Below are 115099 nucleotides of genomic sequence, written 5' to 3'. Positions count from 1 at the left end.
GCGTCACCGGAATGGCCGGGCACCCGGAATTTCGCGAGGTCATCCTCGAAGGCCGCCGCGACAACCTCGACGCAGACCGCCTCGGTGCGGAAGTCCTCGAAGAAGTGTCCCAACTGGCTGCCAACAATCCCGACATGGGTGCGCTGGTCATCGAATGCACCGACCTCGTGCCGTACGGTCACGCCATCCAACAGCTACTGCACATCCCGGTCTTCGATATCGTGACCCTCACCAACATGGTCCACCACACCCTGTCCCACATGCCCTTCCGCATCGGGGAGCGCGGCAACGGTTAGGACGGTGTCACGGCCGCAGCGGCGACGCTACCGGCCGATACGAACGTCGTGTTCAGGCGCGCTCGACCAAAGTTCCGGCTGCCGTCGAAACTATTTGGAAGACGTTGGATTTCGTCGTCGATTTCGTGAAGCATGCTGAAGGAAAGGCTATTGCAGCGCTAGCGACCTCCAGCGTGCTCGGCCAGATCCAGTATCTGCCCGTACGGTCAGCGCCACCGCGTCGCAGCTCGCGGTGAGCGGTGAACAGACGACACCAACAAATGGTCGACGAATGAGGAAGAGCGAGGTCCCTTGTCAAGCCTGGGAACTCGCTCTCTCGTTGTGTCCGGAGGGGGACTTGAACCCCCACGCCCTAATACGGGCACTAGCACCTCAAGCTAGCGCGTCTGCCATTCCGCCACCCGGACCGGTGATGCTGCACAAGATTAGCGGAGAGGTTGGCGGAAACGGAAATCGAGGCTGGGCCAGGCGAAATGGGGTGCGCGGGGGGAGGTTTGGGGACTAGTGGAGGATGCCTGCCAGGTTGGCGTTCTTGATGGGGGTGTCCTTGTTGGCCTGGACTTGGCAGAGGCCCTGGACGGCGGCCATGGACAGGTCGACCTGGGTGCCGGCGGGCTCGTGGTCGTTGCCGGTCTGCTGCTTGATGAACTTGGTGATGGTGACGCGCTGGGTGTCGGCGTTCTGGGCGAGATAGTCGCTGCACTTGGTGTCGCCGCCCTTGTTCAGGGCCTTCTCGACATCCGAGCAGCCCGAGAGCAGGGCTACGGCCAGTGCGGCGGCCGCCACGGCCATCCATCGCGCGGTGTTCATCATGCGTTCCTCGTGGGTCGTGCGCGGCGGTGTCGGCCGCGCGATCGACCGCCACTGTAGACGGGTGCGACTGTTCGGCAATCGGGGCCGGACCCCGAGATTCGATCCGAATCACCGTGATTTACATCACATTTCCCCGCACATCGAGGGGGGTCGGCCTGGCATGGTGGGGACATGTCCCTGGCCTCCACTGAAACAATTCGGATCCTCGGCGCCCGCGAGCACAATCTGCGCAACGTCTCGATCGACATTCCCAAGAACAAGATCACCGTCTTCACCGGGGTCTCCGGATCCGGCAAGTCCTCCATTGTTTTCGACACCATCGCCATCGAATCCCAGCGGCAGCTCTATGCCACCTTCCCGGCCTTCGTCCTGAATTTCCTGCCGCGCTACGAACGCCCGCACGCCGAGGCCATCGAGAACCTCACCGCGCCGGTCATCATCGATCAGAAGGCGGTCGGTGGCGGGCCGCGCTCCACGGTCGGCACCATGACCGACATCTATGCCCTGATCCGAGCCCTGTTCGCGCGCTTCGGTTCTCCGTCCACGGGATTGGTCTACGACTACTCCTTCAACACCCCGCAGGGCATGTGCACCGAGTGCGACGGACTCGGCGTGGCCGTCACCGCCGACCCGGGCAAGCTCGTGGACCGCACCAAATCGCTCAACGAGGGCGCACTCCTGGTACCCGGCTACACCGTCGGCAGCGGCGATTGGCAGCTGTATGCCAACTCCGGCCGATTCGACCCGGACAAGAAACTCGCCGACTACGACGACGCGGAATGGCACGACCTGCTACACGGCACCGGCGGCAAAGTGGAATTGTCTTTCGCGAAAGGCACCTGGAAAGCCAATTACGAAGGCCTGGTCGACAAATTCACCCGCACCCGGCTCAAGCGCGACACCTCGGGGCTGTCGGAGAAGACCCGCGAGCAGATCCAGCGCTTCCTGGCCGAGGGCGTCTGCCCGGCCTGCCACGGGGCGCGACTGAATCCGAAGGCCTTGGCCACCGCCATCAATGGACGCAATATCGCCGACTGGGCGCGGCTACAGATCACCGATCTGATCGAGGTCCTCGGCGAGATCGACGACCCGGCCGCTGTCCCGCTGGCCGCGGCCACCCAGGTCGCGCTCGAACGCGTCGCCGCCATCGGGCTGGGCTACCTGAGCCTGGACCGCGCCACCTCGACCCTGTCCGGCGGTGAGGGCCAGCGCCTGAAGATGATCAAGCACCTGGGTAGCACGTTGACAGGGATGACCTACATCTTCGACGAACCCAGCGTCGGCCTGCACCCGCGCGATGTCGGGCGGCTCAACCACATGCTGGAGGCGCTGCGGGACAAGGGCAATACCGTACTGGTCGTCGAGCACGATCCGGATGTCATCCAGATCGCCGACCACATCGTGGACGTCGGTCCGCGCGCTGGCGTCCACGGCGGCGAGGTCGTCTTCACCGGCAGTTTCGCCGAGTTGCGGCAAGCCGATACCCCCACCGGCGCGGGATTGCGCCGCGCCTTCCGGGTCAAGGAGAACTTCCGGCCCGCGACGGGCGCGCTGACGGTGGCGAATGCCAACGCGCACAACCTGAAAGATGTCACCATCGCCATTCCGACCGGCATTCTGACCGCCATCACCGGTGTCGCGGGCTCGGGCAAGAGCAGCCTCATCCGCGACGAATTCCTGGTGCGCTACCCGGAATCGGTATTCGTGGACCAGTCCGCCATCGCCGCGTCCTCCCGGTCCACGCCCGCCACCTACCTCGGGCTCATGGATCCGATCCGCAAGCTGTTCGCCAAGGCGACCGGCGAACCGGCCGGTCTATTCAGCTTCAACTCCGACGGCGCCTGCACCGAATGCGGCGGCCGGGGCGTCATCATCACCGAGATCGCCTACATGGACCCGGTCACCACCCACTGTGAATCCTGTGGCGGGCGGCGGTTTTCCGATCGGGTCCTCGCACTCACCCTGCGCGGCAAGTCGATTGCCGACGTCCTCGAGCTCTCCGCCGAGGCGGCCGTGGAGTTCTTCCCCGAGAAGACACTGAATGCCAAGTTGCGCACCATGAACGAGGTCGGTCTGGACTACCTGAGCCTGGGCCAGGCCATGAGCACCCTCTCCGGCGGCGAACGCCAGCGCATCAAACTCGCGACGCAGCTGCAGAACGCCGGCACGGTCTACGTCCTCGACGAGCCCACGACCGGCCTGCACATGTCCGATGTCGACATCCTGCTCACGCTCATGGACAACCTGGTCGAGCGCGGGAACACGGTCGTGGTCATCGAGCACAATCTGGACGTGGTCGCACACGCGGACTGGGTCATCGACCTCGGGCCCGACGGCGGCAAGAACGGCGGCGAGGTCGTGTTCACCGGTACTCCCGCCGAACTGCTCAGCGCCCCGGCCTCGCTGACAGGGGAGTACCTGCGCCGCTACAAGTCCGCGTGACCACGTGCGTCACGGGTACTGATCGTCCGCGGTACTGGCCGCCCGCCACGCCCTGGCTTCATCGGGATTGCCGCGGCGACTGAGGAGTTCGGCGAGACCGGCCATGGCCCGGGGGTCACCCTGGGTCGCGGCGGCGCGCCACCAGTGCTCGGCCTCGGTGAAATCGCCCCGGCGATAGCGGAAGACGCCGAGGTCGTAGGCGGCGCCCGGATGACCGAATTCGGCTGCCTGCGTCCATAGTTCACAGGCCTGCTCCTCGTCGCCGCGGCGCTGCATGGCCACGCCCAGCTCGTAGAGCGCGTTCTGGTAGCGGCCGGCATCGGTGGGCGGGGTGGGGCCGATGGTGAGTTCCACGACCAGTTCGCCGAAGTCGGGCGGGCCGACGCCGGTGCTGCAGTGCAGGACCGTCATGGCGGGTTCGCGGGCGATGAGCATGCCGTAGTTACCCGTCCAGGAGACAGTGGCCTCGGTGTCGTCCACCCAGACAGGGGTGAGGGTGATGGCGGCATCGGTCTCGGCAGGGCACACCTGTAACTCGATGCCGCCCGACATGGCATCACTCCAGACGTCAACCCCCCTGAGCCGGCGGCCTTCCAGCAACACATGTCCGCGCTCCACGGCGAGCCCGATGCCCAGGCTGCGCACGCCGGGGCGCGGGGCGGCGCTGCGCAGCGTCAGCCGGACCGCGGCGGGGGAGCCGCCGAGACCCTCCGAGTGCAGGGGGTAGACCTGCGCTCCGTTCCAGGCCACGGGGTCTGCGCTGTCGTATCGGTCCGCCAGCGTTGGTTCGGTCGTGCCCGGCTCGGCGTACGAAAACGACCCCGTCATCTGCCCCGCCTTCCGCCGGTGCCCGGTGATATTCGGGGTTACCGTAGTACCGATGCCACTTTCTGCGTCCCGGATTTGCCAGCTCCGCGATCCAGCAAACTCCTGGTCGCATGACCGGCATCTTTCCGGGCGTCCGACCGGTGCCCGGTGTACTGATTTCGCCGGTCGATCGACGTGGCGGCCACGTCCACGCGGTGTGTCGTACTTGCGGAGGGCCCGGTGTCATGTTGAATCGTCGGCGACGTACCAGCGAACGAGTGAAAGGTAAGGACATATGGCTCTGCCCACCATGACCCCCGAACAACGCTCCGAGGCGCTGGCGAAGGCCGCGGCGGTTCGTAAGGCCCGCTCGGAACTCATCGCGCAGGTCAAGAAGGGGTCGGTCAGCCTCGCCGAGGTGCTCAAGCGCGCGGACAAGGAAGACCTGGTCAAGAAGACGAAGGTGGCGGCGGTCATCAAGGCGCTCCCGGGCATCGGCCCGGTCAAGGCGGCCAAGCTGATGGACGAGGCCGAGATCCCCGCCGACCGCCGTATCGGCGGCCTGGGCTCCCGGCAGCGTGCCGCGCTGCTGGAGGCGCTGAAGGCTTGAGATCGGGGGGGGTGGCCTGCCGGGTCGCGAACCGGCCCGGCGGCAACCACTCCCACCGCCTCCGAATCCTGGGTGAACCCGCAGGACATCGACCGATTTGGTCCAGGCGGTCCGATCCGATAACCTTGCTGAGCATCACCGGTCCGGGTGGCGGAATGGCAGACGCGCTAGCTTGAGGTGCTAGTGCCCGTATTAGGGCGTGGGGGTTCAAGTCCCCCTCCGGACACAGTCAGTAGGCCTACGGGCGGTTTCGGAGCAGTTTCCACCAAAACCGCCCTTTTTCATGGTCACAGCCCGCCGAGGAAATCAACCATCTGCCGGATCTTCTCCCGGGCGAGGATTCGGGCCGAGCGCGCGATCGTGACCGCGCCCGGCGACATTGCCGAGCGGATCATTCTGGACCTCCCGCAGCGGTACCGCGTCGCCTTCAACGACATCGCGTACGGCCGGTACGTAGTGGTCGGGTTCTTCACCGAGGAGGTTGCGCAATCCGCTCGGATCGATTTACCTCGCAGGCGATTATCAGCTCGATCTGCCGTCGCTCGCCGGCGCGGCCGCGTCGGGTGCGCGCGCGGGGAAGGCCGTACCGGCTAGCCTGAGCCGACAGCGATAGTCGGGGCCGCGATCGAGCGAACACAGGGACATTCCGGACGCCTCAACGGCCATAGCGCACTCAGGCGGTCACCCGCCGGCCGGCCGGGTTCCGAACCTCTCAGATCGGTACACCTAGGTCGTCACAGCCGTCGCCGCCAGCGCGGCGGCGGTGAACAACCGGTACCCACGGCCCGGGTCGGCGGCCGGTCGCCGACACTCGCCGCGGCCGCTAGCGACGCGCCGCCGACGAGCCCCCGGCCGATGGTCTCGGCCAGCCGGGGTCGGTTCTGCATCCGATCGCCATACTCGGTGCCCGGGCAGGCCCTGGGAAGCATTGTCATCAGCGTTTCGTTCCGCTGTGGCATCGGCCGGCACCGCCTGTCGCTATCTCCGGTTCAGCTGCCAATCCGGTGGCAGTCCCTGGACTTTCGCGTCGGTGCCGCACGCCTCGATGGACACGGTCGCCGGACCCAGGCGGAGGTCCGTGAGCCGGATGATGCCCGCCCGGTCGGGCAGGCGCGGCGCGATGGTGAGGGTGCGTCCGGGGACGTCGGGCATCAGCCCCAGGAACGACCGCATGAGCAGCAGGGGCGCCGCGCTCGCCCACGCCTGCGGCGAGCACGAGGTGGGATACGGCACCGGGGAACTGAAATCGGAGCGCGCGAAGCCGCAGAACAGTTCGGGCGGCCGGGCCCCGAATTCCAGGATGGCCTCGAGCAGTCCGCTCGCGAGTTTCACACTCAGGTCCAGTGCACCGGGGATGTGCCCGTAGCGCATCAGACCGGCCACCGCGATGGCCGTATCGTGCGGCCACACCGAACCGGTGTGATAGCCCATGGGATTGAAGTGGCGCGCGGTGGAAGACAGTGTGCGCAAACCGAATCCGCTGTTCAGGTCCGCCGCGCCCAGGCGCTCGATCAGTTCGGCCGCGCGTTCGTCGGGCACGATACCGGTCCACAGGCAGTGGCCGGGATTGCTCGATCCCACATCGACCGGCTGCTTCGAGCCGTCCAGCGCCAGAGCATAGCAGCTGCTCTTCGGCATCCAGAAGGTCTCGTCGAAACGGGCTTTGAGGTCGGCGGCCTGCGTGCGCAGCCGCTCGGCGAGGGCGTGGTCGCCCAGCTCCTCGGCCAGTTCGGCGCGGCCGATCCGGGCCGCGTAGACGTAGCCCTGCACCTCACACAGGGCGATCGGCGGCTCGGCGAGGCGGCCGTCGGCGAATCCGATCGCGTCCCAGCTGTCCTTCCACCCCTGGTTGGCGAGGCCGCGGTCGGTCTTGCGCCGGTACTCGACGAAGCCGTCGCCGTCGAGGTCGGCGTCGTTGTCGATCCAGGCCAGCGCCGCGTCGGCGGCCGGCAGCAACTCCTGTACGGCCGCGGCGCCAATACCCCAGCGACGGCATTCGGCGAGCAGCATCACGAACAGGGGGGTCGCGTCGGCGGTGCCGTAGTAGACAGTGCCGCCGAGCACCCGATCACTGCCGGGACCGTAGCGCCGCTCGTGCATGATGCGGCCGGGCTCCTCCTCGGTGAGCGGATTCGACTCGGTGCCTTGGAGTTTCGCCAGCTGGCGCAGTGTTCCCAGGGCCAGGTCCGAATCCAGCAGCAGCGCCATCCACGAGGTGAGCAGACTGTCGCGGCCGAACAGGGCCATGAACCAGGGCGCGCCGGCGGCCACATAGGAGGTGCCGTCGGCGGGATCGTCCAGGCGCAGCGCGCCGAGGTCGGTCTCGGTGCGCTGCAGGATGAGGTTGAGGCCGGCGCCGCTCGCGGTGAGGGTGGTGGTCGAGGCGCGCCAGCGGCGGATCTTGTCCGCCGGGCTGTATTCGACGTCGTCGTCGAAGTTCATCGGGACGGCCCGATGGTCGTTGATCGGCTGGCAGTGCACCACCGTCTGCCAGCTGCCGTGTGCGGGGACCAGCACCTGCCAGGTCAGCGATCCGGGCTGCACCTCGGGGTCCTCGCCGGCGGTGATGATGATGCCACGCCCCTGCTGACTGCGGTCGGTGAAGCGCAGCGCCTGCTCGGTGGCGGCCGACTCGCCGCCGCCACCGCCCGCCCGGCCCTCCTTGACCGCGAACAGGTCCGCGAAGTCCGCCTCCGCATCGAGAACCACCGTCAGGGCGGTGTCCTCGTCGCCGAGATTGAGCACGCTGATGATCTCCTGCATTCCCTCACCCACGACGCGACGGCGCTGGATCAGCACCGTCGCGTCGGCGACACCGTGCGGTGGCGGTTTGCGCGCCACGAATCGCGCCCGGAAGGGTTCGCGCACGACCACCGAAAGCTGTTCCGGCGGAAGACCGTCCACGCGCAGCTCCCATCGGGTCAGGATGCGCGTGTCCCGGTAGTACAAACCGTGGGCGGTGCCGGGGTGTATGTCCCCGAGTCGGTCGGACAGGCAGAAGGTTCCGGCCTCGACGAGGGTGATCACGCCGGCGCCACCCTCGATGAGAACGGGTGGGCCGGCATTGAATACGCTCACGGGCGACCGCCCGGCGCCTGGCTGCTGAGGATCGGGGTTCCCGCGGGTACCCGCACCCGGACGGCGGTTCGCGACGCCCGTTGCGCCGCCATCTCGATCGCCCGGTGATAGGCCGCCTCGTAGCCCTGCGCGAACAGGTCCGTGGCGAACAGCCTTTCGACCCGCTCCCGGCAGGCGTGGGGGTCGATCTCATCGGCGCGGGCGATGTATCCGGGTAGTTCGTCGGGATCGTCGCAGATCCATCCGGTCACGCCATGTTCGACGACCTCTTCCACCGCACCGCCGCGCAGCGCGATCACCGGTGTGCCACAGACCATGGCCTCGATCATGACAATGCCGAAGGGTTCTTCCCACCGAATCGGGAACAAAAGGCAGCGCGCGCCGGCGAGCAGATGGCGTTTCGCGGTCGCGTCGGCCTCGCCGAACACATCGTCGCTCTCGGTGAGCAGCGGCTCGATGTAGTTGTCGAAGAACTCGTGCTCGGGCGGCTCGTTGAGCTTGCCCGCCAGCACCAGGCGCACACCGGCGGAGTGTGCGGCGCGGAGCGCCAGGTGGGGTCCCTTGTAGGGCGCGTAGCGGCCCAGGAACAGGGCGTAGTCGAGCTTTTCGGTGCGGAATGGCCATTCCGAGGGGCGGATCGCGTTGTGCACGCGGCCGATCCAGTTCAGATCCGGCGCGAGCGCGCGCTGCCGGTCACTGATCGCCACGAGCCGCACACTGTGATCGAGCGATTGGTAGTACTCGTGCATCTCGGGGTCGACCGGACCGTGCACGGTGACGACGGTGGGAATCCCGAGCCCCCGGTACGCGGCCGCGTTGGCCGGGCCGGCGAAGGTGTGATCGTGCACGACGTCCACCGGGTCCTCGGCGTGCAGTGCCTCGATGATCTGCCAGGTCTTCATGGCATTGACGATCTCCGGGTACGGCTCGCCGAGCCGCTTGGATTGGATCTCGTCCCAGACCCGGACGAATCGAGCCTTCGTACCGGCGTGGCCGGCGCCGAGCAGCGTGACGCGGTGGCCCTGATCGACCAGCTCATCGGCCAGCGTGGCGACAACAGCCTCGATACCGCCGTAGCCGACCGGTGGTATGTCGAAATACGGTGGAGCGGCGAGAACGATATGCAGCGACCGCTTCCGGGAATTGACCGCGCCGAACACAGCGGAGTTTTCGGGCTGTAGCTGCAGAAAGTCGAAGGCGTTCTCGAGTGAGGCATCGCACGTAAGTTCGCTACTCATTTCGAAACTCCTCGTCGTGAGTTGAACTGAGCCAAACCCTCGTATACGTTGCCACGAACGACGCTGGTCGGCAAGGGGTTGTTTGCCCGGTTTGCGTTGTCGCAATTCAAAAGTTATGCCGATGGTTTATCAGCTCGAATTGCGGGTATCCTTATCTACCCATCGAGCATGAAATGCATTTGCACCGTGAGGGATTCGAGAATCCCGGCAGTAGCGCTCGGCGAGAAGCCTTTTCTACCGACTCACTCCGCAAGCACCTCGGGGAATCCGAACAATGCCACCAGCGCCGGGTCGTGGAACGAGATGACACCGCGAACACCGGCGGCGGTCGGAGCCAGGACCACGATGCCGTGGCCGCGGAGCACGCCATCGGTGTCCCGGTGGTACTCGCAGGCGGCGGGCTGGCCGTTGGCCGTGGTGGGTAGCATCCGCCAGTCGCCGGGCCGGCCCATCACGTAGGCGTCGAGCATGCGGATGCAGTTCAATCGGCCCGCCTGCCAATCGCGGAACGGGGTCGCTTCCAGCGTCGCGTCGGCGCGCAGCACCTGCTGCAGGAGAGCGGCGTCGGCGTGTTCGAAGGCGGCGATGTAGCCGTCGAGCAGCGCCCGCGCCCGCTCATCGGATGGTTCGAGCAATTCCTCTGGGCCCGAGGTCAATTCGTTCAGGCGGACGCGGGCGCGCTGCAGGCCGCTCTTGACCGCCGCGGTTGTGGTGCCGAGGATTTCGGCGGTCTCGGCGGCGGAGAAGGACAGGACCTCGCGCAGGATGAGGATGGCGCGCTGGCGGGCGGGGAGATGCTGGAGGCTCGCGATGAGGGCCAGGCGGAGTGACTCGCGGGCGACCACCGCGGCGGCCGGATCGTCCGTGGCCGGAGCGATCCAGCCGCCGGGGCATGGTTCGAGCCACGAAACCTCGCCCGGCGCAACGCGACTCGGTTCTCCCTCGGACTCGTCGGCGGGACCGCCCAGGCCCGAGGGCAGGACTCGGATGCGGCGCGGCTCGAGCGCCGACAGGCAGACATTGGTGGCGATCTTGTACAGCCAGGTCCGCATCGAAGCGCGGCCCTCGAAGGCGGCATAGGAGCGCCAGGCACGCAGGTATGTCTCCTGGACCAGGTCTTCGGCGTCGTGGGCCGAGCCGACCATTCGGTAGCAGTGCGCCAGCAGTTCCCGGCGGAATCGCTCGGTGTCGGCGGCGAAGCGGCTCCGATCGGCCGCCTCCGCCAGGTGCGCCGTCATGCGGCGAGTTTAGGCTGCCGCCGGGCTGCAGAATGGCTGCTTGTCATGGGCTGCTCTCTTTCCGGATCGTGTGCCCGCTGATCGGGTCCTCGCCTATTACCGACCGGGACGGCGGTCCGAAGGAATCGAGACCCAGGTCAGCGGGTATCCGGATTGGTCAGGGCAGCAGGGCCAATTTGCCGATGGTGGCGCGGGATTCCATTTCCGCGAGGACCTTCGGCCCGTCGGCGAGATCGTGGGCGGTGGGTCTGGTGGGGGCGAGGACACCCGCTGCGATGAGCGCGAACATTTCGGCCATGACCTCGCCGAAAACGTGGGGTGCGGCCTGGATCAGCATGCCGATATTGAGGCCGATGAGGTGAATCTGGTGCCTGTACACCAACTCCCAGTTGGTGATGGCGGTGTCGCCCCCTGCCATGCCGTAGACGACGACCCGTCCGGTGACCCGTTTGGCCGCGGCGAGACTCTCGGTGAAGGTCGCGCCACCGGCGGATTCGAGCACCAGGTCGGCGCCGGCGCCGCCGGTCAGTTCCAGGACCTCGGCGGCGAGGTGCTCGGACCGTGAGTCCAGCATGTGGTCGGCACCGAGTCCCCGCACGATCTCATGCTTGCCCGGCGAGGCGGTGGCGATGACGGTCGCACCGTAATGCTTGGCCATGGCGACCGCCGCTCGGCCGGTCGCGCCCGCTGCGGCGTGAATCAGCACCGTCTCACCAGTGGCTATGCGGCCCAACGGTTTCAATGCGGCGAGCGCGGTAGGCCAGTTCACGACCAGCCCGAGTGCCTGCTCGGGGGACCATCCGGCCGGGATCGGTAGGGCCGAGACCGCGGGCAGCACCGCGTATTCGGCGAATGCTCCGGCCCCGACGCCGACGACGCGGTCCCCCGAAAGCAGCTCGGCCACTTCGTCTCCCGCCGCGACGACCTCACCGGCGGCCTCGAACCCCGCCGTGTACGGGGGCCGCGGTCCGCCCGGGAATGTTCCGTGGGCCTGGGAGATATCGGCGAAATTGACGCCGGCGGCGGCGACCCGGATCAGTACCTCGTCCGGACCGGGAACCGGTACCGGCGCGTCGGTGATCAGACGGAGGTCCTGCGGGCCCCGCAGCGAGGTCTGCCGCAGGGCCCGCATCGTGGTGGGAATGGTCATGGCGATCAGCGCTCCTTCTCGATTTGTCAACCAGGTAGACCGCCGCCACCGGAGAAAGGAATCGGCCGCTGGAACCGGTCAGCCGATCGGCGTGACCGCGGGCATGGTGAAGTGCCCCGACAGGATGTCGGGGCCGGGGATGTAGGAGCGGGCGAAGAGGATGAACGGGCCGGCGACCCGGGGTCCGGTCACGCGACCCTGGCGGGTTCGCGGAGTGGGGTCCGGGCGTGGGTCCAAGCCAAGAGTTCGTCGATCACGCCGTGTATGCCAGGGGTTTGCGGTGACTCGGGGTGGTGACGACTCGACGACACAAGTGGCCGCCGAACCCTCGCCTGGTGACATCCCGGCGCAGTGATGTGCGTCACTCACCTGGTGCCCGGAACCGTCCGGGCCGCCGGGCGGTTTCCCCGCGAGTCCGGTTCAGCCCACCGAGCCCTCGAATCGGCACGTGCCCTGGGATTTCGGCCATCGAGCGGATGGCGATCGTTCCGAAAGATCTGCGCTTCACTTCAGCGTCGCAACTCGAAGGCGCTGGCGCCCTTGCCTTCAGCACACGGGCCGGCCATCTCGTCCGTCCGTAGCATCTGGGCAGGCCAGGCAACATTCTTGTGCCGGAAGGCATTCGGGCACTCGGAGCCGGAGCCGTTTCCTGACAACAGTCCTGACGATTGTCCCAGTCGTGTGTATGGTCGGAAGGGCATGTTTCACAATGGGGAGTGCCAGGGCTTTATGAGTAGTGAACGACCGCTATCGTCCTTCGAGTTCAAGCATTTCGACCCCGACGCTCGCTGGGGTGACGTGCCGAAAGCCGGTGTGCCGCTGTTCGTCGCGACCACGGTGCGCGGTGAGATCGATCCCGACGTCATGCGCAGGGTGCTGGCGGAATTGGCCGCCGACCACGCGCTGCTGCGCGCGGTCATGATCAACGAGCCCGGCGGTGAGCCGGTCTTCCGTGTTCGCGAGGAGTACCAGCCCCCGCTCGAGGTCACCGAGTGGGGACCCGACGGCTACCAGCGGCTGGTCAACATCGAACAGGACTGGAGCACCGGCCTTTTCAAGGCTCATGTGCTGCGTGAGGGTGGTCTCGACCAGATCGTGCTGATCATGCACCACGGCATGTGCGATGGACGGTCGGCGCTGGCACTGCGCGACGACATGTGGCAGCGCTACGGCGCCCAGCTGGCGGGTTCGCCACTGCCGCCGTCGAATTCGGACAACACGCTGGTCGACGGCATCGATACGTTGCTGGCGGGCAGTGTCACCGAGGCCGAGGTCGACGAGCTGGTCGCGATGCTGCGCGGTATCGCGGCCGCCGGTGACGCGGTGCCCGCGCCACTCGAGCTGCCCCGCGACGGCGACGGCGTCGGCGACCCGGTGGGCCGGTTCGCCACCCAGCGCATCGAGGTGGACCCCGCGCAGAGTGCGGCCTTCTTCGGTGTCGCACGCGCGCAGGGTGTTTCGGTCAATAGCCTGGTCACCGGCGTGGCCATGGTCGCGGTGCGCAGCCAGCTCGAGGCGGATTCCGGGCCGGTACCGATGGTGTTCGGGCACGCGGTGGATCTGCGCGCCTCGCTCGCCGAGCCGATCCCGCAGTCGACGCTGCTCAATTGTGCGGGTGGGGTGGCCACCCCGGTCTTCGCCGCCGCCGACACCGATCCGATCGAGCTGGCCAAGGCGACCGAGGTGGCCATGCGCGCCGCCCTCGACGCCCGGTTCCCCGCCCTGTTCATGCGGGCCTCGCAGCGCGCATTCGACCCGGAGACCGCCGCGATATTCGGTGCGCAGCCCACGCTGGGTATGGCGAATCTCGGTGTGGAACAGACGCCTTCGATCCCCGGCGGGCTCGAATTCGTCGCCGATGAGGCGTTCGGCATGGCCAAGGGCATGCCGCCGAAGCTGACCGTGTGGACCGTCGCCGAGCGGCTCGTCATTCACGTCAACTACGACACCACCCGCAACAGTCACGCCCTGATGGGCCGGGTGACCGAGGCGATCCGGGAGCAGGTCCGTCGCGTCTGCGACGCCGACGCGGATCGTGGCTGATTCGCTGCCGGACACGCCATGAGAGTTGCTGTCAGTCAAGAGAAGTGCATCGCAGCCGGTCACTGTGTGCTGCGTGCCGACCAAGTCTTCGACCAGCGCGATGACGACGGTGTCGTCGTGCTGCTCGACGAGAATCCGGCGCCGGAGCAGGCCCCGGCCGTGCGAGCGGCCGCCGAATTCTGCCCAGCGCAAGCCATCCAGATCGAGGATTGACCCGAACATGTCTGAGTCCAGCACCGAGGCCCCCGCCGAGCCGACCTTCTATCCCGGTCGCCGCGCCGCGAGCTGCCCGTTCGCGCCCGCCGCGGAGATCCGCGAACTCGCCGCCGCCGGCCCGATCTCCAAGGTCCGGACCTGGGAGGGCAAGCAGCCGTGGCTGATCACGGGTTACACCGAGGCGCGCGAGCTGTTCGCCGACGCCCGTGTCAGCGCCGACAACCACCACCCCTCCTACCCGCACATCCACGAGGGGATGAAGACGGTCGCGGAGATGAGCCCGCGCACCATGTTCAACACCGACGGCCAGGAGCACGCCCGCTACCGGCGCATGCTGGCCAAGCCGTTCACCCCCAAGCGGCTCGAGGCCATGCGGCCCAATATCCAGAAGCACATCGACGAGACCATCGACGTCATGCTGGCGCAGGGCAACTCGGCGGACCTGATGAAGGCGCTGGCGCTGCCGGTGCCGTCGCTGATGATCTGCGAACTGCTCGGCGTCCCCTACGACGACCACGCGTTCTTCCAGGAGGCCACCGAACTCGGCTTCGGCGGCAATGCCACCGCCGAGGAGCAGCAGCAGTCGACGCTGGAGGTGCTCGGCTACCTCAACAATCTGATCGAGGCCAAGACCGAGAACCCGGCCGAGGATCTGCTCTCCGATGTCGCCGAACTGGTGCGCGACGGTGAGCTGCAGGTGTGGGAGGCCGCGCTGCAGACGGTCGGCATCCTGGTCGCCGGGCACGAGACCACTGCCAACATGATCTCCCTGGCCGTCATCGCGCTGCTCGACCGGCCGGAGCAGCTGGCGATCATTCGCGACACCGACGACCCGCAGGTGCTCGGCAATGCGGTCGACGAGCTGATCCGCTACATGACCATTGTCGACACCGGGCTGCGGCGGGTCGCCATCGGGGACATCGAGGTCGGTGATGAGGTGATCCGCGCGGGCGACCCGATCGTGTTCGACCTGGCCACCGCGAACTGGAACCCGGAGGTCTTCGCCGAGCCGGGCACCCTGGACCTGGCGCGCTCGAATGCCGCGCAGCACTTGGCCTTCGGCTCGGGCCGGCACCAGTGCATCGGTCTGCAGCTGGCGCGCATCGAGCTCGGCATGGTGCTGCAGACGCTGTTCCGGCGGGTGCCCGGGCTGCGCCTGACCGTGCCGACCGAGGAGATCGATTTCAAGTACGACGCCATGGTGTACGGGGTGCGGTCGCTGCCCGTCGCATGGTGATGCGGTGACCGGTGCCCTGCCGTCAGGGCAGGGCATGTAGCCAGAGTCTGCTCCGGTCGGCCTCGGTGGTGGCCAGCAGCAGGGCGGCGGGCAACGCGACCATGCGAGCGCCGGGAACGCTCACCGGCAGGGAAATCTGTTGCCATTCAGAGCAATTCGGCGTCATCGACGCCAGCTGCACCACGTGGTCGAGCGCCACGAGACCCAGGACGCGCGACGCGGTCGGCAGGACCTGCAGCACGTCGACCGTTGACGCGCCGGGACCGGGCACGGCGTCGCCCTCGGCCGACGGCCAGCACAGCACGCGCGGTGCGGCGCCGATGGATTGGCCGAGCACCGTGCAGCCGGCACTGCCGCAGCCGACGCGCGCGGCGACGGCATTCGCCCCGGGCAGCTCGTGACGCTGCCATCCGAGGCCGTCGGGCGAGGTCCACACCAGTGGCCGAAGGATGTTGTCGCGCAAGGTTTCCCCGACGATGACGAAGCCCTGCGCGCCGATGCCGACCCCGGCCGCGCCGGTCTGTTCGCCGGGTGCGGACGACAGCGCCGGATCGTCCGCGTGGCGTTGCCAGTCGGCGCCGTCGGCGGAGGTCCAGTACGCGGCGCCGTAGCGGCCGTTGTCGCCATCCCAGCCGCCCACCAGCAGATCGGTGCCGCCGCGCGCGGCCGCCGCGGTCACCGCGATGGCGTGCGGGCCGCCGAACATCTCCATGGCCTGGGTGTGTTCGGTGAGTCCGCGGCCGTCGCCGCTCCAGATGGTCATGCGCGGATTGCTGTGCGCGCCACCGAAAGCCTGACCCAGCACCACGGTGTGCGTGCCGGTGCCCGCCGAAATCAGTTCCGCCAGTGCGCCGTACGGACTGTCGGGCCGGACGGGGACAGATGTCCAGCGCGTACCGTCGGGGGAGGACCAGGCGGCCGGGGCACGCCCGTCGCCGGCCGGGATCGAGCCCAGGGCGAGCACGCCGCCCGCGATCGGCGCGAACTCCAGCACCCGCGCCCCGTGCTGCGGCAGCGATACCTCGCGCCACGGCGAATCCGATGGCCGCGCAGCACACCCGGCCGCCAGTACGAGCACGGCGACCAAGACAATTGACCACCTCATTGGGACAGGGTGTCAGACCGACGCGGCGATTTGTCGGTTGTGCGCGTTTCCCGCGGGACCCGAACCGCCGCGCCGAGGCAAATCCGGGCCGCGCACCGGACCGCGTGTGACGATCTCTCCTCGTGGCTGCTGTCCGGTTCACACGGATATGGATGCTGGTGGCGCTGGTGACGGCGCTGCTCCCACTGCATGCGCGCGCTAATCCCATCTCGGATCTGCTGAATCCGGCACACGATCCGGCCAGCGTGCTGCCGTCGCCGCCGACCGACCCCTTCTTTACGCCCAGGCCCGGTTTCGAGGCCCGCCCGCCGGGCAGCGTGCTCGCGGCCCGTACCACCGACAGCCTGTTTCCCGCCGCCCGCGCCCACCAGCTGCTGGTGCGGTCCAACGACTCCCACGATCAGCCGGTCGCCATCGTGACCACCCTGCTGCTGCCGAACGAGGCGTGGAAGGGATCGGGCCCGAGACCGCTGGTGTCGTACAACCTTCCGATCTCCTCACTGGGGCAGTCCTGTGCGCCCTCCACTGAACTAAAGCGGGCTGTGTCGGCCGATGTCGTGGCGATCCGGTTGATTCTGGCCAAGGGCTATGCGGTGGTCGTTCCCGACCATCAGGGCCCGCGGCAGGCATACGCGGCGGGCCTGATGGGCGGGCACGCCGTGCTCGATTCCATCCGGGGCGTGACCCGCGCGAACATGCCGGAGCTCGGGCCGGCGACGCCGGTGGTGATGACGAGTTATTCGGGCGGTTCGATCGCCACCAGCTGGGCGGCGCAGCTCGCGCCGACCTACGCGCCGGAGATCCGGTTGGCGGGCGTGATAATCGGGGGAACCCCGGCGGATTATCAGATGCTGCTGCCCGCCATGAACGGCAACTGGAGTACCGGTGTCCTGCTGGCGGCCGTGCTCGGGCTGGCGCGCGAGTACCCGGAACTGATGGGCCTGTTCAACGACAACGGGTGGCGGTTGGCGCGGATGTTCCGCGATATCTGCATTTCGCAGGAGACGGCGCTCGGGCTGATCGCGCCGCTGCGGGTGGACCAGCTCTCGGTCGTGCCGGATCCATTGAAACTGCCTGCGGTGCAGCGGATTCTGGAAGAGAACCGCCCCGGCCGCAGCGCGCCGGCCGCACCGGTGTTCCTCTTCCACGGCGTCGATGAGATCTTCGTTCCGTTCGCGGGCGCGCAGCATCTGTTCGACGACTGGTGCGCGCGGGGCGCCCGGGTGCGGTTGCAACCGTTCCCGGGGGAGCATTTCATCGTCGGCGTGCTGTCCATTCCACTGACCACGGGGTGGATCGAGGATCTGCTGGCCGGTCGGCTGGTGCCGCCGGGGTGCACCGGTCCGGGTCACTGACCATCCGCGGAAATTCCGCTGACATCGAGCAAATAATTGGTGTACGTCTCGGCGGGCAGTGGAATCCCGGGACCGGAATCACTGACCGACCCGCTCCCGCAGGCGGTGACCTTCGGTGCGGTGCTGGAATATCTGGTGCACGGATGTACCGGATCGTTCCAGCGGCGATTGCAGGACCTCGGCGTACCGGCCACCGCCGTATTCCATCCGCTGGGCACGCATTCCTGGCCGTATTGGCAAGAGGATCTTCATGAATCATGGCCGATTCTGGAAGCGGCGCTGACGGAATAGGCCGGTACCGCGCTGGGTGGTTGCTCAGCGCCGGGTCGGCCGGTGCCGGTCTACGCCGCGGCGGTGGTGAGCCAGTTGCAGTTCGAGCAGCAGGCGATCGGCCGGGTCGTCGAGGTCGATGCCGGTGATGTCCTGGGCGCGGCGCAGGCGGTAGCGCAGCGTGTTCGGATGGACGCGCAATGCGGTGGCCGCGGCCCGCACGTCGCCGTGATGGCGCAGGTAGTGGTCGACGCTGGCCTCGAGCTGCGCGGCGTGACCGCGGTCGTAGTCGAACAGGGCGGTCAGGCGCGGGTCCTCGAGTTCGGGACGGGCGGCGATGAGATCGAGGATCTCGCCCAGCAGAACGGCAGTACGGGATTCGGCGAGAGTGGTCACCCGATCCTTCGGGAAGCCCGCCGCGGTGCTGTCCAGGACGCGGTCCACCTCGAGGCGGGCGCGGGCGACGTCGGTCAGCTCGGCGACGGGAATGGCGATGGCGGCGCGCAGGATCGGGGCGCCGGTGGATTCCAGCTGGTCGACCAGCTGCCGGGTCCAGGCGGTGACCGCGCGGGCCGAATGGTAGTGGGGGAGCAGGATGTAGGCGCGGTCGCCGATGAGAGTCGCCAGCGAGTCGCGGCGGAAGGCGCTCGCGCGCAAGCGAAGTGTGCTGCCCAGCGCCGACAGTTCCGCGGCGGCGGGAGTCGCGCCGGTGAATGCGAAACCGATGAGCGCGGCCGGGCCGGTCACCGGGATGCCCAGCGCACTCGCCACCGACGGCACATCGACACCGCCGCCACGCGCGCCGAACAGGCGCTGGATCAACAGGGCCTCGGTGGAGGGTGCGTCCAGGCTGCGCGAGATGATGCGCGCAGCAATCGCCGACGCGCCCCGCAGCACTTCGGCCGCATCGGACTTGAACGGCCGCTCGCCCTCCTGCAGCCAGATCGATCCGAGCACGGTGGCGGCGCTGCCCTCGCCCGGCCGCCGAATCCCCACGGCCAGACGGTGTTTGATGTCGAGCTCGGCGTGGGCGGGCAGGTCGATCACCTCGTCGGTGTGCCGCAGGCGGTCGAAGACACCCCACTGCTGCAGGATCCGCAGATACTCGCGCGGCCCCTCCCGGCCCAGGATGGATTGGATCCGCAGCCGGTCCGCGGCATCGTTGGAGGCCGAGTAGGCGAGCACGTGCGAGTGCGCGTCCTCGATGGTGACCATGCCGCCCGCGTTCTGCGCGATGATCTGCGCCAACCCGAACAGGTCGGTATCCGCGGCCAGCAGATCCTGGTCGGCGCTGTCGCGGGCCGGGCCGGTGCGATCCAGCATCCGCCGGATCAGCGGGTACACGTGATCCCATCGGGCCTGCGGATGCACCCCGACCACCGCCACCCCCGCCCGCAGCGCGGCCCGCCGCAACCCGCCCGCCGCGGCCGCGGACTTCGACAGCACCGCGCGGGGTCGCTGCGCCGGTACCCGCTGGGCGACCTCCTCGAGCCACCGCACGGCCTCGGCCTCGGCGATACCCACATGCAGGTACATGTCCGACATGGGTGCGTGCGCAACGGTTTCCGAGCTCAGGTCCGAACTGTCGACCAGCGCCACCGACCGGATGGCCACCCCGTCCCCGACCGGTGCGTCGACCAGTTCGACGAGCGTCGTGCCGAGTGCCCCCAGCAGTTCCCGCAGCGCTACTCCGGTTCGGTCGAGCTCGGCGGCCCGCAGACCGGTGGAGGTGTGGCGTTCGTCCGCGGTCATGCTGTCTCCGGTGTTCAAGCCTGGGTACTGCCGCGCCGGCACGCTCGGGCCTGCGGGTCGTGCCCGGAACAGCGCCATCGATCCGGGCACGCGCGCGTCAGCGGTGTTCAGCCGAACGTACAACAGATTCGGTGGTGCTTTGGCCGATCGGCTCAATATCCGTGGCGCGATTCGGGGTTGACTCGGCGTACTCGCCCGGTGACACGGGCCACAATCCGCCAGGAGGTTGTCATGGACGCCGTCACAGTCACTCCACCGCCGGTGAACGAACCGGTGGGGACCTTCGCGCCCGGCACCCCGGAGCGCGCGCGACTGCAGGCCGAGCTCGCCGAACTCGCCGCGACGCCGCTCGAGATTCCGCATGTGATCGGCGGGCGGGAGCGGCGGAGTGCGGGGGAGGTGGTGGATGTCGTACAGCCGCACCGGCATTCGGCGGTGCTCGGGACCATCACCGTGGCCGAGGCGCGGGATGCGGCCGACGCCATCGAGGCGGCGGCCGCCGCGGCGCCGGGGTGGCGGGCGCTGTCGTTCGACGAGCGGGCGGCGGTATTTCTGCGGGCCGCGGATCTGCTGGCGGGGCCGTGGCGGGAGACGGTGGCGGCGGCAACCATGCTGGGGCAGTCGAAGACCGCGTATCAGGCCGAGATCGACGCACCGTGTGAGCTGGTGGATTTCTGGCGGTTCAATGTGCACTTCGCGCGCGGGATCCTGGCCGGGCAGCCGATCTCGACGCCGGGGGTGTGGAATCGGGTGGAGTATCGGCCGCTGGAAGGGTTCGTGTACGCGGTCACGCCGTTCAACTTCACCGCCATCGCGGCCAATCTGCCGACCGCGCCGGCACTGATGGGCAATACGGTGGTGTGGAAACCCTCACCCACACAGGCGTTTTCGGCGTACTGGACGATGCGACTGCTGGAGGCGGCGGGGCTGCCGCCGGGCGTGATCAATCTGGTGCACGGCCACGGTCCCGAGGTGTCGGCCGTGGCGCTGGCCGATCGGCGGCTGGCGGGCATTCATTTCACGGGTTCGACGGGGACGTTCCAGCGGCTGTGGCGCACGGTCGGGGAGAACATCGCCGGGTACGACACCTATCCGCGGCTGGTCGGCGAGACCGGCGGCAAGGATTTCGTGGTCGCGCACAGTTCGGCGGATCCGGACGTGTTGAGCACGGCGCTGATTCGCGGGGCGTTCGATTACCAGGGGCAGAAGTGTTCGGCGGCGTCGCGGGCGTTCATTCCGAAATCGGTGTGGTCGCGCATGTCGGGGGACTTTCTGGGCAAGGTGTCGGAGCTGACCTACGGCGATGTCACCGATTTCACGAATTTCGGTGGGGCGCTGATCGATCGGCGCGCCTTCGACCGCAATGTCGACGCCCTCGAGCGGGCCAAGGCGACAGTCGGTCTGACCGTGCTCACCGGCGGGCGCACCGACGACAGTGTGGGTTACTTCGTCGAGCCGACCGTCCTGCTGGGCGAGGATCCAGGTGACGAGGCGTTCCGGACCGAGTACTTCGGGCCGATTCTGGCCGTGCACGTCTACGACGACGCGACGCCGCGCGGGTTCGACGCGGTGCTGGATCTGGTCGATCGCGGGTCGTCGTACGGACTCACCGGCGCGGTGATCGCCGACGATCGGACGGCGGTCGCGACCGCGTCCGAGCGACTTCGGTACGCGGCGGGCAATTTCTGCATCAATGACAAGCCGACCGGCGCGGTGGTCGGACAGCAGCCGTTCGGCGGGTCGCGGGGCTCCGGCACCAATGACAAGGCCGGGTCGGCGCAGAACCTGCTGCGCTGGACCTCGGCGCGCACCATCAAGGAGACCTTCGTGCCGCCGACCGATCACCGGTATCCGCACCAGGCCGTCGCGGCGGAAGCGGGGGAGCGCTGATGTTCACGACCGTGCTGCGTCCGGCACTGCTGGCGGCCTCGCGGTCGCCGCGGGTGGAACGGACGGTGACCGGGCTGACCGCGACCCGGAAGATGGTGCGGCGCTTCGTCGCCGGGGAATCCGAGGCGGATGGCGCGGCGGCCACGGGGACGTTGCTCGACTCCGGGCGGTACGTCAGCCTCGACTATCTGGGCGAGGACACCACCGACCTCGCACAGGCGCGCGCCACCGTCGCCCACTACCTCGCTCTGCTCGAAACCCTGGGTGATCTGCCCGGGTCCACGGGAGAGGTACGGCCGCTGGAGGTTTCGCTCAAGCTCTCCGCACTGGGCCAGGCGCTGCCCCAGGACGGCCACGCCATCGCCCTCGAACACGCCCACAAGATCTGCACCGCCGCCGCGACGGCGGGGGTCTGGGTCACCGTGGACGCGGAGGACCACACCACCACCGATTCCACCCTGTCCGTCGTGCGCGCACTGCGGGCGGACTTCCCCTGGGTGGGCACGGTGCTGCAGGCGTACCTGCTGCGCACCGAGGGCGACTGCCGCGACCTGTCCGGTCCCGGATCACGAATCCGCCTGTGCAAGGGCGCTTATCGCGAACCGGCCGGGGTCGCGCACCAGGGCCGCGACGAGGTGGACGCGTCCTATCTGCGCTGCCTCGACATCCTCATGCGCGGCCTGGGCTATCCCATGGTGGCCACCCACGACCCGGTCATGCTCGACGCTGCCACCCACTATGTGCGGGCGGCGCGGCGGGCGCCGGACCGCTTCGAGTTCCAGATGCTCTACGGCATCCGCGACGACGAACAGCAGCGGCTGGTCGCCACGGGCGCGCATCTGCGCACCTATGTGCCCTACGGCGACCAGTGGTACGGCTATTTCATGCGCCGACTGGCCGAGCGCCCGGCCAATCTCGCGTTCTTCCTGCGCTCGTTCGGACCGGGCGCGCGCCGCTGATCGGTGCCGCGATCGCACCGCCTCGGCGGACGCGCCAGGGCGGTGCGCGTCGGCCGGTTGGACAAGAACTCTGAACTTTATTTAACCAACCGCCCGATCACAGCATCGGCCATGGTCCGATTAGCTGAGCTAGCTCGGGTGTGACCTGCGTTACTGCAGAGTGGCGGTGCGCAGCGGAACGAAAGGATCCCGCATGTCCTTTGCGGAGTTGCGCGGCCAGATTCTGCGCCGCAAGCCGATCTCGGAGGTAGACGACGACACGCCCGCGGACGAGCGGCTGTCGAAACACCTCGGTCTGTGGCAGCTGACGGCCATCGGGGTGGGCGGCATCATCGGCGCGGGCATCTTCGCCCTGGCCGGGTCGGTCGCACACAATACGACGGGGCCCTCGGTCCTCATCTCGTTCCTGATCGCGGGTGTGGCCAGTGCGTGTGCGGCACTCTGCTACGCGGAATTCGCGGGCATGGTGCCCAAGGCGGGGTCGGCCTACACCTACGGGTATGTGTCGCTGGGTGAGCTGGCGGGCTGGTTCATCGGGTGGGATCTGCTGCTCGAGTACGTGGCGGTGGCGGCGGTGGTCGCCATCGGCGTGTCCGGCTACTTCAATTTCCTGCTCGATCAGATCGGAATCACCTTGCCGCACTGGATGCTCGGGGCCTCCGGCACCGGGGACGGGCATGTGGTGGATGTGTTCGCGATCCTGTTCTGTCTGGGCAGCGCGTGGGTGCTGTCGCGCGGCATCAAGAGCGTGGGACGGTTCGAGACGGTCGCGGTGGGGATCAAGGTGGCGATCGTGCTGCTGATCATCGTGCTCGGCCTGTTCAAGATCGACAGCGCGAACTACCACCCGTACTTCCCGTTCGGCACCGGCGCGGTGTGGACGGGCGCGGCCACGGTGTTCTTCGCCGTCTTCGGCTATGACGCCATGAGCACCGCGGCCGAGGAATCCACCGAGGCGAAAAAGCATCTGCCCAAGGCGATCATCTACTCGCTGGCCATCGCCATGGTGCTGTACGTGCTGGCCACGTTGGTGCTCACCGGCATGCAGAAGTACACCGAGATCAGCCCGACCTCCGGGTTCTCCACCGCATTCAAATCCGTGGGGATGCCGGGCATCGCGAACATCATCGCCATCGGCGCCATCGTCGGCATCATCACCGTGGTGCTCACCTTCATGCTGGGCGTGACCCGCGTCTGGTACGCCATGAGCCGCGGCGGGCTGCTGCCGGAATGGTTCGCCAAGACCCATCCCACCCGCAAGGTGCCCACCCGGGTGACCTGGATCGTGGGCGCCGGCTCGGCGATCCTGGCCGGGCTGCTGCCCATCAATACCGTTGCGGAGCTGACCAATATCGGCATCCTGATGGCGTTCATCGTGGTCAGCGTGTCGGTGATCGTGCTCCGCTACACCCGCCCCGACGAGCCGCGTGAATTCCGGCTGCCGCTCATGCCGGTGGTGCCCGTGGTGGGCATCGGCTTCTCCATCTATCTGATCTGGTCGCTGCCCTGGGAAACCTGGGTGCGCTTCGTGGCCTGGCTGATCGTCGGCCTTATCGTGTACTTCGGCTACTCCCGCTTCAACTCCCGCCTGGGCCACCCGACAGCGATCGAAAACGCCTGAGCCGGAGACCATTTCCGGGTCAGGCGGATACGTGAACGGCGATCGAGCCGCTGGGGAGCGGCTCGATTCGTATGTGGGTGAGGTCGGGGACGTGGGCGGTCGGGTCGAGGGTGGCGGCGCGAGGACCGACGCCGACGACGCGCATGCCTGCCGCCTTGGCGGCGGTGATGCCTGCTTGTGAGTCCTCGAAGACCAGGCAGTCGTCGGCTGAAAGGCCCAGTTCGGCGGCGGCTTTCAGGAAGCCTTCCGGATCGGGCTTGCTCACCGTCACCGATTCGGCGGTGATGCGAACCCGAGGGATGGGTAGGCCCGCCGCGGTCATCCGGGTTTCGGCGAGGACGTGGTTGGCGGAGGTGACCAGGGCATGGGGGAGATCGGCGAGGGCGGCCATGAACTCTGGCGCACCGGCGATGGGTATGACGCCGTCGACGATGGTGGCTTCCTCGGCGAGCATGCGGTCGTTGTCGGCGCGGTTGAGCTCAGCGGGACGGTCCGGCAGCAGTTCGGCCATGGTTGCCCAGCCCTGGCGGCCGTGTGCGACGGCCAGTACATCGGCCACCGCCAGGCCGTGCTCGGTGGCCCAGCGTCGCCACAGCAGCTCCACTACGGCTTCGGAATTCACGAGCGTGCTGTCCATATCGAGCAGGAGGCCGCGGGCGGCAAGCGTGGCATCAACCGTCATAAGCTGGTTATAACCACAAGATGCCGGGCGTGCAATATGTCTCGAATCCGTGTCTCGGGCAAAGGAATTCCCACGCATCGCACCCCGGAGCTCGTTACGCAGCCCCAGGGTCCACGCTTGCGCCCTCTATAACGGTCGTTATGGTCGGCGGAGGCTATTCTCCGACGAGGCGGAGGGCCACGCGTTCGCGCGCACGAATCTGCAACTGTTCGAAGGAGAATTCGTCTTGGGGTCGACCACAACCCTCGAGCACCCGTTCGATACCGCCATCGCGTTGACGGCGGATGGGGAAGGGCGCTTCCTCGGCCGCACCGCGGCCGAGTACTCGAACATGGTGGGCCCCTTCGGCGGGATCACGGCCGCCACCATGCTGCGGGCCGTTCTCGATGACCCGCGTTGCGCAGGCAGTCCGCTGTCGCTGACAGTCAACTACGCGGGGCCCATTGCCACGGGAGCGTTCACCATCGACGCCGAGCCCGTGCGGACCAATCGCACCACCCAGCACTGGGTCGTGACCATGCGGCAGGACGACACGGTGGCCACCACCGCGACCGTGGTGTGCGCGCTGCGTCGCCCGACCTGGTCCGACACCGAGATCAGCCCGCCCGCCGCGCCCGCACCGGACTCCCTCGAGGTGGCGGAACTGCCCGAATCGCCTGCGTGGCTGCGGAATTACGAGATGCGGTTCGTGGCGGGCCGCGGGCCGTTCGCCGGGGGCGATGGCGGCGCACCGGCGCCGACGTCGACCTCCACCCTGTGGGTTCGGGACACGCCTGCGCGCTCGCTGGACTTTCCGGCCGTTGCGGCGATGAGCGACATCTTCTTCCCGCGCGTCATGCTGCGGCTGGGCCGGATGGTCCGCGCGGGCACCGTCTCGCTCACCGTCTACTTCCACGCCGAGCTCGACCCGCTCGCCGATCCCGGACGGTTCGTTCTCGCGACCGCCCGGGCACAACACTTCGGCAATGGCTTCTTCGACCAGTCGGCCCACCTGTGGACCGAAGAGGGCACCGCGCTGGCCACCAGCCACCAGCTCGTGTACTTCAAGGACTGACAGAGAGGATGTAGGTGAGCACCTCCCCACCGGGTCTGACCAAGGACTGACTGACCTGGGGTCTTCAGCGGGAGCTGTCGCCCCGGGCCGGGAGGTGCTCGTGCGCACCCACTGGGTGTGGCGTTGTGACACGCCGCACCTCGGGTAGCAGTCCGCACGCCCCGGCTACAGATGACGAAAATGTGTGGGGAGCAGCAGCTTTCACCGTTTCACGGGGAATGTCAGGGCGGCCAGACCGGCACCGAGGACGACCAGACCGCACCAGGACAGCACGGGTAGGCGCTCGCCGACGACGGTGACGCCGAGCAGAGCCGCGACCGCAGGCTCGGCGAGCGTCAGGGTGGCGGCGGACGCCACGGTGGTGTGGCGCAGTCCGTAACCGAACAGGCGGTAGGCGAGGAACGTCGTGAAGAACGCGAGGTGCAGGGCGACCGCCAGGCCCCGCGGCGTGGTCAGCCAGATCGGGCCGGAGGTTGCGACCACGGGCAGGACCAGGACGGCGGCGAGACCGAACATGATGCCCATGACCGAGCCGGAGGCATGGCCGCGGGTAATGAGGGTGCCGCCGATCAGGGAGTAGACGGCGTAGGTGAGGCCCGCGCAGGCTGCCAGCAGAATGCCCAGCAGGTCGATCGGGGTCGCATTGCCGAATCGGGGCCCCATAACCAGTACGGCGCAACCGATTACGGCCAGCCCGGTGGCGGCACACCATCTCGCGGACGGTCGCCCCCGGCCGGTGAACCAGGCCAGCAGGCCCGCGAAGACCGGTGCGCTCCCGAGGGCGATGACCGTGGCCACGGCCACGCCGGTGCGGGCCACGGCCGGATAGAAGGTGACCGGATACCCCGCCACGGCACACGCGCCGAGCAGCAGCCACCGTTCCGACGCGGCGGCACGCATCCGATGCCCGCGGCCGGTGACGAACAGCAGCAATCCGCCGAGGGCCAAGCCGGCCGAACCAATTGCGGCAGCGGATGTTCCGGCCGGAGCCAGCGATGCCGCGGTACCGGTGCTGCCCCACAGCACCGACGCGGCGAGGATCGGCGCACTACCGCGCCAAGAGGTCGAAGGGGTGTGTTCAGGGGCGAGCGTGGACGTGCGTTCGGACACTGTCGAGTACTCCGTCGTCGAATTCCGAAGGGGGGAAGGAATCGAAACGGGCGCACGCCGAAACCGGGCTGCCGTCGGAGGTCAGCCGGAACGCGAAACGAGAGTCTGCCGCTGCGCCCGTTCAGGCGGCCGGCGGCGGCGTGACGGAGTGCCAGAACGTACCCATGGGTCGAGACTACCCAACCGTCTCGCGCCCGGTCCGCCCGGTGGCCAGGTGGTGGCGGTTCCGGCACGTTTCAGAGTGATCAGCGGAGTGAGGTAGCGCTCGAGTACGTACCCGCCGAGGGGGTGTGCGGCGCGGGCGGCTTCGTCGACTTCGGCGGCCGTCCAATCGCTGAAGGTGCTGAAGTGCCGCTGACAATGCGGGTAGATGGTGGAGCGGCCGCATCATCAGCGATGCGGCCCCTCGAACCGGAACCAGGCTCGTCCTGCGTGTTCGCACCCGACATAGGTGGTGTCTTCTGCCACTTGTTCATCTGCCTGTTCCTGCTCCATGGTTGATATGTGTAAGCACACCGTTCGATCGATCCAGCGGAGGGACGATGAACGTACTGCCTCGGCCGATTCTTATCGGGTATGACGGTTCCGCCGGTGCCGTGCGGGCTATCGATGGTGCGGGCAGACTCTTCGCGGCTAGCCCCGCGGCGTCGTCTATGTGTCGGCGGTGCCTGCGTTGCATGTGCACGCCACATCTGTGGCAGCTCTGCGTGAGGAGCTCATCGAGGAAGTGCGTTCCGCTGCTCGACACGACGCCGCAGCGGTTGCCGAAGAAGGAGCCCGGCTCGCCCGCAAGGCCGGCTTGGAAGCCACGTCACGAACCGTCGAATCGGCAGACTCACCGGCGTCGGTGATCATTGAGGTGGCCGCACAGGAGAATGTCGCGGCGGTGGTCGTCGGCCGGACCCTTCGGGGAGATTCCGTTCCCTGGTCGCTGGGCAGCGTCTCGCACCGGATTGTCGACCACATCGATATGCCTGTCGTTCTCGTATGACGCTGCCGCACCGCAACATCGCAAGGCGACGGAAAAGGGGTTATACCCATGTCTTTCAATTCTTCGCGCGGAACCCGGGGCGTTCCTCAGCCCGCCGTTGTCAAGCCGTTCTTCAAGTGGTTCAACAAGTTCATGGCTAGTCGAATCCGCAAGACCGGCAAAGCTTTTGGGAACATGCCTGCCCTGGTGCTGACCACCGTGGGAGCCAAGAGCGGAATCGAACGCACCAATCCCGTCGCCTATTTCCCTGACGGACAGGGCAACTGGCTGATCGTGGCATCCTTCGCCGGGGCGGCGAACAACCCAGCCTGGTACCACAACATCGCCGCCCACCCCGACCAAGTGCGCATCAACATCGACGGGCGCACCGAAACCGTCACCGCTGAAGAACTTCACGGAGCCGAGCGTGAGTCCGCCTGGCAACAGATCACAGTCGCATCCCAACGCTTCGCGCAATACCAAGAAAAGACCGACCGCCAACTACCCATCATCCGACTCACTGCACACCGAACCTGAATCGGCTCCAACTCGCAGGGAACGAAGGGAAACCCTGATGGCTGAGGGGGATGCCTCTACACGGCACGCGCAGGTGCTCGTCGTCGGCGGAGGGCCGACTGGAATGACACTGGCCGGGGACCTGGCCCGGGCCGGCCGGGACGTTGTCGTGTTGGAGCGGTGGGCGCATATCAACCCGTCGAGCCGGGCGTTTGCCACCATGGCGAGCACCCTGGAAGTCCTCGACAGCCGGGGCCTGACCGATGAGCTTCTCCAGAAGGGAACCACCGCCGAGGCCGTGCACATGTTCCGCGGAGCATCGCTGGATCTGCGCCGGCTGCCGTCGCGCTACCCGTTCGTGTTCATCACCCCCCAGACCAACGTCGACCAAGCCCTGGACCACTACGCCCGCGATCACGGGGCCACTATCGTGCGCGGGGTCGAGGTCATCGGACTACGGCAGGAACCATCCGGGGTCACGGTCGCCGCGCAACCCCACGGCGGCGGCCAAACCATCACCTGGCATGCGCAATACGTCGTCGGCGCAGACGGGGCGCACAGCACCGTGCGCGAGTTGCTGGGCGAACCCTGTCCGGGCAAGGAGGTCCTCACCTCGGTCGTGCTGGCCGACGTCCGGCTGGGTAACGGCCCACACGACGGCGGACTGACCCTGGGGAGCACCCGCGAAGTGTTCGGTTTCCTGGCCCCCTACGGCCACGACAACCTCTACCGGTCGATGACCTGGGACCGGCGCCATCAACTGCCCGACAGCGCCGAAGTCCAACCGGGAGAAGTCGAGAACGTCCTTATCCAAGCCATGGGCCGCGATATCGGCGTGCAGGACATCACCTGGAAGTCCCGCTTCCACTGCGACGAACGTCAAGTCCAGCATTACCGGACCGGCAGGGTATTTCTTGCCGGAGACGCCGCGCACCGGCACACCCCCATGGGCGGGCAGGGGATGAACACCGGCATCCAGGACGCCGTCAATCTCGCCTGGAAACTCGACCGCGTCCTGGCCGGCGCCCCCGACACAGTCCTGGACACCTACCACACCGAACGTCATCCAATCGGCAAGCGGGTCCTACTGCAGAGCGGCCTGATGATGCGGGCAATGATCCTCCATTCGCGACCCGCCCGCTGGGCACGCAATGTCCTGACCCCGACGCTGCTGCACATCACACCACTCAACCGGGCCATCGCCGGTAGCTTCTCCGGTGTCACACTGCGCTATTCGCGCCATCGCAACGAGCACCGCCTCGTCGGGACACGGGCCTACCAGGTACCACTGCGGGGAACCCGGTTGTCGGTGCTGCTACGTAACCCCGGATTCGTCCTGGTCCGCACACCGGCAGAACCACCCGTGACGAACTCCGATGTCATCCAAGCCCAACGCACCGACGACGGTCCCGCACTACTCATCAGGCCTGACGGCTACATCGCCTGGGCGGGCTCGAATACCGCAGACCATGCCTGGCGCAACGTATTACACGAATGGACCGGACACTCGGCATGATGCCGACCCCGAGATCGACTTGAAAGGAAACGACACCATGGCTGACAACCCGACCGGGTCCCCGCCCAAGTCGCTGACCCACGATCCCGAGTCCTACGAAAACCTCTACCGCGGCAAGCCCGCCTTCCCGGGCGCACCCGCCCCCGAGGCCATCCCCTGGGACGTCCGCCAGGCCCAGCCGCGACTGATGGAACTCGAAGCCCTCGGCGCACTCAAAGGACACGTGCTCGACGTCGGCTGCGGACTGGGTGACAACGCCATCTACCTCGCCAGCCACGGCCATACGGTCACCGGCCTCGACAGCTCGCCGACCGGCATCGAGCAGGCCCGCGCCCGCGCCGCCGACGCCGGCGTCCAGGTGCATTTCGACGTCGCCGACGCCACCAGACTGACCGGCTACGAAGCCGAGTTCGACACCGTGATCGACAGCGCCCTCTACCACTGCCTCGACCACGCGGGACGGAATGCCTATGCCGCAGCCCTGCATCGCGCGACCAAGCCGGGTGCACGGCTGTTCATCTACTGCTTCTCCGATGACAGCGTCAACGGCGTCATCGCCCCAATGGAGGCCGTGCAGGCCTCCGAGATCCGTGACACCCTCCCCAGCGGCGGCTGGCGAATCGACTTCCTTGGCCGCACTACATTCCTGGGCAACGCCTCAGGCTTCAGCGGAAGCTTCGGCAAACTCCCCGACTCGGTCTTGGCCCAGATGCCGTCCGAACTCGCACAACGGATGCAACGTATGGCGGAACGAATGGCCGTCATCCTGCCCCTCATCGACGACGGCCGCATCCACCTGCCGTGCCACGTCGTCCACGCCACCCGGATGGACTGACCCAACCAATCCCCCGCAGCCACACGGGGTCCCGGTAGTAACGGCGCATCGCAGAACCTTCGGCGTCACCCGCAAAACCATCTACCGCCGCCTGGAATCCGCCTGACCGCAACGGCCGCGTGCAACTGGAGCCAGCGCAGCATCGGTCCTGTCGCCAATCCGGTGCCGGCGACGAGTTCGACCACCTGGACGCCGGACCGCAGCAAACCGAACTCCCGCAACCGTTTCCACAGTGCGGCTGGGTAATCAGGTCTGGCTCGATCGTAGATCTCTGCATGGGCATCGAAATGCATCGGACCGAGCCCGACCGCTGGCGGCATTCGGCTAAGAGCCGTCCGAGGGCCCGGGCCGCGAGGGTTGAGCCAGACATTTTCCTAGCCTTTCTATCGAAGGCATTGAAATTTGACCCCCCCGTGATGGAGGTTCGGTGCTATCCCGCGACCAGCCGATCATGGCGGCCCCAAATCCCATGGCATCGGAGTAAATCTGAGTTCCTGTCCAACCCATCCACCACCGACCATAGCGAATTGCCAACGATGACAATCGAATACGCGCATCTGACCATGCGGACACACCGGAATTGTCTGGCTTCGGTGTGTCCGGTGAAGAACCAGGCCAAGCGTCGGCTCATCGCGTGCGGGGCGCCGGCACCCGCCGACGCTCGACACGGAGGGAGTTGATGTGGTGAATCGACCTGTTACGCACAGCATGCCGGACTGCCCGGTCCTGAATCTGGAAGTCGCGCAACGAGCCTTGGCTCAGCATGCACAGTGCGGTGAGGAGTGCGAGGCGAAGCGGTACTTCAGCCGGCAGGTGCCCTACCTGGAGCGCAGCGGGTACCGGGAGCGCGACGCCACCAGCTGGAACATCTGGGCCGGTGAGTGACCGCTCGGCACGAATATTCCGTTGATCCGCCCCTCCCGCACGAAGGAAGTTCGATACAGTTCCGCCATGAAGAAGGTTTCTTCAGGATCGAATGTGCCGGGCGGGGCGGTTCCGCTGGATGCCATCGACCGGCTGCTGCTCGATGAGCTGGCCCGCGACGGGCGTATGACCAACAACGCGCTGGCCGCGGCGGCGGGGATCGCGCCCTCGACCTGCCTGGGCCGGGTGCGGGCGCTGGTGGAGCACGGGGTGATCCGCGGGTTCCACGCCGATATCGACCCGGCCGCGCTGGGTCGCGATCTGCAGGCCATGATCGCGGTGCGGGTGAGTGCGGCGGCGCGCGGCCAACTGGCCGAATTCGGCGAGCAGATGGCCGCACTGCCGGAGGTCGAGAACGTGTATTTCATTGCCGGGGCCGACGATTACCTGATCCATGTCGCCACCGCCGACTCCGGCGAGCTGCGCGCCTTCGTGCTGGAGCATCTGAGCGCGCATCCCGCCGTCGCGTCCACGGAGACGATCCTCATCTTCGAGCACGTGCGCCCGGGGCATCGCCCCGCCACCTGATCGGCGGCGCGGGGGGGCTGGTGCCATGCGCGGAAAGGTTGCAGTAAGCGGAACCCTCACGGTCCGACGAACAGTCGTTCGCACGGCAGGCGCGGCAGCAGCCGGCAGTCATCGAAGGAGTCACGTATGAATTCGATTGTGAACCAATGCCTTTGCCTCCAATCGTGGATCAGGTTGCGTACCGCCGCCGCAGTGACCGTGTAGTCGAAGACCACGTCGGCCAGCCAGATTCGCACGTGGACATCACCTTTGGGCGGGAACCATCCTTCGATGGTCATGGCCGATCGCCATCCCCGGGCATTACCGTGTCGACCCTTTCCGGATGAGGCTCAGGCGGCCAGGGAGTGTGCGGCGTACCCGTGGGCTGCCGCAACCGATTCCGAGAGCAGTTCGCCCTTGTGCGTGCTCAGGCCCGAGGCCAGGCCCGGGTCGGCGGCGACGGCGTCGCGCCAGCCCTTGTCGGCCAGAGCAACCACATAGGGAAGGGTCGCGTTGGTGAGGGCCACCGTCGAGGTGTGCGGCACCGCGCCGGGCATATTGGCCACGCAGTAGAAGATCGAGTCGTGCACCCGGTAAGTGGGCTCGGCATGTGTGGTGGGGCGGGAATCGGCGAAGCAGCCACCCTGGTCGATGGCGATGTCGACCAGCACCGAACCCGGCTTCATCTGGGCGACAAGGTCATTGGAGACCAGGGTCGGAGCCTTCGCGCCGGGCACCAGCACCGCGCCGATGACCAGGTCGGACTCGCGCACCAGATTCTCGACCTCGAGCCGGTTGGACATGACGGTGCGTACCCGGCCGTGGTACAGGTCGTCGATCTCGCGCAGGCGCTGAATGTTCAAGTCGAGCACCGTGACCTCGGCGTGCATGCCGTGCGCGACGGCGATGGCATTGCGCCCGGACACGCCCGCACCGATCACCACCACGCGGGCCGGGCGCACACCCGGCACACCGCCCATGAGCACGCCGCGGCCGCCGCCGCTGCGCATCAGGTGATACGCGCCCGCCTGCGGCGCCAACCGGCCCGCGACCTCGCTCATCGGGGCCAGCAAAGGCAGGGAACCGTCGGGGGCGGTGACGGTTTCGTAGGCGAGGGAGGTGATGCCCGAGGACAACAGGGCGTCGGTGCACTCGCGGGAGGCGGCCAGGTGCAGGTAGGTGAACAGCACCTGGTCCGCACGCAAGCGCGAATATTCTTCGGCGACGGGCTCTTTCACCTTGAGCACCAGATCGGCGACGCCCCAGACCTCGTCGGCGGTGTCGAGCACCTGCGCACCGGCGAAGCGGTAGGCGTCGTCCTCGAACGTCGAGCCGGCACCCGCGCCGGCCTCGACGACCACCTCGTGGCCGCGGGCCACCAGCTCGTGCACGCCGGCGGGCGTGCAGGCCACCCGGTACTCGTGGTTCTTGACCTCGCGGGGAATTCCGATCTTCATCCGCACTCCTAACTCTCTCGACTGGGGTTGAGGCGGGATCGCCGCCAGAGAGTCATTATGAATATTGTGCGATATCAGCACTAGAGGCGTGAATAAGATTCTTCGAATTCGCACTTGACTATCCGGATGCTCGAAATCCACGAGTGCGAGCTGGGTCACACCGAAGCATCTTCGGCGTTTGCGGCGCTACTGCAACGGCTCCGGCCAGCCGTCGTCGATCGGCCAGCCGCCCGCCCGCAAATGGGCGCGGACCCGATCCAGATCGGCGACGCGCGGCGCAGAATGGCTACACGCCGGTGTTCGCTGGAAAGTCAATCGAATAGCCCCGGGACGGTCGCCCGGCGTTGTCCGGCCTCTCACATGCCCTGGCAGCAGCCGGGCATGAGCGCGCGCGGGGGCCGAGGCCGGCGGACTACGCCGTCAGTGAAATGAGGCGCAGCGGCGGTATTTCGCGGTGAGAATAAGGCGGGCCGCTGGGGCCCCGAGGTTCGGGAGGGTGTTGATGGACGAGGTGCTGCTCACGCCGCCGGATGCCGCCGAGGTACGGTTCCTGGCGCGGGGTGTGGTCAGTGCGGCGGCGGGGGAGGCGGGGTTGACGCCGCTGCAGGAGTTGCTGGTTCCGGCCTTGTTCCTGTCGATGACCGGGCATCCGGTGGAACTGGCCGAGGTCCGCCCGATCGGGGCGGCGGAATTCGCGGACGGCATGGCGCGGCGCAATCGGGTGTTCCGGGAACGGATCGTGCAGACCATGCTGCTCGTGGCGCTGGTGGTGCGGCCGCTGCCCGCGGAAGCGGGAAACCGGCTGCGGGAGTTCGCCGATGCGCTCGGCGTCGACGACGACATGATCGCCGTCGCGCAGCGCTACGCCGAGGGCGCGGTGGATCTGGCCGCGGTCGACTTCACCCGCAACGGCTATCTGGGCAATACGAATACGCTGCGGCTGGACGCGCTGCACACCGAGGGCCTGGACAGCTCGTGGAGCGCGGTCACCGACGATCCGGTGCTGGCCGGGCGCTGGGCCGAACTGTGGGACCTGCCCGTCGGCACGCTGGGACGCGGTGTCGCCGACTTCTACCGTGACCGGGGCTTCGTCACGCCCGGTCTGCCCGGTTCCGCCCCGCCGCTGCTGGCCCAGCACGACTGGGTGCACGTGCTCGCCGGATACGGGACCACCCTCGAGAACGAGATCGAGGTCTTCGCCTTCATGGCCCGCGCCAACGACGACCCGCGCGCGTTCAGCCTGCTGGCCATGGTGATCTCGCTGTTCGAGACCGGGTACCTGCGTGCGGGGGCGGGCCTGTTCGAGGCCGACGAAGGCCACCTCAGCACGCACGGCATGGCCGAACGGCTCGGCGATGCCATGCGGCGCGGCGCGCTCACCCAGGGCAGCCACGACTTCCTCGACCTGGACTGGTTCTCACTGGCCGACCGCCCGATCACGGTGGTGCGCAATGAGATCGGCCTGGTCCCCAAGGCCGGGTCGGCGCTCGCGGCGGGCTCGGCCGGACCGTGGCAGCCCGGCGGGATCACGCCGTACCAGCTGAACTCCTCCAAAAACGCGGCGGAGGCGTCGGGACGGCCCTACGTGCCCTGGCGGCCCGACCCGTCGCGCGACTGACCGGCTCCAGCCAAAGTCAGCCCTGAAGGTCAGGTTTGCTGTACGAGGGTCGTGCCCGGTAGCCCGGGTGAGCGGTGCGAGCGCCTTGCGCACTGCTCACCCGGCATGCTGATCTGACGCTCCCGAAGCGAGCGGTCAGCCCTGACCGAGCAGTCCGAGCATGCCGGAAACGGCTGCAGGCCAGGTGAATTCCTCGGCCCGGCTGCGGGCGGCGCGGCGGCGTTCGGCGGCCGGGCGGGACAGCACGTCGGTGACGGCTTCGGCGAAAGCACGCGGATGGTCGGCGGCCACCGCGCCGGCTTCGGCGGTGATGATATCGGCCAGGGCGGAGGAGCGGCTGACCACGACCGGGGTGCCGGCGGCGAGGGCTTCGAGTGCGGCCAGGCCGAAGGTCTCGTGCGGGCCGGGGGCCAGGGAGACGTCGGCGGTGGCCAACAGGGTGGCCAAAGCGGTTCTGTCGTCGATGAATCCGGCGAAGTGGACGGTGGGGCGGCCGTCCGGGAGCGGTGGGATGGTGCGGGCGCGGCGTTCGAGGGCGTCGCGACGGGGGCCGTCGCCCGCGACGACCAGACGGGCGTCGAGGCCGCGGCGGCGCAGTGCACTCACCGCGGCGATGCTGCGGTCGACCCGCTTCTCGACCGAGAGACGGCCGCAATGCACCAGCAACGGGTAGTCGTCGGCGCCGAGATCGGTGCGCAGGCGGTGGTCGTGGCGGTCCGGCCGGAACATGTCCAGATCGACGCCGAGCGGGACGAGTTCGACGTTCTCGACGTCGATGCGGTGGAACTCCTCGCGCGCGAACTGGGTGGTGCAGACGACGACGTCGTAGTCCTCGGCGGTACGGCGGTTGGCGGCGTCGGCGGCGCGGCGGGCGATCGGACCGGGCAAAATCTGGCCCAGCAACCGGTCGAGGCGCTCGTGGGAGATCATCACGCCCGCGATGTCGCGGCGGCGAGCCCACCTGCCGAAGCCACGCAGTGTCAACCGGTCCGACACCTCCAGCACATCGGGCCGCAGCCCGGCCAGGGTGTCGGCGACCCGGCGCGGGTCCGCTGCCCGATAGCCACCGGTCCACGGAATCTGCGGTGCGGGCACCGTGATCCGCAGTACCCCGGTCGGCAGCACCTCCTCCGCCCGCTTCGGCCCCGGCACGACCAGCACCACCTCGTGCCCGGCGGCCGCATATCCCTCACCCAGGTGATGCAACGCGGTGCGCAACCCACCCGACCGCGGACCATAGAAGTTCGCCAGCTGAACGATGCGCACGAGGCCGATCGTGCAGGGCAACGGGTTACCGTCGGCACCCCCGGCGCCAACACCACATGAACACCCGCGAAAGACCCAGCGAACCCGGCGTAGTCGACACCCCGCACCCGCCCACCCGAACCTCATACCCCGAACCCCGCACCACCCACACCACCAAGATCGGGGAGCCCGCAGCGCGCAATTCCGGGCAAATCTCCCACCACTCCGCACACCCATGCGCTCGGTCGACCGGGCCCGGTGCGCGGCACTGCCGCTCGACGACCGCTTCGCTGGGCGGCCCGTTCGCGGCGAGCCGCCGACGCCGTACTGCACGGGTGCGCGACGCCGTAACCACGTGCTAATCGTGACAGGGAGAAGGGTTCGCTGATCTTGGTAGCGGCGCGATCGCCTCGGCGGTGGCGGCAACGGCGCTACCGTTCACCGTCTTGACCTATCCCGCAAGGCAATCCGGGGCCATCGGCACCGTCGATCTGGTGCGCCTTGATCCCATTGTCTGGCAACCTCGCGCCGCTGCTGCGGGCGGCCCGGGTATGGGTAGTGGCAGCAACTGGTCTGGCCGCTTGACCTGTTGGGTGGGCGGATTTAGCGTTCGGGGATGGCGTTCAAGCGGATCGATCGGCGGACGGTGCCGGACACTGTATTCGAGCAGCTCGTGGGTGAGGTGCTGGATGGAGAGTTGGCGCCGGGGGCGGCCCTGCCGGCGGAACGGGCCCTGGCGGAGACGCTGGGGGTGTCGCGGCCGACGGTGCGGGAGGCGCTGCAGCGGTTGGCACACACCGGGCTGGTCGAGGTCCGGCAGGGCGGGTCGACGACGGTGCAGGACTTCCGGCGGCACGCGGGGCTGGAGATGTTGCCACGGTTGCTGATCCGGCAGGGGGAGCTGGACCACGCGGTGGTGCGGTCGATCCTGGAGACGCGGCGAGTGCTCGGGCGGGAGGTTGCGGGGCTCGCCGCCGAGCGCGCCGGGGCCGGACTGGCCGAGGCGCTGCACGCGGCGGTGGAAGCGCTTGCGGCGGAACACGATCCGGTGACACAGCAGATGTCGGCGGTCACCTTCTGGGATCACCTGGTCGATGGAGCGGATTCGATCGTGTACCGGCTGCTCTACAACGATCTGCGCACGGTGTACGAACCCGCGGTCGGGGCGCTGGCGGGGGTGATGGCCGGTGAGGTGGGCAGCATCGATCGCTACCGCGGGCTGGCCGAGGCGGTCATCGCGGGCGACGCCCAGGAGGCGCGGGCGGCGGCGGATGCCCTGCTGGCGATCGCCGCGGAGTCGTTCGACGCATTTCTGCGGCAGGCTCGACCCGGCGCATAGGACGGGGGCCGAGAGATATCCGTGCGATGAACCAGCCCCCGACCCGCTCGGCCTCCAGCAGGCCCACGTCCGAGTCGGGGCCGAAATCACGCGCGGGCTGATAAGCGTTATGCGCGACGGGAAAACGTGGTCGTGCAGCGCGGCGACGAAGGACCTCTACACGGCCGCCCAAGGTCTCTACCCGGTGAGATATCGGGGTGACAGCATCGACCACACCGCATGAACTCGAGCTTGCGGACCGGCGTCCGCGGCTGGATCACACTAGATGACGAAGGACTCGGCGAGATGAACTCCCCCATGCAGATGTTGTGTCAATGGATGTGCAGCCTGATGGGCGGTTGCCCGATGATGGGCCAGCCTATGTGACATGACCCTCGCTCACCGTGCGGGACGCACCAAACCCCTTGCCCCGCAACCACATCGACTCACCGATGCCGCGTCGATCGTGCTGGCGTTGTGGGCGATTGGTTTGGCAGCGCGGCCGGCGGCGGGGCGGATGATGTTCAGGTGGAAACGTGCTCTGCGCGGGTAGAATCGGTTGCCGATATCGGTTTCGTCATAGATGCGAGGGTGGTGCGGGGTGCGGGAGTTCCAGCGGGGTGCGGTGCGGTTGCACATCCTGCATCACGCGGCCGAAGAGGGTGTGCACGGTGCGTGGCTGACCACTGAGCTGGCGCGGCACGGCTACGACATCAGCCCGGGCACCTTGTATCCGACGTTGCATCGGCTCGAGGCCGATGGGCTGCTGACCTCGGAGCAACAGGTGGTCGATGGTCGGGTGCGGCGGGTGTATCGAGCGACCCCGGACGGGCTTTCGGCCTTGGCCGCGGACCGGAAGGCGTTAGCGGAGTTGGCACGTGAGGTACTCGGCGAGCACACCGCCTGAGCCACTACCGGCAGGGCGCGGCGCACGCCGCGCTCACCGCGAGACCGGGGCGAGCCGGCGGTGCAGGAGGTAGACCAGCGCGCCGGCGGCGAGGACCGCGGCGCCGGACAGGACCGAGTTCAGGGGCAGGGCGAAGGCCAGGATCACGCATCCGGCCAGGCCGAGAACGGGAATCACGCGGGGCGGGCGGCCTTGGTCGGGGGCGAGGGTCCAGGCCGAGGCGTTGGCGACGGCGTAGTAGGCCAGCACACCGAAGGAGGAGAACCCGATCGCGCCACGCACGTCGACGACGGCGGCGAGCACCGCGACGACCGCGCCGACGGCCAGTTCGGCGCGGTGGGGTACCTCGAAGCGCGGATGCACCGCCGCCAGCTGGTGGGGCAGGTGCCGGTCGCGGGCCATGGCCAAGGTGGTGCGTGAGACGCCCAGGACCAGCGCCAGTAGTGATCCCAGGGCCGCGACCGCCGCACCGGCCCGCACCACCGGCACCAGGGCCGGTGCCCCGGCCGCGCGCACGGTGTCGGCCAATGGTGCTGTGGCAGAACCCAATCCGTGCGGGCCGAGCACCGCCAGGGCCGCGACGGCGACGGTGGCGTAGACGACCAGCGTGATGCCCAGGGCGATCGGGATCGCACGGGGGATCGTGCGGGCGGGATCACGCACTTCCTCGCCGAGGGTGGCGATGCGTGCGTATCCGGCGAAGGCGAAGAACAGCAGTCCGGCTGACTGCAGCACGCCGCGCGCCGAGGCATCGGACCCGATCGCCAGCTGCCCGGCATCGGCGGCCGAGGAGGTGAACGCGGTGACCACGACAGCGGCCAGCACCGCGAGCACGACCGCGACGATGATCCGGGTCGCCTGCGCCGATTTCTGCACGCCGCGATAGTTGACCGCGGTCAGCGCCACCACTGCGGCGACCGCGACCGCGTGTGCCTGTGCGGGCCAGACATAGGTGCCGACGGTCAAGGCCATGGCCGCACACGAGGCGGTCTTGCCGACCACGAACCCCCATCCCGCCAGGTACCCCCAGAACTCGCCCAGGCGTTCACGCCCGTAGACGTAGGTACCACCCGAGGCGGGATAGCGTGCGGCCAAGCGGGCGGAGGAGGTGGCGTTGCAGTAGGCGACCACCGCCGCGACCGCCAGCCCGATCAGCAGCCCGGACCCTGCCACCGCCGCGGCGGGGGCGAGCGCGGCGAAGATCCCCGCGCCGATCATCGAGCCCAGCCCTATCACCACCGCGTCGCCGATGCCGAGCCGGCGCTGCAACTGGGTATCGGGATGGCTGGAGGATGACATGAGGCAGCGCTCCTGTCTGGCGGGGACGAGACAGCGGCCACGATAGCCGATATCGGAAACCGATACCGATCGGCGGGAAGGATTTCACCCACACGCCACCTGGGTATCGATCCGGCGTGGGGACCACGCGGTTCGTCGCACTCGCGGGTAGGGTCGGGTGCTGTATCGGGTACCGATATCGGGAGCGAGTGCTGATGGCAGGAACGCAACGGTGGTAGTGGATACTCGGCCCCGACGGCCCGGCGGCGGTGATCTGCATCCCGGTGGCGGTGGGGCTGGTGTTCCTCAGCGAGGGGATCCAGACGTTGCTCTGCCCGCACACGCGGGGTCCTGGCCGCTTCGGCAAGATCGGAATACCGGCGGCGACGTTCGGTGCGCCGTCACACCGGCCCGGGGAGCGCGGCCGTGACCGAGCAGGCGGTTCGCCGCCTGACGGTCGCCGAGGCCCTGGTCGTCGCGACCGTCGTGGTCGGCGGGCTGTTCGGATCGCTGCTGGACCGTGCCGTGGTCGCCACTGTCGCGTGGCGGGACCTGGGGGTGGTGGCGTGGGCCGATTACAGTCGGCATGCGGATCTGGGGCCAGGTGAGGTGGTGTACCCGGTCGGCGGGATCCTCTGGTGGGGCCTGGTTTTCGCGGCCGTGATCGCCTGCCGGCGGGATCGGTCGGTATCGCGCGCGGTCCGGGTGCCGCTGTACCTGGCAGTTGCGGCGGTGCTCGGGGCGATCGTCTCAACCGCGATCGCCGCCCCGACGATGCAGCATGTGGGCTCGGTCGCCGACACCGACACCGCAGCGTTGCGGCACGCGTTCGACACCTTCACCATGTGGGGTGTCTACGTGCGGGGCATGTGCTTCGCTGCCGGATTCCTGTGCAGCGTCTGGGCGCTGGTCGCCCTGCTGCTCAAACGCCCTCTACCGGTACCGCACTACTGCGACGCCGGCGCGACCACATAACACCGGTGGTAGTCGGCCTGCGACCAACCGGATGAGTACGCTCGATCCGACGTATATCGGGAGGCGAGGACCGTTGACGCGAACGCAACCGTGGTCGTGGCCACGTACCTTGGGCGGCGCGGACGGCCCGGCGGCGGTGATCTGCATCCGGATTGCGGTGGGGCTGGTGTTCCTCAGCGAAGGGATCCAGAAGTTCCTCTCCCCACACACGCTGGGTCCGGGCCGCTTCGACAAGATCGGGATACCGGCGGCGACGTTCTTCGCCAACCTCGATGGTGTCGTCGAAATCGTCTGCGGCACCATGATCGTCATCGGCCTGCTGACCCGGCTGGCTGCCGTGCCGCTGCTGATCGACATCAGTCTGGCGATCGTGCTGACCAAGCTGCGCGAGCTGCGCCCCGGCGGATTCGGTGGCATACAGGGCTTCTGGGGCATGGTCCACGACGCCCGCACCGATTTCGCGATGCTGCTCGGCTTGATCTTCCTGCTGTGGGCCGGCCCTGGCCGCTGGTCATTGGACGCGGTGCTCGCACGCCGTGCTGAGCTCACACGCAGCAACGCCATGAACCCGTAGTCCATGTGCAGCTGCTGATGGCGTGCAGCAGCGATGCGCCGGTCCGGTCGGCGACGAGATCGATGGCCTTTTCCTGGTAGCCGCCGAGCATCACCACATCCTTGCGCAACTCTGTAGTCGGGGTCCGGGCGATGTGAGTGATCTCGAAGGTGTTGCGGTGCAGGTGGATCGGGTGGATGTCATCAGCGGCGTTGCGCCACCGCAATCGGTAGCGGCGCCCACGTGCCCGAACGCCGGTGCGCAGGTGTGTTCACCGAGATGGACATACCGTTCCAACTCCACCCACGACAACACCCCGAAGCGGCGATACACCGCCACGCCCTCATCACGCACAGCCGGACATGAAACCAGTAGCAGCCCAATACCGTTGCCGATTTCACCCAGCCACCGTCAGAACAACCAGACCGCTCCGGATCGCTAAGGGCTACTTCTCGCACGGCTATCCCTCGCAGGCTCGGACGCCCGCCCGTACCGGCCCGGTTCCGGCGTGTAGACCGCCGCTCGTACCGAGACCTGCCCCGGCGATCGCTGGGCACAGCTGACCGATCCGGACGACGGTCTTGTATTTCGACACTGGATCGATATATTGGTCTGACCACTTGGCCACCAGGCCAAGATCATCTGTCTGGACAAGGCGGTATGCATATGACGCCTCCTCTGCACTCGCAGCGCGAGGCTCGCGCCGAGCGGCCGGACGCGGTTTCCCCGGCCGTGCTGCTCGAGCGGGCGCGGGAGGCGCAGCCGGGGTGGGCTGCGCTGACCGTCGCCGAACGGGTCCAGGTGCTGGGGTCGCTTCCGCAGCTGCTGTTCGACCGGATGGACCGGATCGCGGAGGGGATCGTCGCCGAGAACGGCAAGCCACTCGCCGAGGCGCTGGCGCACGAGGTCGTCCCGGCGATCGCCCTGGCTCGCCATCACCTCGACAGTGCCGTCGCCACCCTGGGCGCGACCCGGATCTGCTCGGCGACCGTGCCGCACCGCAAGGCGCTGCGCACCCATCGGCCCTACGGGGTCGTGGTCGCCATCGCGCCCTGGAACTTGCCGTTCCTGATTCCGTTCAGTCAGGTGCTGCCCGCAGTGATCGCGGGAAATGTGGTGGTGCTCAAGCCTTCCGAGCTCACACCGCGGGTGGCCGAGGCGCTGGTCGAGCTGATCTCCGACTGCGGTTTGCCCGCCGGGGTCCTGCAACTGGCGGTCGGGGACGGGGCGGTCGGCGCCGAGTTGATCGCCGGACGACCGGACAAGGTGCTGTTCACCGGGTCGGTGGCCACCGGGCGCACGGTGATGGCGGCGGCCGCGCGCTTCCCGATACCGGTCGGACTGGAGCTGGGCGGGATCGACGCCGCGATCGTGCTCGACGATGCCGACCTGGAGTTCACCACCTCGGCGGTGGCCTGGGGCGCGAATTTCAATGGGGGACAGGCCTGCTGCTCGATCGAGCGGGTGCTGGTGCACGACTCGCTGCACGACGCGTTCCTGGTCCGGCTCGAGGACAAGGTGCGGCGCATCGACACCGGGCGGGATCTGGCGCCGGCCATCGATGAGCGCCAGCAGCGGATGTGGGAGCGCCATCTCGCGGCGGCGCGGCAGGGCGGCGTGCAGGTGCGGGGCGGAGAACCGTTGCGGGATCGCCATATCTCGCCCGCGCTGGTGAGCGGTGCGGGTGTCACGGCGGCCGAGGTGTGGCGGGAGGAGACGTTCGGGCCGGTGGCGGCGATCGCCCGGTTCGGGTCCGATGACGAGGCCGTGGCGCTGCACAATGCGACCGAGTACGGGCTCACCGCCAGCGTGTTCTCCGCCGATGTCGGACGCGCCCGCGCGCTGGCGCAGCGGCTGCGGGTGGGCGCGGTGTCGATCAATGATGTTGCGGCGACGATGTATTCGACACCGGAGCTGCCGTGGGGCGGGGTCGGCCGGTCGGGCTTCGGCCGCTCGCACGGGGTCGACGCGCTGCTGGATGCGAGCTGGGTGCAGGTGGTGGACCTGCCGCGCGGCCCGGCGTTCGGGCCGAAGCGGCCCTGGTGGTATCCCTACGGGCCCGAACTCGAGGACGCCATGCGGGCGCTGGCCTCCGGCGCGGTCACACCGCGGGCGGCGGCTCGGCTGCGAGGATACGGGCGGGCCGGTCACGTGCTGCTGGGCATGCTCAGCCGGCAGCCGAAACTCTGAAGGACGGGAATCGGTGAACAACCAAGTCATGACCGCCATCGCCCAGAACGCTCCGCGGCTGCGAGCGGGGGCCGATCACGTCGAATCGTGGTTCGTGCGTGCCAATGACCCGCACTCGCCGCGCGCGGTGTGGATCAAGGCGACCGTGCTCACCGCGCGCGACGGGACCGCGCTGGCGCAGGCGTGGTGCAGCGTCTTCGACGGGCAGCGCACGCACGCGTGGTGTCTCGATATTCCCTTGGTGGCGGCGCGATTCGAGGCGCATGCGATCGGGCAGGACGTCACCGTCGGTCCGTTGTCCCTGTCGTTGACCGGGAACGGCGGTACGACCGGTGGCACATTGTCCGATGCCGCGCAGACCGTCGCCTGGGATCTGAGCTTCACCAAGGTGGCGGGCCTGGGTGAGCCGATATCGCTGCTGCCCAGCGACCGGTTGCTCGATACTCCGGTGCCGAACAACAAACTGGTGACCCCGTTTCCGGTGCTGACCTGCACGGGCCGGCTGGAGTGGCAGGGCGAGCGCTGGGACCTGAGCGACTGGTACGGGATGCAGGGCCACAACTGGGGCCGCGAACACAGCCCCGGATACGCCTGGGGCCAGTGCGTTTTCACCGATGTTCGGGGCAGCGAACCCTTCGCCGTGATGGAGGCTGCCTCAGGCCGAACCCGCATCGCGGGCCGCACCTCGCCGCTGCTGTCCATGCTGGTCATCCGCCGCGGCGACGAGGAATTCCGGTTCGACCGGATCGTCGACCTGTGGCGGCAACGCCCCCGGCTCGACTTCCCCACCTGGACCCTGCGCATGCGCGGGCGCCACGGCACCGCGGACCTGCGCATGCACGCCGAGCCCGAGCAGATGGTCTGCCTGGCCTACCGGAACCCGGCGCGCGACACCAGCTACTGCCTCAATTCCAAGACCGCCGCCGTCTCCGTGCACGTCGCCCCGATCAACGGCAATGCCTTCGAGTTGCGCAGTCCGCACGGCGGCGCACTGGAATTCCTTGTCCCGCACCCGGTTGCGTCGGTGTCCCCGATCGTCTGAGAGAGCCCGCTATGCCTTTGACCTTCTTCGAGACCATGCGCGGCGAGCTCTATGACGCCGACGGGCTGGCTCATCACGTGGCCATGGATCTGCGCTGCGAATCCGGGCACGCGCGCGGATTCGTCACCAATGGGCGCGCCCGCATCACCGGCACCATCCGGGCCTTGCCGTGGGCCGACGGCGCGGCGGTGCTCGGCACCCTGATCGCGCTACCGGTGACCAAGCGGCTGATGAGCTACGAACTCGAGTTCCGCGACGACGACGGTCACGCCTGGCAGCTGAGCGGTCGCAAGGATGTGCGCTGGCTGCGCGGCGCGCACGCCAGCTTGACCAACCTCGCCACCACCCTGTCGTGTGAGGGCGAGCAGGTCGCGCAGGGGCGAATGCAGTTCTTCGCCAACGACTATCCGAGTTTTCTGCGCTCGTTCCAACCCTGGGTGTCGCTGCGCGCCGACCTGCCCGAGGGCCGCCATCCGGAGGGGATACTCGGCCCGGGACATCGCGAGACCCTCGCGGCGCTGGCCGAGGTGCTGATCGAGCCGGGCGGGTCGGTGCCGCCCGTCGGCACCGGCACCATCGACCGGGTCGACACCTATATCGGCAATATGACCCCGCTCATGCAATCCGGGCTGCGGGCGGCACTGCGCGGCCTCGATGCGGCGGCGCGCGCCAGACACGGCAAACGCGCTGCGGCGCTGACGGTTCCGCAACGCCGCGCCCTGGTGGAGGAGGCCCGGCGAGCCGGCGCCCTACGCCACGCGGTCGATGCCGTCGAGACTCCCTTGCGGATCGCGCATTTCGGTGACCGCCGCTATCTGGATGCGATCGGCGCGCCACGTTACGGCGAGCCCGTGCTCGAGCAGCGGCCGGGCTGGATGGCCAATGTCACCACCCCGACCGAGCTGTCGCGGCGGGAGACGATCGACTGCGATGTCGTGGTGATCGGCACCGGTGCGGGCGGTGCGGCCGCGGCCGCCCGGCTCACCGAGCACGGCCTCGGCGTGGTGATGATCGAGGAGGGAGACTACGCCGGCCGCGCACAGTTTCGCGGGGATCTGGGGGAGCGCACCCAGAAGTATTGGCGCGATGGCGGATACAACCTGGCACTCGGCAATACGGTGCTCGGCGTCAGCACGGGCCGGCTGGTGGGCGGGACGACCGCCATCAATTCCGGCACCGCCTTCCGCACTCCGGACGCGGTGCTACGGGAATGGCTGGACCTGGGCTTCCCCCGCGACTTCACCCCCGAGGCGTTCGCGCCCTACCTCGACGAGGTCGCCGCCGAACTGGGTATCGGCCCCGCCGATCCCCGCTATCTGGGCCGGGTCGCGGAGATCATCGGCGCGGGCGCGGACGCCCTGGGCGCGGCGCACGGTCCGCTGCCGCGCAATGCGGTGGGCTGCGACGGGCAGGGCCAGTGCGTGCACGGCTGCCCGACCGAGGCCAAACGCTCGAGCAATGTCAGCTGGGTGCCGCGGGCGTTGAAGGGCGGTGCGCAGCTGTTCACGAATCTGACCGTCACCCGAATCCTGTTGTCGGGCAGCCGCGCCACCGGCGTGCTGGCCGAAGGCCAGGACGCGCACGGCGCGCCGCGGACGGTGGAGGTCCGCGCCCGCGCGGTGGTGGTCGCGGCCGGCACCCTCATGACGCCGCTGCTGCTGCGCCGCAACGGCCTGACCCTGCCCGCGCTCGGACACCACCTGTCAGTGCATCCGTCCCTGGGCGCGGTGGCCATGATGCCGACGCCCGGAACGCCGTGGTCGGGGATCCCGCAGGGCTACCAGGTGGAAGGACTGGGCGACCCGCTGGTCACCTTCGAAGGCGTGTCCATCCCACCGCAGTTCGCGGCCGGCACGCTGCCGTTCCACGGTGCGCGGCTCACCGAATGGATGAACCGCTGGTCCCACACCGAGCAGTTCGGCGCGATGGCGCGTGACATCGGCACCGGCAGCGTGCATCACGGTCCGGGCGGGCGGACCCTGATCCGCTATCACCTCACCCCGCGCGTCCAGGCCGCGTTGCAGCACGCCTGCGCGAGCCTGGCTGAACTGTTTCTGCGCGGCGGGGCGGAGGCGGTGGCGTTGCCGATCGCGGGGACCCCGCCGATCCGCACCCTCGATCAGGCCCGCACGGTCGCCGGGATCCGGTTGAGTCCGCGGCAATTCCGCATGATGGGGCCGCACCCGCTGGGCACCGCCCGGATGGGCCCCGATGCCCGGGCAGCGGTGGTGGATTTCGGCCATCGGGTATTCGGCACGAATGGTCTGTATGTCGCCGACGGTTCGGTCGTCCCGACGTCACTGGGGGTCAATCCGCAGGTCACCATCATGGCCTTCGCGCTCCGCGCCGCCGATCTGATTGCGGCCGACCTCAATTGACCGGATTCGCCCCGTCACCCCTCTGGCGCACCACCCGTGATCTTGGTAGAGATTGGTGTAAGCACTAAAGGGGTGATCCGGATCATTCCGGAGGATGGGGACGAATCAATGGGTGCCAGAGCCGAACTGGAACGGGAACTGGGTGGGTCGCTGGCCGCGCTGGATCTGCTGACCGAGGCCGAGACCGCCGAACTGCTGGCGATCTTCCGGCAGGCGCAGCGCACCGAGAACATCGCCATGGTCGAGGCCGTCGACAAGACCGTCGGCGCGCTACCGTGGCCGTTGCGCACGGCCGCCAAGAAGATCATGTTCGGCAACAAGCTCGGGTAGGGGCGATGAGCGACCTGGTCACCCGCGCCCAGATCACCCTGCTGTCGCGGACGCTGCACGTCCCCGAGGACAAGCTCGCCCATCTCGAGAAGCTCGGCGCCGCCAACCTGCACGAACTGCAGGAACGCATGGCGCAGGTGATGTTCGCCGAGCACAATGCGATCTTCTCGCGGTTGTCGCTGCTGGTGCCGATCATCCCGCTGAGCATTTCGCTGCCGCTGGTGCAGAAGCTGGTGCCGCCGGTGATGGCCGGTCGCGCCGCGGGTGCGATCGGGGTGGATCACCCCAGGAAGGCCGCGGAGGCGGTCGGCATGCTCGATCCGGGCTATGCGGCCGAGGCCGCGCCCTACATGGATCCGCACAGCGTCGGGCAGCTGGCCGATATCGCGCCCGCCGGGCCGGTCATGCGGATCATCAACGAGCTGCTGCGCCGCGGGGACTACATCACGGCGGGACCGTTCCTGGCCTATGCGACACCGGATCTGGTGCACGCGGTCGAGCGCGACGTGCACGACGACGAGGGCCTGATCCGGTCGGCGTCGTACTCGTTCTCCGGCGAGAACATCAGCGTGATCATCCGGCACCTGCTGACCGGCGAGGGGCAGCGGGTGCCGAAGCTGGCCCGCACCATCCTGCAGGGCGCCAAGGAATTGCGGCTGGCGGCGCTGTCGGTGTTCGCGCGCTGCGACACCGATGTGATCGTGGCGATCGGCGACATCCTCTTCGATGTGGGGTCCGCCGACGAGATCGCCGATCTGATCGAGACCTTCATGTCCGCCGGGGCGGTCCCGGAGACGCTGCGCTTCGCCGGCCAGCTGAGCCCCGCGGCGCTGGACCTGCTCGCGGCCAATCCGATTCTGGCCGAACCGGAGTCCATCGACGCCGTCGCGGGTGCGGCCGACGGCAGCAGCGAGGCCGCGGTCTGGCGGGGTCTGCTGGAGCTGGCCGAGCGCACCGAGCCCGGCATCGCGCGCCGGATCGGCGGGGCCATCTCGCATTTCGACACCGCGACGCTGACCGGGCTCCCGGGGCTGGCGGCGACCGCGCACCTGTGGCCGCCGCTGCTGAAGGTCCTCGCCACCGCCGAGCCGGATGCGCAGTCGCGGATCGGGGAACTGTGGTCGCCGCTGCCGGCCTTGGAGCGCAACGAGATCGAGCAGCGCATCGCCGATCTCGGCCTGGGCGAGCAGTTGACGACACTGATCGCAACCTTGCAGCTCACGCAATAAGGTCGCCGACGCTGCGGCCCGCGACATTCGTCGCTTGGGCCGCAGCGGCTTTCGATACTCACCGATGGCGCGGTCACGGCCCGGGCGCGCGGTCCGTCACTGTCCGCGCAGAGCCACGATACTGCGTTCGAACGCGGCCGCACCATGTCCATCGGTGACCTGACGGTCCACCAGCGAGGCGATCCCGTCGAGCGGTTCGGCGGTGATTCCGGCATCGAATGCGGCTCGACGCAACGTGTCCAGGGCGGTTTTGGTGAAGACCAGGTCCTGGAAGACGTCGCTGGTGTAGTCGCCGGTGTCGATGATGCGGCCGTACGCGGGCAGCGTCTGGGACATGGCCGTCACCCATGCCGCCGCGCGAGTCGCGAACTCCGAGGCCGCAACTCCGGCCGAGCCGACCAGGGCCGCGCCCTGGAAGAATCCGCCGAACATGGCGTACATGGTCGACAGCAGCGCGAAATCCCACAGCGCGGCCAGGCCCGCGTCGGTGCCGAAATATTCCGCCGAACCCAGTAATTCGAGGGTGGGGCGGTGGGCGTCGAAGATCGTCTGCGACCCGCTGTAGAGAATGCTCGAGCCCTCCGCCCCGATCATGTCGGGGACCGCCATGATCCCGCCGTCGAGGAAATCGATGCCGTGCCCGGCCGCCCAGGCCGCCAGTTCCCGCGACTGTTCCGGTGAGGTGCTGGTCAGATTGAGCCACTGCGTGCCGCGAAGCTCGGCCGCGATCGGATCGAGGATCTCGTGCACGGACGCGTGATCGAGCAGCACCGTGACGACCAGCGCACCGCCGCCCACCGCCTGCCCGGCCGTCCGAGCGGAAACCGCGCCCGCGGCAACCAGTTCGGCATCCTTCCCGGGCGTCCGATTCCACACCGTGGTCGCCACGCCGGCCTTCAGGAACGCGGCCGCCAGCGCCCGCCCCATCGCACCGAGACCGAGTACGGTCACCGGGCTGTGCTGGATGTTCGTCATTACAGGACAACTCCTTGTCGCTCGTTGGCGAGTGGTTCCGGCGCGCGCTGAATTCGAGACTGCCGGTTACGGAGTCGTCCCACAAGTACGCACAAATAGCTCAGCTACTTACGAAAAGGTTTGTCTCCAGGACAGTCGGCCACCAGCACGAGTTTTCCGCGCGAGTGCCCGTTCTCGCCGAGGCGGTGTGCCTCCGCCACCTCGCCGGAGGCGATCGGCTCGGCGCCGAGCGCACTCAGGTAGTCGTGGCTGGCAAGACTGGCGGTGCCGATCACCGCGCGCACCGCGGGCGACCGCGAACTGGACCGCGGCGGCGCCGATGCCGCCCGATGCTCCGTTTGACGAGCAGCGTGGTGTCGCGGTGCTGCGCTACGCGCTCCCGCCTCGCTGGGCTGCGTGCCGCCCGGCGACGCGGCCGAAGGCGAGGGCGTCGGCGATGTGGAAACCGCCGTCCTTGCACCAGGAGTAGGTGGAGCTGACGTTGCCCGCCGCGTAGAGGCCGGGGATGATCGCGCCGAAGGGATCGAGGACTTCGGCGTTCTCGTTGCGGCGGGGGCCGCCGTTGCTCCAGGCCAGGATGGGGGCGGCGGTGAAGGCGTAGTAGGGCGGCTCGGACAGGGGTGCGAGAGTCTTTGCGGGGCGGCCGAACTGGTCGTCCTTCCCGGCGGCGCAGGCGGCGTTGTAGCGGTCGACGGTCTGCTGCAGGACGTCGGCGTCCACGCGCAGGATGGCGGCGAGTTCGGTGAGGGTGTCGGCGCGGTGGATCCAGCCCTTGCCGATCTCGGCGCTGTTGTCGGCGCTCCAGTCGTAGCCTTCGATCAGACTGGCCCAGCCGACGGCGAGGCGCTCACGTCCGGGCACGATCGGGCCTGCGCGGCGGGCGGATTCGTCGAAGACGATGTGCATCGGGGTGGTGGGGAACAGCTGGTAGCTGCCGTTGATGCGGGCATGGCCGTGGCCCAGGGCCACCCGTTCGTTGCAGTAGCGGCGACCGTCGAGGCCGAGGTAGACGAAGCTGTTGGTGTTGGGGAACGCGGTGTAGAACCCGGCTTCGTAACCGGGAGCACGCAATCCGGGCAGGGTCATCATGTTGGACATGTGCCACAGGTCGGCTCCGGCCTTGACCGCCATGCGCAGGCCGTCACCGGTGGCGGCGGGCGTACCCCAGACCACCGGATCGGTCAGGCGCAGGTGATCGCGCACCATCTCCGGGTTCGCCTCGAATCCGCCGGTGGCCAGCACGACTCCGCGGTCGGCGCGGATCCGCAGGGCGCTCCCGTCCGGTGCGGTGGCCAGGACGCCGAGCACCATGCCGTCGCCGGTGATCAATTCGCGTGCGGGCGTCTGCAATCGGACCTCGATGCCGCGGTCGCGGACCGCCTCCGACAGGGCCGCCCACAGCAGTCCGTCACCCATGCGGCCCTCGACGCCGATCCAGCCGCACATGACATCGCTGCCATCGAGGTCGGGGAATTCCGGCGGCGCGGGCACCGCCGGACCGACCGTGATGCCGAGGCTTTCCATCCACTCGCTGTTGCGGGCGGTCTCCTGCGCCCACACCCGCACCACCGACTCCGGGATCGGCCGTCCGGCGCTGAGGCTGCGCAGGTAGACCGCGGCCCGCTCGGGATCACGGTTGTCGAACCACACCGCGCCCGACACCCGGGTGCTGCCACCGGCCCGGCCACCGGATTCCTTGTCCAGCACCAGCACTCGCGCCCCGGCATCATGGGCCGCGACGGCGGCCGCGCAGCCCGCCCCGCCGAATCCCACGACCACCACATCGGCCTCGACATCCCACGCCACACCCGAGTCGGCCACGACCGCACCGTCCTTCCATCTCGTCCACCGCGAACGGTCCCAGCCCGTCGCGCCGACCGAAAACGCTTGTCCCACTCACCGGATACCACCGGCGCGGCCACGGGAACGGCCGGCATCGGCCGCGGTGGTGAAGTGAGCTGCCCACCGCGGGCCGGTGCCGCCGCGCCGGTCACGCCGGGCTGCCGAACCAGGTGGCCAAGGCCTGTTCGAGCCCCTGCGGCTCGGCGGAGGTCCAGGCGACGATGCCGTCGGGGCGGATCAACAGCGACAGCGGCTCGCGCGGCTGGGCGGGTTTGGCGGCGACGATCCGGATGCGATCCGCCCACGGCTCGACCTGGGCGCTCAGTGCAGGGGAGTCGCTGGGATCCAGCAGCAGGCCACGGCCGTCGGCGAAGTGACCGGACACGCTCGTGCCGTCGGACAGCTCGAAATCGGGTGTGGCCGCACCGACCAGCGGGTCACCGCTGCCCAGGTCGTAGCGGTGCAGCACGCCGGAGAGCTTCTTCACCACCTGCGTGGTGGCCGCCGGGGTGTCGAGCAGGTCGGTGGTGACCGCCCGCAGCGCGCGACTGCGCGGATCGGTGCGCATGAGCGCGATCTGCGCCCGTGTCCAGTCCAGCACCCAGGCGCCGATCGGGTGGCGTTCGCGAGTGTAGGTGTCCAGCAACGCCTCCGAAGATCGGCCGCGAATCACGGCGGCCAGCTTCCAGCCCAGGTTCACCGCATCGCCGATACCCAGGTTCAGGCCCTGGCCGCCGAACGGGGAGTGCACGTGGGCGGCGTCGCCGGCCAGCAGGATCCGGCCCCTGCGGTAGTCGGGGACCTGACGGGTGTTGTCGGTGAAGCGGGTGGCCGAAACCACCGTGGAGATCTGCACTTTCACGCCGGTGACGCGTTCGAAGCTGTCCTCGAGCTCCCGGGCGGTGACCGGGTTGGTGCGGTCGGCGGGCGGGCCGTCGAGTTCCACGGTCAGGATGCGGCCGGGTTGGGGGCCGTTGACGAAGATGCCGGTGGGGGTGGTGTGCCAGCCCAGGGGCACGTTCTCCGCGCCGGTCATCTCGACCAGGGCCTGGCGGCCGGTGATTTCGGGGCCCAGCCCGGGGAATTCGAATCCGGCCAGTTTGCGCACGGTGCTGCGGCCGCCGTCGCAGCCGACCAGCCAGCCGGCGCGCACGGTGTGCCCGCCGCAGTCGACGGTGACACCGACCCCGTCGTCGTCGAATCCGGTCAGCTCGACCCCGCGCCGCACCGGTACTCCGAGGTCGGCGGCACGGCGGGCCAGGACGGCCTCGATGGTCTGCTGATCGAGAAAGCGGTATTCGGCGGCCGGGCCCAGATCGGCGAAGGCCGGATCCGCGCCGTCGACATTGTCGGCCCACAGCATGATCCCGGCGAAGTGCGCACCGGCCGGTGCACGCCGCGGCGCGGCCGGAACCGCTGCGCCCGCGAACATCTGGCCCATACGGGCCAGCGCCGCCTCGTGGGCCGCCCGCAGTTCCGGCACCAGCCCGCGCCGGCCCAGCGCCTGGGCGGTGGGCACATTGATCGCACCCGCCTTGATCGTCGTATCGGGTTCGGCGAGGCGCTCGACGACCAGCACGTCCACTCCCGCCAGCCGCAGCTCGCAGGCCAGCATCAGCCCGACCGGTCCGGCCCCGGCCACCACCACATCTCGTGTCTCGTTCATGAGGATCACTGTGGTGGTAGCCGATCACCGGGCGCTTGCGTCGGCTTGCGCGCCGCTTGCGCGGTCAGTTCCAGCCGCGCGAATCCTGTTTCAGGGCGGTGTCGATGGCCAGGCCGGAGGCCACCACCATGGACAGCAGCGGCTGGGGGAGCTGGCGGTGGATCTGCACGACATAGTTGTCGGCGGTGGTGAACATGGTCTTGAGCAGGCCCTCCCACGTCTTGGTGATGCGGGCGACCTCCTGACCGGTGTGGTCGTGGATGGCGAAGTTCCAGGCCCGCCAGTTCTCGGCGCGGATACCGCCGATCTGCTGACCGTTGACCACGAAGGCGAAGTTGATCTTGCCGATCATGTTCTCCTGGATGATCTCACCGATCGGCGCGCCATTGCCGTGCTCGAGCAGGAACTTCGACTTGAAGACCTTGGCCGGGCGGGTGATTCGCATGAGGCACTGGCCGTGCGCGTCGCGGATCTCCAGCTTGTGGGTCATGAACTGGTCGTAGCTGGACAGGAAGCGCACGGCCTTCTTCAGCGCGCTCTGCCCGACCTCGGCGACCGCGCCGATCTGGCGACCGTGCTGGTCGAAGACGCTGTATTCGTTGACCATTTCGATCAACTTGACCTTCTGGTTCACCACCAGCACGGGTTCGGTGAACACGGTGCCGCCACCGGCCTGGGCGGGGGCGATCCCGGCCTGCTGCTGCACCTGGCGCTGAATGTCGGCGGGGTTGTCGGCGCTGCCGACCTCGAGCTCCCAGGGGCTGGCCTCACTGCGACCACCGAACTGCTGCGGTTGCGCGCCATAGGGCTGACCCGGCTGCGGCGGGTGTGGCGGGCGCTGCCCGTATTGCTGTTGCGGCTGTTGAGCGTACTGCTGCTGGGGCTGCTGCCCGTATTGCTGTTGGGGCTGTTGGCCGTACTGCTGCTGAGGTCGCGGCGCGTACTGCTGCTGGACCTGATGCGGCTGCGACTGCTGAGCGTGCGGCTGGTTCGGCTGCTGCGCGAACTGGTCGGACCGGGGCCGATCCAGTTGCTGCGGCGCCGGCGCCGGTTGCTGCTGGGGCTGAGTGTGATTCGTCCATTGGCTGCCGTCCCACCAGCGGAGCACTGGAGATCCGGGACGCTCGGGGTACCACCCCGCGGGTTGACTCATGGCCGCATCCTAACGGTGTACAGGGACTCTGCACTTTTTGCACTTTTCGCCCCGCGGTCACCTCTATGATGGGCGGTCGACATCCGGAGGCCCAGCTCGGGTCACCCGGGGAACGGGGAAAGTATGTCCGCCACAGTCGAATTCGCGGGTTGCCACGCGTACACGGTGCGGCCGGGCTTATGACCGAACTGGTGACGCGAGCCCAGCTCGTCCTGCTGGCCCGGACCCTGCACGTGCCGGTGGAACGGCTCGCCCACCTCGAACGGCTCGGCCCGCATCGCCTGCACGAGCTGCAACAACGCATGGCGGGCAACCTCTTCGACCAGCACGCGCCGGTGTTCGAGCGCATCGCCAAGCTGGTCCCCGTCATCCCGCTGAGCATCTCGCTGCCGATCGTGCAGCGACTGGTGCCGCCCACCATGACCGGGCGCGCGGCCGGCGCGATCGGAGTGAAGTATCCGGCCAAGGCGATCGAGGCGCTGCTGCGGCTGGATGTCGGATACGCCGCGGACTGTGCGCCGTATCTGGATCCGCGCACGGTCGGCCAGCTCGCCGACGACGCGCCGCCCGCGCCGGTGGTCGCGATCGTGAACGAGCTGCTGGCCCGGCGCGACTACATCACCGCGGGGCCGTTCCTGGCCTATGCGACACCGGAATTGATCCAGGCGGTCGAGGAGGGGGTGCCCGATGACGAGGGCCTCATCCGCTCGGCCGCCTACGCGTATTCGGGAGAATCGCTCAGTGCGGTGATGCGGCAGCTGCTCGCGGGCAGCGGTCAGCGGGTGCCGCGGCTGCTGGACACGGTCATCAATGGTTCCAAGGAGTTACGGCTCGCGGCGCTGTCGGTGTTCGCGCGCTGCGCCCCCGATGTGATCGCCGCGGTGGGCGACATCCTCTTCGAGGTGGCCCCGCCTTCGGCGGTGGCGGATCTGATCGCCACCTATATCGCCGCCGACGCCACCGACGACATGCTGCGCTTCTTCGGGCGGCTGAGCCCGAACGCCCTGACCAGGCTGGCCCTCAACCCGGTGCTGCCGGAGATCGCCGAGACCCTCGTCGACGCCGTCGACGGCAGCAGCGACCTGGCCGTGTGGCGCGGGGTTCTCGAACCCCTGGCGCGCACTCCCGCCGAAGTGCGCCGCCGGGCGGGCCTGCGCCTGGCCACCCTCGACGCCCCCACGCTGCTCATGCTGCCCGCGTTGGCCCAGGCCGCCCGGTTGTGGCCGCCGCTGCTGTGGGTGCTGTCCGCGACCGATGTCGAGGTCCAGGCCCGCGTGGGCGAGCTGTGGGCCACCGCCACCCGCCTGGACCTCGAGGTCCTCGAACGCCGCATCGCCGACCAGCACCTGGATGCGCTGCTGGCCACGCTGACCAACACGATCCGTTTCCTGCGCTGAGCGCGCCGCCCTCGCCGATCGGGTGCGCGCGGGGGTGCTTTCCCGCCGGGTACGGGAACCCTTGTGCCACGGATGATTCCAACTCCCGGTCGTCGTTCGACCTGCGGCGGGCCGGGTCGTGCGGGCGGCGGTGGGCGACGGGGTGCCGGGGAGGTGGTAGGAAAGGTGACGTGTCCGAAACCGCCGAAACCCGCACCCCTCGCGCCGTGTCGGAAGTGGTGGACCTGGTCAGCACGCTGATCCGGTTCGACACCTCCAATACCGGCGAACTGGAAACCACCAAGGGCGAGCGCGAATGCGCGCAGTGGGTGGCCGCACAGCTCGAGGAGGCCGGGTACACCACCGAATACGTCGAATCGGGTGCGCCGGGGCGCGGCAATGTGTTCGCGCGGCTGCAGGGCGCGGACTCCTCGCGCGGGGCCCTGATGATCCACGGGCACCTCGACGTGGTGCCCGCCGAGGCCGCCGACTGGAGTGTGCACCCGTTCTCCGGCGCGGTGCGCGACGGCTACGTGTGGGGCCGCGGGGCCATCGACATGAAGGACATGGTCGGCATGATGCTGGCGGTGGCCCGCCAGTTCAAGATCGAGGGCACGGTGCCGCCGCGCGACATCGTGTGGGCGTTCGTGGCCGACGAGGAGAACGGCGGGCGCTGGGGTTGCCAGTGGCTGGTCGAGCATCGGCCCGACCTGTTCGAGGGCGTCACCGAGGCGGTCGGCGAGGTCGGCGGATTCTCGCTGACCGTACCGCGGCCCGACGGCAGCGAGCGGCGGCTGTACCTGGTCGAGACCGCGGAGAAGGGCCTGGGCTGGATGCGGTTGCGCGCCAAGGCCCGTGCCGGGCACGGCTCGTTCCTGCACGAGGACAACGCCGTGACGATCCTGTCGCAGGCGGTGGCGCGGCTGGGCACCCACACCTTCCCGCTGGTGGTCTCCGATTCGGTCGCGGAGTTCCTGGCCGCCGTCGCCGAGGAGTCCGGGCTCGAATTCGATCCCGGCTCACCGGATATCGAGGGTCAGCTGGCCAAACTGGGCACCATCTCCCGCATCATCGGCGCGACCCTGCGCGACACCGCCAACCCGACCATGCTGCGGGCGGGCTACAAGGCCAATGTGATTCCGCAGACCGCCGAGGCCGTCGTCGACTGCCGGGTGGTGCCGGGACGGCAGGCCGAATTCGAGCGAGAGGTGGACGCGCTCATCGGGCCGGATGTGGAACGGGAGTGGATCACCAAGCTCGACTCCTACGAGACCACCTTCGACGGGCACCTCGTGGACGCCATGAACGACGCCATCCTGGCCCACGATCCGAACGGGCGCACCGTACCCTACATGCTCTCCGGCGGCACCGACGCGAAAGCCTTCGCCAAGTTGGGGATTCGCTGCTTCGGCTTCGCGCCGTTGCGGCTGCCGCCCGAACTGGACTTCTCCGCCCTGTTCCACGGGGTCGACGAGCGGGTTCCGGTGGAATCGCTCGAATTCGGCGCCCGGGTACTGGAACACTTCCTGTTGCACAGCTGACGATTCGAAAGGACTGCTCGTGCCCGACTACTCCTACAATCCCTACGCGCCGCTGCCGCAGCTGCCCGAGTTCACCCTGACCTCCACCGATATCAGCGACGGCAAGCCCCTGCACCTGGATCAGGTCAGCGCGCTGGGCGGCGCGGGCGGACAGGACATCTCCCCGCAGCTGAGCTGGTCGGGCTTCCCGGCCGAGACCAAGAGTTTCGCCGTCACCATGTACGACCCGGACGCGCCGACCGCCTCGGGCTTCTGGCACTGGGTCCTCGCCAATGTCCCCGTCACCACCACCAGCCTCACCAGCGGGCAGGCCAGCAAGGGCGGCACCCTGCCCGCCGGCGCCATCCACCTGCGCAATGACGCGGGCCTGCACGAGTACACCGGCGCGTTCCCGCCCGCCGGGCACGGCGCGCACCGCTACTTCGTGGTCGTGCACGCCGTCGGCGTCGAGCGCCTCGAGGTCGACGAGAACGCCTCGCCCGCCTACCTGGGCTTCAACCTGTTCATGAACGCCGTCGGCCGCGCCACCATCATCGGCACGCACGAGCAAAAGTAGGCGTCCACGCCGAAATGACTGTGGCCCCGGGCGAATTCGCTCGGGGCCACGGTCATGTCCGGGCAACACGACCCGTGTCCCGACCGTTCAGACATCCGACAGCACCCGGACGGCGCTGGGATCCAACAAGACTGGGCCGGTCGCCCGACTCGGACACCCGAGGCTCGTCGTGGTGTGGCAGCGACTCGGCCGGCCGTGCCCACCGGCGGGTGCAGGTGGCTAGTCGGGGGTCGAGAGTTCAGCCAGGCCGCGCAGGCCCGCGGCGAGATCCTCGGGCGTGGGGGAGTGGTCGGGGTCGATGAGGTATTGGACCAGCAGGCCGCCGATGAGGGTTTGCAGGAGTGCGCCGATGGCGGGGTCGCCGGCACCGAGAGCTTCGGTGAGGCCGGCGCGGGCTTGTTGCTGTGCGGCACCGGTTTCCGCGCGCAGGGTGGGGGAGTGCAGGGCCTGGGCCGTGGATTCGATATTGGCGGTCCAGATCACCCGGTCGGTGGTGAACGAGTCGATCAGTTTGTGCCAGAAGGTGTTCAGGCGGGCGGCCGGGTCGCCGGCCCGATCGGCGGGCAGGGAGTCGAGGATCTGCTGCACGGCGGCGGCGGTGGCCTCGAGCATGGCCTGGTTCAGCAGCTTGTCGCGGGTGCCGAAGTGATAGTTGATGGCCGCGAGGTTGGCGCCGGAGGCGGCGACGATGTCGCGCACGGTGGTGCGGGCGTAGCCGCGGTCGGCCAGGCACTGCTTGGTAGCGGCGAGGAGATCTTCTCGTGTTCCCACGGCGGTAGAGCCTAGCACCGGGTGGAACGGTCGTTTGTAACACATGTTTCAAACATACGTTTTGTACGAGTGTATGAAACGTGTGTATGGTCGAGTTCGGCACGATCCATCACACGGAAGTACGAGCCCCGACATGACTCAGCAGAGACTGTTGTCCCCCTTCGAAACCAGTTACTTCGCCACCGACACCTGCCTCGGCAGCGTGCCGATCGGCGGGATGCCGCTGTTCATCGGCACCACCGTGCGCGGTGCGGTCGATCCCGCCGTGCTGCGGCGGGTGCTCGGCGAGCTCGCGGCCGGGCATGTGCTGCTGCGCAGCCGGACCGTCACCGTGGCCGGGGTGTCGCGGTTCGATGTGGACGAGGGCTATGCGCCGCCGTTGGAGGTGCGCGACGGAGAGGTCGACGAGTACTGGGACCTGGTCAACACCCGCCCGGACTGGAGTGCGGGGTTGTTCCGGGCGGTGCTGCTGCGCGGGCCCGTGGACAGTCGCATCGTGCTGGTCATCCATCACGGGATCAGCGATGGGCGTTCGGCTTTCGCGCTGCTGGACGAGATGTGGCAGCGCTACAGCGCACACGTCGCGGGAACGGCACTACCGCCCGAGGAGACGGATCGGGACCTGCTCGACGGGGTCGATCGACTGCTGGCGCGGGTCACCACCGTCGCCGAGGTCGACGGATTCCTCGCGCAGGTAATGGAGATGGCGGCGACCGCCGGGCCCGAGGGCGCGCCGCGAACCTTGCCGCACGACGGCGACGGGTCGGGCGATCCCGGCGGGCGATTGGCGTTGCGCCGCATCGAATTGTCGCCCCGGCACACCCGCGAGCTGGTGGAGGTGGCGCGCACACAAGGGATCTCGGTCAACAGCTTGCTGGCCGGTGCCGCCCTGGCGGCGGTGCGCGCCGAGCTCGCCGAGGACGGGCCGCTGCCGTTGATGTGCGGGCATGCCGCAGATCTGCGGCCGGAACTGTCGCCACGACTGCCGGTCTCGACGATGCTCAATTGCGCCTCGGGGGCGGGGACTCCGGCGCTGGTGGATCGGGATGCCGATCCGCGGGCACTGGGCGCGGTGGTCGACGCGACCATGCGGCAGATGCTGGACACACGGTTCCCGGCGCTGTTCATGCGGGCCGCGCAGCGGGCGCTGGCGCCGGAGGTGGCGGCGATGCTGTCGGGTGCGCCGGCGATCGCACTGTCGAATATGGGCCGGCTGCCCGCGCATCCGATGCCGGCGGACCTGGAGTTCGTGCGGGACGAGGTGTTCGCGATGGCGGCCGGCATGCCGCCGAAGATGACGATCTTCACTGTCGGAGATCGGCTGACGATTCAGGTGGAATACGACACCGCCGAGCACACTCACCGCCAGATGGGGCGGATCGCCGAGTCGATGAGCGATCTGCTGGCCCGGGTGACCCGGACGGCCACGGCGCGCGGGTGACACCACCGGCGATGCGGCGCCCGTAGCAGCGGACGCGAAAACGGCTGTGGGCCTGGACGACTCGTCCAGGCCCACCTCTGTTCCGGTGGCGTGCCCCCGGATCAGCTCATATTGATCACGCCGTCCGGCGGCGGGGTCAGATACAGCGCGGCGATCTCGGTGGCGTACTTGGCCGCGATCGGGTTGCGCTTGAGCTTGAGGGTCGGGGTGAGTTCGTCACCGCCGGGCTCCCAGCCCAGATCCAGAATGGTGAAGCGCTTGATCTGCTCCACCCGCGAGAGCTTGGCATTGGCCTCGGCGACCGCGGCCTTGATCTCGGCGACGATCTCCGGGTGCGCGGCCAGGGTCTTCAACTCGGCGTCGGGAGTGCCCAGGGCCTTGGCCCGCACCACCGCGGTGTCGGGGTCGAGCACGATGAGCGCGGAGATGAACGGCTTGGCGTCACCGATCGCCACCACCTGGCCGACCAGCGAGGACACCGCCTTGACAGTGTTCTCGATATTGGTGGGAGACAGGTTCTTTCCCGCCTCGTTGATGATGAGTTCCTTCTTGCGGTCCACGATGCTGACGTAGCCGTCGCCGTCGATGGTGGCGACGTCACCGGTGTGCAGCCAGCCGTCGCCGTCGATGGCCTCGGCGGTCTTGTCGGGCATCTTGCGGTAGCCGTGGGTGACGATGCCGCCGCGGACGAGCAGCTCCCCGTCCTCGCCCAGGCGAATCTCCAGCCCGCGCAACGGAACACCGACGGTGCCCGGCTTCGGCTTGGCCAGCGGGGTGTAGGTGCCGACGCCGGAGGTTTCCGACATGCCCCACACCTCGGTCACCGTGAAGCCCAGGCCCAGCAGGTATTCCAGGGTCTCCGGCGGGATCGCGGCCGCACCGGAGGCGGCGACGCGCAACTCGTCGAAGCCGAGGGCGTGACGCAGCTTCGACAGCACCAGCGCATCGGCCAGCTTGTGCTGCACATCCAGCAGCGGGCCGCGGCCGCCGCCGGCCAGATCCGCGCGGGCGGCCTGCGCGCCGACCCCGAGCGCCCAGGTGGCGAGGGCCTTCTTCACCGGGCTGGACTCGGTGGCGAGCTTGGCGTCGATCCCGGCCTTGATCTTCTGCCACACGCGCGGCACGCCGAAGAACGCGGTCGGGCGAGCGTCGGGCAGGGCGGCGGCGATCTCGCGCGGGTCGGGCACGCAGGTCATCTGCACGCCGGTGAACAGGTTGGCGCAGTGGCCCGAAATGCGGTCGGCCACATGGGCGGCCGGCAGGTAGGACACCGAGCGGTCGTCGAGGCCGACGGTCAGCGGGCCCTCGACCAGGCCCACGATCTGGGCCACCACATTGGCGTGGGTGAGCTCCACGCCCTTGGAGGGACCGGTGGTGCCCGAGGTGTAGATCAGCGTCGCGACATCGTCGGGCTGCACCGCCCGCCAGGCGGCATCGAAGTCGAAGTCCGCCTTCGGCGCGGCCTCCACCTCGGCCAGGGTCAGTGTGCCCGCCGCCGAACCCTCCACCAGCACAATGTGTTCCAGCTCGACGCCCGCCCCGCGCACCACGTCCAGGAACGCGGGCTCGGTGATCACGACCTTGTTCTCGGCATTGGTGAACAGGTGCGCGATCTGCTCGGCGGAGCTGGTGTTGTAGATCGAGAACGGCGTCGCCCCAACGTGCAACGCCGCCGTGTCGACCAGATTGAATTCCGGCCGGTTGGTCAGCATGATCCCCACGGTGTCCCCGCGCCCCACCCCCAATCCGGCCAGCCCCGCCGCGATGGCGCGCACCCGTTCCCCGTACTCGCGCCAGGTGATCTGCTGTGTCCCCCCGACGGTCCGCAACGCCACCTGCCCCGGCCGCAGCGTCAATGTCTGCTGGAACGCCTGCGGAATCGTGTGAACGGTTTTCCCAGATGCGTGCGCATACCCGATGTCAGTCGTCATAACCCTTTTCCCGATTGCCTCTCGCTTCACCCGCCACACGCGCACCCACCTGCGCGAACTCCGACGTCCGAGAGAACGACCAACCCGATCACGCGATGGCCACGCGCCGTCTGTGGCGCGGCTCACTCATCGTAACCAGATCATCACAGTTGTGTCGTGGGCTACACGGCCACGCCGGTGGCCGAATTTACCGATCCTGGTGGCGGGCGGCGGAATCGACGGTGCGACCCCAGGGTCCGGCCACCGGGTCACGCCCGATGCCGGCATGCCGCCCCGGATACGCGCTGCGCCGTTTGGCTTTCGCCGCCATGTACAGCGCCGCCTGCGGACTGCGCGGCTCGGTCTCGAGCGGCACCGCCGTCACGATCAGTCCCGCATCGCGCACCGCGGCAACCTTGTCCGGGTTGTTGGTCATCAGGCGCACCGACCGCAGGCCCAGTGCGGCCAGCGCGTATGCGGCATGGTCGTAGGTGCGTGAGTCGTCGGGGTGGCCCAGGCGGCGATAGGCATCGAAGGTATCGGCCCCGGTCTCCTCGCCGAGATGCAATCCCATCGCCTTGACCTCGAGGCCCGCACCGCGGCCCTCCTGCTCGAGATAGATGAGCACACCCTGCCCGCCCTCGCCCTGGATGAGGTCCATGGCCAGCTCGAGCTCGGGCCCGCAGTCACAGTCCTGGGAGCCGAGCACATCGCCGTAGAGACACCGGGAATGGATGCGTACCAGGCAGTCATCCGCCGGCTCACCGAAGATCAGCATGTGCCCGACACCGGTTTCGTCGTGCACTTCCTTCACCCGCACCCGCAACTCACGCCCCTTCCGGAGCAACGAATGTGCGGTTGCCTGAAGCTCTTTCACGCCTGCTCCACCTGCCGCCCTGCCTCTGGCAATTATGGCCGAGCGGTCGATTTCAGGACATGAGTTGCGCGAAGAGCTCAGAACCCGGACAGGCGATTCCGCATCAGGCGGGCCCGGGCACGCAGCAGCCGGGTGCGTTGGGGAGCCCAGCAGCCCACCGCCAGTCCGGCGATGGCCGCCGCGGCCGCCACCACGTGGGTCGACAACAGCGAAAGGGGTTGGCACAGCTGGCATTCGGGCGGGAGCAGGAGACCCGATGACATTGCGACCGACCAGCATTCGATGAGGGAGCAAACAGCCCGGCGCGGGACATCGACCGCGACCGAGCGCACCACAGCGCGAACGGGCAGCGATCCTGCCGCTCGCGTGCACGACCGAGGGAGGGCCCATGATCGACATCACCACCACCGCCATGACCAGCACCATCAGCCCCGAGTATGCGATCCGCGAGCACCGGGGCGGCGAAGCGGTCTGGCGTCTGAGCTGGCTTCCGACCCACCGGCTCACCCACGAACAGGCCCGCGCCGGAATGGAATTGGACGAAATCCTGTCCGACCCGGCCGTCGTCTACGACGAAGCCGCCCACCTGTGGGCAGCCGACCTGGCCACCCGAGTCGGCATCGGCGTCGAAAGCGCGGTACTCCTGCTCGCGCAACGCCTGGCCGAACGGATGTACCGGCAAGACACTCCCCGAGAGACCGACGAGGAGGACGAACGACCCGAATCGATCCTCGCAGGATGGGCGGCCACCGCCCACCGTCCCTCGACGACAGGCGCCCGCTCCCGCCACCTGTGGGCCTGAGCGACCTGACCCGCACGACGATTCGCCGGATCCGATCGGTCCCTATGACGCGTGGGACCGTCGCCCATGCGAGGTCAGTGGCCGGGATCGGTTGTCAGGCGCGGGTTTTGTGTTCGGCGCCGACCGCGTCGGCCAGGGTGGTGTAGCCGTGGGCGCGGAGTTTGGCGGCGAGGCCGCGGTGGATGTGCTTGACCCACAATGGGCCGCCGTAGATGAAGCCGGTGTAGCCCTGGAGGAGGGAGGCGCCGGCGAGGATGCGTTCCCAGGCCTGGTCGGCGGTTTCGATGCCGCCGACGGAGATGAGGGCGAGTTCGCCGCCTACTCGGGCGTAGAGGCGGCGCAGCACTTCGAGGGAGCGGTCGGCGACGGGGGCGCCCGAGAGGCCGCCCGCGCCGATCGGTTCCACGTCGGCGGCGGGGGTGCGCAGGCCGTCGCGGCGGATGGTGGTGTTGGTGGCGACGATGCCGGCCAGGCCGAGTTCGACGGCGAGGTCGGCGACGGCGTCGATGTCCTCGTCGGAGAGGTCGGGGGCGATCTTGACCAGGACGGGGACCGAGACGGTGTCGAGGACCGCCTGCAGGATCGGGCGCAGCGAGGTGACCGCCTGCAGGTCGCGCAGGCCGGGGGTGTTGGGGGAGCTGACGTTGACGACCATGAAGTCGGCCAGCGGGCCCAGCAGTCCAGCGGAGATGGCGTAATCGCCTGCGGCGTCTTCGGGTTCGACAATCTTGGTCTTGCCGATGTTGGCGCCGATGGGGACGCCGCCGGGCAGGCGATGGGCCAGGTGTTCGGCGGCGGCCGCCGCGCCGAGGTTGTTGAAGCCCATGCGGTTGATGAGCGCCCGGTCCGCGGGCAGGCGGAACAACCGGGGGGCCGGGTTGCCGGGTTGGGCCTGGGCGGTGACGGTCCCGATCTCGGCGTAGCCGAAACCGAGCGGGCCCCACGCGTCGACGCCGTCGGCGTTCTTGTCGAAGCCGGCGGCCAGACCCAGGGGCGCGGGGAAGTCCACGCCGAACACGCGGGTGCGCAGGATCGGATCGTCGGCCACCAGCAGCCTGGCGGTCAGCGCGCGGCCCGGGGCGAAGCGGGTCGCGAGCCGCATCGCGGCGAAGGCCAGGTGGTGGATGCGTTCCGGCGGCAGCAGGAACATCACCTTCAGCAACAGGCTGTACAGGCGCTCGTACATGGGGGGTTACATCACCGCCTCGGGTGTCGGGGATAGCAGGGGGGTCGTCTTGCGGCGGCGCAGTAACACCCGACGGCTGCCGTCGGTGTATGCCCGCACCCGCGACAACTCCCAGCCACCGTATTCGGCGTGGATGGACAGTCGCATGGAGGCGGTGACCCTGCTGATGCCGGGCGGCAGCCGCAGGGGCACGTATTCCCATTCGTCGCTGGATTCCTCCCAGCCCTCCGGCAATGTGCGCGATTGGTGCGCCGATCGTGAGGCCCGAGCCATCACTGCCCTCTCTTCCGCTGGTCCGCGCCGATCCGCTGCAGACCGTCACCGGTCGCGGATCCCACGAACATGTCACCGGTGCGGCCGTCGATGGTCACCGCATTGGGCTGGCGCACCGTCGGGTAGCGCCCCACCTCTACCGGTATACCCGTCGACAGGTCGTAGCCGACGACTTCATTACTGCCTGTCAGCGTCACCCACACGGTCTCGGACCGCTGATCGTAGGCGAGTGCGTAGGGCGAAGAGCCTACCGGGAAACGCTGGTGCAGGACCAAGGGATCGGCGGTGTAGACCAGCAGTTCCTGCCCGGCGGTGTCGGTGACGATGCGGCGGCCGAAGTGGTCGCCGATCATGTTCGACGCCCCGTCGCCCGCGCGCAGCGACAGCCCGAGCCTGCTGGTGCCGTCGAGCTGGACGATGGCGGTCTGGCGGCGATCGAGCACGACCACCGCGCCGTCGCCGGCCTCGACGGCATCGGCGGAGGACAGACCCGAAATGGTATGGCGCACAGTGCCGTCCGCGTCCAGCAGCAGCACCTTGCCGTTGGCCAGGCCCGCCACCAGCGAGCCGTCGGGGCGCAGCGCCACCGCGTGCACGTCGCCGTCGATCGCGATCTCGGTGACCTTGGCCGAGGCGGCGTCGACGCGAAGGATCCTGCCGGGCACCGCGACGAGGATCTCGCCGGGCCTGCCGAGGGCGAGCGAGGCGGCCTTGCCGGGCAGCGGGACATCGGTGGTCCGGTGGTTGCCGGGGGTGGCGGTGTCGGTGAGCCGCAGCACGGGCTTGTCGCCGGCGGTGGTCGCGGCGGCCAGGGTTCCGGTGGCCGGTTCGGAGACCAGCAGCGAGATCGGGGTGCTGGGGGTCACCTCCCCGGCGGGGGCCGCGGTGGCCGCGGGCGCGGCGGCGGGGGTGGCCGGGTCGCGAGTGGCGTTGTCGGCGTTGTTCTCCTGGGAGGAACAGCCCGCCAGCAGGGTCACCACGGTCACACCCGCGAGGGCTGAACCGATCCAGCCGCGACGGCGCATGCAGCGAACTCCTTACTGACCGAACTGACCGACGAAATCATGCGTGCTCTCTTATCTGACCATGATCCGTCACCACACCCGACAAGCGGGGGTCTTCGCGGCGGCGTGCCGCCGCCTCCCGGGCCGATTTGCATGATGTGACATGGGCTTTCGGTGGCGCTGTCGGCCGGTGCGGCTACCGTGGAAGGCAAAAGCGTGCTGTATCAGGGAGATCTGTTGGTAGCCGACCACACTCCGGGCTTCACCGTCGAAGACGTGACGGTGGGTCGTTACGCGCACGGGTTCGGGGTCACCGCGGACGGGCGGTCCTTCGCCTTCCGCACCCACCGCGCGACCCTCACCCTCGAGATCTACCGGCTCGGGCTGGCCACCGCCGTGCCCGGCCCCGAGGACGTCGAAGCGGTGGCGCTGGCACCGGTGACCGATATCGATCTCGACGACGAGCGCAGCGTGGTGGCGCTGGTGCGTGATCTGATTCCGCAGGCCACGCCGGTGCCGGCCGCGCAGCTGCGGGAGGCCATCACGGTGCGGGCGCTGCTGGGCCGGCTCAGCGCGGTCATCGACGGCATGTGAGCCGCTCGCACGGAACCGGGTGTCTGTGACACAGGAATCACCCCCGGGCGCGGCGCGTGACAAACTAACGGCACACAACCGCAGTTCGAGCTGACGAGGATGTTGATGCGACTTCGACGACCGGCCGCCGCCGCGCTCCTGTTGACCGTGCTCGGCGCGTCGATCGCCGCGTGCGGCGGGGGCGACGACGAGTCCAAGGTGGCCCAGGCACGGTCCTCGGCGTACGCGGCACTGAGTTCGTCCTCGGCGGCCGCGGCCGCGCAGAGCAGCGCCAACAAGCCGGCGATCCCGACCGCGCGGGAGCTGGACGCGCAGATCAAGAGCGCGCTGGATCCGAATCTGCCCGACAGTGACCGCACCGCGCTGATCGAGGACGGGGAGGCGTTCAAGGACGCGATCCCGGACATGTACAAGGCGCTGGCCGATCATCCGCGCGCGGTGTACGGGGTCAAGGATCCGGTGTTCGACAATCACGACGGCACCCTGACCGCGACGCTGAGCCTGGACAAGGACGGCACCGGCACCGATGTGCGCACCACGGTGGTGCATTTCGTGTACAAGGACGGGCGCTGGAAGATCTCGCGCACCGACCTGTGCGGCATTCTGCGTTCGGCCGACTACAAGACCGCGGCCTGCGGCTGATGCTCGAGGCCGGATCCCTGTGGTGGGGGCGGCTGATCCACCGTTTCCGGTTCGTGGTGTTCGCCGTGTTCGGCCTGGTGGTGCTGGTATCGGGGTGCTACGGGCGGGACCTGGGTGATCACCTCACCCAGGAGGGCTGGTTCGACGAATCCAGTCAGTCGGTGGCGGCGTCGAAGCTGGCCGATGCCACCTTCGGGCGCGACACCGACGCGGATCTGATCGCGATCTACACCGCCCCGCCCGGGCTGACCGTCGACGACGAGCCGGTGCGTTCGGCGGTGGCGGCGGAGTTGACCCGGCTGCGCACTGAGCATCCCGATCGGATCCTGAAGATCGACTCGTACTGGGACGGCGCGCTGATGGGGCAGTTCGCCGACGCCTCGCGCGCGCACGCCTTCGCCAGCATCGGGCTGCGCGGGGCCGGCGGCACCGACACGGTGAACAACTATCTGGCCATCAAGAGCGAATTCCACGCGGGCGCAACCGGTTCCGGGCCCGGCGGGACAACCGTGCAGCTGGCCGGATTGCAGCCGGTGGTGGAGGGCATCAACACCGGCATGCAGGACGACATCCGCCGGGCGGAGCTGATCGCGCTGCCGCTGGTGGCGATCCTGCTGTATTTCGTGTTCGGCGGGGTGGTGGGGGCGCTGCTGCCGGTGCTGATCGGCGGCATGACGATCCTGGGCAGTCAGGGCATCATGCGGCTGCTGACGAATCATCTGCAGGTCAACGTGTTCGCCTCGGCGGTGGTCACGCTCGTGAGCCTGGGGCTGGCGATCGACTACGGGCTGTTCGCGGTGACCCGGTTCCGGGAGGAGCTGGCGGCGGGCCGCAGTGTCGAGGAGGCGACCGCGCGGACGGTGGCGACGGCCGGGCGGACGGTGTTGTTCTCGGCGGCGATCATCGCGGTGAGCCTGGGCGCGTTGTTCATCTACCCCAACGGTGTGCTGCGGTCGGTGCCGCTGGGCGGTATCTCCTCGGTGCTGCTGGCGGCGGTGCTGTCGGTGACGGCGCTGCCGGCGGTGTTGTCGATCGTGGGGCGGCGCATCGATCTGTGGGGATGGCACGGACTGGCCAGTGTCCGCACCGCCGAGCAGATCGATGCCGGATTCTTCTCGCGGCTGGCGCTTTTCGCGATGCGCAAGCCGTGGCTGGTGATCGTGCCGGTGGTGCTGATGCTGCTGGTGCTGATCCTGCCGTTCCGCAGTATCGAATTCGGGGGGCTGAGCGAGCGGTATCTGGCGTCGGACAATCCGGCGCGGGTGGCGCAGCAGGACTTCGACCGCATGTTCCCGCAGTTCCGCACCGAGCCGTTGAAACTGGTGGTGGTGGGCGCGAATCCGCAGCAGCTCTCGGATATCCGCTACGCCGCCAATCAGATCGTGGGCCCGGAGATGACGGGGCCGTTCGATCCGGCCGCGCCGACCAAGGATCAGGTGACGGTGCTGGCCAGCGGGCTGCGCGACAAACGCGACGCCGACAGCGTGATCGCGGCGCTGCGCTCGATCCCGCAACCGGACGGGGTGCAGGTGATGGTCGCGGGTGTGCCCGCGCTGGAACGGGATTCGATCCAGGGTCTGATCAGGGGGCTGCCGCTGCTGGCGGCGATCCTGGTCGTGGCGGCGATCGCGTTGATGTACGCGGCGTTCCGGTCGCTGGTGCTGGCGATCAAGGCGGTGGTGATGAGCGCGCTCAGCCTCGGCGCCACCCTGGGCGTGCTGACCTGGATCTTCGTGCAGGGCCACGGCGCGAGCCTGTTCGATTTCACGCCGGGCCCGCTCATGTTCGCGGTGCTGGTGCTGATCGTGACGGTGCTGTTCGGCCTGTCGACCGACTACGAGGTGTTCCTGCAGTCGCGGATGGCCGAGGCGCGCGCGGCGGGAGCCGATGCGCCCGAGGCGATCCGCTACGGCATCGCCCACACCGGCGGTGTGATCACCTCGGCCGCGGCGATTCTGATCGTGGTGACCGGGGCGTTCGGGTTCTCGGATCTGGTGCTGATGAAATACATTGCCTACGGCATGATCGCGGCACTGGTGTTGGACGCCACTGTGATCCGCATGTTGTTGACTCCCGCGGTATTGAAGTTGGTCTGGCGATGAGCGTGCTCAAAGGCGCGAACCTGTTGGTGATGTTCCTGCTGGAACTGTTGGTGCTGGGTGCGGCCGCCTGGTGGGGGTTCACCGTGTCGGCCCCGATCGTGGTGCGGGTGCTGCTGGGGCTGGCGGCCCCGGCGGTGTTCATCGTGGTGTGGGCGCTGTTCGGTGCGGCCCAGGATCCCCGGTTCCCGCAAACCGGTTGGCGGCGTGTCGTTTTGGAGGTGGCGTGGTTCGGCGCGGCGTCGGTACTGCTGGGCCTGGCCTGGACTCCGGTGGCGGGTGCGGTGATGTTCGCGGTGTGGCTGGTCAACGGAGCGCTGCGGCTGCTGTGGGGTCAGCAGCAGCTCTGATCAGCGCTGCCGCCGTGCGGGCCGGGGCGAATGCGCTTGGCCCGCACGGGTTTCGGCGGGTTCAGCCGCGGACGGGCAGCACCAGTTGGGCGCCGGTCACCGGGTGGTCGAAGACGTCGACCGGGTGCTGGTAGACGCGGGAGAGCAGTTCGGGGGTGAGGATCTGGCGGGGCGGGCCGTCGGCGGCGATGCGCCCGGCTTCCAGGACGGCGACCCGGTCGGCGTAGGCGGCGGCGACACCGAGGTCGTGCAGCACGACCACGACGGCCGCGCCCGCGGCGGCCCGCTCGCGCGCCAGATGCAGCACCTGCTCCTGGTGGCCGAGATCGAGTGCGGCGGTGGGCTCGTCGAGCAACAGGGTCGCGGTGTCCTGGGCCAGTACCCGGGCCAGGGCGACGCGGGCGCGTTCACCGCCGGACAGGGCCGGGAAGGGGCGCTCGGCGAAGCGTTCGACGTCGGTGGCGGCCATGGCAGCGGCGATCGCCTCGTCGTCGTGGTCCTGGCGGCCGGTGCGTGCCCACGGGGAGCGTCCCATGGCCACCACTTCGCGTGCGCGGAACGGGAATCCGACGGTGTGCGATTGCGGCAGCACCGCGCGGCGGCGCGCCATGTCCAGGTGGGTCCAGTGGGTCAGGGCGTGCCCGTCGAGTTCGACGCTGCCGCCGGAGAGTTCGAGTTCCCCGGCGAGGGCGGCCAGCAGTGTGGACTTCCCGGCGCCGTTGGGTCCGACCAGCGCCACGATCTGCCCGGCGATCACCGGGAAGTCGATGCCCTCGAGGACCGTGCGGTCGCCGCGCTTGGCACTGACGTTGCGGGCGCGCAAGGTGACCGTGCCCGGTTCGGGTGTCTCCGGCAGTGCGGGGGAACGTCCGAAAATCGTTGCCAGCTCGCGCAGTCCGCTCATGCCCAGCCTCCCGATCGTGCGCGGGTGCGGCGCAGCAGCCAGAAGAAGAACGGCCCGCCGACCAGCGAGGTGATCATGCCCAGCGGCAGGTCCGCGTTGTGGACCAGGGCGCGGGCGCCGATGTCGGCGGCGACGAGCACCGCCGCGCCGAGGATCGCCGACAGCGGAATCAGCACCCGGTGTCCGGGCCCGACGAGCATGCGCACCAGGTGCGGCACGATCAATCCGACGAACAGGATGATGCCGGTGAAGGCGACGCCGGCGGTGGCGAGCACCGCGACGACGACGATGATGTTGCGCCGCAACCGTTCCACGTCGACCCCGAGGTGGCGGGCCGCGGATTCACCGAGGGCGAGCAGGTCCAGGCGCGGGGCCATCCAGATCGCGGCCGCGATGCCCAGCAGGGTCAGCGGCCACACCACGTTGACCGCCTGCCAGCTGGCACCGTTGAGACTGCCCATCTGCCAGAACACCAGTTGATCGCGGGCCGCCGGGGATGCCTTGAACAGCAGGAACGAGATGACGCCGCCGGCGAAGGCGTTGATGGCGACGCCGGTGAGGATCAAGGTCACCACCTCGGTGCGCCCGCCCGAGCGCGAGAGCAGATACACCAGCAGGGTGGTGCCCAGCCCGGCGACGAACGCGCCCGCCGCCACCGACCAGGCCGCGGTGAACGCGCCGCCGACCACGATGACCGCACCCGCCCCGACGGCCGCGCCCGCGGACACGCCGATGACGCCGGGTTCGGCGAGCGGGTTGGCGAACACGCCCTGCAGCAATGCGCCCGCGGTGGCCAGGGCGGCGCCCACGAGCACCGCGAGCACGACGCGCGGGAACCGTACCTCCCACAACGTCACGTAGCCGGCGGGATGGTGGGGCAGCGGCCCCCAGTCGAGCCCGATGCGGTGGAACACGCTGCCCGCGACCTCGGCGGGGCTGGTCGGCACCTGCCCGATGGCCGCGGAGATCAGGGCCAGCACCACCAGCCCGGCCAGGGCCGCGGCGAAGATCAGCGTGGTGCGCGGGCGGCTGCGCCGACCGGCCGGAGCCGGGTCCACACTCGCCGGCAAACGGTGTGCGGCAACCGATTCCATCTCCGATTCGGCGACCTCTACTGCCCCGCGACCGGTGGCCGGGCTGCCGGACTCCGCGGCGGCAGCCGGGTTCGCCCGCTCGGCCATCGCCCGATCGGCCTCGTCGCGCTCGCCCGGGGGCGAGGTCGTCTCGCGTGCGCTGGGCCGATTCGCCGCATGGTCGGCGGCCGGGTCGGTCCCGTCGCCGTCCGGTGTGGCGGCAGCGCCGGGCGGGCCGGCCGAATCGGGTTGCGGGGTTCGCGGGTCGGTCATGCGTTGCTCATGCCGTAGACGGCCTTGACGAGGGCGGCCAGGACGCGGCCGGTGTCGGGGCCGAAGGACAGCAGGACGGCGTCGGACATGTCGACGACGCGGCGGTCACGTCCGGCGGGGGTCTGGGCGACACCGGGGATCTTCTCGAGGCCGTCGACGCCGCCGACGGAGGCCAGGCCGTCGCTCATGAGCAGGAAGACGTCCGGGGCGGCGGCGATCATGGCTTCGCTGGTGATGGGCAGGAAGTCCTGGGTGATGCCGGAGGCGGTGCCGGCGTCGATGCCGCCGAGGGCGGTGATGAGCGAGTCGGCGCCCGAGCCGGGTCCGGCGATCATGGTGATGGCGGTGCTGCGCAGGTACAGGAACGCGATCTTGGGCTTCGAATCCTGGTGCGGCACCGAGGCGGTGGCCGCGGAGATCTCGTCGCGGGTGCGCTGGGCCAGGGCCTTGCCGGCGTCGGGGACGCCGAGGGCGGCGGCGACGGCCTGGATCTGGGGGACGACGCCGTTCATGGTGCGTTGCGGGTCGAAGTAGACCACGGTGATGCCCAGCGCCTTGAGCTGCTCGCGCAGGGCGGGGGTGACGGCGGTGGTGTCGGTGAGGAATACCGTGGGCCGCAGTGCCGCAACCGATTCCACGCTCAGGGTGCCCGCGCCGCTGGAGACGGTGGGCAGGTCCTCGACGGCGGGGAACGCCGCAGAGTTGGAGCGGCCGACCAGTTTTGACCGGAGGCCGAGCGCGACGACCGTCTGGGCGAGGGTGCCGTAGCGGTCGGCGGCGATGATGCGGCTGGTGTCGGTGACGGTGACGTCGCTGCCGTCGAAGGACTTCACGGTCGCGGGCAGCACCGGGGTGGGTTCGGGTCCGATCGCCACCGGGTTCAGGTCGCCGACGCTGGCGGTCACCGGGCCGTGGGTGCCGCTGCTGCCGGAGGTGCCGCTGCTGCAGGCGGTGACGCCCGCGACCAGGCCGATGCCGAGCAGCATGATCAGCAGCGTGCGTGCGGTCGAGCGGGCATTCACGAGACACCTCATGCAGGTAAGGTTAGCCTTGCTCATTCTGTGCGTGCGCTCACGTCTCCCAGCGCCGCGGTGATGGCCCGCGGCAGCTCGAGGGTTTCGGCGGCCAGAATCCCGGTGAGCTGCCCGATATCCCGCGCCCCGACCAGCATCGTCGCCACCGCGGGCTGATCGCGGATCCAGGCCAGCGCCACCGCCAGCGGTGAGGTGCCCAGCCCGTCGGCGGCGGTGACCACCGCGTCCACCACCCGCACCGCGCGATCGTCGAGGTGGGCGGTGATCTCGGCGGCGGTGGCCTCGTCGGCGCCGCGCGAGTCGGCGGGCACGCCGTCACGGTATTTGCCGGTGAGGATGCCCCCGGCCAGTGGCGCGGTGGCGATCAGGCCGATGCCGTGATGCTGTGCGGCGGGCACGAATTCGTGCTCGACCCCGCGCGCGAGCAGCGAGTACTGGGTGGTCGCGGCGGTGATGGGCGCCGCGGCCGCCAACGTGGCCAGCTGCCAGCCGTCGTAGCCGCGCGCGCCCGCGTAGCGCACCCGCCCCGAGCGCACCGCCCACGACAGGGTGTCGGCGATCTCCTCGAGGGGGGTGTGCGGATCCCAGGCGGCGACCGTCCACAGGTCGAGGTGGTCGGTGCCGAGCTGGCGCAGGGTGTGGTCGAGCTGGCGCCGCATGGTGCGCCGGGAGGCGTCGACGGTCCAGCGCACGGCGGCGGGCGCTTCGGCGGCGGCGTCGCTGAGTATCGGTGTGTATCCGGCACTTCCGGACAGCACGAGATCCTCGCGCCCGATCTCGGAGAGCAGTTCGCCGAGAATGTGTTGCGCGGCGCCGTCCCCGTAGGCGGGGGAGGTGTCGACCAGGGTGCCGCCCGCTTCGACGAACGCCATCAGCTGGGCGGCCGCGTCCTCGGCGTCGGTTTCCCGGCCCCAGGTGTGGGTGGCCAGCCCGAGCCTCGAGACCCGCAGTCCGCTGCGGCCGACCGTCCGTTGTTCCATCACCGCGCTTGCACTTTCGTCACACGCGTCAGCCTAGGCCCACCTGTCGCATCTGCCGGGCTACGGCCCGCGGCGAGCGCGGCGGGTCGATGTCCGCACCGGGCAACGGGGCCCATTTCGCGGATGCATGTCCGAATTCGGACACTCGCCCGGTAGGGTCGCTGCGGTGTTGCGGCGCGGATGCGCCAGGGCGGTGGCGGTTCGGACGCGAGGTGGCGCCGAAATCCGCACCGGGAGCCGACGATTCGGGACTGGAGGGTGTGTGGGCGAGTCGATGACGTGGGTGCAGGCGCTGGTGCTGGGCCTGGTGCAGGGGCTGACGGAGTTTCTGCCGATCTCCTCCTCGGCGCATCTGCGGATCACCTCGGCGGTGTTCTTCGGTGACGATGCGGGCGCCTCGTTCACCGCGGTCACCCAGCTGGGCACCGAGGCGGCGGTGCTGGTCTACTTCGCCAAGGACATCTGGCGCATCCTGGTCGCCTGGTGCACCACGATGTGGTCGAAGATGGCCGCGCCGCAACGGGTTTCGGTCCCGGTGTCCGAGCGTGCGACCACCCGGCTGCCGGTGCTGACCGAGGACGGGCGCTTCTCCTTCGGCCCCGATCCCGACGTGCAGCGCGAGCTGGATTATCGGATCGGCTGGTATGTGATCATCGCCACCGTCCCGATCGGGGTGCTGGGTCTGCTGCTGAAGGACCAGATCCGTACCGGCGCACGGAATCTGTGGCTGGTGTCGATCATGCTGATCGTGTTCGCCCTGGTGATCGCGGCCGCGGAGTACTACTCGGGCAAGGCCTACGGTCGCCGGCGCCGCCCGATCGAGCTGCTGACCACCCGCGACGGCCTGATCATGGGGCTGGCGCAGTGCCTGGCCCTCATTCCCGGCGTGTCGCGTTCGGGCGCGACCTCGTCGGCGGGCCTGTTCTGCGGGCTGACCCGGGAGGCGTCGGTGCGGTTCTCGTTCCTGCTGGCGATCCCGGCGGTGCTGGCCTCGGGCCTGTTCAGTCTCCCCGACGCGTTCGAACCCGCTGGTGAGGGCCTCAATGCGTCGGGTCCGCAGCTGCTGGTGGCGACCATCGTGTCCTTCGCGGTGGGGTATGCGTCGGTGGCGTGGCTGCTGAAGTTCGTGGCGCGGCACTCGCTGGACTGGTTCGTCGGTTACCGCATCCTGCTGGGGTTGACGGTGATGGTGCTGCTGACGACCGGCGTCGTGTCGGCGACGTAGCCAGTAGGCTGTCCCGGTGACGGTGATCCTGTTGCGGCACGGCGTGTCCACGTCGAATACCGCTCGCACCCTGGCCGGCCGCAGTGCGGGCGTCGATCTGACCGACCGCGGACGCGAACAGGCGCAGAGCCTGATGGAGCGGCTGGGATCACTGCCCATCGAACACATCGTGTGCTCGCCGCTGCTGCGCTGCCAGCGCACCGTCGCCCCCCTGGCCGACAAGCTCGGACTCGAACCCGAACCCGACGAACGCCTGCTCGAGGTCGACTACGGCGACTGGACCGGCAAGGCGCTGGCGGACCTGATGAGCGAGCCGTTGTGGAAGGTGGTGCAGCGCCACGCCTCGGCGGCGACCTTCCCCTCCGGAGAGTCCTTGGCACAGGTGCAGTTTCGGGCCGTGTCCGCTGTCCGCGAACGGGATCGGCAGTTCGCGGCCCGGCATGGTAGCGATGTGTTGTGGATTGCGTGCACGCACGGCGACGTCATCAAATCGGTGCTGGCCGACGCGTTCGGCATTCACCTCGACGGGTTCCAGCGCATCGTGGTGGAACCCGCGTCGATCAGCGTCATCCGCTACACCCCGACCGCCCCGTACGTGTGGCGGGTCAACGACACCGGGACGGACCTGTCCGCGTTGGCGGCGATTTCACCGCGAACCGGCGGCGAATCGCACTCGGGGCCGGTTCCCGGCGGAGAAACGGGTACCACCATCAGTACGGATAATGGGGTAGCGGAACGCCCCGATTCATAAGTGTGAGTGAACCGAATGGAGGTGCAATGGGCCGAGCAATCCATATCTTCCGCACCCCCGATCGTTTCGTCGCCGGCACCGTCGGCGAGCCGGGCGACCGCGCGTTCTACCTGCAAGCCGTGCAGGACCCGCGGGTGATCAGCGTGCTGCTGGAGAAGCAGCAGGTGAAGGTGCTGGCCGATCGGATGGGTCTGCTGCTGGACGAGGTGCAACGACGCTTCGGCACCACCGTGCCGCCGCAGGCCGCCGATGTGGCCGACACCGCGCCGTTGATCACCCCGATCGATGCCGAATTCCGGGTCGGCACCATGGGTTTGGGCTGGGACGCCGACGCGGGCGCGGTGGTGGTGGAGCTGCTGGCGATCACCGAGACCGAGGTGGACGAATCGGTGGTGCTCGACGACACCGAGGAGGGTCCCGACGCGGTGCGGGTGTTCCTGACCCCGGTGCAGGCGCGCGAGTTCGCGCTGCGCTCGGCGCGCGTGATCGCCGCCGGACGCCCGCCGTGCCCGCTGTGCGGGGAACCGCTGTCGTCCAAGGGGCACATGTGCGTGCGCACCAACGGCTACAAACGCGGCGACATCTTCGGCGCCAATGAACTCGAGGAATGACGGCGTGAGCGAGGACGGGCTGCGCACCGCCGAGCTGACGGTGATCGGGCAGGTCACCACCGCCAGCAATGTCACGCTCGTCTGCGAGACCGATGGCGCGGGGCTGCGGGTGGTGTACAAGCCGGTATGCGGGGAGCGACCGCTGTGGGATTTCCCCGACGGCACGCTGGCCGGGCGGGAGGTGGCCTCCTATCTGGTGTCGGAGGCGATCGGCTGGGGCGTGATCCCCGAAACCGTGTTGCGGGAGGGTCCTTTCGGGCCGGGCATGGTGCAGCGCTGGATCGAGACCGCCGAGGATGCCCAGGGCCCGGATCTGGTGGATCTGTGCCCGGTGGATGCGGTACCCGAGGGGTATCGGGAGGTGTTGCGGGCGCTGGACCCGGGCGGGCATCCGGTGTCGCTGGTGCACGCCGATGATCCGCGGCTGCATCGGATGGCGGTGCTGGATGTGCTGCTCAACAATGCCGACCGCAAGGGCGGGCATGCCCTCGTCGGGCTCGACGGGCGGGTCTACGGTGTCGATCACGGCATCTGCCTGCACCGCGACCCGAAGTTGCGCACGGTGTTGTGGGGCTGGGCCGGTGAGCCGATCGGTGACGAATTGCTCACCGACATCACGGTTTTGGTCAAGGCACTGCCCGGTGAGCTGGGTGAGCGGCTGGCGGAGTTCCTCACCGACGCCGAGATCGAGGCGCTCGAGGCGCGCGGGCGGGCCCTGCTGGAGGAGCCGGTGATGCCGATGCCGGTGAGTCAGCGCCCGATTCCCTGGCCCGCGTTCTGACCCGGCCGACGGCGACCTTCGCCTCGTCGTGATTGCAACTCTTGACACATTCGCGCCCGCGACTAGGGTGCTGGTCGGCCAGGGCGGGTGGGTGTCGCGCGGCACACCGGTACGGGGGCGGCGGGGATGCGCCGCGATCACAGCGTTAACCTCGATTCATGCAGTCCTGGTCCGATATCGCTGTCCCGACCGTTCCCGGATCCGGACCGGCGTTGCGGTTGTTCGACACCGCCGACAAGCAGGTGCGCCCGGTGACCCCCGGCGCCACCGCGACGATGTACGTGTGCGGCATCACCCCCTATGACGCGACCCATCTCGGGCACGCGGCCACCTATCTGACCTTCGACCTGGTCAACCGGTTGTGGCGCGACGGCGGGCACGAGGTGCACTACGTGCAGAACACCACCGATGTCGACGATCCGCTGTTCGAGCGCGCGCAGCGCGACGGTATCGACTGGCGCGAGCTCGGCACCCGGGAGATCAACCTGTTCCGTGAGGACATGGCCGCGTTGCGGGTGATCCCGCCGCGCGACTACATCGGCGCGATCGAGTCGGTGCAGGAGGTGGTGGAGCTGGTCGACAAGCTGCTCGCCTCGGGTGCGGCGTATGTGGTCGACGATCCGGAGTACGCCGACATCTACTTCCGTCACGACGCGACCGAGCAGTTCGGGTACGAGTCCGGCTACGACCGGGCGACCATGGAGCGACTGTTCGCCGAGCGCGGCGGGGATCCGCAGCGGCCGGGCAAACGGGATCCGATCGATGCGCTGCTGTGGCGCGCGGAGCGGCCGGGTGAGCCGTCGTGGCCGGCGCCGTTCGGGGCGGGCCGTCCCGGCTGGCACATCGAATGTGCGGCGATCGCGCTCAACCGCATCGGCACCGAGTTCGATGTGCAGGGCGGCGGCAGCGACCTGATCTATCCGCACCACGAGTATTCGGCCGCGCACGCCGAGGCGCTGGTGAAGGGACGCCGTTTCGCCCGCCACTACGTGCATGCGGGCCTGATCGGGCTCGACGGCGAGAAGATGTCGAAGTCGCGCGGCAATCTGGTGTTCGTGTCGAAGCTGCGCCGCGCGGGCACCGACCCGGCCGCGATCCGGCTGGGGCTGTTCGCGGGCCACTATCGCGCCGACCGGGAGTGGTCGGATGCGGTACTGGCCGAGGCGCTTTCGCGCCTGGAGCGGTGGCGCGCGGCGGTGGCGCTGCAGTCGGGTCCCGAGGCCGGTGACACGGTGGCGCGGGTGCGGCGGCATCTGGCCGACGATCTGGACACGCCGAAGGCGATCGCGGCGATCGACGCGTGGGCGCAGCAGGCGCTGGCCTACGGCGGACCCGATACCGCGGCGCCGGGCCTGATCAAGGACACCGTCGACGCCCTGCTGGGTGTCGCGCTCTGAGCCGCACGAGGGCGTGAGTCGACGCGCGGGCCCGGATCCGGGCTCGCGCGTTCGTGTTTCGGCCGGTCGGTGGTCGGCAGGGTGTGCGGTGTCGCGGGGCCGGGCGGGCGGTTCGGGAGAAATGGGTCGACTGCTCGGCGCCGGGCCGCGCATGCTGTCGTGCGGGTGTCGTTGTCTGTGAGGAGGATGTGCCTGTGGTTGCCCCGGAGTCCGGTCGCGGCGAGTGGTCGCTGGCGGCGGCGCGTTTCGCGCGGGAGACCGATCGGCTGGTGGAGTGTGCGGCGTTCTATCGGGAGATCGTCGGACTGACACAACTTTTCGTGTTCGAGGATCATGCCGGCTACAGCGGGTTCGTGTTCGGGCTGCCGGACGCGTCGGCGCAGCTGGAGCTGGTGCGCCGCGAGGGCGCGCCGCCACCGGCACCGCCGGGTCCCGAGCATGCGGTGGTGCTGTATCTGCGGTCGGGATTCGCGCGGTTGCGGGCGCGGCTGGCCGATCATGGTGTGGCCGAGGTGATTCCGGACAATCCGTACTGGGTGGCGGCGGGGGCGTTCGCGGTGCTGGATCCGGAGGGGTGGATGCTGATCGTGGTGCCGGAGGCGGCGGGTGGGGTGCGGATCGAGGAGTTCCTCGGTGATCGCGCCGAGATCGCGTGGTCGTTCCGGATGGCCGAGGATTCCGAGCAGTCGCTGGCCGGGTATATCGGCCGGGGGCGGGTGTGGGTGGCGCGCAACGACTCCGGGGCGGTGGTCGGCCATGTCCAGGCCGCGCCGGGGGCCGGGGAATCGACCTGGGAGATCGTCAATACCGCTGTGGCGGAACCGGTGCGGGGCACCGGGGTGGGCCGGCGGCTGATCGATCGGGTGGTGGCGGTGGCCACCGACGCCGGGGTGCGCCGGCTGGAGGTGGCCACCGCCACCGCCGATGTGGGGAATCTGCGGTTCTATCAGCGGTGCGGGTTCCGGATGACGCGGGTGGTGCCCGATGTGTTCACCGCCGCGGCCGGGTATGCGGAGGAGATCGTGGTGGACGGGATCCGGTTGCGGGATCAGGTGTGGTTCACCCGCCTGCTGTGAGGGTGCCCGCTCAGGCGGCGACGACCTTGGCGTAGTTGTCGCGCAGTGCGGGCCAGCCACCCGGGGAGCCGACGGCGTCGCGCATGGATTCCCAGCCGGGGCCGTGATTTTCGAAGCCGGAGTGCACCAGGGTGACGGCGGTGTGGCCGGGGTCGAGGGCGGTGAAGGTGACATCGACGCGGCTGGTGCGGGCCGGGTCGGATTCGGGTTTCCAGCTCAGGTCGATGTCCCAGGAGAAGGCGAAGTGGGTGTCGGGTGACCACTCCAGCACCCGGCCCCACGGGCATTCGGTGCCGTCGGCTTCGCGGCCGTAGAGGCGGCCGCCGACGTGGGGTTCGACGACGACTTCGGCCAGCGGGCCGGAGCCGATGTGGTGGTCGCGCGGCCACCAGGTGTCCATGCCGGTGGTGAAGACGCGGTAGGCCTTGTCGATGGGTGCGTCGACGGTGACTTCGACGGTGACGGTGTCGGTGTGCTGGGTCATGGCTGCTCCTGGGTGTGGTCCTGCTGGGCTTGGCGGTTCACTTCGTCGCGAAAGGCCGACAGCGCGGTCGACCAGAAGTGGGTGAAGTACGCGCGCAGCGCGTCGATGCCGCTGGGGTCGAGCCGGTAGACGCGCCGGGTGCCGACGGCTTCGTCGCGGACCAGGCCGGCCTCTTTGAGCACCTTGAGGTGCTGGGAGACGGCGGGCCGGGACACGGGAAGCTCCTGGGCGAGTTCGCCGACCGCGCACGGGCCTCGGCCGAGGCGTTCGAAGATGGCTCGCCGGGTCGGGTCACCGAGGGCGTCGAGAGCGGCGCTTTGGTAAGTACCCACGAACCGTAAGTCTACGCTTACACATAGGCGGGTGGAAAGGGGTGGTGGCGAATCCGGTTGGCGGGGGTGCGAAGTCGCCCTCGCCCTTCCCGCGGCCGGTCGGCGGCCGATACCGTGAGGGCCGGATGGTGTGGACCCTCGGTGAGGAGGTGGGCCGTGAGTGCGGTGCCGGGTTTCGAGCGTTTGCGTGCGGTGGTCGGGCAGGGGCTCGATCGGAGTGCGTCGGTGCGCAAGCGGTTGCGGGCGGGTGGGCAGTTGGTCGGCAGCGTGCGCCGCGATCCGCGCATCGTGCGGGAGCTGATCGCCGGGTTGACCGGTCACGGCGGTCCCGGCGAGGCGGCGGTCCCGGCCGAGCACGCGGTGCCGGCGGGGCTGGCGGACTACCCGCGCACCGCGCACGCCCAGCACGATCTCGAGACCGGTCCGGCCGCGACGCTGGCGTATCTGGTGCAGCTGCAACGGCTTCCGGAGTGGGTGGTGTTCCATGCGGGCTGGCGCGGGGAGGCGCCGGGGGCGGCGGCGGTGGGCGTGGAGTACACGCAGGTGGCCAGGTTCATGGGGATCCCGGCGGATGTGGCGTGGACGGTGACCGAGGTCGGCGACACGGGACTGGCGATGCGCGGGCGCGGGCCGCAGGGGCTGGGTCTGGGGTTGTGGATCACGGTGGCGCCCAACGGGTCCGGGTCGAGTGTGTACCTCGACGCGGGTCTGTCGGGGCAGCCGGTCGACGGGCCGCTGGGCGCGACGGTGGCGCGGGCGCTGGGTGACGCGCTGCGTGATTCGCTGGCGGCGCTGCCCGCGTCCGTGGCGGCGGCCAAGTCGAGCACGACGGAGCGGGCGGCGCACAAGGCGGTGCGACACCGGGCGTCCGGGACGCTGCTGGCGCCGGGCACGCCGGTGCTGGTGGGCGTCGGGCAGGTGGTGCAGCGCACCCCCGACCCGTCCTACGGTGATCCCGCGCAGCTGGCGGTGCGGGCGTTGCGCGCGGCGGCCGCCGATGCCGGGGCGGGGGAAGCGTTGCTGGCGCGGGCGAATGCGGTGTTCGCGGTGGCGCCGACGTCGTGGCAGTACCGGGACCTGGGTGCGCTGGTGGCGCGCGCGGTGGGCGCGGGCGCGGCGGAGACGGTGCAGTCGAGCCCGTTCGGGGGTGATGGCGGGCAGCTGGTGCTCAACGAGGCGGCCGCGGCGATCGCGGCCGGCGATTACGACCTGGTGCTGGTGACCGGTGCCGAGGCCGGGGCCACGCAGGCGGCGGCGCAGCGCGCCGGGATCGAATTGGATTGGCCGGTGCAGGATCCGGCGGTGGCGCCGACGCGCACGGTGGGGATCGACAAGGCGGCCAACAATGCGGCCGAGTCGGCGGCCGGGCTGCAGGCGCCGATCAATATGTACGCGCTGCTGGAGTCGGCCAATCGGGGGCGGCTGGGCCGTACTCCGGCCGAGCATGCGGCGGCGGTGGCCGAGATGTGGTCGCGGTTCTCGGCGGTGGCGGCGGCCAATCCGAATGCCTGGCAGCCGCAGGAGTTCCCGGCCCCCGAGATCGCGACGGTGACCGAGGCCAATCGCATGATCTCCGCGCCCTACACCAAACTCGAGTGCGCGAACCTGACGGTGGACATGGCCTCGGGCATCATCGTGGCCAGCGCGGCGGCCGCCGAGGCGGCGGGTATTCCGCAGGACAAGTGGGTGTTCCTGCACGCGGGCGCCTCGGGCACCGACGAGTGGTTCGTCAGTGAGCGCAGCGATTTGGCGGCGTCTCCCGCGATCCGCACGCTGGGTGCGGCGGTGCTCGACCATGCGGGCATCACCGCCGACGCGCTGGCCCATGTCGATCTGTATGCGTGTTTCCCGGTGGCGGTGCAGATCGCGGCCCGTGAGCTGGGGCTGCCGGCGGAGGATCCGAAGCGGCCGCTGTCGGTGACCGGGGGCCTGACCTTCGGTGGCGGGCCGGGCAACAACTACGGCGGTCACGCGGTGGCGACGCTGGTGCAGCGGTTGCGCGCCGAGCCGGAATCCTTCGGTCTGGCAACGTCTCTGGGCTGGTATCTGACCAAGCACGCCCTCGGCGTGTACTCGGCGACCCCGCCGCGGCAGAGCTACCGGCATCTGACCCCGGTCATCGAGCATCCCCCGGCCCGCCCGGCCCGCACCGGTTACAGCGGCGAGGCCGTGGTGGAGGCCTACACGCTGCCCTACGGCCGCGACGGCCGTCCCGAGGCCGCGATCGTGAGCGTGCTGACCCCGCAGGGTGAGCGAGTCCTGGTGCGCTCCACCGATTCCGCCCTGCTCACCGCCCTCACCGAGGACGACTGGCTGGGCCTGCCGGTGACCGTGGACGGTGACGCGATCGTCCCGAGGCCCGCGCAGGTCGGCGGATCCGAGTCCGGCACAGGGGAATCCGATACCGGTGTATCCACCGGCACTGCTCCGGAGACGGCGGTGGCGGCGACGCCCGGTCACGGGTTGAGCACGGCGGGTCTGCCCCGGGTCGCGTTGCCGCCTCCGCCGCCCGCGCCGGTGCTCATCGAGCGCCGCGGCCACGTCATGATCATCACCATCAACCGGCCCCAGACGCGCAATGCGATCAACCTGGCCACCGCGCTGGGGCTGGAGCGCGCGATCGACGCCTACGAGGGTGATTCGAATGCGCGCATCGCGATTCTCACCGGTGCGGGCGGATATTTCAGTGCCGGTATGGATCTCAAGGCGGCCGCTCGTGGCGAGGTGCCGGTCACCGAGAAGCGCGGCATCCTCGGCATCGTCTCCCAGCCGCCGCGCAAGCCCCTCATCGCGGCCGTGGAGGGTCCCGCGCTGGCCGGCGGCTGTGAATTGGCGCTGGCCGCCGATCTCATTGTCGCGGCGAGCGATTCGACGTTCGGCATCCCGGAGGTCAAACGCGGCCTGGTCGCCGTCGGCGGTGGCGTGCTGCGCCTGACGCAGCGACTACCCCGGGCGATCGCCATGGAACTGGCGCTGACCGGTGACCCGATCACCGCGGCCCGCGCCGCCGAGATCGGTTTGATCAACGAGGTCGCCGCGCCGGGCAAGGCGCTCGAGGCGGCGCTGGCGCTGGCCGAGCGGATCGCGGTGAACGCTCCGCTGAGTATCGATGCGAGCAAGCAGATCATCGACCAGGCCCCGGACTGGTCGGTGGCCGAGGCGTTCGGCAAGCAAGGGCAGGTCGCCGCGGCCGCCCTGTCGTCGCAGGACGCCGGGGAGGGTATGCGCGCGTTCGTGGAGAAGCGTCCCCCGGTCTGGCAGGGCCGCTGACCGCGATGGCGGCTCCGCGCCGCGGGGCCGAATGTGTTCAGGTGTCCAGGAATTCGACAGTCGACACGAGTGAGAGGGTATGTGCATGCCGATCGATCATCCTGTTGCGCGCCCGCTGACGTTGCGCCGTGACGGCCTGGAACTGTCCGCTCGTCATTGTGGTCCGGACGACGCGCCGCTGGTGATCCTGCTGCACGGGTTTCCGGATACGCCGCACACGTGGGACGGGTTGATCCCGCTGCTGGTGGAGGCCGGGTATCAGGTGCTGGCGCCGTGGTTGCGCGGCTATACGCCGGGGTCGGCGTCGCGGGCGGCGCGCTATGACCTGATGGCGGTGAGTGCGGATGTGGCGGCCTGGCATGCGGAGCTGGGTGAGCCGCGCGCGCATCTGGTGGGACACGACTGGGGTGCGTTCGTGGCGATGATCCTGGCCAAGCAGGATCCGCGGCGGTGGGAGTCGTTGACACTGCTGGCGATTCCGCCGTTCGGGGGCGGGGTGGCGCCGGGCATGTGGCGGTATCTGCCGCGGCAGCTGGTGTTGTCGTCGTACATCCTGGTCATGCAGTCGGGGCTGTCGCCGCGGTTGCTGACCCGCCGGGGTGCGGGGTTCGTGCGGGCGCTGTGGCGGCGGTGGTCGCCGGGGTGGGCGTTCACCGACGACGAGTTCGCGCCGGTGGCAGCCGTTTTCACCGATCCGGTGATGGCGTGGGCTGCGACGCGGTATTACCGCTCGCTGTTCACGGTGCAGCGCAGGGCGACTCGCGAATTCAGCGACATCCTGATGGCCGAGGCCGCTCCGCTGCCGACGCTCGCGCTGGCCGGGCTGCGCGATGGCTGCATGTCGCCGGATCTGCAGCGGGTACTGGCAGAGCATGCAGGGGTCCAGCACGCGCAATTGCCCGGCTGTGGGCATTTCCTGCAGGCCGAACGCCCGGATGCGGTCGCGGAGTTGCTGTTGCCGCATCTATGGGCGGCCGGCGCGCACACTGGATAAGCCAGTGGCCGCCGTGGGGCCGGGATCCTGTGTCCCCGTGGGCATGTCGCCCATCGGAATGGAGTGCTCGCCGTGCGACAACCGGGCGCGGCCGGCGGTGCCGGTGGCCGGCCGCGCCCGGTGAGCCGGGTCAGGCGTTGTTCAGGGCGGCGACGGCGTCGGCGAACATGGTGGCCTTGATGGCGCCGAGGGTGGCCGGGTCCTTGGCCCCGAGCGGGGCGAGCATCCCGAGCGCGGTGCCGGTGAGGGTGTCGAGGTCGGTGGTGGCGTCGACGAGGTCGTGGGCGAGGGCGTCGGGGCCGCCGAAGCGGCGTCCGGTGGTCATGGACGCGACCGCCGTCCTGGGAGTGACTTTGGCTTGGATGAGCGCGGCCATGCCTCGGCTGAAGGGGATGCGGATGTCGACTTCGGGCAAGCAGAAGTAGCCGCGGTCGGCGCGCATGACCCGGAAGTCGTGGGCGAGGGCGAGCATGGCGCCGGCGCCGAAGGCGTGCCCGGGCAGGGCGGCGGCGGTGGGCAGCTCGAAGGTGAGCACGCGGGCCAGCAGCGACTGCACCTGCGCCACATACCATTCGGCGCGTTCATCGTTGGCCGAGAGCCAGTCCAGGTCCAGGCCGTTGGAGTAGAACTTGCCGGAGGCGGTGGTGACCAGGGCGTGCGCGCCGTCGGCGACGGCGGTGTCGAGGTGCGCACCGATCTGGTCGAGGAATTCGGGTGAGAAGCGGTTCTCGTCGCCGCCGAGGTCCAGGACGGCGATCTTGTCGTGGTAGGTGAGTGTGGGCATGGGGTGTCCTTCCTCAGGAGGTTTTCGGTCGTGCGGGTGTGGGCCCGAGGTCGAGGACCGCGCGGACGGCGGCCTGTAACTGTTGGCGGGCAAGGGGATTGGCGAGGCGGTCGCGGTCGAGCAGGATCGCTGTCGGCAGGTCGACCAGGCACAGGGTGAGGGTGTCGACAGCGGCGGCGTCGGCGCGGTCCCAGAGTCGGCGGGCGAGGGTTTTCATCAGCTCGACGAGGGTGGCCTGGGTGGCGGCCAGTTCGGCGCGGACGGGTTCGGGCAGGTCCTCGCCGAGCAGGTCGTCGCGGCGGACGGTGAAGAACAGCCGGGTCGACATGGGGTGGCGGGCGGCGAATTCCGCGGGCGCCTCGGCGGCGGCGATGACCGCTGCCACGCCGTCGCCGGCCTCGGCGACCATGGCGGCCTGGAGTGCGAGAAACCGGTGGGCGGCCCGGATCCAGGTGCGCCCCACCAGTTCCGCGCGTGACCCGAAGGTGTGGTACAGCGCTCCGTTGGAGACGCCGGTGGCGGCGGCGACCGCGCGGATGGTCACCGCGGCGGGCCCGGATCGCACGGCCAAGGCCTCGGCGGCGTCGAGCACGAGGTCGGGGTCGTGGGTGCGGGGGCGGGGCATGCACCGACCATAACAGAGCAAGTGCTCTGTTATGAAGGGGTCAGTTCCCCCGGTCACGAATCGAGCCCGGCGCGAACACGATCCGGCCGCCTCCGCGACGGGATGCGGAGACGGCCGGATCGGATGCGGTGCAGGTCAGGGTGTGGCCGCCTGCCGAAGCCCGCCTGGGCACCGTCGGGCGACTGTTGCCCGGACATGCCCCACACCTCGGCGATGGGGATGCCCCGGCCGAAGAAGAACCCGAGGGTTTCCGGCGGGATCGGCGCGGCCCCCGACAGCGCCCATTTGAGTTGGTCCAGGCCGAGTTCGGTGCGCAGCGGCCGCAGCACCGCGGCATCGGCCCTGTCCCATTCGGCGGCCAGGTCGGAGTCGATCGGCTGGCCGGCCGGCTGGGCGGCGGCCTTGCGGGCGGCGACCTCGAGCCCCCCGGTGAGGGCGGCGCGGCGGGTGGGGTCGGTTTCGGCGGTGACCGAATATTCCACGGCCGCTTTGAGTTTCTCCCACACGCGCGGGACCGCGCCCCAGATGGTGGGGTGCACGTCGGCCAGGGCGGCGGGCAGCTGGGTGCGGTCGGGGACGACGGTGATCTGGGTGCCGAAGTATTCGTGCAGGTACAGGTTGGTGACCCGGTCGGCCATGTGCGCGGTCGGCAGGAACGAGGTGATGCGGTCGCCGAACTCGACTTCGGTTCGCTCATCACAATTCTCGTTCCCCTCACCATCGAAGCCTGCTCAGACGGTAAGGGGGTGGAGTGGGTGTCGCGGGCCCGAATGCGGCAGGTCAGGAGTCCCGGGTGGCCCAGGGCGCGGTGGTCGAATTCTGGCCGCTGTTCGACTCGCTGATGCTGATGCTGGGTGTCGGTCTCGCCGAGATGCGCGGCCGCACCGGGTCATTCGGTGTCGGGGCGGGTGCCCAGGATGCCGTAGAGCAGCAGGTCTTCGAGGGAGGTGGCGAATCCGTCCAGGTCGTCGATGTCGCGGATGCACATGGCGAACAGGGCGGCTCCGGCGATGGTGTCGAGCACCGTGTGGGGGTCCAGGCCGGGGCGTTGGGCGTCGCCGGGCAGGTAGTCGGCGAGTTCGTCGCGGGTGGGGGTGTCCAGGCGGGCGGACAGTTTCTCGTACAGGCCCGAGTCCTGGCGCATCTCGGCCATGAGTCCGGGCATGGCGGCGCGGGTTTCGGCCGATCCGAACAGCTGGATGGTGCCGCGGATGACCTTGCGGATCTCGGCGAGCAGATCGGGTGCGACGACCGCGGAGCCGACGTCGGGGAACACGGCCTGGGCGATGAGGTGGGCCTTGGAGGGCCAGCGCCGGTAGATGGCGGGGCGGCTGACACCGGCGCGGGCGGCGATGGCGTCGATGGAGGTGGCGCCGTAGCCCTGTTCGACGACGAGGGCGCGGGTGGCGTCGAGGACCGCGGCGTCCACCGCGGGGTCGCGGTGCGGGCCCAGCCGGTGGCGTGTGGTCACGGAAATCCGTCCTTGTCGCTGCGGGCAGGAGTCGATACAGTCTGTCACATCAAAGTCGTTACATTCTGTAACCGCTGAGGACTCGAGGAGGAGTCGTGTCAGCTGCCCCGCAGGTCACCCCCGCCGACACCTATCAGCCGGTGCCGCTGCTGGCCGGCAAGGTCATCGTGGTCTCCGGTGTCGGACCGGGCCTGGGCCATTCGCTCACCATCGAAGCCGCCCGCATGGGCGCGGATCTGGTGCTGGCCGGACGCACCGAGAAACGCCTGCACGAATACGCCGACGAGGTCCGCGCCCTGGGCCGGGCCGCGGTGGTGGCCAAGACCGACATCACCGACGAAGCCCAGCGTGCCGCGCTCGTCGAGACCACGCTGGCCGCAATGGGCCGGGTCGACTGCCTGATCAACAACGCCTTCGCCATCCCGCCCATGTACCCGATCACCCAGATCGAGGTGGAGGCGCTGCGCCACGCCAACGAGACGAATGTGTTCGCGCCGCTGCGACTGTCGGCGCTGTTCGCCGACGCGCTGGAACGCTCGCGCGGGTCGGTCATCATGCTCAACTCGTGCGTGTCCTACAGCTCGCAACCGGAGTACTCGGGCTACAAACTGTCCAAAGGCGCACTGGCGCACCTGGCTTCGTCGCTGGCCACCGAGCTGGGGCCGCGCGGCATCCGCGTCAATTCCGTCGCACCGTCGTATGTGTACGAGGACATCAACAAGGCCTATTTCGATTGGCTGGCGAGCCAGGCCGGGGTCACCCACGACGACATCTACCGGCAGAAGGCCGCACCCACCGATCTGGGCCGCCTGGCCGGCCCGGAGGAGGTCGCGCGCGCGGCCCTGTTCCTGGCCAGTGATCTCGCCACCGCCGTCACCGGCCAGATGCTCACCGTCGACTGCGGCGAGTTCCACCGATGAGTACAGGAGCAACCGTGAACAAGCGCATCGTGCTGTGGGGAACCGGCGTGGTCGGGTCCATGGTGCTGGCCGAGATCCTGCGCCACCCGCGCTTCGACCTGGTCGGGGTCGGCGTCAGCAATCCCGACAAGGTCGGCAAGGACGCCGGGGACCTGTGCGGGGCCGCGAAAACCGGTGTGCTCGCGACCGATTCGGTCGAGGAGCTGATCGCGCTGCGCCCGGACGCGGTCGTGCACTACGGGCCGACGGCGGCGTTCGCCGAGGAGAACATGCGCGTCATCGGGTCGTTCCTGCGCGCGGGCATCGACGTGTGCTCGACCGCGATGACCCCGTGGGTGTGGCCGCACATGGACAAGCTGCCCGCGTTCTGGCGCGACCCGATCACCGAGGCGTGCGCGGCCGGTGGAGCGTCGTGCTTCACCACCGGCATCGACCCGGGCTTCGCCAACGACCTGTTCCCCATGACCCTGATGGGCCTGTGCGGTGAGGTCGAATCGGTGCGCGCCTCGGAGCTGCTCGACTACACCGACTACGAGGGCGACTACGAATTCGAGATGGGCATCGGCCACCCGCCCGAGTTCACCGCCCTGCTCGAACACCCCGATATGCTCGTGATGGCCTGGGGTGCAACGGTTCCCATGATCGCCACTGCCGCCGGGATCGAACTCGACGCCATCACCACCACCTGGGACAAGTGGGTGACGCCCGAGGACCGGCCCTCGGCCAAGGGCATCATCAAGGCCGGCACGGTCGCCGCGATCCGCTTCACCATCAACGGTGTGTATCGCGGCCGCGAGGTCATCACCCTCGAACACGTCAACCGCATCGGCCTCGACGCCGCCCCCGACTGGCCCGCGGGCACCAAGGACGACGTCTACCGGGTCGACATTCTCGGCAGCCCGTCGATCTCGCAGGAGACCTCGTTCCGTTTCACCGACGGTTCCGGCCGCACCCCCGCCGTGGCCGGGTGCCTGGCCACCGGCATGCGCGCCCTCAACGCCGTGCCCGCGGTCAACGCCCTGCCACCGGGCTGGGTCACCCCGCTGGATCTGCCGCTGATCCCGGGTGCCGGCACCATCCGCTGACCGGACGCAGTGCGCGAGCCCCTCCCGGCACCACCTGCCCGGAGGGGCTCTCTCATGTCCGGGTCGCGAACCACCGATCCTCCTCGGCGGCACCAGCTTCCATTGGCTGGTAGCCAGCCGGCGTCCACCACGGCGTGCGTGAGCCGGCGCGGCCTGCCACGTCGCGAGCCCACCCTGACAGGTCCGCCCGGTTCCCGGCGCGCGTGGCGGGTGGGCCGGGCAGGTTCGCCGATTCGGTAGGTTGCTGGTGACAGGGTGTGTGACCGAGGACGGTGGAATGGGTACGGCGGGAACCAAGGGTGTGCCGCGCGCCGAGCGGGAGAATCAGATCCTCGAGATCGCCGCCGAACGTATCGCCGCGGTCGGGTATGCCGGGTTGAATCCTGGTGAGGTCGCCGCCCGGGCCGGGGTGTCGAAACCGTTGGTGTACACCTACTTCGGCACGAAGGACCAGTTGTACGCGGCATGCGTGGAGCGGGCCGCCGCGGCGATCGGTGACGCGATCGACACCGTCATCGCCGGTCCGGCCGAGCTGGAGATGGCGGCGAACACCCTCGCGGCGATCTTCGGGGTTCTCGAGCATCGCCCGTACCACTGGAATGTGCTCTTCGATCGCAGTCATCCCACCGACGGTCCGGCCGCCGACGCCGCCCGGGCGGCGCGCCGGCGGATCGCCGCGCAGGCCGCGCACGGGGCGGGCGCGGTGATGCGGGCGCGCGGGGTCGGCGATCCGCAGGATCTGTCGGTGTTCACCGATATCTGGATGGGTTCGGTCACCGCGCTGGTGTCGTGGTGGATCCGTCATCCCGAACAATCCGCCGCGGCGATGATCGCGCGCAGCCGCCGCCTGATCACGGCACTGTCGTGACCGCCGCATCCGGGAAGGGCTGAGATGGCACGCACCGCGGGCAGCAGGAATGTGCCGCGCGCCGAACGTGAGGAGCAGATCCTCGACGCCGCCGCCGCGCAGATCGCGCGGGTCGGCTACGCGGGTCTGTCGATGGCGGCCGTCGCCAAGCAGGCCGGGGTGTCGAAGACGTTGGTGCACACCTGTTTCGACACCAGGGACGGGCTCTATGCCGCGTGTGTGGAGCGGGCCGCCCGGGCCGTCACCGAGGCGGTCGAGCCGGTGCTGTCGGGGACCGCGGATCTGACCATGGCCGAGCGGACCCTGCTGGCGATCTTCGGCGCGCTCGAGCACCGCCCGCACGACTGGAACGTGCTGCTGGATCGCAGCCATCCCGCCGACGGCCCGGCCGCCGAGGCCGCCAATGCGGCACGCGCGCGGATCGAGGAGCAGGCCGCGCGCGGGATGTCGGCGTTCATGGCCGCGCGTGCGATCACCGATCCGGTGGATCTGGCGGCGTTCACCGAGGTGTGGATCGGTGCGGTGACCGCGTTGATCCACTGGTGGCAGCGGCATCCGCAGGTGCCGGGGCCGGAGATGGCGGCCCGCACCCGCCGGCTCATCGCCGCGTTCGCCTGACCCGAATCCGGTGACCGCCCAGCGGTGTCGGCGATGTCTCCCCTTGCCGCCACCATTATTGACCATGTAGTAATTTACCCATCGGTCATTAATGTGGCGAGTGGAGGATATGACCATGGCAACCAGATCGTGGTGGGGATGGGGCACCGTCGAGGACGCCGTCACCGGCGCCGAACGCACCGCACTGACCCAGCGGATCGCGGACCTGCTGCCCGACGCCGACCTCACCATCCACCAGCCGCCCGAGCTCACCGCACTCCCGATCCGGCAACCTCGCACCCGCGCCCCGCAGGCCCTGGCCGGGATCGTCTCCTACGACACCGCCGACCGCGTGCGGCACGGCCACGGCCAGGCCTTCCGCGACATCGTGCGCAACCTGCTCGGCCGCGTCGGCGATGTCCCCGACCTGGTCGTGCGGCCGCGCACCGAGCAGGACGTGGTCGACGTCCTCGACTGGTGTGCCGGCGCGGGACTCGCCGTCGTCCCGTTCGGTGGCGGCACCTCGGTCGTGGGCGGTGTCGAACCCCGCGACTGCGGCGACTATCCCGGCAGCGTCGCGCTCGATCTCACCGCGCTCGACCAGGTCCTCGAGATCGACCGCACCAGCCGCGCGGCCCGCATCCAGGCCGGAATCCTCGGGCCCGCACTGGAATCCGCGCTGCGACCCCACGACCTGACCCTGCGGCACTTCCCGCAATCGTTCGAGTTCTCCACCCTCGGCGGCTGGCTCGCCACCCGCGCCGGCGGACACTACGCCACCCTCTACACCCACATCGACGACCTGCTCGAATCGATGCGCGTCGTCACCCCCGTCGGGGTCGGCGAATCGCGGCGGCTGCCCGCCTCCGGCGCGGGGCCCGCCCCCGACCGCCTGTTCCTCGGCTCGGAGGGCGCCCTCGGCGTCATCACCGAAGCGTGGATGCGGCTGCAGGATCGGCCCCGCTGGCGCGCGAAGGCCTCGGTCCTGTTCGACGACTACCGCGCCGCCGTCGACGCCACCCGCACCCTGGCCCAATCCGGGCTGAATCCGGCCAACTGCCGGCTGCTCGACCCCGCCGAAGCGTTCCTCAACGCGGGAGTCCTCGCCGCCGGGGGAGTCCTGGTCCTCGGATTCGAATCCGCCGACCACCCCGTCGACGAATCGTTGCGCCGTGCCGTCGAGATCTGCGCGGGGTTCGGCGGCCGCACCCGCGACGAGGCTCCCGCCGCATCCGACGCCGACCCCTCCGACACCTGGCGCTCGTCGTTCCTGCGCATGCCCTATCAGCGCGACGCCCTCGCCGCCCAGTCGATGATCACCGAAACCTTCGAAACCGCCTGCACCTGGGACCGATTCGACCAGCTGCGCGCCGCCATCGAGACCGCGGCCGCCGACGCGTTCCGATCGGCCGGTGTCACCGGCGTGCTGACCTGCCGGTTCACCCACGTCTATCCCGACGGGCCCGGACCCTACTTCGGCGCGTACGCCGCCGGCCGCTGGGGGAGCACCGTCGAACAGTGGGACGAGGTCAAAACCGCTGTCTCCGAAGCCATTTCCGCCAACGGCGGCACCATCACCCACCATCACGCCGTCGGCCGCGACCACCGGCGCTGGTACGACCGGGAACGACCCGGCCCGTTCGCCACCGCCCTGCGCGCCACCAAACATGCCCTCGACCCCGCGTGGATCCTCAATCCGGGCGTCCTCATCGACCGCGACGGGCGGTCATGAACAAACACCTGCTCGACCGGTTCGGCTCGGGCATCTCCGCGGGCGACCGGTCCTGTAGCACCGGCCCGTACGCCGGCTCGGGCTTCAGCACGGCCGGGGGTTGGCGGACGGTCAGCGCAGGGAGTAAACGTAGCGGCTGGTCGGGATGACGCCGAGGTCGCGGTCGGCGCCTACACGGGCGATGCTGTCGAGCATGCGCCGCTCGAGTTCGGCGTCGTCACCGCCGCTTCCCCAGTAGGCGTGCGGATCCGACATCGCAGCCATCGGGAACAGTTCCTCGACAACGGCGTCCACCCGTCCGTCGGGGGTGATCGAGCCCAGCACCGGATTCTGGATGTAGCCCAGACTGGCCTGGTTGTCCAGCGCGACCCGGGTGTGGTCGCCGATCCAGTTCTCCAGCCACGGCGCCCGGGTCTCCTGGTCACCCCGATCGCGGACGCGCAGATGGACTCGGTGCCACTGGTGGCCATCACCGGTCAGGTCGGCCGGCCACATAGCCGTGCGCGCTGTTCCAGGTCTTCAGCGCGTCCACCGCCTCGACCACGTGCTTCACCGCGATGCGCGCGAACGCGTCGGCGCGGACACCCCTGGGTGCGCGGCGGGCGCAACGGGGTGAGCTCGTCGACGACGAACCCGTCGAGCCGATCGGCCAGCGGTCGCAGTAGCGCGGTGATCCGATCGGGGTCCTCGACCCCATGCAGCGTCACCACGGCGTCGACGGGCGTGTCATAGGTGCACATCCACAGCTCGGCCGCGGCGACGTACTCGTCACGGATATTCACCTGCAGTTCGCTGAGACCGCAGTGGGACAGCGCCCGCCGCAGTTCGCCATCGTGCGGGCTTGTCTTCAATTCGCCCCCACAGCAAATACGTCAGTTTCATAGCCCTGCTACCCGTAATGTGATGCTGATCATCGAACCAACCGGACAGTAACCCAGCCTTCGGGACGGCAACCGGCCCGTGTCCCACTCAGCGGAACTGTTAGCAACCCGAACCAACTCGCTCTGGTGGCAACCGTTTCCGCGCCATCCAGCATCGGCCAATGACAATTTCGGTCGAAACATTTCACCAAAAGCCACATACGCCAAAGGATTTGAATTCGTCAGATCAGTATTTTCGGCACCGGGCGCGGAATGAACAACAGCACCGGGCCACCGCCGGTGGTGCAACAACTAAACTGAACCGAGAACTGACGTCCCATCATCGGAACGATTCGTCGCATCGCTGGCACGACCCTTCATGTGTTGCCCATCCGCAATCGAAGGAGGAGTCATGGGCACCGAACCGAAGCACGACGATCAGATGGACTTCGAAGCCCTGTACCACGACACGGCATCGGAACAGGGTGCTCCCGCATTGATCCCCTGGGACATCGGCGGCCCACAGCCGGCGGTGCAGGAGTTGGTGGCCTACGGCGCCGTGCGGGGCGAGGTGCTCGACCCCGGAACCGGCCCGGGACATCACGCGATCTACTACGCATCCAAGGGCTACTCGGTCACCGGTATCGACTCGTCGCCATCGGCGATCGAGCGGGCCAAGCGCAACGCGGAGCGCGCCGAGGTGGCGGTGAACTTCGAGGTGGCCGATGCCACCAAACTCGAGGGCTTGGAGGATCGGTTCGACACAGTCGTCGACAGCGCCTTCTACCACGTGTTCCTCGACGACGAAGAAACTCAGATCCGGTACGCGCAGGCCCTGCACCGCGCCACGAGACGGGGCGCGCGACTGTTCATGTTCGAATTCGGCCGCCACAACGTCAACGGCGTTCAGCTCGAAGGTTTGCCGGCGGAGAATTTCGACCGCGTGCTTTCCCCGGCCGGGTGGGTGATCGACCACCTGGGAACCACCACCTACCAGGCCAACTTCGGCCCGGAGACATTCGCTTACATGACCCAGGAGATGAGCGACGACTCCGGATGGGCTGATCGGATGAGGCCGATGATGGAGCAACTCCAGATCATCGGGCCGTTGCTGAAGAACAACCGGGTGCACGTGCCCGTGTGGGCCGTGGCCGCCACCCGCCTCGACTAGCCCTGCCGAGTTGCCGTACAACCCGAATGGTTCAGGTCGGCACGGTTCAGGTCGGCGCCGGGTCATTTCCCCAACGCTGGTCCAGACTCCTCCGGGGCAGTGGAGATGATGTCGATCACCGTTGCGACGACCTGGCCTTCGGGATCGCGGAGGCGCGGCAACGAGGTCCTGTCCTCCAACAGGGATCCGAGAGCGAGATCTACCAGTTCGGCACCGACCTGTTCGGCAGATCTGCGCCCTTCCGGCTCGAACCACGTCCACGCCCATTGCGCGGCACCGAAGATGAGCAGGCTCCGGATGCTGGTGTCGACGGGCCGGAAGTCACCGGACGCGATACCCGCGTCGAGGACACCGAGCAGGATTCCGGTGTAATGCCGGCGCAGCTTGCGCCCCTCGGAATCCGCATCCTCCCGCGCGAGCCGTGCGACCTCGCGCTGGAATGCGACAGTCCCGTTCCGGTCGTGCACCTGATACAGCATGGCCGCGTGCAACAGCCCGGCCAGCTGCTCGGGCGGTGTGGCGAAGGTCGATACGATTCGCTCCGCCTCATCGATACGGCGCCGCATATAGGAAACGTGCAGAACTTCCAGCAGCCGCGCCTTCGTGCCGTAATGGTGCACAATCAAACCCTGCGAGATGCCCAGCTCGCTGGCGACACCGCTGAAACTCGTTCCGTCATAGCCTTTCTCGGCGACATGGCGCGTGAAAATATCGAGAATCGCGCCCGACTTTCCCGGTCCCACCGCACGTTCACTCACTGATCCCGCCCCCTCCTCGTCCAATTTTCCGGACACCCTCGCATCGATCGCCTGCACGACCAGTCGTTGACTGAGTGCGCAGTCAGTATTAGCATAATGCCCCGAGTCGCAGCGGCGCGTTCTCTACTTCGACCATTCATCGCGAAAAGTTGACTTACCGCCCATGTTTCAGCACACCCAACCCGCCGAGGCCGGCATTGAGCGACGAGCCTCTCAGCACATCGCATGACGACCCGCTTCTCCGGCAGCGCCACATGTGGTCACCCATGAATGCGGGTGTAGCGGCGTACGGGAATCCGGCGACGGATGCGGTATCCCTGCTGTCGGCGGATCAATTATTGGCCGCGATCGCCGGGCGGCTCACCGAGCCGTTCCCCCTCATCACGTGGGCGAGAGAACTCGGCGACCTGCATGCCGCGCTGATTTCAGCGGTTCTGAATCCGCGGCGGAATGCACCGGAGGTCACCGAGACGGCGCTGTGCGCGGATATCGCGAAGGTCATCGACAAGATCAACTCTTGGGCCGCGGCCTATACACGCCACACCCGGTGCGCCCGTCGCCACACGCACACCTTCGGCGAGGTGATCAGTCATGTGGCGAAGACCTACGCCGAGGCGTGGTGGACGGTGCTGCACAGCGACTGCGAGGAGCTCCGGCACTCCGCGTGGGTTCATCTCGGCGAAGTCCGTGACGGCTACGCCCATCTCATCGGCGATATCCGGGCAGGCCGCGTCCAACTCCCATTGGGCTGGCGAGGCATCGGGCGCACCCAGCCCGCGGGCTGAGGCCCATCCCGGCGCGTGCCGAAGGGTGAGATCGGGGTGCGCGAAATCACCCCTGTCTCGCGACACCGAAGAGCTGATTCGGGCGCGAGTTCGCCCCGGTAGCAACAGATTCCACCATCCAGCCAGTCCAGATCAACACGTCACTGTGACGAATTAGCGACCGGAGGCGGCACCGGGGATGCCCGCCTCGATCAAGGCCGAGCGCAGCGCGCCGTGGTAGGAGAACTTCCGCCGCGGCGGCTCGCTGTCGCCCCCGCGCGGCTCTAGGTCGACCCGGCACGACAGGTGCTGCTCATGGCTTTCAGGCTGGCATGCCACCCCATGTTGTCACTGGTCACATTGCGTCCCACACTGGGTGATGTGACCAGTGGAAACTTTGCTATGGCGGAAGGTCCACGACCCGAGACACCAACCAACACCAACCTGTGGAGGACCGCCTCTCCAGCGAGGTGTACACGACACTGGCGTTCCCGCAGAGTCGGCTCGTCGCGCCGGCGCACTCACTGATCGCCAGAAATGTCATCGGCGAGGCCGCTCTGGCCGCCCGCATGGAAGTCGTGCGGGCGAGGCTGGAAGGCGAAGAGGGGTGAGCGTGCGGCGGTCGTCCCGTAGCCGCCGCACACCCGAGGACAGACCGGTTGTGAGGGACGGTGTGGCTACACGAGGCTGCGTTCGGCCACGATGGCGGCGGCCGCGCGGCGGCCCATCCGGATCGCGCCGTCCACGTGCTGGAAGCCGTGTCCTGCCAGGTCCGAGCAGCAGAAGTGGATCGGGCCGACCGGGTCGCGGTGGTCGCGGCCGTAGCGGGTCATGCCGCCCAGGTCGAAGCTGACGCCGTAGGCGCCGCGGGTCCATTCCTCTGCGCCCCAGTCGGATTCGTAGTAGACGACCGGGTCGGCGGCCTCGGGGCCGAGGTAGCGGACCAGGCAGTCGAGCACGGCCTGCTTGCGCTCGGCGGGGCTCATCTCGAACACGGCGTCGGCCTGTTCGTGGGCGATGAAGCCGACCATCGCGCCGTTGGTGGCGTCGTGGTTGGTGTTGTCGTAGACCTCCGACACGATGTCGGTATCACTGAAACCGGTGCCGGACAGGCCTTTCGCGCGCCAGAACGGGGTCGGGTACACCGCGTGCACCTTGACCACGAAACCGAAGGACATGTGCTGGTACATCTGCTGGCGACGGCGCGGCATGGGCGGATCGAAGCTGATGGCGGAGTACAGGTTCGGCGGCACCGCCAGCACCACGCGGTCGGCGCGCACCTCCAGATCGCCGTCGGCGAAGACGCTGACGCCGGTCTGGGACCATCGCACCTTCCGCACCGGAGAATTCAGGTGCACATCGTCGCCGAGGGCGGCGGCCAGGCGTTGCGAAACCTGTTGCATGCCACCGATGACCCGCTTGTCCAGCATGAAGGTGTCGGTGGCCAGCGCGGTGTAGGACCCCTGCGCGGCGGCCATGTGCAGTGCCTGCAGTGTCGAGAAGGTGTGTGCGGGCTTGGTCAGCATGGCTCCGGAGACGAAGAACGCCACTGTCTCGCGGGCGTAGTCGTTGTCGGACTGCCGCTCCAGCCACAGGCTGAACGGGATCGAATCCAGTTCGGCGGCAAGCGGATGCGCCCACGGCTGCTCCGCGCCGACCTCGGCGGCCAGCCCGTCGAGCAGCCGAATGAGGCGGTCGATCTCGGCGGCGGTGTCGGCGGGCGCGGGGAAGACGTCGCCGGTGAACTGCTGGCGGGTGCCGTCGGCGGCGAGGTAGACCGATTCGCCGTCGCGGTAGCGGGAGAAGGTCTTCAGGCCGAGTTTCTCGACCAGCTCGAGGGCGGCGGTGTGATGCGGGGACAGCCACTGGCCGCCGATCTCGATCATCGCGTTCTCGATGTCGCCGGTCCAGGTGCGTCCGCCGACTCGATCACGAGCCTCCAGCACGGCCACGGTCAGACCGGCCTTGTGTAGTTCGGTGGCGGCGGTCAGGCCGGACGGCCCGGCGCCGACGATCACGACGTCGCGAGTGATGACAGGCACGAGAACTCCTTGCTGAACATCGAGTTTTCCTGGAGATAACCCGAGGGTTGCTGTTTCTAGTATGTGGGTGCGCTCACGGTCCCGCTCGCGCCACTGCGGCGAATCGGCCGGCCCCTCAATCGCCATTGCGGCGTGCCGGCCGAGTTGTCAGCGGGCGGGCAGGGGCTCGTTCTGGGTGATGCAGTGGATGCCGCCCCCGCGCGCGAAGATCTCCCGCGCGTCGACGGTCACGATGACGCGGCCGGGATAGACATCGGCCAGCACGGCCGCGGCCTCGGCGTCGTTGCGGTCGTCGAATCCGCACAGGATGACCGCGCCGTTGCACACGTAGTGGTTGATGTAGCTGTAGTCGACGAAGCCCTCCTCGTCCCGCAGCGTTCGCGGGGCGGGCACCGGCACCACCTCGAAAGGCTTTCCGGCCGAATCGGTTTCGGCGGCCAGCTGCTTCGTGAGCTGCCGGCCGAGCGCATGGTCGGGGTGCTCGGGATCACGCTGATCGTGCACCAGGACCACACCGGGTGCGGGCAGCGCGGCGACGATGTCCGCGTGCCCGCGGGTGCCGAATCGCTGCGAGTCCCGCCACAGCCCGCGCGGCAGCCAGATCACCGTGTCGACGCCGATCGTGCGGCGCAACTCGGCCTCGATCTCGGCTTTGGTCAGGCCCGGATTGCGGTAGGGGTCCAGCTGCACGGTCTCGGTGACGAGCACCGTCCCGGCGCCGTCGACCTGGATGCCGCCGCCCTCGTTGACCAGCGCCGAGTCCACCACCGGCGTCCCGGCCGCGGCCGCGACCGTCCGGCCGATCTTCGAATCGTGGTCCCACCTGGCCCATTCCTGTTGGCCCCAGCCGTTGAACACCCAGTCCACCGCCGCGACCGCACCGTCCGCGGCGTGGACGAAGGTCGGCCCGATATCGCGCATCCAGGCATCGTCGAGGGGTGCTTCGACGATCTCGATCGCACTCGACAGGCAGGTCCGGGCCGCCGCCGCATCGGCCGGATCCACGATCATGGTGACCGGTTCGAACTCGGCGACCGCGTGGGCCACCGCCGTCCACGCCGTCCGGGCCTCGGTCACCGCCTGCGGGGTCGCGGTGATCTCCGACCCGGCGGGCGGGAACGCCATCCAGGTGCGCCGATGCGGTGCGTGCTCGGCGGGCATGTGCCAGCTCATCAGGGCCGCCCGAAGGGGTGCTGGTGATCGACGGGCGCGGTCAGGCGGGCGTAGGTGTCGGGCCGGCGGGTGTCCAGGAACGGGAACAGGGTCAGCCAGTCGCGGCGCTGATCCAGATCCAGATCGGCGACCAGCACGGCCGCCTCGTCGCGCGGGGCCTGCACCAGGATCCGGCCGTAGGGGTCGGAAATGAACGACGAACCGTAGAAGGTGATCTCGCCCTCGTCGCCGAAACGGTTGGGCACCACCATGAATGTGCCGCTGGTGATGCCGTTGCCGACGATCACGTGCTGCCACAGCGGCTGGGTGTCGAAGGCCGGGAAGGATGGTTCGGAGCCGATGGCGGTCGGGTAGACGATCACCTCTGCTCCGGCCAGCGAGTACAGCCGCGCCACTTCGGGGAACCACTCGTCCCAGCAGGTCGGCATGCCGATGCGGACGTCACCGAGATCCGGATGGGTGTGCGGGCGGTAGGACTCCTCGGTCGCCGGGCCCGCGCGGAAGTAGGTGTCCTCGTAGTATCCGGCGCTGATCGGAATGTGCAGCTTGCGGGTGCGACCGACGAGTTCGCCGCTGGGGGCCACCAGGATCGCGGTGTTGAAGCCCAGCCCGTCGCCCTGATCGGCGCGCTCGTACAGCGAGGCGTGCACGAACACGCCGTGCTCGATGGCCGCCTTCGCCGCGAAGGTGACGGTGGGCCCGGTCGTCAGGTCCTCGGCCGCGGCGCACGGGTTGTCGCCGCCGCGCACGAACGCGGGGTATTTGCTCAGCGTCAGCTCCGGCAGGAACACGGCCGTGGCTCCGAGCTCGGCCGCCTGGGCGATGCCCGTGCTCAGCTCGGCGCGCAGCGCATCCGCGTCGGCCTGCCAGCGGTGCTGGACCAGGGCCACCCGCAGCGGCGGGCGGACCGGCTCGCCGACCCGGGCGTGCGAGACGGGCGGTTCGAAACAGGTGACGACGTGCATGATTCCTCCTGTAGTGGGAATAGGATTGCGGCGCAGTGGGATTCGCTAAACGGTGGGCGCCTGCACGGCGGGCATCGGATCGCCGGACACCGCGCGCGGCAAGGTCCGGCTGCGGAAGTACGCCGGATCCCGCCAGCGCTGCACCAGCATCAGCGCCGCGCCCAGCATCAGAATCCCGAACCCCAGATAGAACACCAGCCCGATGCCGAAGATCTCGGCGCCGCTACCGGTTGCCGGATCGAGGCTCTCGCGCACCGAGATGGCGAAGATGATCAGCAGCATGGCCCCGCCGAGCAGCGGGAACAGCAGCTTGAACAGGAAATCGCGGCCCGAGGCGAACCACCGCTTGCGGAAGTACCAGACGCACGCGAACGCGGTCAGTCCGTAGTACCAGCAGATCATGATGCCCAGCGCGGCGATCGTGTCCTGCAGGACGTGCTCCGACAGCAGCGCGGTCAGCGCATAGAAACCGCCCGCCACCAGCGCGGCGACCGCGGTGGTGAACCGCGGCACCTGATAGCGCGGGTGCACCGAGGCGAACCGGCTGGGCAGCGCCCGGTAGGTGCCCATGGCGAGCATGGCGCGTGCCGCGGGCAGAAAGGTGGCCTGCAGGCTGGCGATGGTGGAGACCAGCACCGCGAGGTACAGCAGAATCTCGCCGTTGCCGCCGAGCACCGGCTGGGCCAGCGCACCGAACACATTGTCCGAGGTCTGCGGATTGCCCAGTCCGATACCGGTTTCGCCGACGCCGGCGTACCACATGAGCGACACCGCCAGCAGCAGATAGGTGCCGAGCACGGTCAGGATGGACAGCACTCCGGCCCGCCCGGGGGTGCGCTGCGGATCCTTGCACTCCTCGCCGAGGGTGAGCGCGGTATCCCAGCCCCAGTACAGGAACACCGACCCGATCAAGCCCATGGCGAACGCGCCCAGGGTGAGTCCGGTGAACGGATCGAACCAGTCGACATCGAAGCTCAGCCCGGACGGCGCGTCCCCGGCCAGCGCCTTCCACAGCGCCATCCCGGCGAACACCAGCAGCACCGTCAGCTGGAAGCCGACCAGCACGTACTGCAGGCGTTCACTGGACGTGATGCCGCGGCTGGCCGCCCACCCGGCCGCCGCCAGGAACACCAGCGTGGTCACGATATTGATCGGCTTGTTGTCACCGAGGGTCGCGATGGCCTCCGACCCCACCAGCTTGCCCACGAACAGGTACAGGAACTCCGCGCCGACCGCCGCGATGTTGGCCAGCACGATCACCACGGCGATCACCGAACCCCACCCGGCCATCCAGCCGACGTAGGGGCCCAGGGATCGCGCCGACCAGGTGAACGAGGCTCCGCAATCCGGGGTTTCGGCATTGAACTCGCGATAGGCGTACGCCGCCAGGAACATCGGAATGAATCCGGCGATCAGCAGCGCCGGCATCTTGAGGCCGACGGCGGCGACGATCAGACCCAGACTGGCCGTCGTCGTATACGCCGGCGCGATGGAGGCGATACTGAGCACGGCCCCGGCCAGCACGCCGACCTTGTTGGTCGCCAATCCCTTGCCGCTCGAGGCGGAGGATTCGATCCCCGGAGAATTCTGGATGAGCATGAGAGCTCCTCTTGCGAGGGTCTGGCGGCGGCGGGAGCGGGAAGCGCGCTCCCACCGGCGCCGCGCCACGGTGGAGACACCGGCGTGGAACGGCCGGTTCGGCACGGGATCCGGCGCAGGGGCCGGGGTGCCGGGAGAGGACGTCAGCGGGTGAGCGCGACGTATTTGGTGTCGAGGTATTCGTGGATCCCCTCGGACCCGCCCTCGCTGCCCAGACCGGACTGTTTGACGCCGCCGAAGGGGGCGGCCGGATCGGAGACGACGCCGCGATTGATGCCGACCATGCCGGCTTCCAGGGCGTCGCTCACGCGCAGAGCGCGATCGAGGTCTTTGGTGAAAACATAAGCCGCCAAACCGAATTCGGTGTCATTGGCGGCGGCCACCACCTCGGCTTCGGTATCGAAACCGTAGATCGCGGCGACCGGGCCGAAGATCTCTTCCCGGTGCATCCGCGCGGTGCGCGGCACAGCGTCGAGCACGGTGGGCTCGAAGAAGCAGCCCGGACCGTCGAGCGGCTTGCCACCGGCACGCAGTACCGCGCCGGACGCGATCGCGTCGTCCACCAGTGCGGTCACCGTCGCGCGCTGCCGCTCGTTGATCAGCGGCCCGAGATCGACCTCCGGCCGGTAGCCGGGGCCGACGCGCAGCGCGGCCAGCCGCTCGGCGAAGCGGGACGCGAACTGCTCGCGCAGCGCATTGTGCACGTAGAGACGGTTCGCCGCCGTGCACGCCTGACCGCCGTTGCGCATCTTCGCGGCCATCGCGCCCTCGAGGGCCTGGTCCAGATCGGCGTCCTCGAACACGATGAACGGCGCATTGCCGCCCAGTTCCATGGACGTGCGCAGCACATTGCCGGCGGCCTGCCCCAGCAGCAACTTGCCCACCCGGGTGGACCCGGTGAAGGTCACCTTCCGCAACCGCGAATCGGCCAGCAGCGGCGCGGTGACGGCCGCGGCGTCGCTGCCTGGCAGCACCGACAGCACGCCCGCGGGCAGACCGGCCTCGGCGAAGATCGCGGCCAGCGCCAGCATGGTGAGCGGGGTGTCCTCGGCGGGCTTCGCGATCACGGTGCATCCGGCCGCCAGGGCCGGGCCGATCTTGCGAGTGCCCATGGCCAGCGGGAAGTTCCACGGTGTGATGGCCAGTACCGGGCCGACCGGCTGCCGGGTGACCAGAATGCGGCCGGTGCCCGCGGGCGCGGTGGTGTAGCGGCCGCCGATCCGGACCGCCTCCTCACTGAACCAGCGCAGGAACTCCGCGCCGTAGGCGACCTCGCCGCGCGACTCGGCGATGGTCTTGCCCATCTCCAGGGTCATCAGCAGCGCGATCTCCTCGGTGCGATCCACCAGCAGTTCCCAGGCCCGCCGCAGGATCGCGGAGCGTTCGCGGGGAGCGGTTGCGGCCCACGCGGATTGCACCCGGCAGGCCGAGTCGAGGGCCCGCAGGGCGTCCTCGCGGCCCGCGTCGGCGACCTCGGTGAGCAGGTCGCCGGTGGCCGGATCGGTCACGGTGAAGGTGCCGCCGCCGGACGCGGGGGCCGCGGCTCCGTCGATCCACACACCGGTGGGAACGAGGGCGCGCACGAAGTCGAACTCGGACAACAGATTTCCTCAGCAGTCGATTATGCGGACAGGTCGCCGATGGCGGTGCACAACACGTCCAGGGCGTCGTCGAGCAGGTCCTCGCCGATCACCAGCGGTGGCAGCAGCCGGATCACGTTGCCGAAGGTGCCGCAGGTCAAGGTGAGCACGCCCTGCTCCAGGCAGCGGGCGGCGATGGCGGCGGTCAGGGCGGGATCGGGTTCGGTGCCGCCGGGGCGGACGAACTCCAGCGCCAGCATCGCGCCCCGGCCGCGCACCTCGCCGAGGGCCGGAACCTGCTGCGCGAGTGCGCGCAAGCGGGCCGAGGCGATCTCGCCGATGCGGCGGGCGCGGGCATTGAGATCGTGCTCGCGGATGGCGTCGATGGCGGCCAGCGCGGCGGCGCAGGCGACCGGATTGCCGCCGTAGGTGCCGCCCAGGCCGCCGGGGTGGACCGCGTCCATGAGATCGGCGCGGCCGGTGATCGCCGAGAGCGGCATACCGCCCGCGATGCCCTTGGCCATGGTGATGATGTCGGGCACCACGCCCTCGTGCGCGCAGGCGAACCAGTCGCCGGTGCGGGCGAAACCGGTCTGCACCTCGTCGGCGATGAACGCCACGCCGTTGGCGCGCGCCCAATCGGCCAGCGCCGGAAGGAATCCCGGTGCGGGCACGATGAATCCGCCCTCACCCTGGATCGGCTCGATGATGATCGCCGCCACCGAGGTCGCGCCGATCTGCTTCTCGATCCGGGTGATCGCCTCCCGCGCCGCCGCGGCGCCGTCCTGGCCGCCGTCACGGAACGGATACGACATCGGCATCCGGTAGACCTCGGGCGCGAACGGGCCGAAGTTCTGCTTGTACGGCATGGATTTCGCGGTCAGCGCCATGGTCAGGTTGGTGCGGCCGTGATAGGCGTGATCGAAGGCGACCACCGCGGGGCGGCCGGTGGCCAGGCGCGCCACCTTGATGGCGTTCTCCACCGCTTCCGCGCCGGAATTGAACAGCACGCTGCGCTTCTCGTGATCGCCCGGGGTCAGCGCGGCCAGCTGCTCGGCCACCTCGATGTAGCCCTCGTACGGGGCCACCATGAAACAGGTGTGGGTGAACCGCTCGGCCTGATCCTTGATCGCCGCGACGACTTTCGGATGCGACGCCCCGACATTGGTGACCGCGATGCCCGCGGCGAGATCGATGAGCGTGTTGCCGTCCACGTCGACGATGACGCCACCATCGGCGTCGGCGGTGTACACCGGGGCGGTGGAACCGACGCCCGCGGCGACGGCGCCCTTGCGGCGCACCGCCAGTTCCTGCGAGCGCGGGCCGGGCAGGGCGGTCCGGAGCACCCGCTGCTGCGGAATCCGGTAGCTGATCTCAGTCATGAAAATCTTTCTGCGGGAGGGGAATTCGGGGGCCGGTGCAACCGGAATCAGTCGTGTGCGCTCATGACGTGCTTGATGCGCGTGTAGTCCTCGACGCCGTAGGCGGACAGATCCTTGCCGTGGCCCGAGCGCTTGAAACCGCCGTGCGGCATCTCGGCGACCAGCGGAATATGGCAGTTCACCCACACCGCGCCGAAGTCCAGTGCGGCCGAAACCCGCTGCACCACACCGTGATCGCGGCTCCACACGCTCGAGGCCAGGCCGTAGACCACGTCATTGGCCAGCCGGATGGCCTCGGACTCGTCGGCGAAGGTCTGCACGGTGATCACCGGGCCGAAGATCTCCTCCTGCACGATCGGATCGTCCTGGCGCACACCGGTCACCACGGTCGGCGCGAAGAAGAAGCCGCGCTCGCCGATCCGCACACCGCCGGTGGCGACGGTGGTGTGCGCGGGCAGCGCCGCGATCTTGCCGGTCACCGACTCGAAATGGCGGATGTTGTTGAGCGGGCCGTAGGCGGCATCCGGATTGTCGGGCAGGCCCGGCTGCACCGTCTGCGCCTTCTTCACCAGGGCCTCCACGAAGGCGTCGTGCACGGACTCGTGCACCAGCACGCGGGTGGCGGCCGTGCAGTCCTGACCGGCGTTGAAGTAGGCGGCATCGCCGATGCGATCGGCGGCCAGCGCCAGATCCGCGTCGTCGAACACCAGGACCGGCGCATTGCCGCCCAATTCGAGATGCGCCCGCTTCACCTGCTGGGCGGCGGCGGTGGCCACCGCGATGCCCGCGCGCACCGAACCGGTGATGGCCACCATGTCCAGGGCCGGATGCGCGACCAGCGCGGCCCCGGTGCCCGCGGTGCCGAGCACCACGTTCAGGACACCGGCGGGCAGGATGTCCCGGGTCAGTTCGGCCAGCACCAGGGTGCTGCGGGGCGTGGTGTCACTGGGCTTGAGGACGACCGTATTGCCGGTCGCCAGCGCCGGGCCGATCTTCCAGATAGCCATCATCAGCGGGTAGTTCCACGGCGTCACCTGGCCGATCACGCCGACCGGCTCGCGGCGCACATAGGAGGTGAAGCCCTCCATGTACTCACCGGCCGACTTGCCCTCCAGCAGCCGCGCCGCCCCGGCGAAGAAACGCATGTGATCCGCGCCCGCGGCGACCTCCTCGGAGGCGATCAGATGCTTGGGCTGGCCGGTATCGAGGGACTGCGCCTCGACCAGGGCCTGCGCATTGGCTTCGATCGCGTCGGCCAGTTTCAGCAGCGCGGCCTGGCGGCGGCTCGGCGTGGCGGCCTTCCAGGCCGGGAGGGCGCGGGCGGCGGCGGCCACGGCGGCATCCACATCGGCGGGCCCGGAGATGGGGCTGCGGCCGGTCACGGACTCGTCCACCGGGCTGATCAGGTCGAACGACTCCGCCGCGGTGGCGGCCGTAAACTGGCCGTCGATGTAGTTGCGAAGTATCTCCGTGGTCATGTCTGCCCGTTCTCGTGCGATGTGGGAGTGCTGCTCGATTGCCACCGAGTGTGCTGCGCGACACACCCCTGCGTCACCTGCCGATTCGGCGTGACCCGAGAGCGGGGTTTCACCATTGTGTCCAGTTGCTGTGGGAGAGCTATGAGTGTGGGAATTCCGGTCCGATGGATCCTGTCGCAACCTGAGCTGGGATTGGTGCTCAAGGGCGGCGGTGCCGGACTGGGCCGGGAGATCGCGCTCGCGCTCACCTGCGAACTCACCGAACCGCAGCAATGGCTCTCCGGCGGGGAACTGGTGCTCACCACCGGCATGGGTTTGCCGCTCAGTCGCCCCGATCGACTGCGCTATCTCCGTGATCTCGACGCGGTGGGGGTGGTCGGCGTCGGATTCGGAGTCGGGCTCTCGCACCCGGCCGTGCCCGAGGACCTGGTCGAGGCCGCCGACGAGCTCGGGCTGCCGCTGTTCGAGGTGCCGCTGCCGACACCGTTCGGCGCGATCACCAAGAAGGTCATGCAGCGGCTCGCCGAACAGGAATACGAAAAGGTGCTGCGGGCCTCACGCAGCCAGCCGCGCATGACCCGCGCCGCGATCCAGGGCGTACCCGCCGTCATCAAGGAACTGTCGGCGGCACTGTCGGCCACCGCGATCGTCGTCGGCGCCGATGGCGTGGTGACCGACGCGCATCCCGGGCCGGCGCCCGCCGAGATCATCGACAAGATCACCGAATTTCTCGGGACCCGCGGCGAAGGCGCGGCCAGCGGCGTGATCCACACGGCCCCCGACGTTTTCATCGCCGTGCAGGCCATCGCGGCCGGGCCCGCCACACACGGGCATCTCGCCGTCGTGACCACGACCGCGCTGAGCCCGGTCGACCAGGTGCTGCTCGGGCACGCCAGCTCACTGCTCGCCCTGGACTTCGAGAAACCCGCGCGACTGCGCATCGCGCAGAACCGCTTGAACACCCAGGCCATCGCCATGCTGCTCGAGCAACCGACCACGCTCGACACCGTGTGGGCGCATCTGACTCCGGCCGCCGACCGGGCCGGGCGGGTGCGCGCGCTGGTGCTGCGCTGCCCCTCGGCCGACACCGCCGAACAGGTCGTCGCGGCCGTCGACACGCGGCTGGCGACACTGAGCAGGCAGCTGTTCGCCCACCTGGCCGACGATCGGGCCGCCCTCCTGCTGGCCGGAACCGATACCGAGGAATCGGCCGAGCAGCTGCTGCGGACCTTGCCCGCGAGCGTGCGCGCCACCGTGCGCGCCGGAATCAGCGCGCCACATCCCCTGCGCCGCTTCGCCGCCGCCATCGAACATGCGGAGCTGGCCGCGTCCGCGGCGCCGCCCGGGGCGAGCCCGCAGGAGCTCTCCGCGCTGGCCGGGCACTCCCTGCTGAGCTTCCCGGAGGCGCGCCGGATGCTCGGCGCAGTGTCGGAGGCCATGCTCGCGCCGCTCATCGGCTACGACGAGCGGCACGACACCAACCTGGTCGACTCGCTACGCGCCTACCTCGAGGCGCACGGGCAATGGGAAGCCGCCGCCAACGCCCTCGGCGTGCACCGGCATACGCTGCGCAGCCGGATCGTCAAGATCGAATCCGTGCTCGGCTGCCGGCTCGACACCGCCCGGGTGCGCGCCGAGCTGCTGCTGGCCGTTATCGCCCGGCGCTGACCTTGGCCGCCTCCGCCAATCCGGCGTTGACCACGCACAGGCGCGCGATATCGACGACACCGGAGCGGCGCAGACCACCGGCCAGATCCAGCAGCCTGGCAGCGGCATCGGTGTCACCCCAGGCCGTCACGAGATCACGGGCCGAGGCGGTGGGGTCGGCCCCGGCGAGAACCGCGACCGTGAGCGCGTGCCACCGCGACTGCAATTCATCGCCCAGCACGGCGGCCGCCAGGGTCTCCCAGCGGTCCGAGGCCGGCGTCGCGTCGAAAGCGGTTGCCAGCCAGTCCAAACCGAGGAGATCGCCCAGCTCGCGGTAGGTCTGCGCCACCAGCGGCACCGGAAGCTGTGCGCGCCGGGCAGTGTCGCTCAACGGCAGCGCCTGCCCCAGCAGACGCAGGTTCGCCAGGTCGCGTCCGGTATTCCCGCAGGGTCGCGGCAGCACCGTGATCAATTCCGCGACTAGCGGTGCGTGACGGTCGATCTCCTCGGACCAGGAGCCGGCGCCGGGCTGGGCCAGCAACCAGGCGGTGGCCTGTTCGACGGCCGCCTGAATACCGTTGAGGACGCTCATGCGCACCCGCGGCGAGACGCCGGGCAGGGCGAGGGCATCGTGCCACCAACCGTCGATATCGAGCACGCTGTGCACCACGGTGCAGGCCAGCACGATGTGCGCGGTACCCGTGCCGAGGCGCTCCTCCAGGCGGTGGATCATGCCGGGGCCGACCCGGTTGATCACCTGGTTCGCCACCGCCACGGCCACGATCTCCCGAGCCACCGGGTGCTTGCGCAGCACGTCCTCACCCAGCCCGGTGCGCACCGAATCGGGGAAGTAGCCGAACACGGTCCCGGCCACCACCGGATCGTCGAGAATTCCGGCAGCCAGCAGCTCATCGCGGACCAGGTTCTTGGCCATGGCCAGCAGTACCGCGATCTCCGGACGCACCAGGCCGGTTCCCGCGCGGCGGCGGGCGGTGAGCTCCGCCGCGGTGGGCAGGAATTCGGCGGCGCGGTCGAGACCGGTGGCCTGCTCCAGATTCTCGATCAAACGGCCGTGCCGATCGATCAGGAAAGGGGCGTGCGCCTCGGCCAGGCTGATCGCCAGCGCCTGCCGATCGCAGTCGGCGAGCACGGCGGCGACCACCGCGCCCGCATTGTCGGCCAGCAGCCGATCCCGTTCGGCCGGGGTCAGCGAACCCGCGGCCACAGCGGCCCCGAGCGCGATCTTGAGGTTCACCTCGCGATCCGAAATCGCCACGCCCGCAGCATTATCGATGAAATCGGCATTGACCCGGCCGCCCGCCATCGCGAACTCGATGCGCGCCCGCTGGGTGAGACCCAGATTGCCGCCCTCGCCGACCACCCGGCAGCGCAGCCGCGACGCCGGAATCCGCACCTCGTCATTGGCCGGGTCGGCGACCGCGGTGTCCGGCTCGTCGCCGCCGCGCACATAGGTGCCGATGCCGCCATTGAACAGCAGGTCCACCTCGGCACCCAGAATCGCCCGGATCACCTCGGGCGCGGGCAGTTCCGTCGCGGTGACGCCGAGCCGATCACGCACCTCGGGGGAGAGCGGGACGGACTTGGCGGTGCGCGGCCAGACGCCGCCACCCTTCGAGATCAGGGCGCGGTCGTAGTCGGCCCAGCTGCTGCGCTCCAGACCGGCCAGGCGGCGGCGCTCGCCATGCGACAGCAGCGGATCCGGGTCCGGGTCGAGGAAGATGTGGCGGTGGTCGAAGGCCGCCACCAGCAGAATCCGATCGGTTTCGAGCATGCCGTTGCCGAAGACGTCGCCCGACATATCGCCGATGCCCGCCACCGTGAACGGCTGCGCGTCGGCGTCGATGCCCAGCTCGGCCAGATGCTGGCGGATCGAGCACCACACGCCACGCGCGGTGATGCCCAGCGCCTTGTGGTCGTAGCCGCTGGAACCGCCCGAGGCGAACGCGTCGCCGAGCCAGAAGCCCCGCGATACCGCGATGGCATTGGCCAGATCGGAGAAGCGCGCGGTGCCCTTGTCCGCCGCGACCACCAGATACGGATCGTGGTCGTCGTACACCACGCAGCGCGCGGGCGGGACCGTCACGCCGTCGACAATATTGTCGGTGACATCGAGCAGGCCGCCGATGAACGCCGAGTACGCCGATTCGACGGTGGCGGGATCGCTTCCGCGCCGGGCCACGAACACACCCTTCGCGCCGGTCGGCACGATGACCGCGTTCTTGACCGTCTGGGTCCTCATCAGCCCGAGCACCTCGGTGCGGAAATCGTCCCCGCGATCCGACCAGCGCAAGCCGCCACGGGCGATCGCGCCACCGCGTACATGGCTGCCCTCCACCTCGGCGGCGTGCACGAAGATCTCGCGATAGGGCGTGACCGGGGCCGAGACCGAGAGCCGGGCCGGATCGAGCTTGAACGCGGCCACCGCGCGACACGGCTGATACCAGTTGGTGCGCAGCACCGCGGTGCAGAAGGTGTGCAGGCCGCGCAGCAGCTGATCCTCCGGCAGCGTGGCCGCGGCCTCCAGCCGTCGCTGCACCGCCGCATCGGCGGCGGCCACCGACTCGGCCCGCCCGGCGGTGCGCGCCGGATCGAACCTGGCGTGGAACAGAGCCACGAACGCGCGCACGAATTCGGCATGGGCGGAAAGGATCTCGGTGACCGTGACCTCGCTCAGGCGCAGGCCCACCTGCCGTAGATACCGGCACGCGGCCCGCACCAGCACCACATCCTGCCACGCCAGCTCGGCCGTGCCGACCAACCCGATCAACCCGTCGACCTCCACGACGGTGTCCACGGCCGCCAGGAACGCGTCCGCGATCAGCTCGGCCGTCCGCTCGTGCAGCGGAAAAGCGGTGGGGCGGAAGGTGAACCGATGCACCGCGCGCAGCTCATCGCCGCTCACCTCATGGGTGATCACCTGCAATCCCAGCGCCGAGAAGACCTCGATCAGCGTGGTGAGATGCGGCTGCGCGCCATGCCAGACCAATCGCGCCGACGGCAGCTCACCCGCGATCCGCTCGAATTCCAGCCGGGGGACGGCATCGATCCGCTGTTCGTCCAGCGTGCCGGTGCCTGTTCCGCGATGCATCCGTTCAACTCCCTGTGCGCGATGGGTTCGTCCGCAGCCAATCTGCCGCATGGGAGACCCACGACACAGTGGACGATCCGGCACCCTCACCCCACCCCGATCCGCCGTCCTGTCCATTGCCGGACGACCCCGCTCGCCTGATGGGGAAGCGTCCATACCATCTGCCGCTGGAGCGCAGCGGATTATCATGGGGATCCGGGGGGTTGTGAATTGCAGGTGACCCACATGGTCGAGGACGACCCCCTCAGAACACGCCGGGATATGGCGGCGACACCAGTCGCGGAGCTGAGTTCGGCGGGGTTCGAGGATGCCGAGGAGATCGGGCGGGGCGGGTTCGGCGTGGTCTGCCGCTGCACCCAGCGCGACTTGGATCGCGTCGTCGCGGTGAAGGTGCTCACCACCGCTGAACCGGACGAGGAAAGCAGAGCGCGATTTCTGCGGGAGCAACGCGCGATGGGGCGACTGACCGGCCACCCGAACATCGTCGGGGTCCTGCAGATCGGCGAGATCTCGCCGGGGAGACCGTATTTGGTGATGCAGTGCCATGAGCGCGGATCCCTCGAGGACCGGATCCGCAGGGACGGTCCTCTTCCTGTGGAGGAGGTGCTGCGGCTCGGGATCAAGATGGCCGGAGCGCTCGAGACGGCGCACCGGCTCGGTATCGTGCATCGCGACGTCAAACCGGCGAACATCCTGTTCACCGAATACGGGGAGCCGGCGTTGAGCGATTTCGGCATCGCCCGTATCGCCGGCGGCTTCGAGACCAAGGCTGGAACGGTCATGGCGTCGCCGGCGTTTGCGGCACCCGAGGTTCTCGACGGCCATCCGCCCGATCTGGCGTCGGACGTGTACGGGCTGGGAAGCACGTTGTTCTGCGCGCTCACCGGGCATGCCGCTTTCGAACGCCGCAGTGGGGAACAGGTCGTTGCGCAGTTTCTCCGGATCACCACCGATCCGGTGCCGGATCTGCGCACGGGCGGGATCCCCGACGATGTGTGCGCGGCAATCGAGACCGCGATGGACCGCGATCCGTCGCAGCGCCCCACCGCCATCGCCCTCGGTAAGCAGCTGCAACGAATCCAGCGCGACCATGGTTACTCCGTCGATGAGATGACCATCCGCGGTGAACCCGACACCATGCAGCAAGCGCACGTACCGGCGCGAGGACAGGTTCGTCGCAGAGGAGATACGGGTGCCCTTCGGTGGGAACTGACAAGCTTTGTCGGCCGGAAGGCACAACTGTCCGAGGTGAAGAAGGCGCTGTCGGAATCGCGTCTGGTTACTTTGACGGGCATCGGTGGGGTCGGCAAGACGCGGCTCGCGGCGCGGGCGGCGAGCAAGTTGCGCCGCAGTTATCCAGACGGGGTGAGATTGGTCGAGTTCGGCGACATCGACGACCCCGGATTGGTGGACGACATTGTGGCTACTTCGGTCGGCGTGCGGAACCTGGCCGGCAGGCCGACGAGGGAGGTACTGGTCGAGTTTCTGTCGACACGCAAACTCTTGCTGGTGCTCGACAACTGCGAGCACCTGGTGGAGGCGGTCGCCTACCTCGCGGAGTCGCTACTGCGTGCCTGCGCGGACCTGTCGATCTTGGCCACCAGTCGCGAGGTCCTCGGAATCGGCGGCGAATCCGTGGTGCCGGTGACACCACTGGGCTTTCCGGATCCGTCCTGCATGCCCACGCTGGGAGAAGCGTCCCGATACGACGCGGTGGAATTGTTCGTCGAACGAGCGGCGGCGGTGGTACCCGGGTTCGAGCTGACCCGAGACAACTGGCTCGCCGTAGCCCGGATCTGTGCCCGGCTGGATGGTTTGCCATTGGCGATCGAGCTGGCCACGGCCCGGCTGCGCGTGCTGTCCGCCGATCAGATCCTGCGACGGCTCGACGACCGGTACACCCTGCTCACAGCGGGCAATCGGGATGTCCCGACGCGCCAGCAGACCCTGTGGTGGTGCATCGGCTGGAGTTACGACCTGTGCACACCACGCGAACAGCAGCTGTGGTCGCAACTGTCGATCTTTGCTCACAGCTTCGACCTCGACGCAGCCGAACAGGTGTGCGGCACCGCCACACCCGACCCCGACCTGCTCGATGCCTTGTTCGCGTTGGTGGACAAGTCGATCCTGATCCGGGAGGAATCCGGTGGCGCGGTCAGGTTCCGAATGCTCGACACAGTGCAGAACTACGGCAGGACAAAGCTCGAGGAGGCAGGTGAGGACCGGGAGATCGGTCGCCGGCATCGGGATTGGTACGAGCGGTTGGCGTTCGACGCGGAGGCCGAGTGGATCAGTCCCCGCCAACTCGAGTGGGATTCCCGCCTGAAGCAGGAACTGCCGAATCTGCGCAAGGCGATGGAGTTCGACGAGGCCGGCGCCGACGGCATGCGGATCGCAGCAGCCCTGTTTTCGTTCTGGTACATGGGTGGCCGAATCACCGAGGGCCGCAGCTGGCTCGACCGAACTCTGGCCCACTCGGTCGTCGGACAAGGCCGAGATCGCGCCAAGGCGCTCTACTCGGCCGGGATGCTTGCCGCGGCTCAGCGGGACCTGGCCGCGGCGACAGCGCGGGTGGCAGAACTCAGAGGGCTGGCCGGGCAGATGGCCGGCCCGGAGATCGCCACCTGGGTGGCGGTCGCGGACGGTTACACCGCGCTCGTCAGCGACGATCTCGGCCATGCCGTCGCCCGCCTGGAGGAGGCCGCAGAACTGGTCACAGGCTGTAGCGATCCCGTATTGCGAATGGACTCTTCCCTGTTGCTGGGGTGGGCATACCAACTCGGTGGGGATCTCCAGCGCGCGGTCGCCTGTCACGAGCAGACGCTGGCGTTCGCGGACTCTCGCGGAGGAGAGACGTCATTTCGCTCCTGGCTGCTGTGGGCAATGGGTACGGCCGTCTGGAGGCAGGGTGCGCTCGACCGGGCCACGGACCTGTTGAAGGAGAGCCTTCGTCACGCTCGCTCGGTAGATGATCCACTCATCGCCGCGACCAGTCTGGAAGCTCTCGCATGGATCGCATCGGATCGCGCCGATGGCCGCCGCGCCTCCGTGTTGATGGGTGCTGCCGAAGCACTGGGCCGGGCCGCAGGTAGCTCCTCCATCCTGTTCCCCAACCTGGCCACCTACCACCAGGCATGCGAGCGCCGCGCACAGGAGACCCTCGGAACACGAGAATTCCGAAAGGCCCGGGAGAAGGGCAGTGCGATGAGCTTCGCCGTGGCCGCTGCCTTCGGCCTCGAAGAAGACCCCTCATCGCTCGCCGACCGAGCGTCGATCCTCACCAAACGTGAGCAGCAGATCGCCGAACTGGTAGCCGATGGCCTCACCAACAGCGCAATCGCTGGTCGATTGACAATCTCACGGCGCACCGCGGAGGGGCATGTCGAGCACATCCTGACGAAGCTGGGTTTCACCTCGCGGGCTCAGATCGCGAGCTGGGTCGCGGCAGGAGCAGGAACACCCTGAGTTCACCTGATCTATGTTCTGAACATG

At 69.0% G+C, this 115099-nt stretch carries 101 protein-coding genes, 2 tRNA genes and 6 pseudogenes (1 of these 109 cut by a window edge); 59 read left to right on the top strand and 50 right to left on the bottom strand.

Annotation, left to right across the window (positions count from 1 at the left end; all coding sequences use genetic code 11):
- Window positions 1–296 carry the 3' end of an aspartate/glutamate racemase family protein gene (locus AB0L60_RS10615; RefSeq protein ID WP_364610496.1) on the top strand. Its footprint begins 430 nt before the window's first position, so only the last 296 of its 726 coding nucleotides appear in the window; the start codon falls outside the window, past its left edge; the stop codon is at window positions 294–296.
- Between the two features lie 322 nt (window positions 297–618).
- Here the strand turns inward: AB0L60_RS10615 and AB0L60_RS10610 are convergent.
- A tRNA-Leu gene (locus AB0L60_RS10610) sits at window positions 619–703 on the bottom strand.
- A gap of 94 nt (window positions 704–797) precedes the next feature.
- On the bottom strand, window positions 798–1106 hold the full coding sequence (locus tag AB0L60_RS10605) for a hypothetical protein (RefSeq protein WP_364610493.1): 309 nt from the start codon (window positions 1104–1106) through the stop codon (window positions 798–800).
- A gap of 174 nt (window positions 1107–1280) precedes the next feature.
- On the opposite strand from AB0L60_RS10605, the gene AB0L60_RS10600 reads away from it, so the two are divergent.
- Window positions 1281–3551, top strand: a complete 2271-nt coding sequence (locus tag AB0L60_RS10600) for an excinuclease ABC subunit UvrA (RefSeq protein ID WP_364610490.1) — start codon at window positions 1281–1283, stop codon at window positions 3549–3551.
- Between the two features lie 9 nt (window positions 3552–3560).
- Here AB0L60_RS10600 and AB0L60_RS10595 read toward each other — a convergent pair whose 3' ends face one another.
- Complete coding sequence (locus tag AB0L60_RS10595) at window positions 3561–4379, bottom strand: hypothetical protein (RefSeq protein WP_364610487.1); 819 nt, start codon at window positions 4377–4379, stop codon at window positions 3561–3563.
- Between the two features lie 274 nt (window positions 4380–4653).
- Here AB0L60_RS10595 and mihF point away from each other — a divergent pair, with 274 nt between their 5' ends.
- The 3 genes and pseudogenes from mihF to AB0L60_RS10580 form a co-directional block, all read left to right on the top strand.
- Entirely contained in the window at window positions 4654–4968 is a 315-nt protein-coding gene (mihF, locus tag AB0L60_RS10590) for an integration host factor, actinobacterial type (RefSeq protein WP_354832585.1), read from the top strand.
- Window positions 4969–5109: 141 nt separating this feature from the next.
- Window positions 5110–5194, top strand: a tRNA-Leu gene (locus AB0L60_RS10585).
- A gap of 110 nt (window positions 5195–5304) precedes the next feature.
- Window positions 5305–5581, top strand: a pseudogene (locus tag AB0L60_RS10580) (hypothetical protein); the annotation flags it as partial.
- 121 nt (window positions 5582–5702) lie between these two features.
- Here AB0L60_RS10580 and AB0L60_RS10575 read toward each other — a convergent pair.
- The 5 genes from AB0L60_RS10575 to AB0L60_RS10555 all read right to left on the bottom strand — a co-directional run bounded on the left by AB0L60_RS10575 (window position 5703) and on the right by AB0L60_RS10555 (window position 11672).
- The gene (locus AB0L60_RS10575) at window positions 5703–5855 is read right to left on the bottom strand and encodes a hypothetical protein (RefSeq protein WP_364610483.1); all 153 of its coding nucleotides are present in this window, start codon (window positions 5853–5855) and stop codon (window positions 5703–5705) included.
- Window positions 5856–5946: 91 nt separating this feature from the next.
- Window positions 5947–8046 (bottom strand): glycogen debranching N-terminal domain-containing protein, encoded by a 2100-nt coding sequence (locus AB0L60_RS10570; RefSeq protein ID WP_364610480.1) that lies wholly within the window; start codon window positions 8044–8046, stop codon window positions 5947–5949.
- Window positions 8043–9284 (bottom strand): glycosyltransferase family 4 protein, encoded by a 1242-nt coding sequence (locus AB0L60_RS10565; RefSeq protein ID WP_364610477.1) that lies wholly within the window; start codon window positions 9282–9284, stop codon window positions 8043–8045. The genes AB0L60_RS10570 and AB0L60_RS10565 overlap by 4 nt, the downstream gene beginning before the upstream one ends.
- Window positions 9285–9526: 242 nt before the next feature.
- Window positions 9527–10522, bottom strand: coding sequence for a sigma-70 family RNA polymerase sigma factor (locus AB0L60_RS10560; RefSeq protein ID WP_364610474.1), 996 nt, complete (start codon window positions 10520–10522; stop codon window positions 9527–9529).
- Window positions 10523–10679: 157 nt separating this feature from the next.
- Entirely contained in the window at window positions 10680–11672 is a 993-nt protein-coding gene (locus tag AB0L60_RS10555) for an NADPH:quinone oxidoreductase family protein (protein ID WP_364610471.1), read from the bottom strand.
- A 729-nt stretch (window positions 11673–12401) separates the two neighbouring features.
- Between AB0L60_RS10555 and AB0L60_RS10550 the strand changes: the two genes are divergently transcribed.
- From AB0L60_RS10550 to AB0L60_RS10540, 3 genes are read left to right on the top strand one after another with little or no spacing between them, the layout of a single operon-like run.
- A complete protein-coding gene (locus AB0L60_RS10550) occupies window positions 12402–13715 on the top strand; it encodes a hypothetical protein (protein WP_364610468.1) in 1314 nt (437 codons plus the stop codon).
- Between the two features lie 18 nt (window positions 13716–13733).
- Entirely contained in the window at window positions 13734–13928 is a 195-nt protein-coding gene (locus AB0L60_RS10545; protein ID WP_364610465.1) for a ferredoxin, read from the top strand.
- A complete protein-coding gene (locus AB0L60_RS10540; RefSeq protein ID WP_364610882.1) occupies window positions 13924–15168 on the top strand; it encodes a cytochrome P450 in 1245 nt (414 codons plus the stop codon). The genes AB0L60_RS10545 and AB0L60_RS10540 overlap by 5 nt, the downstream gene beginning before the upstream one ends.
- A 22-nt stretch (window positions 15169–15190) precedes the next feature.
- Here the strand turns inward: AB0L60_RS10540 and AB0L60_RS10535 are convergent, their stop codons facing one another.
- Entirely contained in the window at window positions 15191–16273 is a 1083-nt protein-coding gene (locus tag AB0L60_RS10535) for a hypothetical protein (protein ID WP_364610462.1), read from the bottom strand.
- Window positions 16274–16395: 122 nt separating this feature from the next.
- Between AB0L60_RS10535 and AB0L60_RS10530 the strand changes: the two genes are divergently transcribed.
- A complete protein-coding gene (locus AB0L60_RS10530; protein ID WP_364610459.1) occupies window positions 16396–17628 on the top strand; it encodes a lipase family protein in 1233 nt (410 codons plus the stop codon).
- A 120-nt stretch (window positions 17629–17748) separates the two neighbouring features.
- Window positions 17749–17919: a hypothetical protein gene (locus AB0L60_RS10525; protein ID WP_364610456.1), complete on the top strand. Its 171-nt coding sequence runs from the start codon at window positions 17749–17751 to the stop codon at window positions 17917–17919.
- A 24-nt stretch (window positions 17920–17943) separates the two neighbouring features.
- Here the strand turns inward: AB0L60_RS10525 and AB0L60_RS10520 are convergent, their stop codons facing one another.
- Complete coding sequence (locus AB0L60_RS10520; RefSeq protein ID WP_364610453.1) at window positions 17944–19650, bottom strand: helix-turn-helix domain-containing protein; 1707 nt, start codon at window positions 19648–19650, stop codon at window positions 17944–17946.
- 231 nt (window positions 19651–19881) lie between these two features.
- Between AB0L60_RS10520 and pruA the strand changes: the two genes are divergently transcribed.
- The 3 genes from pruA (at window position 19882) to AB0L60_RS10505 (ending at window position 24120) form a co-directional block, all read left to right on the top strand.
- Entirely contained in the window at window positions 19882–21540 is a 1659-nt protein-coding gene (pruA, locus tag AB0L60_RS10515) for an L-glutamate gamma-semialdehyde dehydrogenase (RefSeq protein WP_364610450.1), read from the top strand.
- The gene (locus AB0L60_RS10510) at window positions 21540–22499 is read left to right on the top strand and encodes a proline dehydrogenase family protein (protein ID WP_364610447.1); all 960 of its coding nucleotides are present in this window, start codon (window positions 21540–21542) and stop codon (window positions 22497–22499) included. Before pruA ends, AB0L60_RS10510 begins: the two co-directional genes overlap by 1 nt.
- Window positions 22500–22692: 193 nt before the next feature.
- Window positions 22693–24120 (top strand): amino acid permease, encoded by a 1428-nt coding sequence (locus AB0L60_RS10505; protein ID WP_364610444.1) that lies wholly within the window; start codon window positions 22693–22695, stop codon window positions 24118–24120.
- A 19-nt stretch (window positions 24121–24139) separates the two neighbouring features.
- On the opposite strand, the gene AB0L60_RS10500 is transcribed toward AB0L60_RS10505, so the two are convergent.
- Window positions 24140–24802 carry an HAD-IA family hydrolase gene (locus AB0L60_RS10500; RefSeq protein ID WP_364610441.1) on the bottom strand — a complete coding sequence of 221 codons (663 nt, stop codon included), beginning with the start codon at window positions 24800–24802 and terminating at the stop codon, window positions 24140–24142.
- A 226-nt stretch (window positions 24803–25028) separates the two neighbouring features.
- Here AB0L60_RS10500 and AB0L60_RS10495 point away from each other — a divergent pair, with 226 nt between their 5' ends.
- Window positions 25029–25856: a thioesterase family protein gene (locus tag AB0L60_RS10495; protein ID WP_364610438.1), complete on the top strand. Its 828-nt coding sequence runs from the start codon at window positions 25029–25031 to the stop codon at window positions 25854–25856.
- 201 nt (window positions 25857–26057) lie between these two features.
- Here AB0L60_RS10495 and AB0L60_RS10490 read toward each other — a convergent pair whose 3' ends face one another.
- On the bottom strand, window positions 26058–26966 hold the full coding sequence (locus AB0L60_RS10490) for an EamA family transporter (protein WP_364610435.1): 909 nt from the start codon (window positions 26964–26966) through the stop codon (window positions 26058–26060).
- Window positions 26967–27639: 673 nt separating this feature from the next.
- Between AB0L60_RS10490 and AB0L60_RS10485 the strand changes: the two genes are divergently transcribed.
- The 6 genes from AB0L60_RS10485 (at window position 27640) to AB0L60_RS10460 (ending at window position 32255) form a co-directional block, all read left to right on the top strand.
- Window positions 27640–27957: a universal stress protein gene (locus AB0L60_RS10485; protein ID WP_364610432.1), complete on the top strand. Its 318-nt coding sequence runs from the start codon at window positions 27640–27642 to the stop codon at window positions 27955–27957.
- 48 nt (window positions 27958–28005) lie between these two features.
- Window positions 28006–28473, top strand: coding sequence for a nitroreductase/quinone reductase family protein (locus tag AB0L60_RS10480; RefSeq protein WP_364610429.1), 468 nt, complete (start codon window positions 28006–28008; stop codon window positions 28471–28473).
- A gap of 37 nt (window positions 28474–28510) precedes the next feature.
- Window positions 28511–29968: an FAD-dependent monooxygenase gene (locus AB0L60_RS10475; RefSeq protein ID WP_364610426.1), complete on the top strand. Its 1458-nt coding sequence runs from the start codon at window positions 28511–28513 to the stop codon at window positions 29966–29968.
- 37 nt (window positions 29969–30005) lie between these two features.
- Complete coding sequence (locus AB0L60_RS10470; RefSeq protein ID WP_364610423.1) at window positions 30006–30803, top strand: class I SAM-dependent methyltransferase; 798 nt, start codon at window positions 30006–30008, stop codon at window positions 30801–30803.
- Between the two features lie 684 nt (window positions 30804–31487).
- Entirely contained in the window at window positions 31488–31688 is a 201-nt protein-coding gene (locus AB0L60_RS10465) for a hypothetical protein (RefSeq protein ID WP_364610420.1), read from the top strand.
- Window positions 31689–31754: 66 nt separating this feature from the next.
- Complete coding sequence (locus tag AB0L60_RS10460) at window positions 31755–32255, top strand: Lrp/AsnC family transcriptional regulator (protein WP_364610417.1); 501 nt, start codon at window positions 31755–31757, stop codon at window positions 32253–32255.
- Window positions 32256–32311: 56 nt separating this feature from the next.
- Here AB0L60_RS10460 and AB0L60_RS10455 read toward each other — a convergent pair whose 3' ends face one another.
- Together AB0L60_RS10455 and ald are read right to left on the bottom strand one after the other, a co-directional pair.
- Window positions 32312–32533 carry a hypothetical protein gene (locus tag AB0L60_RS10455; RefSeq protein WP_364610414.1) on the bottom strand — a complete coding sequence of 74 codons (222 nt, stop codon included), beginning with the start codon at window positions 32531–32533 and terminating at the stop codon, window positions 32312–32314.
- Window positions 32534–32584: 51 nt separating this feature from the next.
- The gene (ald, locus tag AB0L60_RS10450; protein ID WP_364610411.1) at window positions 32585–33691 is read right to left on the bottom strand and encodes an alanine dehydrogenase; all 1107 of its coding nucleotides are present in this window, start codon (window positions 33689–33691) and stop codon (window positions 32585–32587) included.
- Between the two features lie 496 nt (window positions 33692–34187).
- Here ald and AB0L60_RS10445 point away from each other — a divergent pair, with 496 nt between their 5' ends.
- The gene (locus tag AB0L60_RS10445) at window positions 34188–35309 is read left to right on the top strand and encodes a hypothetical protein (RefSeq protein ID WP_364610408.1); all 1122 of its coding nucleotides are present in this window, start codon (window positions 34188–34190) and stop codon (window positions 35307–35309) included.
- Between the two features lie 135 nt (window positions 35310–35444).
- On the opposite strand, the gene AB0L60_RS10440 is transcribed toward AB0L60_RS10445, so the two are convergent.
- The gene (locus AB0L60_RS10440; RefSeq protein WP_364610405.1) at window positions 35445–36575 is read right to left on the bottom strand and encodes a glycosyltransferase; all 1131 of its coding nucleotides are present in this window, start codon (window positions 36573–36575) and stop codon (window positions 35445–35447) included.
- Between the two features lie 595 nt (window positions 36576–37170).
- On the opposite strand from AB0L60_RS10440, the gene AB0L60_RS10435 reads away from it, so the two are divergent.
- The 3 genes and pseudogenes from AB0L60_RS10435 to AB0L60_RS10425 all read left to right on the top strand — a co-directional run bounded on the left by AB0L60_RS10435 (window position 37171) and on the right by AB0L60_RS10425 (window position 38779).
- Entirely contained in the window at window positions 37171–37893 is a 723-nt protein-coding gene (locus tag AB0L60_RS10435) for a GntR family transcriptional regulator (protein WP_364610402.1), read from the top strand.
- A gap of 418 nt (window positions 37894–38311) precedes the next feature.
- Window positions 38312–38413: pseudogene (locus AB0L60_RS10430) on the top strand (cation transporter); the annotation flags it as partial.
- Between the two features lie 60 nt (window positions 38414–38473).
- Window positions 38474–38779, top strand: a complete 306-nt coding sequence (locus tag AB0L60_RS10425) for a PadR family transcriptional regulator (protein ID WP_364610399.1) — start codon at window positions 38474–38476, stop codon at window positions 38777–38779.
- 33 nt (window positions 38780–38812) lie between these two features.
- Here AB0L60_RS10425 and AB0L60_RS10420 read toward each other — a convergent pair whose 3' ends face one another.
- Window positions 38813–40078 carry an APC family permease gene (locus AB0L60_RS10420; RefSeq protein ID WP_364610396.1) on the bottom strand — a complete coding sequence of 422 codons (1266 nt, stop codon included), beginning with the start codon at window positions 40076–40078 and terminating at the stop codon, window positions 38813–38815.
- A gap of 221 nt (window positions 40079–40299) precedes the next feature.
- On the opposite strand from AB0L60_RS10420, the pseudogene AB0L60_RS10415 reads away from it, so the two are divergent.
- From AB0L60_RS10415 to AB0L60_RS10405, 3 genes and pseudogenes are all read left to right on the top strand, one after another.
- Window positions 40300–40455: pseudogene (locus AB0L60_RS10415) on the top strand (DoxX family protein); the annotation flags it as partial.
- Between the two features lie 28 nt (window positions 40456–40483).
- Window positions 40484–41032: a hypothetical protein gene (locus tag AB0L60_RS10410; protein ID WP_364610393.1), complete on the top strand. Its 549-nt coding sequence runs from the start codon at window positions 40484–40486 to the stop codon at window positions 41030–41032.
- 109 nt (window positions 41033–41141) lie between these two features.
- Window positions 41142–41606, top strand: coding sequence for a DoxX family protein (locus AB0L60_RS10405; RefSeq protein ID WP_364610390.1), 465 nt, complete (start codon window positions 41142–41144; stop codon window positions 41604–41606).
- Here the strand turns inward: AB0L60_RS10405 and AB0L60_RS10400 are convergent.
- Window positions 41585–41829: pseudogene (locus tag AB0L60_RS10400) on the bottom strand (multicopper oxidase domain-containing protein); the annotation flags it as partial. The gene AB0L60_RS10405 and the pseudogene AB0L60_RS10400 sit on opposite strands and share 22 nt — an antisense overlap.
- 422 nt (window positions 41830–42251) lie before the next feature.
- On the opposite strand from AB0L60_RS10400, the gene AB0L60_RS10395 reads away from it, so the two are divergent.
- From AB0L60_RS10395 to AB0L60_RS10375, 5 genes are all read left to right on the top strand, one after another.
- Window positions 42252–43775, top strand: a complete 1524-nt coding sequence (locus AB0L60_RS10395) for an aldehyde dehydrogenase family protein (RefSeq protein WP_364610387.1) — start codon at window positions 42252–42254, stop codon at window positions 43773–43775.
- 13 nt (window positions 43776–43788) lie between these two features.
- Window positions 43789–44817 carry a hypothetical protein gene (locus tag AB0L60_RS10390; protein ID WP_364610384.1) on the top strand — a complete coding sequence of 343 codons (1029 nt, stop codon included), beginning with the start codon at window positions 43789–43791 and terminating at the stop codon, window positions 44815–44817.
- 11 nt (window positions 44818–44828) lie between these two features.
- Entirely contained in the window at window positions 44829–47195 is a 2367-nt protein-coding gene (locus tag AB0L60_RS10385) for a GMC family oxidoreductase N-terminal domain-containing protein (protein ID WP_364610381.1), read from the top strand.
- A gap of 108 nt (window positions 47196–47303) precedes the next feature.
- Window positions 47304–47525, top strand: a complete 222-nt coding sequence (locus tag AB0L60_RS10380; protein ID WP_364610378.1) for a hypothetical protein — start codon at window positions 47304–47306, stop codon at window positions 47523–47525.
- Window positions 47526–47530: 5 nt separating this feature from the next.
- Window positions 47531–48754, top strand: a complete 1224-nt coding sequence (locus AB0L60_RS10375; protein ID WP_364610375.1) for a hypothetical protein — start codon at window positions 47531–47533, stop codon at window positions 48752–48754.
- Between the two features lie 96 nt (window positions 48755–48850).
- Here AB0L60_RS10375 and AB0L60_RS10370 read toward each other — a convergent pair whose 3' ends face one another.
- The 5 genes and pseudogenes from AB0L60_RS10370 to AB0L60_RS10350 all read right to left on the bottom strand — a co-directional run bounded on the left by AB0L60_RS10370 (window position 48851) and on the right by AB0L60_RS10350 (window position 54390).
- Window positions 48851–49729, bottom strand: a complete 879-nt coding sequence (locus AB0L60_RS10370; RefSeq protein WP_364610372.1) for an NAD(P)-binding domain-containing protein — start codon at window positions 49727–49729, stop codon at window positions 48851–48853.
- A gap of 200 nt (window positions 49730–49929) precedes the next feature.
- Window positions 49930–50068: pseudogene (locus AB0L60_RS10365) on the bottom strand (NADP-dependent oxidoreductase); the annotation flags it as partial.
- Between the two features lie 30 nt (window positions 50069–50098).
- Entirely contained in the window at window positions 50099–51550 is a 1452-nt protein-coding gene (locus AB0L60_RS10360) for an FAD-dependent oxidoreductase (protein WP_364610369.1), read from the bottom strand.
- A gap of 169 nt (window positions 51551–51719) precedes the next feature.
- A complete protein-coding gene (locus AB0L60_RS10355) occupies window positions 51720–53237 on the bottom strand; it encodes an FAD-dependent monooxygenase (protein WP_364610366.1) in 1518 nt (505 codons plus the stop codon).
- A gap of 64 nt (window positions 53238–53301) precedes the next feature.
- A complete protein-coding gene (locus tag AB0L60_RS10350) occupies window positions 53302–54390 on the bottom strand; it encodes a phospholipid scramblase-related protein (RefSeq protein ID WP_364610363.1) in 1089 nt (362 codons plus the stop codon).
- A 179-nt stretch (window positions 54391–54569) separates the two neighbouring features.
- On the opposite strand from AB0L60_RS10350, the gene AB0L60_RS10345 reads away from it, so the two are divergent.
- The 3 genes from AB0L60_RS10345 to AB0L60_RS10335 all read left to right on the top strand — a co-directional run bounded on the left by AB0L60_RS10345 (window position 54570) and on the right by AB0L60_RS10335 (window position 57863).
- Window positions 54570–55787: a hypothetical protein gene (locus AB0L60_RS10345; protein WP_364610360.1), complete on the top strand. Its 1218-nt coding sequence runs from the start codon at window positions 54570–54572 to the stop codon at window positions 55785–55787.
- Window positions 55788–55957: 170 nt separating this feature from the next.
- Window positions 55958–57307, top strand: coding sequence for a M20/M25/M40 family metallo-hydrolase (locus AB0L60_RS10340; RefSeq protein WP_364610357.1), 1350 nt, complete (start codon window positions 55958–55960; stop codon window positions 57305–57307).
- A gap of 19 nt (window positions 57308–57326) precedes the next feature.
- Window positions 57327–57863 (top strand): YbhB/YbcL family Raf kinase inhibitor-like protein, encoded by a 537-nt coding sequence (locus AB0L60_RS10335; protein WP_364610354.1) that lies wholly within the window; start codon window positions 57327–57329, stop codon window positions 57861–57863.
- A gap of 219 nt (window positions 57864–58082) precedes the next feature.
- Here the strand turns inward: AB0L60_RS10335 and AB0L60_RS10330 are convergent, their stop codons facing one another.
- The gene (locus AB0L60_RS10330) at window positions 58083–58634 is read right to left on the bottom strand and encodes a TetR/AcrR family transcriptional regulator (RefSeq protein ID WP_364610351.1); all 552 of its coding nucleotides are present in this window, start codon (window positions 58632–58634) and stop codon (window positions 58083–58085) included.
- 133 nt (window positions 58635–58767) lie between these two features.
- Here AB0L60_RS10330 and AB0L60_RS10325 point away from each other — a divergent pair, with 133 nt between their 5' ends.
- Window positions 58768–60075: a hypothetical protein gene (locus tag AB0L60_RS10325; RefSeq protein WP_364610348.1), complete on the top strand. Its 1308-nt coding sequence runs from the start codon at window positions 58768–58770 to the stop codon at window positions 60073–60075.
- A gap of 101 nt (window positions 60076–60176) precedes the next feature.
- On the opposite strand, the gene AB0L60_RS10320 is transcribed toward AB0L60_RS10325, so the two are convergent.
- From AB0L60_RS10320 to AB0L60_RS10310, 3 genes are all read right to left on the bottom strand, one after another.
- Window positions 60177–62006: a long-chain fatty acid--CoA ligase gene (locus AB0L60_RS10320; protein WP_364610345.1), complete on the bottom strand. Its 1830-nt coding sequence runs from the start codon at window positions 62004–62006 to the stop codon at window positions 60177–60179.
- A gap of 187 nt (window positions 62007–62193) precedes the next feature.
- Entirely contained in the window at window positions 62194–62862 is a 669-nt protein-coding gene (gene ribA / locus AB0L60_RS10315; protein ID WP_364610342.1) for a GTP cyclohydrolase II RibA, read from the bottom strand.
- Window positions 62863–62939: 77 nt separating this feature from the next.
- Complete coding sequence (locus tag AB0L60_RS10310) at window positions 62940–63125, bottom strand: hypothetical protein (RefSeq protein ID WP_364610339.1); 186 nt, start codon at window positions 63123–63125, stop codon at window positions 62940–62942.
- Window positions 63126–63250: 125 nt separating this feature from the next.
- On the opposite strand from AB0L60_RS10310, the gene AB0L60_RS10305 reads away from it, so the two are divergent.
- The gene (locus tag AB0L60_RS10305) at window positions 63251–63664 is read left to right on the top strand and encodes a hypothetical protein (protein ID WP_364610336.1); all 414 of its coding nucleotides are present in this window, start codon (window positions 63251–63253) and stop codon (window positions 63662–63664) included.
- A 94-nt stretch (window positions 63665–63758) separates the two neighbouring features.
- Here the strand turns inward: AB0L60_RS10305 and AB0L60_RS10300 are convergent, their stop codons facing one another.
- From AB0L60_RS10300 to AB0L60_RS10290, 3 genes are read right to left on the bottom strand one after another with little or no spacing between them, the layout of a single operon-like run.
- The gene (locus tag AB0L60_RS10300) at window positions 63759–64838 is read right to left on the bottom strand and encodes a quinone-dependent dihydroorotate dehydrogenase (protein ID WP_364610879.1); all 1080 of its coding nucleotides are present in this window, start codon (window positions 64836–64838) and stop codon (window positions 63759–63761) included.
- An 18-nt stretch (window positions 64839–64856) separates the two neighbouring features.
- Window positions 64857–65123: a DUF5703 family protein gene (locus AB0L60_RS10295; protein WP_040857817.1), complete on the bottom strand. Its 267-nt coding sequence runs from the start codon at window positions 65121–65123 to the stop codon at window positions 64857–64859.
- A complete protein-coding gene (locus AB0L60_RS10290; protein WP_364610332.1) occupies window positions 65123–66148 on the bottom strand; it encodes a hypothetical protein in 1026 nt (341 codons plus the stop codon). The genes AB0L60_RS10295 and AB0L60_RS10290 overlap by 1 nt, the downstream gene beginning before the upstream one ends.
- A 195-nt stretch (window positions 66149–66343) precedes the next feature.
- On the opposite strand from AB0L60_RS10290, the gene AB0L60_RS10285 reads away from it, so the two are divergent.
- The 4 genes from AB0L60_RS10285 to AB0L60_RS10270 all read left to right on the top strand — a co-directional run bounded on the left by AB0L60_RS10285 (window position 66344) and on the right by AB0L60_RS10270 (window position 69812).
- Window positions 66344–66721, top strand: a complete 378-nt coding sequence (locus tag AB0L60_RS10285) for a hypothetical protein (protein WP_364610329.1) — start codon at window positions 66344–66346, stop codon at window positions 66719–66721.
- Window positions 66722–66826: 105 nt separating this feature from the next.
- Window positions 66827–67363, top strand: a complete 537-nt coding sequence (locus AB0L60_RS10280; protein ID WP_364610326.1) for a hypothetical protein — start codon at window positions 66827–66829, stop codon at window positions 67361–67363.
- Window positions 67363–69465 (top strand): MMPL family transporter, encoded by a 2103-nt coding sequence (locus tag AB0L60_RS10275; protein ID WP_364610323.1) that lies wholly within the window; start codon window positions 67363–67365, stop codon window positions 69463–69465. The genes AB0L60_RS10280 and AB0L60_RS10275 overlap by 1 nt, the downstream gene beginning before the upstream one ends.
- A complete protein-coding gene (locus AB0L60_RS10270; RefSeq protein WP_364610320.1) occupies window positions 69462–69812 on the top strand; it encodes a YrdB family protein in 351 nt (116 codons plus the stop codon). The genes AB0L60_RS10275 and AB0L60_RS10270 overlap by 4 nt, the downstream gene beginning before the upstream one ends.
- 61 nt (window positions 69813–69873) lie before the next feature.
- Here AB0L60_RS10270 and AB0L60_RS10265 read toward each other — a convergent pair whose 3' ends face one another.
- The 4 genes from AB0L60_RS10265 to AB0L60_RS10250 form a co-directional block, all read right to left on the bottom strand.
- On the bottom strand, window positions 69874–70716 hold the full coding sequence (locus tag AB0L60_RS10265; RefSeq protein WP_364610317.1) for a heme ABC transporter ATP-binding protein: 843 nt from the start codon (window positions 70714–70716) through the stop codon (window positions 69874–69876).
- A complete protein-coding gene (locus tag AB0L60_RS10260; RefSeq protein WP_364610876.1) occupies window positions 70713–71810 on the bottom strand; it encodes an iron ABC transporter permease in 1098 nt (365 codons plus the stop codon). The genes AB0L60_RS10265 and AB0L60_RS10260 overlap by 4 nt, the downstream gene beginning before the upstream one ends.
- Window positions 71811–72058: 248 nt before the next feature.
- Complete coding sequence (locus tag AB0L60_RS10255; protein ID WP_364610314.1) at window positions 72059–73096, bottom strand: ABC transporter substrate-binding protein; 1038 nt, start codon at window positions 73094–73096, stop codon at window positions 72059–72061.
- 20 nt (window positions 73097–73116) lie between these two features.
- Window positions 73117–74076 (bottom strand): aldo/keto reductase, encoded by a 960-nt coding sequence (locus AB0L60_RS10250; RefSeq protein ID WP_354832450.1) that lies wholly within the window; start codon window positions 74074–74076, stop codon window positions 73117–73119.
- A gap of 127 nt (window positions 74077–74203) precedes the next feature.
- Here AB0L60_RS10250 and AB0L60_RS10245 point away from each other — a divergent pair, with 127 nt between their 5' ends.
- The 6 genes from AB0L60_RS10245 (at window position 74204) to AB0L60_RS10220 (ending at window position 79917) form a co-directional block, all read left to right on the top strand.
- On the top strand, window positions 74204–75301 hold the full coding sequence (locus tag AB0L60_RS10245; protein WP_364610310.1) for an undecaprenyl-diphosphate phosphatase: 1098 nt from the start codon (window positions 74204–74206) through the stop codon (window positions 75299–75301).
- Window positions 75302–75317: 16 nt separating this feature from the next.
- The gene (locus AB0L60_RS10240) at window positions 75318–76052 is read left to right on the top strand and encodes a histidine phosphatase family protein (protein ID WP_364610307.1); all 735 of its coding nucleotides are present in this window, start codon (window positions 75318–75320) and stop codon (window positions 76050–76052) included.
- A 26-nt stretch (window positions 76053–76078) separates the two neighbouring features.
- The gene (locus tag AB0L60_RS10235; RefSeq protein WP_364610304.1) at window positions 76079–76663 is read left to right on the top strand and encodes a DUF3090 domain-containing protein; all 585 of its coding nucleotides are present in this window, start codon (window positions 76079–76081) and stop codon (window positions 76661–76663) included.
- A 4-nt stretch (window positions 76664–76667) separates the two neighbouring features.
- On the top strand, window positions 76668–77444 hold the full coding sequence (locus tag AB0L60_RS10230) for an SCO1664 family protein (protein ID WP_364610301.1): 777 nt from the start codon (window positions 76668–76670) through the stop codon (window positions 77442–77444).
- A gap of 158 nt (window positions 77445–77602) precedes the next feature.
- Window positions 77603–78841, top strand: coding sequence for a cysteine--1-D-myo-inosityl 2-amino-2-deoxy-alpha-D-glucopyranoside ligase (gene mshC, locus AB0L60_RS10225; protein ID WP_364610298.1), 1239 nt, complete (start codon window positions 77603–77605; stop codon window positions 78839–78841).
- Window positions 78842–79035: 194 nt separating this feature from the next.
- Window positions 79036–79917 carry a GNAT family N-acetyltransferase gene (locus tag AB0L60_RS10220; RefSeq protein WP_364610295.1) on the top strand — a complete coding sequence of 294 codons (882 nt, stop codon included), beginning with the start codon at window positions 79036–79038 and terminating at the stop codon, window positions 79915–79917.
- Between the two features lie 10 nt (window positions 79918–79927).
- Here the strand turns inward: AB0L60_RS10220 and AB0L60_RS10215 are convergent, their stop codons facing one another.
- Complete coding sequence (locus tag AB0L60_RS10215; RefSeq protein WP_364610292.1) at window positions 79928–80401, bottom strand: SRPBCC family protein; 474 nt, start codon at window positions 80399–80401, stop codon at window positions 79928–79930.
- Window positions 80398–80733 carry a metalloregulator ArsR/SmtB family transcription factor gene (locus tag AB0L60_RS10210; protein WP_364610289.1) on the bottom strand — a complete coding sequence of 112 codons (336 nt, stop codon included), beginning with the start codon at window positions 80731–80733 and terminating at the stop codon, window positions 80398–80400. The genes AB0L60_RS10215 and AB0L60_RS10210 overlap by 4 nt, the downstream gene beginning before the upstream one ends.
- Before the next feature lie 156 nt (window positions 80734–80889).
- Here AB0L60_RS10210 and AB0L60_RS10205 point away from each other — a divergent pair, with 156 nt between their 5' ends.
- Both AB0L60_RS10205 and AB0L60_RS10200 read left to right on the top strand, forming a co-directional pair.
- Window positions 80890–84003: a crotonase/enoyl-CoA hydratase family protein gene (locus AB0L60_RS10205; RefSeq protein ID WP_364610286.1), complete on the top strand. Its 3114-nt coding sequence runs from the start codon at window positions 80890–80892 to the stop codon at window positions 84001–84003.
- An 85-nt stretch (window positions 84004–84088) separates the two neighbouring features.
- A complete protein-coding gene (locus AB0L60_RS10200; protein ID WP_364610283.1) occupies window positions 84089–84997 on the top strand; it encodes an alpha/beta hydrolase in 909 nt (302 codons plus the stop codon).
- 130 nt (window positions 84998–85127) lie between these two features.
- Here the strand turns inward: AB0L60_RS10200 and AB0L60_RS10195 are convergent, their stop codons facing one another.
- From AB0L60_RS10195 to AB0L60_RS10180, 4 genes and pseudogenes are all read right to left on the bottom strand, one after another.
- Complete coding sequence (locus tag AB0L60_RS10195) at window positions 85128–85781, bottom strand: enoyl-CoA hydratase-related protein (protein WP_364610280.1); 654 nt, start codon at window positions 85779–85781, stop codon at window positions 85128–85130.
- A 13-nt stretch (window positions 85782–85794) separates the two neighbouring features.
- Window positions 85795–86406 carry a helix-turn-helix domain-containing protein gene (locus tag AB0L60_RS10190; protein WP_364610277.1) on the bottom strand — a complete coding sequence of 204 codons (612 nt, stop codon included), beginning with the start codon at window positions 86404–86406 and terminating at the stop codon, window positions 85795–85797.
- Between the two features lie 53 nt (window positions 86407–86459).
- Window positions 86460–87086 (bottom strand): annotated as a pseudogene (locus tag AB0L60_RS10185) (AMP-binding protein); the annotation flags it as partial.
- Window positions 87087–87295: 209 nt separating this feature from the next.
- A complete protein-coding gene (locus tag AB0L60_RS10180) occupies window positions 87296–87877 on the bottom strand; it encodes a TetR/AcrR family transcriptional regulator (protein WP_364610274.1) in 582 nt (193 codons plus the stop codon).
- A 95-nt stretch (window positions 87878–87972) separates the two neighbouring features.
- On the opposite strand from AB0L60_RS10180, the gene AB0L60_RS10175 reads away from it, so the two are divergent.
- The 5 genes from AB0L60_RS10175 (at window position 87973) to AB0L60_RS10155 (ending at window position 93079) form a co-directional block, all read left to right on the top strand.
- Window positions 87973–88797 (top strand): SDR family oxidoreductase, encoded by an 825-nt coding sequence (locus AB0L60_RS10175; RefSeq protein WP_364610271.1) that lies wholly within the window; start codon window positions 87973–87975, stop codon window positions 88795–88797.
- Window positions 88794–89882 (top strand): dihydrodipicolinate reductase, encoded by a 1089-nt coding sequence (locus tag AB0L60_RS10170; protein ID WP_364610268.1) that lies wholly within the window; start codon window positions 88794–88796, stop codon window positions 89880–89882. The genes AB0L60_RS10175 and AB0L60_RS10170 overlap by 4 nt, the downstream gene beginning before the upstream one ends.
- 277 nt (window positions 89883–90159) lie before the next feature.
- Entirely contained in the window at window positions 90160–90750 is a 591-nt protein-coding gene (locus AB0L60_RS10165; RefSeq protein WP_364610265.1) for a TetR/AcrR family transcriptional regulator, read from the top strand.
- Window positions 90751–90774: 24 nt separating this feature from the next.
- On the top strand, window positions 90775–91368 hold the full coding sequence (locus tag AB0L60_RS10160; protein ID WP_364610262.1) for a TetR/AcrR family transcriptional regulator: 594 nt from the start codon (window positions 90775–90777) through the stop codon (window positions 91366–91368).
- A gap of 109 nt (window positions 91369–91477) precedes the next feature.
- Window positions 91478–93079: an FAD-binding oxidoreductase gene (locus AB0L60_RS10155; RefSeq protein WP_364610259.1), complete on the top strand. Its 1602-nt coding sequence runs from the start codon at window positions 91478–91480 to the stop codon at window positions 93077–93079.
- A gap of 111 nt (window positions 93080–93190) precedes the next feature.
- On the opposite strand, the gene AB0L60_RS10150 is transcribed toward AB0L60_RS10155, so the two are convergent.
- Both AB0L60_RS10150 and AB0L60_RS10145 read right to left on the bottom strand, forming a co-directional pair.
- On the bottom strand, window positions 93191–93574 hold the full coding sequence (locus AB0L60_RS10150; RefSeq protein WP_364610256.1) for a hypothetical protein: 384 nt from the start codon (window positions 93572–93574) through the stop codon (window positions 93191–93193).
- Window positions 93556–93930 carry a hypothetical protein gene (locus AB0L60_RS10145; RefSeq protein WP_364610253.1) on the bottom strand — a complete coding sequence of 125 codons (375 nt, stop codon included), beginning with the start codon at window positions 93928–93930 and terminating at the stop codon, window positions 93556–93558. Before AB0L60_RS10145 ends, AB0L60_RS10150 begins: the two co-directional genes overlap by 19 nt.
- A 451-nt stretch (window positions 93931–94381) precedes the next feature.
- Between AB0L60_RS10145 and AB0L60_RS10140 the strand changes: the two genes are divergently transcribed.
- The gene (locus AB0L60_RS10140; protein WP_364610873.1) at window positions 94382–95110 is read left to right on the top strand and encodes a class I SAM-dependent methyltransferase; all 729 of its coding nucleotides are present in this window, start codon (window positions 94382–94384) and stop codon (window positions 95108–95110) included.
- Window positions 95111–95172: 62 nt separating this feature from the next.
- On the opposite strand, the gene AB0L60_RS10135 is transcribed toward AB0L60_RS10140, so the two are convergent.
- Window positions 95173–95868, bottom strand: coding sequence for a TetR/AcrR family transcriptional regulator (locus AB0L60_RS10135; protein ID WP_364610250.1), 696 nt, complete (start codon window positions 95866–95868; stop codon window positions 95173–95175).
- 266 nt (window positions 95869–96134) lie between these two features.
- Here AB0L60_RS10135 and AB0L60_RS10130 point away from each other — a divergent pair, with 266 nt between their 5' ends.
- Together AB0L60_RS10130 and AB0L60_RS10125 are read left to right on the top strand one after the other, a co-directional pair.
- Complete coding sequence (locus AB0L60_RS10130) at window positions 96135–96653, top strand: hypothetical protein (RefSeq protein WP_364610247.1); 519 nt, start codon at window positions 96135–96137, stop codon at window positions 96651–96653.
- 425 nt (window positions 96654–97078) lie between these two features.
- On the top strand, window positions 97079–97243 hold the full coding sequence (locus tag AB0L60_RS10125) for a hypothetical protein (protein WP_364610244.1): 165 nt from the start codon (window positions 97079–97081) through the stop codon (window positions 97241–97243).
- Between the two features lie 66 nt (window positions 97244–97309).
- Here the strand turns inward: AB0L60_RS10125 and AB0L60_RS10120 are convergent, their stop codons facing one another.
- The 7 genes from AB0L60_RS10120 to AB0L60_RS10090 form a co-directional block, all read right to left on the bottom strand.
- A complete protein-coding gene (locus AB0L60_RS10120; RefSeq protein ID WP_364610241.1) occupies window positions 97310–98674 on the bottom strand; it encodes an NAD(P)/FAD-dependent oxidoreductase in 1365 nt (454 codons plus the stop codon).
- 147 nt (window positions 98675–98821) lie between these two features.
- Window positions 98822–99847: an agmatine deiminase family protein gene (locus tag AB0L60_RS10115; RefSeq protein WP_364610238.1), complete on the bottom strand. Its 1026-nt coding sequence runs from the start codon at window positions 99845–99847 to the stop codon at window positions 98822–98824.
- Window positions 99847–100812 (bottom strand): nitrilase-related carbon-nitrogen hydrolase, encoded by a 966-nt coding sequence (locus AB0L60_RS10110; RefSeq protein ID WP_364610235.1) that lies wholly within the window; start codon window positions 100810–100812, stop codon window positions 99847–99849. The genes AB0L60_RS10115 and AB0L60_RS10110 overlap by 1 nt, the downstream gene beginning before the upstream one ends.
- A gap of 45 nt (window positions 100813–100857) precedes the next feature.
- Window positions 100858–102411 (bottom strand): APC family permease, encoded by a 1554-nt coding sequence (locus tag AB0L60_RS10105; protein ID WP_364610232.1) that lies wholly within the window; start codon window positions 102409–102411, stop codon window positions 100858–100860.
- 143 nt (window positions 102412–102554) lie between these two features.
- Complete coding sequence (locus AB0L60_RS10100; RefSeq protein WP_364610229.1) at window positions 102555–104012, bottom strand: NAD-dependent succinate-semialdehyde dehydrogenase; 1458 nt, start codon at window positions 104010–104012, stop codon at window positions 102555–102557.
- 20 nt (window positions 104013–104032) lie between these two features.
- Window positions 104033–105373 carry a 4-aminobutyrate--2-oxoglutarate transaminase gene (gabT, locus tag AB0L60_RS10095; RefSeq protein WP_364610226.1) on the bottom strand — a complete coding sequence of 447 codons (1341 nt, stop codon included), beginning with the start codon at window positions 105371–105373 and terminating at the stop codon, window positions 104033–104035.
- Window positions 105374–105420: 47 nt separating this feature from the next.
- Window positions 105421–106851, bottom strand: coding sequence for an aminobutyraldehyde dehydrogenase (locus tag AB0L60_RS10090; protein ID WP_364610223.1), 1431 nt, complete (start codon window positions 106849–106851; stop codon window positions 105421–105423).
- Between the two features lie 141 nt (window positions 106852–106992).
- Between AB0L60_RS10090 and AB0L60_RS10085 the strand changes: the two genes are divergently transcribed.
- Window positions 106993–108519, top strand: coding sequence for a PucR family transcriptional regulator ligand-binding domain-containing protein (locus AB0L60_RS10085; RefSeq protein WP_364610220.1), 1527 nt, complete (start codon window positions 106993–106995; stop codon window positions 108517–108519).
- Here the strand turns inward: AB0L60_RS10085 and AB0L60_RS10080 are convergent.
- Entirely contained in the window at window positions 108503–111607 is a 3105-nt protein-coding gene (locus AB0L60_RS10080; RefSeq protein ID WP_364610217.1) for an NAD-glutamate dehydrogenase domain-containing protein, read from the bottom strand. The two genes, AB0L60_RS10085 and AB0L60_RS10080, sit on opposite strands and share 17 nt — an antisense overlap.
- Window positions 111608–111832: 225 nt before the next feature.
- Between AB0L60_RS10080 and AB0L60_RS10075 the strand changes: the two genes are divergently transcribed.
- Window positions 111833–115072 (top strand): protein kinase, encoded by a 3240-nt coding sequence (locus AB0L60_RS10075; RefSeq protein WP_364610214.1) that lies wholly within the window; start codon window positions 111833–111835, stop codon window positions 115070–115072.
- Window positions 115073–115099: the final 27 nt, after the last annotated feature.

Origin of the sequence: Nocardia sp. NPDC051981 (genome assembly GCF_040680715.1) — a bacterium.
GTDB lineage: Bacteria > Actinomycetota > Actinomycetes > Mycobacteriales > Mycobacteriaceae > Nocardia.
Note: the sequence above shows the minus strand (reverse complement) of the source record. Positions and strands in the feature narration are given on the sequence as shown.

Coding starts and splice junctions, on each gene's coding strand:
- AB0L60_RS10605 (WP_364610493.1), bottom strand. CDS start 1,106: ATGAACACCGCGCGATGGATGGCCGTGGCGGCCGCCGCACTGGCCGTA.
- AB0L60_RS10600 (WP_364610490.1), top strand. CDS start 1,281: ATGTCCCTGGCCTCCACTGAAACAATTCGGATCCTCGGCGCCCGCGAG.
- AB0L60_RS10595 (WP_364610487.1), bottom strand. CDS start 4,379: ATGACGGGGTCGTTTTCGTACGCCGAGCCGGGCACGACCGAACCAACG.
- mihF (WP_354832585.1), top strand. CDS start 4,654: ATGGCTCTGCCCACCATGACCCCCGAACAACGCTCCGAGGCGCTGGCG.
- AB0L60_RS10575 (WP_364610483.1), bottom strand. CDS start 5,855: ATGCAGAACCGACCCCGGCTGGCCGAGACCATCGGCCGGGGGCTCGTC.
- AB0L60_RS10565 (WP_364610477.1), bottom strand. CDS start 9,284: ATGAGTAGCGAACTTACGTGCGATGCCTCACTCGAGAACGCCTTCGAC.
- AB0L60_RS10560 (WP_364610474.1), bottom strand. CDS start 10,522: ATGACGGCGCACCTGGCGGAGGCGGCCGATCGGAGCCGCTTCGCCGCC.
- AB0L60_RS10555 (WP_364610471.1), bottom strand. CDS start 11,672: ATGACCATTCCCACCACGATGCGGGCCCTGCGGCAGACCTCGCTGCGG.
- AB0L60_RS10550 (WP_364610468.1), top strand. CDS start 12,402: ATGAGTAGTGAACGACCGCTATCGTCCTTCGAGTTCAAGCATTTCGAC.
- AB0L60_RS10545 (WP_364610465.1), top strand. CDS start 13,734: ATGAGAGTTGCTGTCAGTCAAGAGAAGTGCATCGCAGCCGGTCACTGT.
- AB0L60_RS10535 (WP_364610462.1), bottom strand. CDS start 16,273: ATGAGGTGGTCAATTGTCTTGGTCGCCGTGCTCGTACTGGCGGCCGGG.
- AB0L60_RS10520 (WP_364610453.1), bottom strand. CDS start 19,650: ATGACCGCGGACGAACGCCACACCTCCACCGGTCTGCGGGCCGCCGAG.
- pruA (WP_364610450.1), top strand. CDS start 19,882: ATGGACGCCGTCACAGTCACTCCACCGCCGGTGAACGAACCGGTGGGG.
- AB0L60_RS10510 (WP_364610447.1), top strand. CDS start 21,540: ATGTTCACGACCGTGCTGCGTCCGGCACTGCTGGCGGCCTCGCGGTCG.
- AB0L60_RS10505 (WP_364610444.1), top strand. CDS start 22,693: ATGTCCTTTGCGGAGTTGCGCGGCCAGATTCTGCGCCGCAAGCCGATC.
- AB0L60_RS10500 (WP_364610441.1), bottom strand. CDS start 24,802: ATGACGGTTGATGCCACGCTTGCCGCCCGCGGCCTCCTGCTCGATATG.
- AB0L60_RS10480 (WP_364610429.1), top strand. CDS start 28,006: ATGTCTTTCAATTCTTCGCGCGGAACCCGGGGCGTTCCTCAGCCCGCC.
- AB0L60_RS10475 (WP_364610426.1), top strand. CDS start 28,511: ATGGCTGAGGGGGATGCCTCTACACGGCACGCGCAGGTGCTCGTCGTC.
- AB0L60_RS10470 (WP_364610423.1), top strand. CDS start 30,006: ATGGCTGACAACCCGACCGGGTCCCCGCCCAAGTCGCTGACCCACGAT.
- AB0L60_RS10460 (WP_364610417.1), top strand. CDS start 31,755: ATGAAGAAGGTTTCTTCAGGATCGAATGTGCCGGGCGGGGCGGTTCCG.
- AB0L60_RS10455 (WP_364610414.1), bottom strand. CDS start 32,533: ATGACCATCGAAGGATGGTTCCCGCCCAAAGGTGATGTCCACGTGCGA.
- ald (WP_364610411.1), bottom strand. CDS start 33,691: ATGAAGATCGGAATTCCCCGCGAGGTCAAGAACCACGAGTACCGGGTG.
- AB0L60_RS10435 (WP_364610402.1), top strand. CDS start 37,171: ATGGCGTTCAAGCGGATCGATCGGCGGACGGTGCCGGACACTGTATTC.
- AB0L60_RS10420 (WP_364610396.1), bottom strand. CDS start 40,078: ATGTCATCCTCCAGCCATCCCGATACCCAGTTGCAGCGCCGGCTCGGC.
- AB0L60_RS10395 (WP_364610387.1), top strand. CDS start 42,252: ATGACGCCTCCTCTGCACTCGCAGCGCGAGGCTCGCGCCGAGCGGCCG.
- AB0L60_RS10385 (WP_364610381.1), top strand. CDS start 44,829: ATGCCTTTGACCTTCTTCGAGACCATGCGCGGCGAGCTCTATGACGCC.
- AB0L60_RS10380 (WP_364610378.1), top strand. CDS start 47,304: ATGGGTGCCAGAGCCGAACTGGAACGGGAACTGGGTGGGTCGCTGGCC.
- AB0L60_RS10375 (WP_364610375.1), top strand. CDS start 47,531: ATGAGCGACCTGGTCACCCGCGCCCAGATCACCCTGCTGTCGCGGACG.
- AB0L60_RS10370 (WP_364610372.1), bottom strand. CDS start 49,729: ATGACGAACATCCAGCACAGCCCGGTGACCGTACTCGGTCTCGGTGCG.
- AB0L60_RS10355 (WP_364610366.1), bottom strand. CDS start 53,237: ATGAACGAGACACGAGATGTGGTGGTGGCCGGGGCCGGACCGGTCGGG.
- AB0L60_RS10350 (WP_364610363.1), bottom strand. CDS start 54,390: ATGAGTCAACCCGCGGGGTGGTACCCCGAGCGTCCCGGATCTCCAGTG.
- AB0L60_RS10345 (WP_364610360.1), top strand. CDS start 54,570: ATGACCGAACTGGTGACGCGAGCCCAGCTCGTCCTGCTGGCCCGGACC.
- AB0L60_RS10325 (WP_364610348.1), top strand. CDS start 58,768: ATGACTCAGCAGAGACTGTTGTCCCCCTTCGAAACCAGTTACTTCGCC.
- AB0L60_RS10320 (WP_364610345.1), bottom strand. CDS start 62,006: ATGACGACTGACATCGGGTATGCGCACGCATCTGGGAAAACCGTTCAC.
- AB0L60_RS10310 (WP_364610339.1), bottom strand. CDS start 63,125: ATGTCATCGGGTCTCCTGCTCCCGCCCGAATGCCAGCTGTGCCAACCC.
- AB0L60_RS10305 (WP_364610336.1), top strand. CDS start 63,251: ATGATCGACATCACCACCACCGCCATGACCAGCACCATCAGCCCCGAG.
- AB0L60_RS10295 (WP_040857817.1), bottom strand. CDS start 65,123: ATGGCTCGGGCCTCACGATCGGCGCACCAATCGCGCACATTGCCGGAG.
- AB0L60_RS10290 (WP_364610332.1), bottom strand. CDS start 66,148: ATGCGCCGTCGCGGCTGGATCGGTTCAGCCCTCGCGGGTGTGACCGTG.
- AB0L60_RS10280 (WP_364610326.1), top strand. CDS start 66,827: ATGCGACTTCGACGACCGGCCGCCGCCGCGCTCCTGTTGACCGTGCTC.
- AB0L60_RS10275 (WP_364610323.1), top strand. CDS start 67,363: ATGCTCGAGGCCGGATCCCTGTGGTGGGGGCGGCTGATCCACCGTTTC.
- AB0L60_RS10270 (WP_364610320.1), top strand. CDS start 69,462: ATGAGCGTGCTCAAAGGCGCGAACCTGTTGGTGATGTTCCTGCTGGAA.
- AB0L60_RS10265 (WP_364610317.1), bottom strand. CDS start 70,716: ATGAGCGGACTGCGCGAGCTGGCAACGATTTTCGGACGTTCCCCCGCA.
- AB0L60_RS10260 (WP_364610876.1), bottom strand. CDS start 71,810: ATGGAATCGGTTGCCGCACACCGTTTGCCGGCGAGTGTGGACCCGGCT.
- AB0L60_RS10255 (WP_364610314.1), bottom strand. CDS start 73,096: ATGAGGTGTCTCGTGAATGCCCGCTCGACCGCACGCACGCTGCTGATC.
- AB0L60_RS10250 (WP_354832450.1), bottom strand. CDS start 74,076: ATGGAACAACGGACGGTCGGCCGCAGCGGACTGCGGGTCTCGAGGCTC.
- AB0L60_RS10245 (WP_364610310.1), top strand. CDS start 74,204: ATGTCCGAATTCGGACACTCGCCCGGTAGGGTCGCTGCGGTGTTGCGG.
- AB0L60_RS10235 (WP_364610304.1), top strand. CDS start 76,079: ATGGGCCGAGCAATCCATATCTTCCGCACCCCCGATCGTTTCGTCGCC.
- mshC (WP_364610298.1), top strand. CDS start 77,603: ATGCAGTCCTGGTCCGATATCGCTGTCCCGACCGTTCCCGGATCCGGA.
- AB0L60_RS10215 (WP_364610292.1), bottom strand. CDS start 80,401: ATGACCCAGCACACCGACACCGTCACCGTCGAAGTCACCGTCGACGCA.
- AB0L60_RS10200 (WP_364610283.1), top strand. CDS start 84,089: ATGCCGATCGATCATCCTGTTGCGCGCCCGCTGACGTTGCGCCGTGAC.
- AB0L60_RS10195 (WP_364610280.1), bottom strand. CDS start 85,781: ATGCCCACACTCACCTACCACGACAAGATCGCCGTCCTGGACCTCGGC.
- AB0L60_RS10190 (WP_364610277.1), bottom strand. CDS start 86,406: ATGCCCCGCCCCCGCACCCACGACCCCGACCTCGTGCTCGACGCCGCC.
- AB0L60_RS10170 (WP_364610268.1), top strand. CDS start 88,794: ATGAGTACAGGAGCAACCGTGAACAAGCGCATCGTGCTGTGGGGAACC.
- AB0L60_RS10165 (WP_364610265.1), top strand. CDS start 90,160: ATGGGTACGGCGGGAACCAAGGGTGTGCCGCGCGCCGAGCGGGAGAAT.
- AB0L60_RS10160 (WP_364610262.1), top strand. CDS start 90,775: ATGGCACGCACCGCGGGCAGCAGGAATGTGCCGCGCGCCGAACGTGAG.
- AB0L60_RS10155 (WP_364610259.1), top strand. CDS start 91,478: ATGACCATGGCAACCAGATCGTGGTGGGGATGGGGCACCGTCGAGGAC.
- AB0L60_RS10150 (WP_364610256.1), bottom strand. CDS start 93,574: ATGTGGCCGGCCGACCTGACCGGTGATGGCCACCAGTGGCACCGAGTC.
- AB0L60_RS10140 (WP_364610873.1), top strand. CDS start 94,382: ATGGACTTCGAAGCCCTGTACCACGACACGGCATCGGAACAGGGTGCT.
- AB0L60_RS10130 (WP_364610247.1), top strand. CDS start 96,135: ATGAATGCGGGTGTAGCGGCGTACGGGAATCCGGCGACGGATGCGGTA.
- AB0L60_RS10115 (WP_364610238.1), bottom strand. CDS start 99,847: ATGAGCTGGCACATGCCCGCCGAGCACGCACCGCATCGGCGCACCTGG.
- AB0L60_RS10110 (WP_364610235.1), bottom strand. CDS start 100,812: ATGCACGTCGTCACCTGTTTCGAACCGCCCGTCTCGCACGCCCGGGTC.
- AB0L60_RS10105 (WP_364610232.1), bottom strand. CDS start 102,411: ATGCTCATCCAGAATTCTCCGGGGATCGAATCCTCCGCCTCGAGCGGC.
- gabT (WP_364610226.1), bottom strand. CDS start 105,373: ATGACTGAGATCAGCTACCGGATTCCGCAGCAGCGGGTGCTCCGGACC.
- AB0L60_RS10090 (WP_364610223.1), bottom strand. CDS start 106,851: ATGACCACGGAGATACTTCGCAACTACATCGACGGCCAGTTTACGGCC.
- AB0L60_RS10085 (WP_364610220.1), top strand. CDS start 106,993: ATGAGTGTGGGAATTCCGGTCCGATGGATCCTGTCGCAACCTGAGCTG.
- AB0L60_RS10080 (WP_364610217.1), bottom strand. CDS start 111,607: ATGCATCGCGGAACAGGCACCGGCACGCTGGACGAACAGCGGATCGAT.
- AB0L60_RS10075 (WP_364610214.1), top strand. CDS start 111,833: ATGGTCGAGGACGACCCCCTCAGAACACGCCGGGATATGGCGGCGACA.